The organism is Bacteroides sp. QWL-09 (assembly GCF_058683585.1).
In genome coordinates this window covers 1,960,832-2,076,174 of the sequence record NZ_CM178748.1, presented here as the reverse complement: position 1 = coordinate 2,076,174, position 115,343 = coordinate 1,960,832, and the positions used below count along the sequence as shown (strand labels likewise).

Here is a 115,343-nt window from a genome sequence, read left to right as displayed (position 1 = left end):
TGCTGTGTAACCAGGGGAGGATGCATCCCGAAGTGGCCCAATTCCCTAATCAAATGTTTTATGGCGGTCAGTTAAAACCGGTGGGGTTACCTCATCAGATGGAAAAGCGAACCTCTATTCGGCGATTGGCCTTTTTCCCCTCAACGGCTGAATCGATAGAAGCCTCTGCTAAAACCAATCATTCAGAGGCTAAGATTGTAGCTCAACTTGCTCTTGATATTTTTCAAACGAGTGGAGATTCGTTTAATGCTATGCAAACATTGGGAGTCATTACGCCATATCGGAGCCAGATTGCCCTGATAAAGAAAGAGATAGAAAGTCTTAATGTCTCTGGCTTGAAGAATATATTGGTCGATACGGTAGAACGTTTTCAAGGGAGCGAACGAGATGTAATCATCTATTCGTTTTGTTTGAATCATCCGTATCAGTTACGACTATTGTCGAATTTAACTGAAGAGGATGGAGTCTCGATTGATCGTAAATTGAATGTCGCTTTGACTAGAGCGAGAAAGCAATTGCTTCTTACCGGGGTTCCGGAACTGTTAAATCTTAATCCGATCTATCGAAAATTGATTGAATTCGTGGCAGAATATCAACACAAATAGCTGTTTTTTGCAAACATTAGGGATTCATACTCTCTTTATGTTATTCGTTAACATCATTATATTAAACTAATTCCTATCTTTGCAACACGTTTTTTTCATAGAGATTTAGATTTAAGGTTAGAAGAATTGCGGAAGTCGTGAGACTTCCCTTTTTGAAATTAAAAAGAAATCCGATAAGTTCCTATTCATTAGGTTTACTTATCGGATTTTATCTTATCTATTGATGGTGCTTATTGCATCTCAGTATACTTTATTTTATCCATATCTGTATAGTCAAGATTTTCACCGGCCATACCCCAGATAAACATGTAGTTGCTTGTACCTGCTGCAGCGTGGATAGACCATTCCGGCGACATAATCGCTTGTTCGTTGGCCATCCAAACTAAACGTTGTTCTTTAGGTTCGCCCATGAGGTGACAAACCATGTTGCCTTGTGGTACATTAAAATAGAAATAAGCTTCTACACGACGGCTATGAGTGTGTGCCGGCATGGTGTTCCATACACTACCTGGCTTTAATTCTGTTAATCCCATCTGAAGTTGGCATGGACCTTCTTTCAATACATTTTTGACAATGAGCTGATTGATGACGCGATCATTGCTTTCTTCCATTTTACCGGCCACGAATGAGTTTGCTTTTAGTGATCCCTTTCTACCGTCAATAGTCACAAGCTGTGTTTTATAAGCCTTGTGTGCCGGAGCTGAGTTAATATAGAACTTAGCCGGAGCATTTGAATCTTTGCTCTTGAAGGTTACTTTCTCATTACCTCTTCCTACATATAAAGCTTCGCGGAAGTTTAGCTCATATTCTTTTCCATCTACCGTTACTACGCCTGCACCTCCGACGTTGATCACTCCTAGCTCACGTGAGAAAAGGAAATATGGAGCTTTCAAAGGGTCGATGGTCTCTAAAACTAATTCTTTAGAAGTGGGCATTGCACCACCAAAAATAAGACGATCGTACATGGAATAAGTTAAGTTGATCTCATTAGGTGCCATGACTTTCTCCATGAGGAAGTTGCTGCGAAGGCGGTTGGTATCATAAGTCTTAACATCCATTGGGTTGCACGCAGTCTGCATGCTGTAGTTAACTTGCGCTGAAGCTGACAAGGCTGATAATCCCAAAGCTACTGCGAAAATAATTTTCTTCATATTTATCTGTTTTTATAATTATGCATTTTCTTTCATGATACGTCGGCGGTTATACCACATCATTCCTAAAGTAATAAGGATTAAGATGGCTGGGCCGATTATTTTTACATTATGGGTTAATTGGAAAATTCCCCAGCAAAATAAGCTTGAAGCAAAGTCGAGTGCTCCACCTTTAAATCCGGCTGGGATGTTAACGGTTGGATCTCCTGTTGCTGCATAAACATCTTTAGCTGCAGAAGTAAAGAACTCGGCTAGATTGGTTACGAAATACAATCCAACGATGAGGGCAATTAATCCGATGATGAATGATTTTAAGACATTACCTTTGGTAATTGGCAAAATCATCGGGAAAATGTAGAACATTCCGGCTAGTGAGGCCAATGGTAAGAATTGATTTCCTGGCAAAATAACCGCCAAGAATAGAGTGACCGGGATTAATAATAGGGAAACCACTAAGGTTGTTGGGTGTCCAATAACCAAAGCCGGACTCATACCGATATTTAGTCCCTTACCATTTTTATATTTTTTTGCAATGAGTTCACGAGTGGCATCTGAGATGGGACGTAGCCCCTCAATAAATAAACTTGTGATGCGAGGGATAAGTTCCATTACGGCTCCCATCTTGATTCCTAATCCTAGAATAGATGGAATGTTGCTCGCAACTTCCGATAACGTATTGCAAGCTAATGCTCCAATACCACAGCCGATCACAATACCTAAGAAGAGAGGCTCGCCTAACAAACCAAATTTGTTTTTCATGCCTTCTGCATCAATATATAGCTTGTTGAATCCTGGAATTTTATCCAGAGCTTTGTTGATGACTACAGCAAAGGGTACAAAACTTTGGCAAAATGGTTGTGGAATAGAGATTCCATCCATTTTATCATAAAACTTTTGAAAAGATGGTGCGGTAAGATCGGCCATAATCATGGTAATGATATAACAAATAATGGCACTAAAGAACCCCCAAAGAATACTACCAGAGGCGAAATAAACGATAGCCCCGATAAAGGCGAAATGCCAATAATTCCATAAGTCAATATTAACCGTACGGGTTGTTTTAGTCAAGAGCATTAATAAATTAACACCTAAACAGACTGGGATAATAAATGCACCAACTGAAGTGTTGTAGGCTACTGCTGCTGCCGAAGGCCAGCCCATGTCAAAAATTCCTAATTCAAGACCATATATGTCGACCATCTTACTTAATGCTGGTCCGAGGCTGCTGGTCAATAGAGCTGTAATAACCGATAAACCAACGAAGCCGACTCCGACTAATAATCCACTTTTTAGAGCTTTGCTGAATTTAATGCCAATAGAAACACCCAATATGGTGAAGATTACTGGCATCATAACTGCTGCTCCTAATCCGATAATGTACTTAAAGACTTGTTCCATTCTTGTTCCTTTGTTTTAATGATAAATGATTATGCTTTAGTTGTATAGTTTGGTTCGCTTTTTTATGCGTATCAAAAATACGATCTTTAAGGCGATGGTGCAATACAATTCTTTTGATTTGCACATAAGTGAAACTATTTTGGACGTTTTTGTACATTTTAAATAGGCAGAAAGCTGATAATGAGGTTTCGTCTATTTTAAATGTTTGTTTGTGAATGACAAATGTACGCTTATAACAGTTCGTTAACTGACCCAATTCTTCCGTTTAAGCAGTAATATCGTTCAGTCGTGTCTTTAATCTTTCTTTTAATCTATTTTGTGTCATTATAGTGAGATCTTCTGAATGGATTAGTCGACTTAAAATTGTTGTTCATCGATCCATTTTATGCAAATCATCGAAAAAGGTTATCTTTATAACTATTAATAATTGTATATTTGAAGAGTGAATTAAAATATAAAATAAAATTAAAAAATAATGAGATGATACAAAAAAGAAAATGTTCGCATCGGACGAGCTCTCCTAATAGATGTTTGGTTTCCGGTCTTTTTATCGTTACCGGAGGATTGCTCCTTGCCCGTAATTTTGGTTGGATCACTTCCGACTTGTTCAGTATTTTTGTCTCATGGCAGATGCTGTTGATTGTGCTAGGAACTTATGCGGTGCTAACGAGGCATTTCTTTTCAGGGTTAATCTTATTAATTATAGGTGTAGGGTTTATGTTGCCTAAGTTGGGGCTGGCATGGATGCCTCATAATCCGGGATCAACCATTATTTGGCCTTCTATCTTGATTATTATTGGTCTGCTGATCGTTTTACGACCGCGCAAAAAAACAATAAATAGATCTGATGTTGGTCAGTATGCCGATATTAAACAACAATGTCATTCTTCAAATGGAGTTCTGCGTTCAGATAATGTGTTCGGTGGTGTACACCATCTTATATTGGATGAGATCTTTAAAGGTGGCGTGATTCACAATACGTTTGGCGGCACTACTATCGATTTAAGACGCACTAAACTTGAAGCTGGTGAAACTTATATTGATGTGGATAATAATTGGGGAGGGATTGAACTTTATGTTCCTTCCGAATGGAATGTGGTGATTCGTTGCAATGCTTTTATGGGAGCATGTGAGGATAAACGTTGGAGAAAGGGCGCAGTGGATACGAATTGTTCATTAGTCATTCGTGGAAGTGTTTCTTTTGGTGGTATAGAAATAAAAGATTAAATAAAATAAGAAATAAGAAAACAAAATGGAACATCCTATTTGGGATTCTCTTTGGCGTAAAGTGATTACAATAGCTGGTGTCTTCATTGTAGCTTTTGTTCAAGCTCTTTTCCTCTGGGAATATACAGATGCTACATTTTCAGCTGCATTATTGGATGGCTTTTTGTCTATTTTATTATTTGCAACTCTGGCCTATTGGGCTTGGTATATTGTCAGCTTTATGGATACCTTTCAGGCACAAGTTATCGTTATGATCTTAGCTTTGTCTTTATGGAGTTTAGGTGGATTTGCTGTTCAGGATATGATCGTTCTGATTACGGATGAAGAATACATCTCGTTTGTTGATACCTTGCCTTTTCGATTGATCTTTGCTACACCAACTTGGTGTGGTGTCATGTTATGGTATCGAATACAATCAATGCAGTTATTGCTTGGTGTTGAAGGAGGAAGTACAAAAGAGGAAATTGATCATGAAGAGTCTCTAGTTGATTCACCTCATTTGGAAGAGCCTCTTGATCGGATCACGATAAAGAATGGGGCTAAGATCCATTTAGTTGCCATAAATGATGTGCGTTATATACAAGCATGTGGCGATTATGTTAACTTGGTGACAGCTGAAGGACAGTATCTAAAAGAGCAAACAATGAAATATTTTGAAGCACATTTGCCTCAAGCACTTTTTGTTCGTATTCATCGATCAACGATTGTAAATGTGACTCAAATATCAAGAGTCGAGCTATTTGGAAAAGATAATTATTGCTTGTTGTTGAAATCCGGAGATAAATTGAAAGTCAGTTTGTCTGGTTATAAACTGCTTCGTGAACGGTTAAATTTATAATAAAATAGAACTAGAAGGAATAAGTTAAAACGATTGATTTGTTTTAGCTTATTTCCTCTATTGATTAATAGTATAGTAAAGTTATAAAGCTTAAATATGAGTAAAACTTTTTTGTATAATGAGTTCTCATCCTTTTTGCACCAGTATTTTCCACATAAGGTACAAAAAATATCACTAAACGTGGGATTTACTTGTCCTAATCGTGACGGGACAAAAGGGCTTGGAGGCTGCACGTATTGTAATAATCAAACCTTTAATCCGGATTATTGTAAAACGGATAAAACGGTGCGCATGCAACTTGAGGAGGGAAAACAGTTCTTCTCCAGTAAGTATCCTGAAATGAAATATTTGGCTTATTTTCAAGCTTATACAAATACTTACGGCGAGTTAGATGAACTTAAACGAAAATATGAAGAAGCATTGTCAGTGGATGGGGTCGTTGGTTTGGTTATTGGAACGCGTCCGGATTGTATGTCGGACGAGCTGCTGAACTACCTCTCCGAACTCAATAAACGGACCTTTTTAATTGTTGAGTATGGAATTGAAAGTGCCAATGATGAAACTTTAAGACGGATTAACCGTGGGCATACCTTTGCAGAAACGGTTGATGCTGTTCGGAGAACATCGGCATGTGGTATTCTGACTGGCGGACATGTTATTTTGGGACTGCCCGGTGAGGAACGAGAGATGATTATTGAACAAGCTGGGTTGATTTCGGAATTACCTTTAACGACCCTTAAAATGCATCAATTGCAGCTCATAAAAGGAACCCGCATGGCTCATGAGTATGAGCAAAACCCTGGCGATTTTCATTTGTATACGGATGTCAATGAATATATTGATTTGGTGATTGATTATTTAGAACATTTAAGGCCTGATATCGTTATTGAACGGTTTGTTTCACAGTCCCCTAAGGATTTACTCATTGCACCGGACTGGGGATTGAAAAATCATGAAATAACAGCTCGCGTTCAAAAAAGAATGAAAGAAAGAGGCGCTTATCAAGGTAAGAACTATAAGGATTCGGAAAAAAACGTTATTTTTGCATCAAATAAATAGTTGATACAGTTTTTGTTGCTATGCCATAGCCTATAATGGTGTTTAATGAAAACGATATTATTATAGCGAACTTTATAAATGTTTTGAAGAATGAAACAGAAAACAATAATCAAGGGAAATGTCCACTATGTAGGGGTGAATGATCGTAATAAGCATCGTTTTGAAGGAATGTGGCCATTACCTTATGGAGTATCTTATAATTCATATTTGATAGACGATGAAATGGTAGCGTTGGTGGATACCGTTGATATTTGCTATTTTGAGATCTATCTTCAAAAAATTAAGCGTATTATAGGTGATCGCCCCGTTAATTATTTGATTATTAATCATATGGAGCCTGATCATTCCGGTTCTATTCGGTTGATTAAACAACATTATCCTGATATCGTGATCGTCGGAAATAAACAGACTTTTGGAATGATTGAAGGATATTATGGGGTAACAGGTGAACAATATTTGGTGAAAGATGGTGATTTCTTAGCCTTAGGACATCATAAGTTACGCTTTTATTTAACTCCGATGGTACATTGGCCGGAAACCATGATGACTTTTGATGAAACGGATGGTATCCTATTCTCGGGTGATGCTTTTGGCTGTTTTGGTACGTTAGAGGGAGGATTTGTGGATACACGCATCAATCTCGATAAATACTGGGATGAAATGGTACGCTATTATTCTAATATTGTGGGTAAATATGGCAGTCCTGTTCAGAAAGCATTACAAAAACTAGGAGCTTTATCGATCAAGGCTATTTGTACGACTCACGGTCCTGTATGGACAGAAAATATAGCTAAAGTGGTCTCGATTTATGATCGCTTGAGCCGCTATGAAGCAGAAGATGGAGTGGTTTTGGTTTATGGTAGTATGTATGGAAATACCGAACAAATGGCTGAAGCTATTGCTGCGGAACTTTCTGCCGAAGGGGTCAAAAATATTGTGATGCACAATGTAACAAAGAGTCACCCTTCGTATATTATTGCCGACATCTTTAAATATAAAGGATTGATTGTTGGAAGTCCAACTTATAGTAATCAGATTTATCCGGAAGTTGAATCGTTGTTGTCTAAGATCCTTCTTCGTGAAGTGAAAGGACGTTATTTGGGATACTTTGGTTCATATACTTGGTCGGGCGCTGCAGTGAAACGCATGGCTGAATTTGCTGAAAAAAGCAAGTTTGAGATTGTCGGCGATCCTGTAGAGATGAAACAAGCCATGACTGAGATCACGTATCAGCAATGTGAAAACTTGGCAAGAGCGATGGCTGAACGTTTGAATAAAAAATAGACAGACAAAACACAATTTATTAACAACATAAAAAAACTGAGTTATGAGACTTATAATTCAACCGGACTATCAGTCCGTATCTTTGTGGGCTGCACATTATGTAGCTGCTAAGATTAAAGCTGCAAACCCAACCCCCGAAAAACCTTTCGTATTAGGCTGTCCAACAGGATCTTCTCCTCTGGGTATGTATAAAGGTCTAATCGACTTAAATAAAAAAGGGATTGTTTCTTTTCAAAATGTAGTAACATTCAATATGGATGAATATGTAGGATTACCTAAAGAACATCCTGAAAGTTATTATTCATTTATGTGGAATAATTTCTTCGGCCATATTGATATTAAAGAAGAAAATACCAATCTATTGAACGGAAATGCTGCTGACTTAGATGCAGAGTGTGCACGTTATGAAGAGAAAATTAAATCTTATGGTGGTATCGATTTGTTCATGGGAGGAATTGGCCCGGATGGTCACATTGCTTTTAATGAACCGGGATCTTCTTTAAATTCTCGTACTCGTCAGAAAACATTAACAACCGATACTATCATTGCTAATTCTCGCTTTTTTGACAATGATATCAACAAAGTTCCTAAGACTGCTTTAACCGTTGGTGTAGGTACTGTCCTTTCTGCGAAAGAAGTGATGATTATTGTGAATGGCCATAATAAGGCTCGTGCTTTATACCATGCTGTAGAAGGTGCTATCACTCAGATGTGGACGATTAGCGCTTTGCAGACTCATGAAAAAGGTATTATTGTTTGTGATGACGCAGCAACGGCAGAGCTTAAAGTCGGAACTTATCGTTACTTTAAAGATATTGAAGCGGTCAATTTAGATCCGGCCTCTTTAATTAAATAAGATAGATGATCTGATCTTGATCATTTATTGATAAACATCGGTCAAATTCCATTTTTAGAATTATGGAGTTTGACCGATTTTTGTATTCGGCTGTTGGAACTTTGATCAATTTAGGCTTTATATCAGAGATGAATGATATAGTTTATTGGAATTTATAAAAAAAAATGTAATTTTGAACCCTTGACAAATACACTATTGTGCAATTCAAAATAGACTACACTTATGAACATGAAAAAAACAATTCTTGTTTTTCTAGGGATCATGTGCTTTTGTTTCAGTGGTAAAGCTCAACGGGTGGCGTTGAAAACTAATGCTTTAGGTTGGCTTACTGCTAGTCCTAATCTTGAGTCGGAATTTATTCTTAGTGATCACTTTTCTTTTAATATGGGGGTGATGGGGAATTATCTACATACTTCTAAACTCAAAACCTCTTTTATCCATTTCCAACCGGAAGTGCGGTATTGGTTCAGTCGCCCACAAGTTCGTCACTTTATTGGAGCATCGACCTTTATAACTGATTATAACTTCTTGATTAATGGTAAATACCACAAAGGGGACGCTTTTGCTGCAGGCTTAACTTATGGTTATTCCTGGATTTTAAATTCACATTGGAATATTGAAGCAACTGCCGGACTAGGGTTTTTGCGATATCGTCAGTTTAAATATGGTGTTGATGAGGCTAGACCTACTGAATTAAACGATAAGAAGTCTCTTTTTGCCCCGATAAAGTTGGGGGTTTCTGTGGTATACATCATTAAATAAAATGATGCTTTCTTCTTATAATTAAAAACAAAGAACAAAACGATCCATCATGATAAGGACTAAATTTTTTGTATTCTTATTGATGTTATGTTGTTCACTTCAGATGAGTGGGCAATCACGCATTCGAGTACAAGGTAAAATTACGAATTCAAAAGGTAGGGGCATCCCTGATGTGAATGTGTTTAAGGTATCGAACGATGAACGCTTAGATATGACCGATGGGGGTGGGAACTTTAGTATTTTGGTTGGTCGCTCGGAAACCCTAAAGTTTACTTGCATTGGCTATAAAGAGAAGAGTGTTAAGATAGAAGGGCAGCAGATTGTGAATACGTCTTTAGAGGAAGATGTGGTCCAATTGGATGAAGTGACCGTGGTCTCTGAAATTAAGAATAAGGTTATTCCTGAACCGACGGATATTGAAATTAAGGGTAACTATTTTCACTTAAAAACTCGTGTTCCTATTCCTAAAGAGATGTTTAATCCTCATCGTCGGCTCATCATACAACCGTCTATTTATGATGTGACATTGAAGAAAAGGTTGTTATTACGCCCCGTGGTCTATGATGGGGAATCTTATCACATTACTCAAAAGCGCATGTATGATTATGATTTAGATAAAGACCCCTTACATCCATACATCCAAGTGAAGGAAACAAGTCATCGGGAAAAGGATATTATCTCTTATCATGATTCGCTTTATATTGAGAATGTGAAGAACGATTATCGGGCCGATGTGAATGTTTCTCTTGAAAACTATCATAAGGTGGTTTATTGCGATTCTTTTGCAATAGCTCAAGGGACGGTGAATCCTCTTCGTATGCTAGAGTATAAATTTGACGCACTGCCGTTAGTTAATGAGCGGTACCTTCCAAAACCGATGATGCAGCTGATGGATACCAAAGGTGAAGTTAATCTAACCTTTTTAATTGGACGCGCCGAGCTGGATAAGAATAATCCCATGAATCAAGTTGAGATTGACCGATTGCAGCGTGAATTAAAGGCGGTTGAGACCAATACTGAGGCTAAGTTACAACAGTTTCGCATTACCGGTGTGGCCTCACCTGATGGTTCTAATGAATCGAACCAAAAGTTGGCTCAAAAACGTACGGATGCTGCCCTTGACCGGATCTTGTCTCAATTGAGTGCGGACACAAGAACTCACCTGAAAGTGAAGTCGGAGGCAGAGGTTGCACCTTGGAAGGCTGTTTCTGCATTGTTGCGTGCAGACGGATTGTTGGCTGAGGCTAATGAAATTGATGATGCGATTAAGCAGTACTCTAATAAGCCAATGAGGCTTTTCAATGTGATTCGCTCGAAAAAGTTTTATAAGTTAGTGGCTGAATCCTATTTGCCTAAATTGAGAAAGGTGCATTATGCTTATGAGTATTCTATCTTTCGACATCTGAATGATGAAGAGATTCAAGCTTTATATGCACAGAAGACAAAGGAGTTAACACGATTTGAATATTATCGGATGATTGCAATGACCACCGATGAAGGAGATAAGGAGAAACTCTGTCATGAAGCTCTGGCAAAATATGATAATTTTGTATATGCAGCCAACGAATTAGCGTTATTGAATATTCGTCAGAACAAACCCAACTCGAAGATCTTGAAACCCTATATCAACAAGAAAGCGCCTATTGAGGTTTTGGTCAATCAGACCATTACGCTTTTGAATGAAGGTAAATATCAAAAAGCCGATTCAGTACTCAGTCTGGCACCATGGGCAGTTGTTCCTGAAGAGATCTTTGCTTATACTCAAGCTTTTGCAGGTCACTATGAGGCCGCTTATCCGATCATTGCAAAAACGAATCCGATGAACGAGGTGATTATGCTTTTGGCCATGAAGAGAAACCAAGAGGCTTTTGAAAAAGCAAAGAGATTAAATACCGGATCGGCCAAGGAATATTACATTCGTGCCATAGCAGCTAATCGTTTAGAACTTCTTAATGAGGCTTTAATGAATATTGAGACGGCCTTAAAACTTGATCCGTCATTGTTGGAAACGGCCAAGATTGATGGTGATATTATTGATTTGCTTCCTGAAGATCAAAGAATTAAAAAATAAAAGCAGAGACTATGAAAAAGTTGATGACCTATATAAAACCAGCCGTTTGGGCATTGGTATTGTTAAGTTCTTTACCTTTGAGTGCCCAGCAATATGGTGCTTTGAAATATACTTTACAGAAACGTCCACAGAGTGAGAAGTTTGACTCATCCAAATGGTCCGACCACTTATTTGTCTCCGGAGGATTAGGTGGACACACCTTGTTGACCTCCGCGGGGGATGGATTGGGACTTTCGGCTCATGCTTTTGTCGGAACGTGGTTAACCCCTCTTCATGGTCTCCGTTTGGGCGGACAAGGGATGTTTTTACCCAATACGCTCTATGAAGGCTATCAGGTTAGAACGATGGGGGGGACTTTTGATTATCTATTGGATATCTCTTCGCTCACTTATAACTATAATTTTCAGCGTCGATTCAAGCTTTTGGGAGTGTTAGGTGCAGATGCCGGCTATTCGCGCGTGAAAGGTGATGAAGGTATGTACTGGGGCGGTCATATCGGTTTGCAGGCTGCTCTTAAAGTCTCCAATGCGGTGGATTTGTTTATCGAACCCCGTATGAGTTGGACTAATAAAGAGTTGGTTCAGAATGGGAATTGGCGTGGATACAATATGCTAGGATCGGTATTAGCGGGTGTGACCTATAATATGGTTCCTGATAAGGACCGTCAGTCAACCACTCCTTTTAAATCCGAATCGTTTACCGATCATTTGTTCTTGTCTTATTTTGGTGGAATCAATATACAAAAGTATGGTCGCCTTGAGCATGCTCTCGAACAGAGTGCCTTTCAGCTGGGATTAGGTGTGGGTAAATGGTTCACTCCTTCCTCTGCCGTGCGTCTGAGTGCTTTGGCCGGATATGGACAATCGCCTGTTCGTTCTCGTGAAGGTCATTTCAAGACGTTGCAATTTAGAGGGGATTATATCTTAAGTTTGGATCAAGCTTTTGCGGGTTATCGTGACGACCGGATCTTTACGTTGAATGCCATAGCCGGGTTTAATATGGCTATGACGCGTCAAGGACATCAAGCTATGCGTTATGCACCCGGTGTTGGTGTGGGACTGCAAAGCAACTTCCGTCTGGCTTCCGATTTGGCTTTATTCATTGAGCCTCGGATGAATGTCTTCTCGGATCATTATGCAGGTGGCCTCTCTTATCTGAATAAAGATGTGGTGCTTGAGTTGAATGCCGGTTTGACTTATCAAACTAGAGGACGTCAAGCTCGTCATACGGGAAAATCATTTTCTCAAAATCATCTATTCGATCAGTTGTTCATGACGACTGGTGCCGGAGCTCAATGGTTATTGAACCGGACGGCTCTTCAACATACCGGAACAATCGGTCCGTTATTGGGAGCTTCTATTGGTAAATGGCTGACTCCAACGTCGGGTGTTCGCTTGACGGGACAAGCCGGATATTTTGGAACGTATGGTGAGTATCGTACTCGTCATGCTTCAGTAACCGGTGGAGTGGATTATTTGTGGAATATGCGAAATAGTTTTGAAGGATATGATCCTGATCGTACCTTCGACTTGCTCTCAACAGTGGGAGTACAATTGTCGTACACCGGTAAAATGGAACATCATTGGCAACCGGGTGTTCGCTTCGGTATGCAAGGCGTTTGGAATATTGGGAAGCAAATCGGTTTATATCTTGAACCGCAAGTGAGCTTTTATGGCGACGGTTTTGCCCCAGGCAACTTAGGCTGGTTTAAAAAAGATGCCATGTTGTCGCTTCAGGCAGGGGTACATTACCGATTCTTACCTTACCAGAAAGGAGCTAACCGCCAACGGTTCGAACAAGACGACCGACGGATGTTTGTGTCGGCTGCTTATGGATTGGGCGGTCCGTTGGTCATCAATCGCGACTTCTTTAAAGCCCTTGGTCATGGCGCACAGATTAGTGTGGGACAGTGGTTCTCTCCTCTATCGGCTTGGCGCTTAAGTGGACGAGTGATGCGTGCCGAATACATAAACGACCGTTATATGCATTATGCCGGCTTGGAAGCCGATTATATGATGAGCCTGATGACTTTGGCGAATGGCTACCGACCGAAATTCGATATTGTGCCTTTTGTTGGGGTGAATGCCGGAGCATCGTACCGTAAGCAAGCGTTTGCTTTTGTTCCGGGAGTAAACGCCGGCGTGCAGTTGAAATATGGATTTAAATCAGTGGATCTATTTATTGAACCGCAAGTGGGACTTTATTCCGATCATTTGGATGGCATAACCAGCCATCGTACCGATCGGGTCTTTAACCTTTTGGCCGGGGTTTCTTATAAACCTCTTGGAAATTATACTTCTAGTCGCAAACGGGTAGATGGATTTAAGAAAACATGGACCGTCGCTTTGGGTGGAGGAGTCGGCTTGCAGAATGATGCATCGAGTCGTAACCAATTCTCATCACGCTATATGTTGACCGCTGAACGCCGTTTCTCTGCGTTGTCGGGCTTACGATTAGGCTACTCAAATACCAATTATCGCCGGGCGGATGGTGCCAACGGACGTTTGACGTTGAACGGGGTTCATGCCGATTACTTATTAGATCTGACGACTTTGTTGAATGGGTATTCGCCCGATCGTCGATTTACATTCTCTGGAATTGTGGGTAGTGGCGTCTTTTTCTCTTCCGATCAAAAGGCTAAAGCTGCGCTTGGACTCGATTTAGGAGTACAAGCCAAATGGCAATTCGCTAAACAGTTTGATCTGTTTGCTGAACCGATGGTGAATATTTACAACAGTAAAGCAGGGGGGATAGAACGTGCAAATTCCTCAGTTGCCGGTAATTTGACGTTTGGAATCGGTTATCGGTTTTGAGTCTTTACTCGATTAGAGTCCGGTTCTTTAGATAAAATCTTTTAGATGATATTCTTTGGGGCAGATTCTTTAGACGAGACTTTTATCGGACTTCAACAGGAAATGAAGTCTAAGCTCTATAGGAGGCCTAAGCAAAGTACCGGCGATTTCGCGGGCTTTGTTTAGGCCTCTTCTAAGTTTCCTTTTCCTTGGCGCACAATTTCAATCTCATCATTGAGGCATGAGACGATGGTTGACGGGGTGATTCCACCGATCCCGCCATCGATCACCAGAGAAACCAGTTCTCCGAACTTCTCGTCGATCAATTCCGGATCGGTGAGGTATTCCAAGTCTTCATGATCGGCGTGCGGAAGGGTAGAGGTCATGATAGGGGCATTGAGCAGACGCGCTATTTCTCGTATGATCGAGTGGTCCGGCATACGAATACCGACTTCCTTGCGGTTGCGGAAGATCTTAGGCAATTTAGTCGTTCCATTAAGAATGAAGGTGAACGGTCCCGGGAAGTTTCGCTTCATCAGTTTAAAGACTCCGTTGCTCACTTTAGCATAATCACTGATCGTGCTTAAGTCGTAACAAATGATCGAAAGGTTGTTCTTCTTCGGATCGATCGCTTTAATCTTACAGATTTTCTCGACGGCACGCTCTTTTAGAGCATGGCAACCGATGGCATACATCGTGTCGGTGGGATAGATGATCAATCCTCCTTCATTGAGGATATGGACGATTCTTTCCAAATCATCCCGACTGTTGTTCTGTTCGTATAGTTTTAGAAGCATATGGAATATGATTAAGAATGATTACTTTGTCTATAGAGTTGTTCTGTTTATATAAACAACTTGGTATGAGTTATGATTTTTATTTACTCGCTTTTTTTATTTACTCATTTTTATCCTGTCGTTTTTTACGCAGTTCTTCTGCGATGCGCCATTGAAGAGCGGCTTCGCCTTCTTTACCGGCTTTCAGCAACGCATCACCAAACAGCTCATGCGCCCCGGCATGTTCCGGTTTTAAAGTGGTTGCCTTATCGAAATCGGCTAAAGCGCCCTCGACTTCCCCCTGCTTTAAACGGAGTTTACCACGGTTGTAGACAGCTTTGAAACTCATGGGGCTGAGCTTGACGGCGCGACTGAAGCACTCTTCTGCTTCTGTTAGCCGCTGTTCGTTAAACAAAGTCACCCCTTTGCGTATCCAAGCTTCTAAGAAGTCGGGTGAGAGCTGAAGAGCTTTGTCGTAATTGGCCAAGGCTGCTCGGACATCATGGGCTTGAGTGATACAAGTATTGCCCATCAGTAGATATTCGTGAGCCAGCGTCTTGAGTTGATCCATCTGACGTCTCATCTCTTCCTTCAACCGTTTATTCTCATCCTGCAGAAGATTGATCCGTCCGAGTTTTCGTCGGATGAGTCGTTTGGCCACGGGCTTCTCAATATCGTATCTGGAGTGGATGGCTAGGAAAAACTGTTCCAAGCAGCTCTCCATATCTCCTTTGTCGAATGCTTTTGAAGCCGCAATATATTGCACGTCGGCTTGTGCTTGCTTGAGCGCTTTGTCGATCGCTATGCGATCGTTAAACCGCGTGGCGAAGTTGACAATCTCTTGCTTGATAAAGATGTCCGACCGGTTGATGGCTTTTTTCAATTGGATGCCTTCGAGCGAGGTGCAGCGGCTTAAAGCCACATAAGCTTGTCCCCCAGCAAAGACTCCCCCCGTAAAGTCGATCACTACGCGATTAAAGGTTAGCCCCTGACTTTTGTGGACTGTAATAGCCCAAGCGAGTCGTATGGGATATTGGGTAAAGGTACCCAAGACCTCCTCCTCAATCTCTTTTGTTTTTTCATTGTAACGGTAGCGGAGGTTACGCCAAGTCTCCGGTTTTACGTCGCACTCTTTTCCATCGTCGGTGATGACATAGAGGGTACCTTCTTCTTGGTCGATGCCGGCAATAACTCCGATGGTACCGTTTACCCAGCGACGTTCGAAGTCGTTCTTGATAAAAATAATTTGTGCCCCGATTTTGAGCACGAGTTCTTGAAGCGTCGGAAGACTGCTTTCAGGAAAATCACCGTCGACTGTTCCTTCAAAGTGAACCGGATCTCCGGGTAGTTCGGAGAGTTTCTTATCGTTGATAAAGTCGACCGTATCTCGACGAGTCGCCAACGTGATATAGAGTTCCTCTTCCGAAGCTTCGATCGACGTGCCATAGCGCGTGTTAAGCAATTGTAAGTCGGCCATCCCTGCCGTATTGGTGCGGATATGATCGAGCACGCTGACAAAGACCGGATCGTTTTGGCGGTAGACTTTCTGCAGTTCGATGGCTACAAGCTCGATCTGATGAAAGACTCTGGCTGAGAAGAAGAACGGCGTGGGGTACACCCGGTTTAGAATCTCTCTCTCATCGCTTTTGACGACGGGTTCCAACTGGAACACATCACCCACTAAAAGAATTTGTTTCCCACCGAACGGGTCGCGAAGGTTGTGCGAATAAACCCGTAGGATGCGGTCGATGGCATCAATCAAGTCGGCCCTAACCATCGAAATCTCGTCGATGATGATCAGCTCGACCTGTTCAAGGAGTTTACGGTGGGCCTTGGTGTATTTGAAGAAGTCGTGTATGCGCCCCTTTTGTAGGCTCAGATTCGGATCGTCGGGCAAGAGTGGATAGAACGGTAATTTGAAAAAGCTGTGCATGGTGCTTCCACCCGCATTGATGGCGGCGATCCCCGTAGGAGCAAGGACCACATGCTTCTTTTTGGTGTGCTGACAGATATATTTTAGGAAAGTGGACTTTCCCGTGCCGGCCTTACCGGTTAGGAACACCGACTGCCGGGTATACTCCACCAGATTCAAAGCATCTTGAAACGGCTTATTATCAATATCGATCTCTTTAATCTCCACTTCCTTAATATTTACCTCTTTAATATTTATCTTTTTAATCTCCAACTTTTTAATCTCGATCTCATGTAATCTCTACGCTAAACGTTTCGTTTAGATTAATCCTAAATGCAACATAGCTTTTTGAATGCCATCGTCATCGACGCTCGTTGTGATGTAATCGGCTGCTTCTTTGACTTCTGTTTGAGCCTGACCCATGGCTACGCCAATGCCGACATGACGGAGCATGCTGATGTCGTTTCCGCCATCACCAAAAGCGATGGTGTCTTCCAATGGGATATTCAGGTGACGAATCATTTCATCGATCCCTTTCTGTTTGTTATTTCCTTTCCCCGTCACATCGGTGAAAGCCGGATGCCAACGTCCGTATTCACAATAGGGCGTCTGAAGTTTGACTTCCTCTTCCTCTTCGTGTGTCACAAAGGGAGTGATCTGGAAGATTTCTTCCTTGAGGACTTCGTCGAATGTGGCCACCGGTGCCTCTTGTACGTGCAGAAAATCGTAAAAGATCTCTTTGACGAGTGCATTGGGCTGACAGATGGAGATATGATGTTCGGCCACAAAAAAGCTTGCGATCGATCTTTCCTGACAGAATTGTGCCATGGCCTTCACTTCGTGAGGCTTAATGGAACTTCTATAGACGACTTCATCGCCCACAAAGCAATAAGCCCCATTCATCGTGATATAACCGTCAATCAGTTGACGTTCCTGCAAGGCTGATATATTGTTGATGATGGCCTTAGGGCGTCCGGTAGCAATAAAGATTCGATGTCCGTTTTCTCTGGCCTTCTCTATGGCTGCAATGGTCGACTGCGGGATGGTATGGGTGTTAAAACTTACTAATGTTCCGTCAATATCGAAAAACAAGGCTTTGGTCATGTTTCTATTTCTTTGGTTTTGAATACAAAAGTACTATTTTTGCCGTAGATAACATAAAAAAAAGACCGGCTATGAAGTATAATTTCGACGAGATCATCGACCGACATCACACGGATTCTGTGAAATGGGATGCGCTAGAGGGACATTTCGGTGATAAGAACTTAATCTCAATGTGGGTGGCAGATATGGATTTTCGTACGCCTCCTTTTATCATAGAAGCGTTAAAGAAACGTTTGGTTCACGAGGTGTTGGGATACACCTTTGCTTGTGAGGACTGGAGCCCGTCGATTATCGATTGGTTGAGGAAACGACACGGTTGGACGATTGCGAAAGAACAGCTCACGTTTGTTCCGGGCATTGTTCGCGGGTTGGCTTTGGCGCTCCATACGTTTACACAAAAGAACGATAAGGTGATGGTGATGTCGCCGGTGTATCATCCATTCTTCTTAGTTTCTCAACGAACCGGGCGACAGGTGGTCTATCACTCTCTTCAATTAGTCGACGGTCAGTATCACATCGACTTCGACCAGTTTGAGAAAGATGTGGAGGGGTGTAAGGCCTTGATCTTAAGTAATCCTCATAATCCCGGTGGAAGAGTGTGGAGTGTTGAGGAGTTGCAACAGATGGCTGAGATCTGTCACCGGAGTGGGACTCTCGTGATCTCTGATGAGATTCATGCCGATCTGACATTACCGCCTTACGAGCATCATCCGTTTAGTACGGTCTCCGATTTGGCACGGAACAACTGCTTGATCTTTATGTCGCCTAGTAAGGCGTTTAATATGGCAGGGTTGGCCAGTTCGTATGCCGTGATCGAAAATGAGGAGCTTAATCGTCAGTTTAAGACCTTCATGGAGTCCGGGGAGTTCTCCGAAGGACATTTGTTTGCTTACCTGAGTGTCGCTGCAGCTTATAGACAAGGTGAGGAGTGGCTCGACCAACTGGTGACTTACATTCAAGAGAATATTGATTTTACAGAAGCTTTTCTTCAAAAGTATCTTCCGCAGATTTGCATGATTCGTCCTCAGGCTTCATTTTTAATTTTCTTGGATTGCCGACAGTTGGGCTTGAGCCAAGATGAATTGAAGACTTTGTTTGTCGAAAAAGCCCGATTGGCACTCAATAGCGGAACGACTTTCGGTCGCGAAGGGGAAGGCTTTATGCGATTGAATATCGGTTGTCCACGCTCGCTACTCGAGAAGTCGCTGAATCAGCTGCGTGAGGCTTTATTGGACTAACGCATTCGAGATAAAACTCTTTCTCTTTTTCTTTTTAGAACGGATTTAAGCAGGTCGGACTATCTTATTAACCGTTGGCTTGACCCAATTTGTTGCTCTCAAAGTTCGATTAATTGCTACATTCATATCTCTTGTTGAGCCCTCGAACGAGGGCCGAAGAGCCCACGTTCGAGGGCTGATGGGTTTTCGTTCGAAGGCTGAAGAGCCCACGTTCGAGGGCTCAACTGCTGAGTGTGGGCTGACAACTAATGAACGTAAGCTGACGATTGACGAACGTAGGCTGACGACTAACCGGACGTTAAAAATAATCCCCCACTGTTTCTAAATAATTCAAGAAACGGTGGGGGTCAGTTTACAAACGATCTGTTTTAGATGAGGCCTAGGATCTCATCGGCAGAGTCGATGATGTGGTCGGCCTTTTTCTCTTCCAATTCAGCTCTCGGTCGGAAGCCCCAAGTGACCCCGCACGATTCAACCCCTGCGTTTGAGGCGGTTTCCATATCTACACCGGAGTCGCCGACATATAAGACTTCGCTCTTGTCGACCAGCGCGACTTTGAGGATGTCGTTTACAATGGCGGGATCGGGCTTAACCGGTATGCCGTCGCGCTGACCGAGAACGGCAATGAAACGGATGCCCGGAAAGTAAGCCGATACGAGTTTTTCGGTGGCTGCTTGATACTTGTTTGAGGCTACTGCCAGCTTGATGTCTTGGCTTTGCAACTCTTTCAACACTTCTAGCGTATGGGCATATGGTGAACTCTCGTCGGCATTATGGAGATCGTAGTACGCGATAAAACGTTCTCTCATTCGTGCGATGTTTTCGGGCGTCTTCTGACCTTCGGGTAGGGCGCGTTCGAAAAGTTTGTTGATGCCATTGCCCACCATGAATTTATACGCATGACTGTCGTGAGTGGGATATCCTAGTTCTTTAAGAGCGTGATTGGTACTTTGAGCCAGGTCGGCTATGGTGTTCAATAGGGTGCCGTCTAAATCGAAAATAACAAGTTTCTTCATTGTTTGTTGCTATACATTATGTTATTAAAAGGGGGGGAGTTTGTAAGAGTAAACTCCCCGGAATGATGCAGAATGTTCATTCTGTAAATCGTCTGCAAATTTACGAAAACAAAGTGTTTTGTGCTTTTCTTTGCACACTTTTCGCGATTTTATGCAAAAAGTTCCTATATTTGCACAAATTTTAACGATTAAATAATATGAGTTACAACTTGTTGAAAGGAAAAAGAGGTATCATCTTCGGTGCATTAAATGATCAGTCTATTGCTTGGAAAGTAGCTGAACGTGCAGTTGAAGAGGGCGCAACAATTACATTGTCGAACACTGCAATGGCGATTCGTATGGGCGAAGTTAATGCTTTGGCCGAAAAGCTGAATTGTGAAGTGATTCCTGCCGATGCCACTAATATTGAAGAGTTGTCGAATGTATTCAAAAGCTCGATGGAGATACTAGGTGGACAGATTGATTTCGTGTTGCATTCAATCGGTATGTCGCCTAACGTACGTAAGAAACGTACCTATGATGATTTGGATTATGGAATGTTGGATAAGACGTTAGACATCTCAGCCGTTTCGTTCCATAAAATGATTCAAGCCGCAAAGAAGCAGAATGCTATTGCAGAGAATGGTTCGATTGTGGCCTTAAGTTATGTGGCTGCACAGCGTACATTCTACGGTTATAACGATATGGCAGATGCTAAAGCATTGTTGGAATCTATTGCACGCAGCTTTGGTTATATCTATGGTCGCGAGCATGGCGTTCGTGTGAATACAATCTCTCAATCACCAACCTTTACAACAGCCGGATCGGGTGTGAAAGGTATGGATAAGTTGTTTGACTTTTCTAATCGCATGTCACCTCTAGGTAATGCTAGTGCGGACGAATGTGCCGATTATTGTATTGTCATGTTCTCTGATTTGACTCGTAAGGTAACCATGCAGAACTTGTTCCACGATGGTGGATTCTCAAGTGTGGGAATGAGTTTGCGTGCAATGGCAACTTACGAAAAGGGACTTGATGAGTATAAGGACGAAGAAGGACACATCATTTACGGTTAAGTCGATGAAAAAAAAGCAGATCTCTTTTTTCCTTTTATTCCTATGGTTGGTGCTAGGGGCGTGCCAGATGAGTACGAACCGATCGACCGGGAAGGAAGAAAAACAGATTTCTGTTTTTCGATATGATAAGCTGTTGAGCGAATATGTTCGCTCCAACAGCTTTTCTGCTATGCAGAAGCTTAATATGGACCACCGCCGGGCAACAAAGCTTCTGATTGAAGATGTCTTGGCCATAGGAACCGTGGAGGAGGATACGATCTCTCAGAAACTGAAACAGTTCTACTCTGATACAACGCTATTGCGGCTTATTGACGATGTCGAATTAAAGTTTGCCGACTTGTCAGATGTGGAGGACGGACTGAATAAAGGGTTTAAGAGATTACGTAAAGAATTGCCTTCGATCGAGATTCCTTATATCTATACTCAAATCTCGGCATTTAATGAGTCGATTGTAGTGGTCGATACGTTGCTTGGGATTAGTTTGGATAAGTATATGGGCGAAGACTATCCGCTTTATAAACGATTTTATTACGACTACCAATGTCAGTCGATGCGTCCCGATCGGATTGTCCCCGATTGTTTTGTGTATTACCTCTTGAACTTATATGCTTTTGACTATCAGGAAGGAACGAGTCTGATTGATTTGATGTTGCATTATGGTAAGATTCATTATGTGGTTCAGAAGATTCTTGGCTATAAGGATATCGGACAAGCTATGGGGTATTCTGTAGCCGAAAATAAATGGTGTCAGGGTAATGAAAAGAAGATCTGGGACTATATTTGTGATCATGGACATTTGTATGCGCGCGATCCGATGATTCTTCGGCAGTACATGAAACTGTCTCCCTCTTCCGAGTTGTTTGGACAGTCGGCTCCGGTTTTGGTCGGCACGTGGATTGGTGCGCAAATCGTGACCTCTTATATGAAAAAACATAAAGAAATTAAATTAAAAGATTTACTCGAGACGACCGATTATCATCGATTGTTTGAGGAATCAGGCTATATATGGAATGAAGGGTAACGTCTATTTACCCTTTTTTTGAATAACAGATATGATGGAAACTGCTCTATATTTACTTCCGGTGACTTTGGGTGATACGCCGATTGAAAAGGTGTTACCTCTGTATAATACAGATATTATTCGTGGAATTCGCCATTTTATTGTGGAAGATGTGCGCTCTGCACGACGATTCTTAAAGAAAGTCGACCGTGAGATTGATATTGACGGGTTGACGTTTTATGCTTTAAATAAACATACTTCTCCGAATGATATTGCTGGTTTTCTTGAACCTTTAATGGCGGGGCACTCTATGGGAGTAATTTCCGAAGCCGGTTGTCCGGCAGTGGCCGACCCGGGAGCTGATGTTGTTGCGATCGCTCAACGCAAGAATCTGAAGGTGATCCCTCTTGTCGGTCCTTCTTCTATCATTCTTTCTGTTATGGGATCCGGCTTTAATGGTCAGAGCTTTGCCTTTCATGGCTATCTACCTATTGAGTCGGGTGAACGTGCTAAGAAATTGAAGGCTTTAGAGCAGCGGGTGTACAATGAAGATCAAACTCAGCTTTTTATTGAAACCCCTTATCGCAACCATAAGATGATTGAAGAGATCTTGCAAGCTTGTCGCCCTCAGACTAAACTTTGTATTGCTGCTAATATCACTTGTGAAGGGGAGTTTATCAAAACACGTACCATCAAAGAATGGAAAGGCCATATTCCCGACTTATCTAAAGTGCCTTGTATTTTCCTTTTGTATAAATAACGGTCTTGATGTGCTCGTATTCTTCTTCGAAGAAACGGCTGAAATAATTTTTCCCGATGTTTTCTTCTATTTGATGAAAACACCATAGTTTGCAGTTCTTGAAAAAGGGGTGACTCGTGGTGATCTCGTTTTCTATGTGAACGAAGAAAAGATAGACCAATCGGTTGACTTCTTCATCTTTGAGATGGTAGAGGATATTAAACTCCGGTTGTACTTCTGAGGATGTGTTGGGGAAAGCTTCATGCAACAAGCGAGCCACTCCATCGGAAAGTGACTCTCCATAATGCAGATTGTATTCCATAGGAATGTCTGTCTTCCCAAAATCACATGGATGTTCTGACGACCGTTCACACAGATAGATCATCTCATCGGTATAGGGGATGATTCTTATGATCGGATGAATATAGTCGTTCGATGTTGAAGGGACTTCTGTAGCCAAGCGTTTTCCAATCACACTACCATGCGTATCGACAATCGGAACATATTCCCTTGGAACCATAATTTTATTAAACCACCAGATGAGGCTCTGGTTGAGTAAGATAATTAGGGTAAATATAACACTTGGTATGATTTGATACAAGATGGTTTGAATAGTGGAGGGAATCTCCGTCAGAAAGAGTAATAAGCCAATTGTCGACAACAGATGAAAGCCTCCTAATAGTAAGGTGATCTTGACCGATACAAGCGTCGCTTCAAAACTCCTAGAAAGTAGGGCTTTGTCTTTCGTGCAGAACTTCTTCAGTAAATTCTTTATTAATCGTTTTTGTGGGATATAAACGATGAATAAGAGGGATAGAATGCTAATCTCTAGGGTGATTGGCAATATCTCCGGAGGAATATGTCCATCCGGGATCAGAGTCGACAAACTGCATAAGAGGAGTATACCTGTTGATAAATAGAGTATAAAACTAAGGACACGGCTTGAAGCACTCTTTAATGAGAATAAACTCCATATCACACCTATACTTGTACCGATATAAATCGCAGTTTCTTGCGTCAAGATGGAGCACAAGAATAGTGAAATAACAATAGGAATAAATCCTAATGAGATATTGAATGTCGAGGGGAGCGGCTTTTTATCTTTCATTCTTTTCTGATCAATGTTGCTTAAAGTCTCTTTTTTCGTTGGGAGTTTTCTCTTAATGCCTATTTTGGCCTGCTTTTTAACAGATAACGTTTCTTATTATCGGGTAAAAGAGCAGACCAATTTTATAAAGGGTGTCGAGTGAAAACTCAATAGACTTTAATAAAGAACAAAAGAAATCTTCTTTTTGTTTTTCCAATTACAAATGCTTTTCGGCGTGATAAGAAGAGCGGACTAACGGTGCGCTTTCTACCACTGCAAATCCTTTAGATAATCCAATCTCTTGATAGGCTTTGAATTGATCGGGATGGATGTATTCTGCCACGGGATAGTGCCGATGACTTGGTTGTAAATACTGTCCGATGGTTAAGATCTGACATCCGTTGGCTTTTAGATCGTCCATTAGGATCTCGACCTCTTCCGGGGTTTCACCTAACCCAACCATGATTCCGCTTTTAGTTCGGACACCATGTTCCGAAAGGTGAGCGATCACCTGCAAACTCGTGTCATAATTGGCGGCACTGCGTACTAACGGACTGATTCGGCGAACGGTTTCCATGTTGTGTGAAATGATATTCGGAGCAGCTTCGATGACTAGGTCTAGGCATTCTTTGCGACCTTGAAAGTCCGGTATGAGGACTTCAATCGTGGTGTCTGGGTTTTGGCGTTTAATTTCAGAAATTGTATTGGCCCAGTGTGAGGCTCCGAGATCGGGAAGATCATCACGGTCGACAGAGGTGATGACGGCGTGACTGAGCTTCATCAAAGCAATCGATTGAGCCACATGTTCCGGTTCGGCAAGGTCAAGAGCTTGCGGACGCCCGCTTTTGGTGTTGCAGAACTTACAACTTCGGGTACAGATATCTCCGCCGATCATAAAGGTTGCTGTTCCTTTTCCCCAACATTCGCCCATATTCGGGCAGCGTCCGCTGCTACAGATGGTATGAAGACAGTGTGAGTCGACAATGCGTTTGGTGTCGGTGTATCTTTCGTTGGCTCCAATACTGATTTTGAGCCATTCGGGTTTGCGTACTCTCATAATAATAGATGATTAAGGTGTGTAAATAGGGAGGAACAGTTGTTCCTCCCTAAGTATATTAGTGTTTTAATTCTTTGTCAAAAAAGTTGGTCAGTCGGGTGTATAAATGGAATCGGGTATTTCCCCCATAAATCCCATGATCCCGATTGGTGTAGATTTGCATGTCGAATGGCTTATTGAGTTGAACCAGACATTCTGAATATTCTGCGCAGTTTTGGAAATGTACATTATCATCTGCCATGCCATGTACCAATAAGAGGCTACCATGAAGTTGCTCTGCTCGTGTAAAAGCTGAAGCTGCTTTATAACCTTCGGCGTTCTCTTTAGGCGTCCGCATGAATCGTTCAGTATATACGGTATCATAGAAACGGAAGTCGGTGGGAGCAGCAACGGCTACGCCGGCTTTAAATACAGGAGTGCCTTCACTCATACTCATGATCGTGGTATATCCTCCGTAACTCCATCCCCATATGCCGATACGATTTTTATCTACGTAAGGAAGGGTGGATAAGTATAAAGCCGTTTCAACTTGGTCTCTTGCTTCTTTAACGCCTATTTTAAGGTAAGTGCATTTTTCAAAAGCTTCTCCACGTCCACCGGTTCCTCTACCGTCAACGCAGACCACAACGTAGCCAATGCTAGCCATGTAAGTCTCCCAGCTCATCCCCCAGTTATCGAGTACTTGCTGAGAACCCGGGCCGCTATATTGGTACATTAATACCGGATATGGTGTGGAAGCATTAAAATGAGTGGGTTTCATCATCCAACCATTGAGTTGTACGCCGTCGGTTGTCTTAAAGGTGAAAAACTCCTTTTGAGGGATTTCATAGTTGGCTAGAGTCGCTTTCAGCTTCGCATTGTCAACAAGAGTCTTTAAGGTTTTTCCTGTGTTATCTTTTAAGGTGATCTCCATTGGAGTGGTTAGACTCGAATATTTGTTCATGAAATACTTCATCGTTGTACTGAAGATCGGTGAATTGGTGCCTAGTTGTTGAGTCAGGTTGGTCTTCCGTCCTTTACGATCTATTTTATAGACGCTTTTTCTTAAAGGACTTCCTTCGTTACTGGTGTAATAGAAGGTGCCATTAGCTTCATCGTATCCCACAAAATCTTTAACCTCAAATTGTCCACTAGTGACTTTCTTAACCAAATTACCTCCCATAGTGTACCAATAAAGGTGATTGTATCCATCGCGTTCGCTTAGTAGACTAAAGTGGTTGGGGTAGAACTGGATATTGTCTAATACATTTTCTTTGATATAATAAGATGACTCGTCGCGTAAGATCAGCTTGCAAGTGGTCGAACGTGGATTGGCGAAATAGAGGTCAAAACGATTTTGATGACGGTTTAAAGTCATCACCGCTAATTTGTCGGCATCTTTAGTAAACCGGATGCGTGGAATATAGGTATCGGCGTCGATTGGTAACTTCATCGTGCGGGTAACGTGCGACTTGATATCGTAGGTACGTACCTCCACTTTTGAATTTTCATAACCGGCTTTAGGATATTTATAGGTATAGTAACCCGGATAATCGGTAAAATCGTCTATTTTTGGGTGTGAACCGGCAAAGAGTGGGAAACTATAAGAAAGAACTTCCGATTCATCAAATCGAACAAAGGCTAGCATGGTATTGTCGGCACTAAATTCTAAAGCACGATCAAAAGCGAATTCTTCTTCGTAAACCCAATCCGGAATACCATTGATGATCGAATTAGATTTACCGTCGTCCGTGACTTGGCTTTCACTATTTCCGTAAAGCAGTTTGACGAGGAAAATATTGTTGCTGCGAACAAAAGCAATCATAGTTCCGTCGGGTGAAAAGACTGGGACTTGTTGTGGCCCGCCATCCGATAAACGTTCTATGATATTATTTGTTGTCACCCCTTTGTCATTGCGCTTAAGAGGGTAGATATAATGCACAGCGGTGTACGAATGTCGATAAATCGGTGTCGTTTCTGTGGCGATTAATAGTTTCTGTCCATCCGGAGAGAATTGATAACTGTCGAAATGTTTAAAAGTACACTCTCTGGCTTTATTTACATCGAAGAGTACTTCTACCACTTCACCTGTGCGAAAAGAGTATTTGATGATTTGCGTTCTATCTTGGTTGATTTGAGTATAGTGTTCACCATCTGGCATCGGTATGATGCCATAGATGTTTTCCGGTCGGAAACGTCCATCGATAATTTCTTTTAAATCAAGCGGCTGATTACTTTTTGCTAGACTGAACCCGGTGTTTAATAGGCAAAGTAGTAAAAATAGTGCAATTTTTTTCATTATTATGTTTGTTTGGTTTGACAAGTGTTTCTTAAACTCAAATACAACTCTAATAATGCAAAAATAAGAATAAACTTAAATACCTCAAAGATATCCTCTCGTTATTGCTTGTTAAGTTTACTGAAATATAGCTTTTCCTAGAAGACTGAATGGAGCTTACAGTAAATCTGTGGTGAGTTGTTCTGTAATATAGGTATAGATGGATTCCTTTTCTGTGGGGTGAAACCATTTGATTTCATGATCCCGTTTAAACCAGGTCATTTGTTTACGAGAATAGATGCGAGAGTTTTGCTTGATTTTTTCTATCGCAAATTCAAGGCTCCACTCGTGATCGAAATAGTTGAATAGTTCTTTATATCCGACGGTGTTTAAAGCATTGAGGTGTCGATGAGAATAGACAGAAAGAGCTTCCTCTAATAAGCCCTCCTTTATCATTTCGTCAACTCTTTCGTTAATGCGGGCGTAAAGTTCTTCTCGTTCCCGTTTTAAACCGATTTTGATGATGTTAAAGGGACGTTGCTTCTTTTGCTGTGTCCGAAATGACGTATAGGTTTTGTCGGTCATGTAACAAATCTCGAGTGCATGTACTACTCTTTTGTGATTTTTTAGATCGACAATCTTATAATATTCAGGATCGAGTAATCGTAATTCTGCGCATAGGTGGTCTAACCCTTCAGTCTCAAGTTTGTGGAGTAAAAGTTCACGGGTCTCTGAATCGACCGTTGGGATATCGTCTATTCCTTTGCAGATGGCATCAATATACATCATTGATCCTCCGGTTAGGATAACGACGGGATGGGTTTTAAAGAGTTCTTCAAGCGCCTGCATAACCTCTTCTTCATATTGAGCCGCACTATAATAGTCGTCTAAATTTAAAATTCCGACAAAGTGGTGAGGGACTCTTTTTAATTGTTCTGGAGTAGGAGCAGCCGTTCCGATTTTTAGTTCATGGAATAGTTGCCTTGAATCGGCAGATATAATATCTGTATGAAAATGTTCAGCTAAGCTTAAGCTGAGCTCTGTTTTGCCTACACCAGTAGGACCGATTAGAACAATAAGGGTTGGCATGAGAAATAGGTAAATAGGAACAGATCAACCTACGGAGTTGAATAAACCATTCAACTCCGTAAGTTGATCTGAGTCTTAAAATATTAAATTTTTTCTTCTTCAAAAGACTCACCACCGGCATTTCCATCCAGATCGAAACCTTCTTTATCGAAGTCTTCCATGTCGAAATCTTGATCGCCATAGAAATTCTCATCAAGGTCGAGTGAAGTGTTGGTTGTGATCATTTCTTCGAAATCGATCGTTTGCTTCGGGGCGTTGCCGGCTTGTTTGGTACATTTGGCCTGGCTGATCTCCTTACCGGTGATAATTTCCGAAAGCTCAATGAAGAAACATCTTTCTGTCATGTAATCGAATACGTACAACAATTTTTGCTTCTCGTCTTCGATAAGTTCGTTTAGAGGGGTCTCTTTCATCACCCAGCTATCCATTTCCGGATTGTCGTCCATCTCTTCAAGAGTGACCTCTTTTTCTTTTTCCCAATCGTCATCGCAGATAAAGAAAGAAGTCATCTGATCATCTGTATAGTTTACAGACGCTAGAATAGCTTTATGGAAGTCATAAAAAGTGGCTTCCGGATCAATTTGTATTTCTCTTACGAAAGAATCTTCTTCGTCAGAAATTAAAATAAATTTGTATATCATAGCTAAAAATAATATCTAAGGTCATTATTTAATGATACCACGTTCTGAACTGCGAATGAAGTCGAGTATATACTCTATTTCCGGTGCTTTTTCGAACTCTGCTTCGATCTTCTTTAATGCGTCGGTGGTGTTTAATCCACTTTGGTAGATGATGCGGTAAACGTTATGAATGCGTTCAATAGCTTCGTTAGAAAATCCACGGCGGCGAAGTCCAATAATGTTAATACCACAGAAACTGATCGGTTCGCGTCCGGCAATAATATAGGGAGGAATATCCTTACTGAAACGAGATCCTCCTTGTACCATGACATATCCACCAACATGACAGAATTGGTGCATCAAGACACTTGCACTGATTATGGCATTGTCGTCAATGATGATTTCACCTGCCATCTTAGTTGCATTGCCGATAATACAGCCATTTCCTATGATCGCATCATGAGCTACATGAACGCCTTCCATCAATAAGTTGTTACTACCAACAACCGTACGTCCTTTGGCTGCTGTACCACGATTGATCGTTACATTTTCACGTATGGTATTGTTATCACCGATTTCGGCAGTTGTTTCTTCGCCATGAAATTTCAAATCCTGTGGGACAGCTCCAATAACAGCATTTGGGAAAATCGTATTTCCATTGCCAATGCGTGAACCGTAAAGAATTGTGGCATTAGGCATGATTTTATTATTATCGCCAATGACTACATTTTGATCAATGTAGACAAATGGACCAATTTCAACATTTTCCCCAATCTTTGCATCGGGATGTATATAGGCAAGTTGACTTATCATACGTCAGTTATTTATTTGTTTTTAATGATTTGTGCCATAAATTCTGCTTCGCAGACCACTTTCTCGCCAACGAAAACGTAACCTTTCATTGTGGATATTCCACGACGAATAGGGGCTAGTAATTCAACGCGGAAGACAAGTGTATCGCCTGGAACAACTTTTTGGCGGAATTTGACGCCATCTATTTTCATAAAATAGGTAGAGTAACTTTTGGGATCATCAACAGAGTTGGTGACGAGTAAACCTCCAACTTGTGCCATTGCTTCAATTTGTAAAACGCCAGGCATAACGGGTTCTTCTGGGAAGTGACCTTGAAAGAAAGGTTCGTTTGACGTCACATTCTTAACTCCGACAATGTAATTTGCGCCGATTTCGATGACTTTATCTACCAATTGGAAAGGATAGCGGTGAGGTAATAACTCTCTAATGCGATTAACATCCATGATGGGAGGAGCACTGCAGGCATACACTGGAGCTTGTATCTCGTGTAGGCGAATTTCTTTACGCATCTGGCGAGCAAACTTATTGTTGATCGTATGTCCAGGGCGTGTAGCAATAATACGACCTTTAATCGGTTTTCCAATTAAGGCTAAATCACCAATAACGTCTAGAAGTTTATGACGGGCGCATTCATTAGCCCAAACTAAAGGTTTGTGATTGATGTAGCCTAATTTGTCTGCACTCATGTGAGGCACTCCCATAACATCGGCCAATTTGTTAAAGCTGTCTTGCGACATCTCTTTTTCGTAAATCACAATCGCATTGTTAAGGTCGCCTCCTTTTATTAATCCGGCTGATAAAAGAGGTTCTATTTCGCGTACAAAGACGAATGTGCGGCTAGCTGCAATTTCGTCTTTAAACTTGCCCATGTCTTCCAATGTTGCAAACTGATTGGGGATGATGGTGGAGTCATACGAAACAAGAACATTTAAGCTGAAGTTATCATCTGGTAATACAATAATTGATGAGCCAGTCGATTCATCACGAAATTCTATTTTAGATTTGATGATATAATAGTCTTTAACCGCACTTTGTTCTTCTGTGCCAACTCGCTCTATTCCTTCGACATAATATTGAGAACTGCCATCAAGGATCGGGAATTCAGGACCGTTAACTTGAATTAAACAGTTGTCGATTCCCAATGCATAAAGTGCAGCCATACCGTGTTCTATCGTGCTTACTTTTGCACCATTTTTACACAAGACGGTACCACGAGTTGTTTCAGTTACATTGTCGGCTACAGCATCAATGATAGGTTGTCCTTCCAAATCGATACGTTGAATTTTATAGCCATGGTTGTCTGGAGCCGGGTTGAAAGTAACGGTCAGATCAAGCCCGGTATGAAGACCTTTTCCGTTTAACGAAAAGCTATCTTTCAGCGTTTTTTGTTTTAACATTGATTACTTGTTATTTAAAAGTTGTTTTAATTCATTCAATTCTTTGCGGAGTGCATGAAGCTCAGTGTACATCTCTGGCAGTTTACGTGTAACAGCAGCCGACTTAAAATAAGCTTTAGGGTCAGACGGAGGAGTTCCGATGAGCTGACTGTTAGATTTGATGTTACCGGGAACACCCGATTGAGCACCTAGATTCACGTGATCACCAATTTTGATGTGTCCCGCAAGTCCAACTTGTCCACCAAACATACACCATTCACCGACTTTAGTAGAACCTGCAATTCCTGTTTGAGCAGCCATAACCGTGTGAGATCCGATCTCATCATTATGAGCGATTTGTACCAAGTTGTCTATTTTGGCTCCGCTATGAATAATTGTGGCTCCCATAGTGGCACGATCGACACAAGTATTAGCTCCTAGATCGACTTTGTCTTCCAGGATTACAATGCCTATTTGTGGAATCTTATCATATCCGGTAGGAGTCGGCGCAAAACCAAAACCATCTGCTCCAACGACTGCTCCCGAATGAATGATACATTCATGACCAATGCGGCAGTCATGGTAAATATTGACGTTGGAGTAAAGCAAACAGCCTTCCCCAATTTTAACGCCATCACCAATATAAGTGTGTGGGTAGATTTGAGTGTTATCTCCAATGACAGCATGTTCACCAATATAGGCAAATGCTCCAATATAGACATTCTGACCTATTTTTGCTGTGGGAGCAACAAAAGCCAGAGAATCAATTCCTTGCTTTTTCGGCTTACTCATTTCGTACATATTGAGTAGCTTTGCAAGGCTTTCATAAGCATTGTCCACCTTAATTAAGGTTGCCGATATTTCGTGCTCAGGTACAAAATCTTTGTTGACCAGAACAATACTTGATTGAGTTTCGTATATATAAGGTGTATATTTAGGGTTTGAAAGAAAAGAAATAGCTCCAGGCATTCCCTCTTCTATTTTGGCAAAAGTGTGTACAGTTGCATTTTCGTCGCCAATGATTTCTCCTTGGATAAATGTTGCAATTTGTTTAGCCGAGAACTCCATGTTTTTTATTTATAATTAAATTAGTTCACAAATAACGGACTTTTTTTTTATATATCCGTACTCTTTTATTGAATATTTGCTGTTTGAGTATGCAAACGTTGGTAGCAAATGTAATCTTTCTTTACCTTGTGAGAGAGAAGAGATAAATCTAGCATATCCGACGCTTCTGCAATATTTTTAACGCTTCCGTCTTTGTACAAAATGTCTATGCTATCATCAGCGGGATCATACATATTTTTTTCAGTACTTGGGGTCGAGACCAGATATTCTGATTCTGCTCGCGATAGATTTAATTCCCGACTGATTTGTTGAATCAATTCTTCTTTCCGAGAGGGTTTAGTCGCTTCTGTAGAAGTTTCTACTTTGAAAATATGTCGGTTGACCATTCCCGAACTTAATATCGATAAGATAGGGTCTGGGTGCTTGCTCCAAACTTTTAGGGCGGTCCAGATATCGTTATCGTCGAGTTCAATGAAATGCTTTAAGCACTCCGGGTCTTTATAAAAAGCATTTCGATCGATGTTTTGGTATAAGAAGTATTTTAAGCATGGTGAAGCAAATAGTTCGACTCCATTCAATGCCAATTCTTTCGCTCTAAGTAGCGTGTTGATAAGCATTTGCTCATATGCGATGGAGGTCTTATGTAAATAAACCTGCCAATACATTAAGCGTCTAGCCATTAAGAAGTTCTCTATCGAATAGATTCCTTTGGACTCCACCACTAAATGGTCGTCTTTGATGTCCAACATTTTAATGATACGGGCTGAGCCGATATTTCCTTCGGTTACTCCGGTATAAAAGCTGTCGCGACGTAAATAGTCCAATCGGTCCATATCTAGCTGACCGCTCACTAATTGGTGAAGGAAATGTTTGGGATAGTCGTCTTTAAAGATTTGAATGGCCAGATTAAGCTTTCCATTCATTTCTTGGTTGATTTGCTGCATGAGCAATAAGGAAATCTCTTCGTGTGAGATGCCTTTTACAAGGGTGTCTTCTAAGACATGTGAAAAGGGGCCATGCCCAATGTCGTGTAGTAAGATGGCTGCTTGTACGGCTTCTGCCTCACTATCAAAGATGAAATGTCCCTTAGCCGTCAGATGTTTAATGGCTTCACTCATCAGGTGGAATGCCCCTAAAGAATGTTGAAAACGGGTATGCTGTGCGCCAGGGTAAACAACGGACGAAACGCCGACTTGTTTAATCCGGGTTAAACGTTGCAAAAGGGGATGTTGTACCAAATCGAACAACAACCCCTTAGGTATATTGATAAACCCGAAAACCGGGTCATTAATAATCTTTCTTTCGTAAGGCATTATAAAATAGCATTCAATTGCTCAGCCATTTCCGCTTGAACTTCTTGAGCGGCTTGACGAGCAGCTTGTGCGAAATTTTCTGTTTGATCAGCATAAATAATGCCACGTGAAGAGTTGACAATAAGTCCGCAGGTCTTGTTCATTCCATATTGGCAAACTTCTTGAAGAGATCCTCCTTGTGCGCCAACACCCGGTACCAATAAGAAGTGGTCAGGGGCAATCTGACGAATATCTTCGAAAGCCTTTCCTTGAGTCGCTCCAACGACATACATCATCTGTTCGTCGTTTGCCCAAGTTTGTGATTGTCGAAGTACCTTCTCAAATAAACGCTCTCCATTAGCATCTTCCATGAGTTGAAAATCGTGTGATCCTTTATTGGAAGTCAGTGCTAATAAAATCACCCATTTATCTGGGTAAGTTAAGAAAGGAGTCACACTATCTTCTCCCATGTAAGGAGCTACGGTTACAGAATCGATGTTAAGTTCTTCGAAGAAGGTACGAGCATACATGGCCGAGGTATTCCCAATGTCTCCGCGTTTAGCATCAGCAATGATAAACTGATCCGGATAGTTTTCTTTGATGTAAGTCACTGTCTTTTCAAAAGCAATCCATCCTTTGACTCCCATGCTTTCGTAAAAAGCCAAGTTTGGTTTATAAGCGATACATAGATCGGCTGTTGCATCGATAATCGCTTTGTTAAAAGCAAACAAAGGATCTTCTTCTTTGAGCAAGTGTTCCGGTATCTTTTTAATATCTGTATCTAGTCCTACACACAAAAATGATTTTTTGCGTTTAATGTTTTCGAAGAGTTGTTGTTTATTCATTGCTATCTTTCAAAATATTATAATTCACTTTCTTTTAAACGTTCTGCATTCTCAGCGATGATGAGGTGGTCGATACAATCTTGTACGTCGCCATCCATGAAAGCCGAAAGGTTATAAATCGTATAATTAATACGGTGATCGGTGATTCGTCCTTGCGGATAATTATAGGTACGGATTTTAGCCGAACGGTCGCCCGTTGAAACCATCGTTTTACGTTTAGAAGCAATATCGTCGAGATATTTCTGATGTTCCTTGTCGTATATAAAGGTACGTAAACGAGCTAATGCACGTTCTTTGTTTTTAGGCTGATCGCGAGTCTCGGTACATTCAATCAAGATTTCTTCGGCTATTCCTGTATTCGGATTCTTCCAGATGTATCGTAGACGAACACCCGACTCTACCTTATTGACATTCTGTCCACCGGCACCTCCCGATCGGAACGTATCCCACTTAATCTCTCCTTCATTGATCACCACATCAAACTCTTCGGCTTCCGGGAGGACAGCCACTGAGGCAGCCGATGTATGTACACGGCCTTGGGTCTCAGTTGCCGGTACACGTTGTACACGGTGTACGCCCGATTCATATTTGAGGGTTCCGTAGACATTGTCGCCGGTAATACTGCAAACAATTTCCTTGAAACCGCCTGAAGTTCCTTCATTGGCATTCGAAACCTCCATTTTCCACCCTTTCGTTTCGCAGAACTTCGCATACATTCGGAATAAATCACCGGCAAAAATAGCCGCTTCATCTCCTCCGGTACCACCGCGAATTTCGAGTATGGCATTCTTTTCGTCTTGAGGGTCGGCAGGAACTAACAGAAGTTTGATCTCTTCTTCGAGCCCCGGAAGTCGGTTTTGACAAGTATCTAGTTCTTCACGAGCCATTTCACGCATTTCTTGATCGGACTCTGTGGATAAGATTTCTTTGGCTTCTTCAATGCCCCGCAAGAGTTGAATATATTCTTGACGAGCTTTCATCAAGTCGTCTAGTTCTTTATATTCTTTGGTTAGTTTCACATATCGTTTTTGGTCGGCAATCACTGCCGGGTCGGTAATCAGTGTCGACACTTCTTCGAAACGAGCCACCAAACCATCGAGTTTATCTAATATTGTACTTTTATCAGCCATTTATTTACAAATCTTTTGTATCCATTTATATTTTTTCGTGACAATCATATAGGTGATTATCGTCCAACCAATGAGCACGAGGACGCGTGCCAGTTGTATGAATGTGATCGGAAGAGTTATCAAATCCTGAATGATGTGATAACCCATATATCCTGTTGCGCCAATACTAATCAAGCAACATAAAATATAAAATAGAGTTTTCAACAGTTGTTAGTATTTGAATGTTCCGAATTCGCTGTTGATTACCAATTCTTTTTCCTCGCTTTCTTCCACATGTCCCACGATTTGTGCATCAATGCCGAAGCTCTTTGAGATGGCAATCACCTCTTCAGCTTGTTCCTTAGGAAGATAAACTTCTAAGCGATGTCCCATGTTGAACACTTTATACATTTCGGCCCAATCGGTACCACTTTGTTCTTGTATGGTATGGAACAATGGAGGAACAGGGAATAAATGATCTTTAACCACACGCAGGCGATCGCCTAAGAAGTGGAGAATCTTGGTCTGGCCGCCACCTGAGCAATGTACCATACCGTGGATTTGCGGGCGAAGGGCATCTAATAATTTCTTAACCACCGGCGCATAAGTACGTGTCGGAGAAAGAACAAGTTTACCGGCATTTAAAGGTGAGCCTTCAACCTCATCGGTCAGTTTCAATTGTCCCGAGTAACACAACTCTTCAGGTACAGCAGCATCATAACTTTCCGGATATTTCTCTGTTAAGTATTTAGAGAAGACATCATGGCGTGCACTGGTAAGCCCATTGCTACCCATACCCCCATTATATTCTTTCTCGTAAGTCGCTTGTCCAAAAGAAGCCAATCCTACAATCACATCGCCGGCTGCAATATTTGCATTGTCAATAATTTCCGAGCGCTTCATACGACAAGTCACCGTACTGTCTACAATAATTGTACGTACTAAGTCGCCTACATCTGCCGTTTCGCCTCCGGTGGCATAAACGCCAACGCCCATATCGCGTAACTCTGCCAGTAACTCGTCGGTTCCATTGATAATGGCCGATATCACTTCTCCCGGGATCAATAGTTTGTTTCGTCCGATGGTTGAAGAAACGAGGATGTTATCTACGGCACCTACGCAAAGTAGATCGTCGATATTCATAATTAAGGCATCTTGCGCGATTCCTTTCCATACCGAAAGATCTCCCGTTTCTTTCCAATACATATAGGCTAGAGACGATTTTGTCCCGGCTCCGTCGGCATGCATAATGTTGCAGTATTCCGGATCACCGCCTAAGATGTCAGGGATTATTTTACAGAAAGCTTTTGGATAAAGTCCTTTGTCGATGTTCTTAATGGCATTGTGCACATCTTCTTTTGAGGCACTTACGCCACGCATCATGTATCGTTGGTTACTCATGAGTTATAGGTTATTTTGTATACGGCACAAAAATACTGCTTTTTTTTCTTCCCACCAACAAAAAGCAGATCAAGTAGAAAGAGGGAGGATGAAGTGAGTTACAGTTTGACTATCTGAGGGGAACCAGAGTGATCTATCCGTTGTGAAATTTAAAGTGTGTGCCGTTCAATACCTGCTGTGGCGTTGAGGGTGGGGGCTGACGTCGGGGCATAAAAAATCCCTGAAGAGTTTTAGGCTTCAGGGATGATCTTATTAGAATTCTACTTTTGGTGCTTTATCGGCGCCTTCTTCGGCATCGAAGTAAGGACGCTTGTCGAAGCCAAACATCGAAGCAAAGATCGATTTCGGGAATCGGCGAATTGAGGTGTTATACGCTTGAGCTGCATCGTTGAAGTTCTTGCGGGCAACGGTAATACGGTTTTCTGTACCTTCCAATTGCGCTTGAAGTTCTAAGAAGTTCTGATTGGCTTTCAAGTCCGGATAGTTTTCGGTAATGGCTAACAGTTTGCCTAAGGCCGAGGTCACTGCTCCTTGAGCTTTTTGGTATTCCGCCAATTTCTCAGGGGTTAGATCTTTGCTATCTACTTTGATCTGGGTGGCTTGGCTTCGAGCGGCGATGACGCCTTCAAGGGTCTCCTTTTCATGTTTTGCATACCCTTTGACCGTATTCACTAGATTAGGGATCAAGTCGGCCCGTCGTTGATATTGAGTTTCGACATTTGCCCATTGACTATTGACATTTTCTTCCGAAGTTACTAAACCATTGTACATGCTAATGCCAAAAAAGACTACTATAGCAATAACAGCTAGAACGATAATAGTTGATTTTTTCATTGTGGTTAATCGTTTATGTTTAATTGATCTGATTGATGTAATTGATTTAATTGATCTGACTTAATTTAGTTTAATCGGTTTGGTTTGATTAAAATCTTGAGCCGGCTCCACCGCCGCCTCCCATACCGCCACCAAAACTTCCGCCTCCGAAGCCACCGCTTCCACTTCCGAAGCTGCCTCCTCCAAAACCTCCGATAAACGGACCGCCTCCGCGTCCGCGGTAGTTCTCATCGTAGGATTGGCGTTCGCGAACGACAGAATGTCCGCAGTTGCGGCACGTGTAGACGACTTTTTCGGTCTTTACCCCATGAACGGATGAGATCAAGTTGGTACTTGTGCGTTGAAGCTCATGTTTGCCACATTTTGGGCAACGGCTTTGATTACGCATGGTCATATAACTGATGATGACCGATATAATGACGAAACCTAGAATGGCCAAAACGAGCAGTCCCATTCCTCCGGATCCTTCCGAATCGGTATCGTTGACCATGGACCCGTCGAGCCTTGCGCAGGTTTTCTCTATTCCGATGACCATACCTTCATTCCATTGACCTCGTTTGAAGTATGGAAGCATGTATTTAGTTTGTATGCGTTTGCAGATCGCATCGGGCAAATCACCCTCCAAGCCATAGCCCGTATAGAACTGAACGCAACGTTGGTCGAGTACTAATAGTATGACCAACCCGTTGTCTTTTCCTTTTTTACCGACTCCCCATTGGTTGAGCAGTTGATGACAGAAATCAAAGCATTCGACGTTGCCGATAGAAGGGAGTACAGCCACGACCGTCTCAATACCGGTTTGTGTTTCGAGGGCATAAAGCATGGAGTCCATACGAGCACAACTTTCTGTAGATAAGATGTTCTCCGGGTTACAAACATAGCGGGTCTTATCCGCTAGATGAACTTTCGGTAAGTTGTCTACGGTATATATTTTATCCTGTGCATTAACGGCTAAACAAAAGAGTGCAGTTAGTGTAAAAAGGAGTATTTTCTTCATTTTTATCGAGCAATTGGTTGTTACAAAGATATGTTTTTTTTTGAAAGATGCGCTTTATTCGTTAACAAATAAGGCTCTTTTTGATTTTAAGCGGAGCAGACGGTCTCATCTTGGAATAGGTTTTATACAAACATCGGTCTCATAAAGATTGGGATATCTAAGGACGAAAATCAATTGCCATACGGTTGAAAGAGTATTGTCGTACGGTCGGGAATAAATTGTCGTACGGTTGATAATAAACTGCCGTACCGTTGATAATCAAGTATCATACGGTCGAAAACCAATTGTCATGCGGTCGAATGTCTTGTTGCATACAGTAGACCTTTTTCAAGGATTCGGATTCTTATCTTTACCCAATTTGCCTCCTCTTAAAACGAACTTTTGTATAGGGCTTGCTGATCATTAGAGTGGTGTCTGCTCACCTACCGGAGATAGTTCTCAACGAATTGTTTCACTCGTTGGGTATACTCTTGTTGGTGGTCTTTATACGATAGGGCATGCTCAGATCCGGGCACAATCCACAAGGCTTTAGGTTCCGATTTGGCTTTATAGAGTGGATAAACCATCCAGGTTGGGACATAAGTATCTTGATCGCCATGAATGAAAAACATCGGAAGGGTCGATTTAGCCACTTGTTTTAAAGGGGAAGCTTCTTCAAAATCCCATCCGTATTTTAGTTGACAGAGCCAACTCGTGGTGTACAAGAGTGGGAAAGGAGGAAGGTGATAGCTGCTTTTTAATTCATTTGCAAACTCATCCCAGACACTCGTATAGCCGCAATCTTCGACAAAGCATTTTACATAATCGGGTTGCTGTTCTCCGGCGACCATCATCGTGGTGGCTGCTCCCATCGAAATACCGTGAACCACCATCAACGTGCTGTCACCGTAAATATGGTGGGCGACATTCATCCATTGCATCACATCCAAACGATCTTTCCAGCCCATTTGTATCGCTTTCCCCTCACTTTGTCCATGATGCTGCAGGTCGGGTAAAAGGACATTATATTTTAAGTCTCGATTATAGAGATAGCCAATCATCAACATGCGCAGGGCATTGTCGGTGTAGCCATGCACGATGACTGCTGTTTTTCGGGTGGGACGTGGAGCATGGATGTAATAGGCATGTAAACGAACACCTTGTGGATTGAGGATGAACGTGTCTTTTAAAGCCTTGTTCTGTTGAAGGCTATCGACCCAAGATTCTAAAAATGGATAATCGTTGTACATGAAAGAGAAAGTCTCTGCATTTTTCTTTTCTATCTTCTCATTTGGAGCGAGTGAAAGATCGATCATGTAGAAACTACCTCCAATGATTATCGCACCAATGAATAAAGCGATACCAATTACGCTGTAAGCTATTTTTTTCATGTTTTGAGCCTTTTTAGAATCGTGAATGAGAGTATTTCTTTATTTACGCCAGATATTCCAAGCCGCAAAAGCTTGTAAAAGCAACATCTCCAAGCCATTCTTTGTTGCTGCACCTTGTCGTTCGCCTTTTTTCATAAATAAGGTGACGTTGGGGTTGTACAACAAGTCGTACAGTAGATGGTTCGGAGTGAGATATTCGTATGGAATATTCGGACAATGGTCGACTTTGGGGTACATGCCTACGGGCGTACAGTTGACGATGACGGTATATTCACTCATGATCTCGGGTGTTAGATCTTCGTAAGCCAAATCATCCGACGATTGTGGCTGGCGCGACACGAAACGGCTCTCGATATTTAAGTTCTTTAGACCTTGATAAACGGCTTTTGATGATCCTCCTGTCCCTAAGATCAAGGCTTTTTGATGATGTGGAAGAAGTAATGGTTCGATCGATTCGGTGAATCCGATAATGTCGGAGTTATATCCAACGAGTCGCGTTTTATCTTTATCACGTACAATCTTGATCACATTGACGGCCCCTATTTGTGCTGCGCTCGGATCAAGTTCATCGAGAAAAGGAATGACTTTCTCTTTATATGGAATCGTTACGTTCAGTCCACGTAGGTTATCATTCTCTTCAATAATCTCTTTGAAATCGTCGATGCTTGGGATTTCAAAGTTGACATATTCAGCTTGAATGCCTTCTGATTTAAACTTCTCATTAAAATATCCAATTGAAAAAGAGTGTTTCAACGGATAACCTATTAAACCGTACTTATCCATAATTGGGGGTGTTTATCTCTGTTCTTATTATTTAATAGCTGTGTATAGGGTGCAGATCCCAAAAGTTAGCCGCTTGAAATGGACGGTGCTAAAGCCGGCTTTCTTGATCACGTTTTGCATCACTTCACCTTGTGGAAAGGCTTTGATTGTGGCCGGAAGGTAACGGTATGCGCTTTTATCTTTCGATAAGATCTTGCCAAGCATCGGGATCACGAGCTTAGAGTAAAGAGCATAAAGTTGCTTCATAGGGAAACGCTCAGGAGTGGTTAACTCTAAGATCACTAAGCACCCACCGGGAGTAAGTACTCTTTGCATCTCTGAGAGGCCTTTGTCGAGATTATCGAAGTTGCGAATGCCGAAAGCCACTGTTATAGCATCAAACGACTCATCCGAGAATGTCAGTGCCGTACAGTCCTCTCTGGCAAAAGAGATCTGATCGTCTAAATCGAGCTGTTTTACTTTTTCCCGCCCGACATTCATCATGCCTTCTGAGATATCGGTACCAATGAGGCTTTGAGGCTTCAGTGAACGATAGGCTAGAATGGCAAAATCACCGGTGCCTGTTGCTACATCCATGATTCGTTGAGGATGAAACGGACGTAGCCAATTGATGGCTCTACGACGCCAATAACGGTCTATACCCATGGATAACGTGTGATTTAACTTATCATAGGTGTGTGCAATATTGTCGAACATTTGTTCGACTTGTTTGCTTTTTTCCCCTTTGTTGTCGTAGGGTTTGATTTCTTCTTGCGGGTAATTCATTTTAAACTAAAAAAGTGTCAATAGAACAGTGGTATCCTATTGACACTATGATGAGGTTAATTTATTGTTTTAAGAACGCATTGACATTTTCTTCAATACGTGTGGCAATATTGGCTGTGTTTTCTCTGACAAACGATTCACCGGTGATGTTTTCGTATAACTCGATGTAACGTTCACTGATGCTGTTTACTATTTCAGGAGTCATCTCAGGTACGGTTTGTCCCTCTTTGCCTTGGAAACCATTCTCCATCAACCATTCGCGTACAAATTCTTTTGAAAGTTGTTTTTGAGCTTCACCTTTCTCAAAACGGTCTTGATAACCTTCTGCGTAAAAATAGCGGCTAGAATCCGGAGTGTGGATTTCATCCATGAGGTAGATAATGCCATCATGAATTCCAAACTCATACTTGGTGTCGACCAAGATCAAGCCTCTCTCTGCTGCAATCTCTGATCCGCGTTTGAAAAGCGCTAAAGTATAGTTTTCAAGTGTGGCATACTCTTCAGGGGTAGCCAATCCTTGAGCTAAGATTTCTTCTTTTGAGATATCCTCATCGTGCAAACCCATTTCGGCTTTAGTGGTTGGGGTAATAATTGGCTCTGGGAAACGTTCGTTTTCTCGCATTCCTTCAGGCAATTTTACGCCACAAATCTCGCGTACGCCATTTTTATAGGCTCTCCATGCGCTACCGCAGAGATAACCACGTACAATCATTTCTACGGGGAAACCTTTGCATAAAACGCCAACAGTGACCATTGGGTCTGGCGAGGCCAATTTCCAGTTTGGACAAATGTCGGTGGTTGCATCTAAGAACTTAGCCGCGATTTGGTTAAGCATTTGCCCTTTGTAAGGGATTCCTTCTGGCAAAACCACGTCAAAAGCTGAGATACGATCGGTCGCTACCATGACTAACTTTTCGTCATTAATGTTGTATACATCGCGTACCTTACCATGATATACGTTCTTTTGTCCCGGAAAGTTGAAATCAGTTTGAGTTAATGCTTTCATCTTGTTTTATATTATCTATTAAAGTGGTGTGCAAATTATAGGAGTACCGCTAAGATTGCGTTTTCTCTTTTTCACGTTCTGCTTTCATGTCCTTATCAAACTTGTCGTAAGCATCGACAATGCGTTCCACCAATTTGTGGCGAACAATATCCTTTTTGTTGAGTTCGACAAAACTGATGCCTTTTACTCCTTTCAAAATACGCATAGCTTGCACCAATCCAGACATCTGTGACTTGGGTAAATCGATTTGAGTCATGTCACCGGTCACAATCATTTTGGTATTGATGCCCATACGAGTGAGGAACATCTTGATTTGTTGAGTCGTCGTATTTTGTGCTTCATCAAGGATTACCACAGCGTCGTTCAATGTTCGTCCTCGCATGAAAGCTAGAGGAGCAATCTGAATGACGTTGAGTTCCATATATTCTTTCAATTTAGCTGCCGGTATCATATCTTGCAACGCATCGTATAGAGGCTGTAAGTAGGGATCGATCTTTTCTTTCATGTCACCGGGTAAGAAACCTAGTTTTTCACCGGCTTCAACAGCGGGGCGACTCAGAATGATTTTTTTTATTTCTTTATTCTTTAAAGCTCTTACGGCTAAAGCGATGGCGGTATAGGTCTTACCGGAACCGGCTGGTCCGATGGCAAATACCATATCATTCTTCTTGAATCCCTCCACGAGCTTGAGCTGATTCTCGCTTCGTGGTATGATTGGTCTTCCGTTTACACTAAAAACAATGACGTTACCAGTTTGTTCGGTTTGTGGAGCATTCCCTTTGATAATATCAATGATGACTTCTTCTTTTAAGGAGTTGAATTCCGAACAATGCTTTTCTAGCTTCACGATATTTTCTTCGAAAGCGCACATTTCTTCCTCATCGCCTAAAACTTTAATGACGTTACCTCGCGCTACAATGCGCAATTTGGGATATAAAGCTTTAATTAGTTGTATGTTGGCATTGTTTATACCGTAGAAAATGACAGGATCAACATCCTCAAGAACAATAATCTTTTCTATCATTGAATTGTATTAAAGAAATATTTCTGCAAAAATAGTGAATCGTTTGGATTTTAGATGGATAATTAGTGATTTTTATTTCACCTTGCTGTGATATGGAAACACCCTTGTTTCAATTCGTATTTGACGTAACATTTATCGCGTTTCTGTAAATCGCGTAAGACTTCCGATAAAACCAACTTCAAGGTGTCGGCGCTAACGCTCTGCATGGGACGCTCATCGACCTCTTCTATCTTTTGGAATCGTTTCCAACTCACATCGAAGGTCGTTCCATAAAAGTGGGCAGAGTTTTCTGAAGCATTTCCGTTTCGGCGACGTAGCCGCTTGACATCATCTTTGGTTCGTAAAACGGAGGTGACTGTGATGAGATTGGGATTTAAACCTTTTGAATCGAGCGAGTCTAGGAAATAAGTCCCTATGCTATCTAAAAGCTCGCTGGCTTGTGGCACTAAAAAAGGTAGTGAATGGGTTAATGAGTCGATACTATAGGTTTCGTTTGAGGTGATGTGAACGAGCTCTTCTTCCAACTGTTCGGCTTCTTCGCGATTTCTTAGAGGTTTTATTCCAATCACCGTAGCTACAGAAAGATGTTTATCGTTTAAATCGCCAAAGATGCGTTTAAAGCTAAGCACTCCACGGATGTTACGGGGTTGATTGAGTTTTAGGGTCGTATCTTTCTTCTTTAAACAACCGAAAGCTAGTCCGATGAGTAAAGCGATGAGCACGACAGAAGCGAAAATGGAGAGGCGTTTATTCATATTTTTTTTAGTTTACAAAGATAAAGTTTTTAAGCTTCTATCCAAAATTGGTGAAACGCTTCTTTCGAAAATAGAGGGATTGAAGATGAGGTTTGCTTGGAGTAGATAACCTTGAACCCAATTTTATTTATTATTTTTGCAGTTCTAAACTTCAAAACCAAATAGTGTGCAAAGGTATTTTATCTATTTAGCTTATGATGGTACGAACTATCATGGATGGCAAATACAACCAAACGGAATCAGTGTTCAAGAGGCTTTGATGAAAGCTCTATCCACCTTTTTACGAAAAGAAATCGATGTGGTTGGAGCGGGTCGTACGGATGCCGGGGTGCATGCTTCGTTGATGGTGGCTCACTTTGATTATGAGAAGTGGTTGCCGGATGGGACGGAAGAAATTTTAGACGGGGAGGTGATTTCCGATAAGTTGAACCGTTTATTGCCTCCGGATATTTCTGTATTTAAAGTGCGACGGGTGAAACCGGAAGCGCATGCTCGGTTCGATGCTTTATCTCGTACGTATAACTATTATGTCACTACCGTTAAATACCCTTTTAACCGTCAGTTCCGATGTCGTGTATTTGGGGCGTTGGATTATGAACGGATGAATGAGGCGGCAGCGGCTCTTTTCAGATATACTGATTTTACAAGCTTCAGTAAACTACATACGGATGTAAAAACCAATATTTGTCACATCTCGTGGGCGGAGTGGACGAAGGTCGACGACCAGACTTGGGTTTTTACGATTCGGGCCGATCGCTTCTTGAGAAATATGGTTCGTGCGATTGTGGGAACATTATTTGAAGTGGGTCGTGGTAAGTTGACCGTTGAGGGCTTTTGTCAGGTGATTGAACAAATGGATCGGTGCCAAGCAGGCACATCCGCTCCCGGTCATGCTCTTTTCTTAGTAGATGTGGCTTATCCGGAAGATTTATTTCTTGATGGTGAGTAGGCTTTTTCGACTCAGATTTCTCTTTTCTTAATATCGTTTCATTAAACAGATTGATTATGTGGTTATTGTTGGCTTTTCTTTCGGCCACTCTCTTGGGATTTTATGACGTTTTTAAAAAGCAGTCTTTAAAAGGAAATGCAGTCCTTCCGGTTTTGTTTTTTAACACCCTGTTTTCGAGTTTAATTTTCTTGCCTTTCATCTTATGTTCAGCTTTTGCACCTTCTTCTCTTGAAGGGACTTTGTTCTTTGTTCCAACAGCCGGTTGGGAAGTGCATCGGTTTATTTTGGTGAAATCGTTTATTGTTCTATCTTCTTGGGTGTTTGGTTATTTTGGAATGAAACATTTACCGTTGACTATTGTTGGTCCCATTAATGCTACGCGCCCTGTGATGGTTTTGTTGGGGGCTCTCTTTTTATTTGGCGAGCGATTAAACGTCTATCAATGGTTGGGAGTCTCTTTAGCCATTCTTTCGTTTTTCTTATTAAGTCGCTCCGGAAAGAAAGAGGGGATCGATTTTAGGCGTAATAAATGGATCCTGTTTATTATACTTGCCGCGATTATGGGAGCATTGAGTGGGCTGTACGATAAATATTTGATGAAACAACTCCATCCGATGTTGGTGCAATCGTGGTATAATATGTATCAAGTCCTGATCATGTGCCCTATATTGGCCTTGTTGTGGTGGCCTAAGCGTAAAGAGACGACTCCTTTTCGTTGGCGGTGGACGATTCTTCTCATCTCAATCTTTCTTTCTGCAGCCGATTTTGCTTATTTCTATGCCTTGAGTGATCAAGATTCAATGATTTCGATTGTTTCCATGGTTCGTCGTGGCAGTGTGATTGTCTCTTTCCTGTTTGGAGCACTTTTCTTCCGTGAAAAGAATTTAAAAAGTAAAGCAATCGACTTGTTGTTGGTATTAATCGGAATGATATGTTTATATTTGGGCTCTAAATCGTAAAATCAGATCATTATGCAACGAAATACATTCAAAGGCCATAGCTGCCTCTACACGCTCCTTTTCAGTCTATTCCTGCTTTGTGGAAGTTATTCCGCCAATGCCCAGCAACTTAAAGATCTTTTTGTGCATATGCCCGATTCTCTCTCGCCGTTGCTGACTGAAGTGAATCGTGCCGACTGTATCGATTTTCTGGAGAGTAAGATGAAAGCGGTGGTCGATAATCGTTTGGGCGGCAAAAGTGAGATGACCGATTTGAGTTCGGATTATCTTCGCTTACAGTTGACTGCTCAAACGAGTTGGCAAATGAAGTTGCTCCCCGTGAATGATTCCATAAAGGTGATTTGCACGATTGCCACAGCGTGTGCTCCGGCTTGTGATAGCTTTGTGAGATTCTACGATTTGCAATGGAAGGAGATTTCTTCGTCTTCTTTCTTGTTAATGCCTACAACAAAAGATTTCTTTGTAAAGAACGATACGTTGACAGTCGATGAATATGATACTGCTCTGAATAAAGCGGATATTTGTTTAATTAAGGCTGAGTTGAATAAAAAAGATAACGGGCTACAGTTCACTTTAACGACACCCGATTATTTAGATAAAGAAACGGCGGAAAAACTGAAACCGTTTCTCCGCCGTGAGCTTTCCTTCTTTTGGAAAGAAGGTCGTTTTAATCTGAAATAAACCGAGCTTATTTTTTAAGGCACTCTGCAATAAATGCAACCATCTCAGGTGAGTGTGCTTCTACGCTTTCCAGTAATTTGAACTGCGCTTTCGTGCGCACTAGATTATGTTCTGGGTACTTTGTCTTATAATAAGTATCGCCATTGATATAATCGGCTAAGAAGCGTACACACTGCATGTATGGGAAGAGTGCTGCAGCATAAGGCAGGTTCTCAATTTCTAATGGAGTCAAGAAGGTTTGAGCACTTTCAAGATAACCTTTGGTGAAGGCTTTGAAAATCTCCATGTTGAAATTCACCCGATTCAAGTCTTTATCATCCTCATCGCCAGTGTTTGCACCTGTTCTTAAGAAATCACCGTAGTCCGAGAAAATGAAGCTTGGCATGACGGTATCAAGGTCGATGACACACAACACCTTACCTTCTTCGTCGAACATCATATTGTTTACTTTAGTATCGCAGTGACACACGCGTTTAGGAAGTTGTCCTTCACGGTGTAACTGCTCAGCTTTACACATCTCTTTGGCGCGTTTCTCTATCTCGTCTAAGTAGTAACGAACTTCTTCTATTCTTCCGGCTGCATTCGCTTTTACGGCATCGCGTAATTGTTGTAAGCGGAATTCCATGTTATGAAAGTCAGGGATAGTCTCACCTAATGTTTCTGGAAGATCAGCGAGCATGGCCTGGAAATTACCAAAGGCTACGCCGGCATAATAAGAATACTCCGGATTAACCGTTTCGTAGGTTTTAGCTTTAGGAATGAAAACCATCATTCTCCAATAACTTTCGCCATCAAACCAATAGGTTTTCCCGTTTTCTGATGCAACAAAAGATAAGACTTTACGATCAATATCTGTTTCGCCTGCTTCTACTAGCTTTTGACGAATATGGGTAGTGACAGCCTCGATGTTAGCTTGTAGCATTTCGACGTTCTGGAAGATGGCGTGATTAATGCGTTGCAAAACGTAGTCGGGGGCTTCTACTTCCGTTGTCATCACTTTATAGGTGTCGTTGATCAGCCCTGCTCCAAGAGGTTTTATTTCTCCCACAGTACCTGCAATGTTAAAGTGTGCAACGATACTTGCAAAATCTTTCATGAATTTTTTTCTTTAAATTTATACTAAGGTTGTTTTTATTTATAATCGAATTGTGTGGCTTTTACAACTTGTTGTGCCGATTTAATCGGAACAAGGGTAAAGCCCCAATGATATTCACGGTTGGCCGGTATCTGGTAAATCGCTTCCGGTCTTGATCCCCAGCTGTCGTATCCGCCTACACCTTGTTGCTTCATATCGACGCAAACTTCCACAAAGTCTTGTGGGGTGATATCATTGACATGGTGCATTCTTCTCAACACATTTTTAGCGGATGCTTCGTCGTGATTAGCGACTTGTTCAGGGGTGAAATTTTGCCATTGGTAAGGATGTTGTTTAGCTTCCTCTGAGTCGAAGTCTTCAACCGAATTGCGTAACGCATTAAATCCGATTAGGCTATCGGCCAATACAGCTAATCCTTTTCCGTTGGGTTGTTGCAAAGCCATCCATCTGGTTTCGGTATGGTGGCCATTTTCTTGTGGACGAACATAATTGAAATACATCTTGTCGGCTGTAGTCTTGTAGACTCCAACGAGTGTTCCTTTATTACGGTCGATATAATTCTCTTCCGGTCCACGACCAAAATACTCTACATTATTCATGTTTGCCGGTAAGCGGAAACGAACGCCAATACGTGGAACTTCCAATTTAGAGGCCGCTTTACGGGCAGCATCTCCACCAGGAGTAAAGGTCGCTGTGCGTGTGGCTTCGGATACTTCCGTTTCGGCAGCTTGCATATCGGTTGAGGTGAAGGTCGCATTGACTTTAACCACGCCTGTAGGGAAGATTTTGTAAGTGACAATATATAAGTTCCCGGTACTTAAGAGGTAAGTCGCTTTAATCACAGCTGCTTGTCCTTCTTTGCGGATTGAAGCATCAGTTACATTGAAGTTTTTGCTCGACTCTTTCCAAACTTGTAAGCGTCTAGGAGTTCCGTTACCATAGTCATTGTCGGTTGGGCCTCTCCAGAAGTTGGGTTGGATACCAAATCCATCTTTGAAATATTCGGAACCGTCGACTTTATAAGAGGTAACAAGGCCTTTCTTCTGATCGAATACAAACTGTACTTTTGATGAAGATGCGCTTAATAAATGTCCTTCTTTTGCCGTCTTAAGTGTTGGACCGCTAGCTTGATAAGGTTTGGTTGGAGCAACAATCGGGAGTTTAAATTGATCGTAAGCAATCTCGTATCCGGCAGGGATGAGTGGCTCAGGTTTTTGAGTCATCACGCTGAAGTTTACAAAATATTCTACTCCAGCTTTAGCCTTCAGGTTACTCAACGGTAGAGTCACCTCTTTGGATTGTTGAGGCGCAAGGTCAAGGTTTAGTTTTCCTGATTGAATCACTTTGCCATTAGCTAAGATCTTATAACCGACCTGATACTCCTTTAAGTTTGTAAAATAGAAGCGATTCTTAATTGTAAACTTGCCGGCTGCTGCATCCATCATCTGAAAATCGACATTTTGATGCACATATTTAATTTCAGCCATGGCCGGGTGAGGGGCACGATCCGGGTTAACCAAACCATTACATAGGAAGTTACCATCGCTTGGAGCATTCACACCAAAATCGCCTCCATAAGCCCAATATGACCGACCGTTTTTATCTTTTTGTAGAAGTCCTTGATCGACCCAGTCCCAGATGTAGCCACCTTGGAGATTTGGATACTTATAAATAGCTTGCCATTGTCCCCAGATATTTCCGGTGGAGTTACCCATAGCATGAGCATATTCAGAAGGAGCTACCGGACGGTCGCTGCCGTTTTTACCAACCGATTCAAGCCATTTCTCTCCAGGGTATTGAGGAACATACATATCCGAATTCCATTCCCATTGTGCTCGCTCATAGTTGACCGGGCGCATCATCAAGGTTTGATCGGCTTGCTTTAACCATAAGTAAGTTTGGTAGAAGTTGTATCCATTTCCGGCTTCGTTACCTAACGACCAGAAAGTGACACTTGGATAGTTCTTGTTACGTTCGAACATATTTATCGTGCGTTCCATATGGGGCTTCAACCATTCCGGGTTGTTTCCTAATGAACCGCCTTTACGCAAATCGTAGTACATGCCGTGGCTTTCAATGTTGGCTTCGTCGTAGACATAAAGTCCATATTCATCGCACAATTCATAGAAACGACGATCTTGTGGGTAGTGACAAAGACGAACACTGTTTAGATTGTGACGTTTCATCAATTCAAAGTCACGACGCATCAACTCTTCTGTAACATAATGTCCGGTTTCCGGATTGTGCTCGTGAATATTTACGCCTTTAAGCTTTATGGGTTGTCCGTTGACAAATAAGCAAACATACGGTTTACCGTTAGCGGCTAATTGTTCGATCGGCTTGATCTCTATGCGACGGAAGCCAACGTTAAATGGGATAATTTCGTTGACTTTACCATTTTCCTTAATGGTCATCAATAATTTATATAAGTTCGGATGTTCCGAAGTCCAAGTCCGTACGTTAGCTAGCGTTTGGTTGAAAGCGACGGTGCGCGTTTCTCCGGCAGGGATCTCTACCGATTTTTGTTCTGTGCTGATCACTTTTCCTTGAGGGTCGATCAACTCATAAGTTAGGCTTAAGGTGGTTCCTGCTTTGTGATGATTTCTCAGATCAGTGTTTAAAGCAAAGAGACCATTCTTATAGCTATCATCGAGCGTCGACTTCACGCGGAAATCTTTCAATGCAGCTTTGGGTTGTGCATAAAGATAGACATCGCGTTCAATGCCGCTAATGCGCCAGAAGTCCTGACATTCTAAGAATGAACCGGTGCTCCATCTGAAAATTTTCAATGTAAGCACATTGTTGCCGTCTTTTAAGTAGTTGTTGATTAAGAATTCAGCGGGGTTTTTAGAGTCTTCATTGTAACCCACTTCTTTTCCGTTGATGTAGACATAAACTCCCGATTTGGCACCGGATAGGTGTAAGTAGATGTCTCTATCTTTCCAGTTGGTCGGGATCGTGAGATCACGACGGTATACTCCGACCGGATTATTCTCAGGTAAGATTGGAGGTTCCGGATTACGGGGTTTAAATTCATAACCATGATTGGTGTAGATGGCTACGCCGTAACCTTGTACTTCCCAGTTACCGGGAACTTTGATATCTTTCCAATTTGAAGTATCAGTCTGTGGATCGGTGATGTTGGCCGGTAGATTTTTATAAGAATCTACAAAATAGAACTTCCACGTTCCGTTTAACAGTTTGTAGTATTTACTCTTTTCGTATTTTCCGGTTAACGCATGATCCCGAACATCGTACGTCATAAACGAACTGCGTGGGTATTCTTTGTTGACCGATACGGTTTGTATATCCTGCCAATATGGCTTTTTAGGCTCGTTTTGCGCCTGAGATCCTATTACGGGCGATAGTCCTGCGAGAAAGAGTATTGATTTCCAATACCAAATTTTAGTTTTGTGTTTCATGGGTCTTTATAAATAAGCAATAATGTCGTTCTATACCAAAAAGTCCGTAAAATTAAATAGAATTATTTGGAAAACGAAGCATTGGTTTGGTATATTGCTTGTTGGTTAACGATAATTGGGATATAAGTAGAAATCAGCGAACTATAAAAATCAATTTTACGGTTCGCTGATTTTATCAGAGTTAAAAGATCTTTTTATTTAGTAAAAGCATATTTAAAGCCTTTTACCTTATTCCAGTTACCACGTGTGAAATCAGGGATCTCAACCGGTGCAGAGTTGTTTTCGATAGACAAACGGGTCAATTCTGCCATGCAGCACCATTCTGCCAAGTCGTATACATCCATATCAAGAGGCAATCCGTTGCGTAAGCAATAAACTAGACGATAATCCATGATATAGTCCATACCGCCGTGTCCGCCAACTTTCTTAGCAGTCTCTTCTAGTTCTTGATCTAGGATCGGGCTTTTATATTTAGCCATGAGTGATTTCTTTGCTTCTTCCGGGATAGAACCGTGTGCATTCAGTTTCTCATGATTAGGTACATCTTTAGAATCGATTTGTGAAGGACGTAAACAATACTCTTCAATTGGATATTTGCTGGCATAACCATCTGTTCCAACCAATTGGTACATTCTGCTGTATGGACGCGGAGTCATCACATTGTGTTGGATCAACATCGTTTTACCATTTTCTGTACGAATCAAGGTTGAAGTTTGATCGCCATTTTGGAAATCATTAGCTACTTCTCCGGTTTTCTTCTTAATATATGCCGGTCCGTTTGCCGGTTTAGTATCCATAGCAACCAATGTTTTCATGCGGTCGCCACGGTGAATGTCTAGGAGCTGACAAGCCGGGCCCATACCATGAGTCGCATAGACGTCACCGCGGAACTGACGATTGTAATCCATACGCCAGTTATTCCAATAATATGGCCAGAAGTCTTCCAAGTTATGAATGTACGAACCTTCCACGTGAAGCACTTCGCCGAATACACCTTGGCGAGCCATGTTTAATGTCGTTAGTTCGAAGAAGTCGTATACACAGTTTTCAAGTTGCATACAGTGTTTACGAGTGCGTTCCGATGTATCGATCAGCTTCCATATTTCTTTAAGTGTCATGGCTGCAGGTACTTCAATAGCAACGTGCTTACCATGTTCCATGGCGTAAACTCCCATCTCTGCATGGTGTTTCCAGTCGGTAGCAATATAGACTAAATCGATGTCATTACGCTCACAAAGTTTTTTCCAAGCATCAGCAGTACCAGAATAACCGGTTGCTTCAGGAAGTCCTGCTTTTTTAAGGATCTCTTGCGATTTTTCAACACGTTCAGGGTCAAGATCACACAAGGCCACAATCTGTGTGCCGGGAATGTGAGTGAAACGTGCTACTGCACCCGGTCCACGCATTCCTAAACCAATAAAGCCAACGCGAACAGTTTCCAGCTTTGGAGTAGTGAGTTCGATAACGTCTTTTTGTCCTTTAGGACGATTAGGAACTTCTACTTTGATGGTGTAGCTCTTTTGAGCCTTCTTTTTTTGAGCATAACTTGTCGGACAAGTTAACACCAGAAGTCCAATGGTTAAAATCGTAAACAGTTTACGCATAATTCTTTTTGTTTTTTTAGTAGGTTATGTATTTAGTATTATCTTTTTTGCTTATAGGGCAAAGTTAACATTTAAAGTTTAATCATAGAATGGTTTTTCGGTTGTTGGAAGTCCTTCTTTTAAACATTTAGGAACGACCTCTTATTTTTTAATAGCATGCTTAATCTTAATTCTAATTTCGTCGTTTTAATCTTGTCGTTTTTGTTTGGTCTTGCTTTGTCTGTTTTTGTCTTGTTTATTTTGTCTGCTCGGTTGGTTTAGGTCTGTTTATCGTGTGATTTAAAGTTAGGTCTTGAAATAAATGTTTAGTGTTGTTTGTTGTTGTGTGTGTGATGTGACGGCAGTGACGTTCTGAAGTTGGGTTTCCCATTTCCGGGTGGAGCATTGGTCGACCTTCCTTGTCGATGAACGTTTGGATGGTTTGGCTTGAACCATTCTTCTGAAATGGTCAAGCTCAGTTGAGGTTGTAAATCATGTCGTTTCATTTGTTGATTCGCTAAAGTTAAGTTATGCTATAAATACACTTGCAAAGCGCTTTCACCCGAAATGATCATCTCCTTTTTAGAGAAGTTTAACATGATTCCCTTCACACAACAACTCTTCTTCTGTAAAAGAAGTCTCTAAAACGTCTTTTGTTATGTTGTTGATTACTAGATTATTTTTTATGACTGATGGTGTAATAACTGTCATCTATGAGCTGGTAGGCGAGTGATGAACTTTGTGACATATTACTTAAAATTTGTTCTAATGACTCGTTTCTGATGGAGAACGTGAATCGGTAATGCTTGGCAATTTCCGAAGGGCAGATGATTTTCTGTCCATACCATTTTTCCAATCGTGGAATAATCATCAAGAGTTGCTCATTGGTAAACTTCAACTTGCCTCCGCTACGCCAGGCTGAGTAGGAATCCGCATTAATCTGCTCGATATTGGCCTCCTTCTTCTCATGGTAGCTTAACTTATCGTTAGGGTTTAGGATGTACTTGTTTTGAATGATTCCTTGTTGGTTTTTGGTCTCTACCAAGGTCTTCCCATTAAGTAAAATGGTTTCCGATCCTCCGTCATCGTCGAAGCTGAAGACTTCAAAAGCTGTACCTAAAGCCGTAACATTCATGTTTTTCGTCTTGACCGTAAATGGGCGATTAGCGTCCGATTTGACATAGAAGAAAGCTTGTCCCGATAGCGTGACTTCCCGTTTGTCTCCATTGAAATCTTCCGGATAGATTAATTTGCTGCCTGCATTGAGAATGACCTTCGATCCATCGGGTAATAAGAGGGAGTCCATGCATTGATACCCCAAGGAACGTACGTACCATATTTCTTGCTTCGGAGGTTTATTTAGCAAGAAGAGGAGACTTCCGATGAGTGCGATGCCTATTAAAGCGACGGCGATCTGCATCGGTTGTTGTAAGACTGATTTTCGTTTGGGCCTTTGATGAATCTGGTATGTGATTTTATCCAGGATTCGTTGTTCTTTAACGTAATCGGCCATCTGTTCCGGCGTTTCTTCCCATTGATTTTTGAGCATACGATCGATGAACGGCTGTTTATTCAGGGCCTCTCTTTCGCTAGAAGATAACTTCCCGGACAGTAATTTTTGAATCAGATTTTTACCATTATTTATTCTGTTTTTCATGCCTTATGAGTTAGTTGCGACTCGTTATTCATAATAAATACGTTCAAGAACAGTTTTGCCCTCAGAATAAAACCTGTATTTTATTCCAAAAAAAACGTTTAAGCTCCGAGGAACCAAATAATCAATGGGATGTTTTTGCGTAAAAAGCGTAAAGCATCATTGATGTGTCTCTCGACTGTCTTTTCCGTGATCTCCAGCTGACTGGCTATCTCCTTATAGGTGAGATGGTTTTCGCGACTTAAACGAAAGACTTCTTGTTGGCGTGGCGTTAACTGACCAACCAAACTGTTGATGTATGTTTGTAAATCATCGGTCTCAAGTTGTTCTTCTATATCGTATTGGTCGAAGCAACTATTTAAGACACTGAGTTTATAATGATCTTCTCTGAAGCTTTTGCGGAAGTTATTGAATATGGCGTTTCGTGTGATGATGAATAAGAATCCTTTGAAGTTTTCTTTTTCTTTAATGAAATGGCGGATCTCCCACACTTTGACAAAAACTTCTTGCACCACTTCTTCTCTCTCGGCTTCGCATGAGAGGTAAAGGCGAGTGAAATGATAGACTTTTCCCCAATATTGCTTATATAATAGGGTAAAAGCCTGTTCATCTCCCGATTTGAGTTGTGCAACAAGTTTTTCTTCGTCCATTCATTCTTTGGTTTGATTTACAAAGATAATCCACTTTCTTGAATAAATCCAATAACTTATGGCTTGAAACGGCGGAATACGTTTTCTTTCTTTCGTTTAACGTTCGATGCTCTGGTTTCTTTCAGTAGGATGGTACGTCCTAGAATATCGCCTTGTGAGCGGTTTTCACCGATAGTGACCTTTTTGCAATATTCTAACGTAATACCTGCTTTTTGGGAGTGATACGGTTGATAAGTCGTATCGCGAATCAAGGTATTCCGTTGAAAAGACAACCCTTCGACCGATCGGGCAAAAAGTACCGGATAGTCGAAAAGGTGGAACGTATTGTCGGTAATGCGAATATTCCGGTGATAGGGATATCGTTGGTCGGGTGTCGGGATCTCCGGGAAAATGCTGATGACTGCCTCGCAGAACTGATAGGGCGAAGAGTTACAAGGATAGCGGAACGTGTTACGACGGATAGTCACATCGGTCACTGCGCCCGATTCGTACCATGCATTGGCATCGCCCGCAATCAGAATGGCCGATCCGCTCGATTCGAACACATTGTCTTCAACGGTCACTTTACCCGGGGTTGAGATCAGTAAGCCTCGTGCTCGGCAACTCCCGAAGTGACAATAACGAATCTCTGCGTCGGGGGTGCAAGTCAAGTTCTCGATGGCATCTCCGGGAACGATCTCTTGGGGTAAAGGCTTCGATAGGTCGATGATAAATTCGGCTTTATTGAGTGCTGTGAACCGAGTCATCCGAAGGGTATCTACCGTACGCATCGTCTGGTGTTCGATACAGCCGATCAAGTCGTTGGGACGTCCCCATTCCATACCTTCACTCATGTCGTGCATGAATCGACATTTAATTCGTGTGGGAGAAAGTACTTCGACGATCTTCGAACATGTTCCGTGAATATTGATTGGGTCGTCCATTAATCCGGCCCAACTGCAATGCTCCACTTGGATCAATCCGCTGCATCCCATGAAGTGGAACCCATCATCGTGTCCGCTAAAGACTCGCCCTTTTTCTTTGTTTGGAATCATGTGGACATCGTTAAATGTGAGGTTACGACTGTATTGTGATAAAACCCCTAATCCACAAGTGTGGTGAATGGTGACTTTTTCTAATCGCGTGTCTGTGCTGTGGTAAATGAAGATGCCGGCATGATCGCGGTTGCTATGACGCAAAACCAGGAGGGTACCCGGTTTGGGATAGTGGCGACTGAATTGTGGGTTGTCGTCTTGGAGTCGCACGATGCCGGGGCTGACTTCCTCAGCTTTAAAGCGTCGCCATCCTAGATTATCTCCGGTGTTTGGCAAAACGAAATGGGTCTTAGGGTCGAACTGCATGATCGACCAGATGGCACTTTTCCAACCCTCGCCTACAAATGTGAGTTGATTGTTTTCAATGATGTAGGGATATTGTAGACGATCAATGGCGATATCCATGGTCTTTTCAGTGCGGGCCACAACACATCCTTGTGCGGTGAGTGGGATATCCCAATCGATGGAGAAATTCTTTAAGGTAATCTGTTCGCAACGATCGAGTGTGAAAGGTTGCATGCGTCCGTGCATGATGAACTCAGCTCCGTTGCCGTCGAGGGTTAGATGACGGATCGAGTCGAGAACGACGGCCAATATTTTAGGGTTGATGTCGTACGTATTCGTTTCGTGATAGTCGCGTTCGATCGCTTTTTGAGGCCAGAAGTCGTATCGTCCTTTTTCGAAGAGGATGACTGCACCGGGATGTTGACGAGCTTCGGTCAATGCTTTTTGAATATAAGGTACGGCATTGACACGGCTATTGGCTTGTAGTCCGTAGTTGGCAATGCGAATGGTATCGTTGGCCGATAAGCAGGAGGCCGAGATGAGAAGTAGGAGCGATAAGAACGTTTTCATAGGTTTGTTTTAAAGTGATGTTTGTTTTTGTTGAGCAAATAGTCTACTCTTGTGATATGCAAAAATATATTTTCTGACTGAATATTACAACTTTCTGACTTTATCTATTTTTTTGTTTGATTCTGATGCTCCCTCTAGAGTTGTTTATTTGAACTTTATCTGCCATCTGCCACTAAATGAGGTTTATTCGTTTGATTATCAGTCGTTAGGTACGTTGCAGATCCCTGTTGCAGATTGGTGGTAGATCAAATCTCTGCAACCGATTTTATTTTGGCTTTGTTTACAGCGATTAGGTTAAAAGTAATTTGCCCCAGAATTATTCATTGACAAGGTACGGTCGTTGTGGTGCTGAGGTACGGTGCTCGTTGCGCTGGGGTGCGGTCGTTGTTGCGCTGGGATGCGGTCGTTGTTGCGCTGGAGTGCGGTCGTTGTTACGCTGGATTGCGGTCGTTGTTACGCTGAGCTACGGTACTCGTTGCGCAGATCTATGGTGCTTTTAGATACAACGAATAGCGTTGAAATTTGAATGAATTACTTTTCGACTTCATTGAAGAAAAACCATTAAAGAAGAACCATTAAAGAAGGGTCATTGCACAAGAACTCTACAAGTTGATCCTACGGCTTGATTGCTATGGAATGGATTCTTGGGTTTCTTTTTGCCAAGCTCCTCGTGTGAAATCGGGAATTTCGACCGGGGCACTACCATTAAGAACCGACAGTTCGCTCAACTCGGTGATACACGACCATTCGGCAGCATCGTATACATCCATATCGAGTGGCAGTCCGTGTTGCAAACAGTAGATGAGACGATAATCCATAACGTAGTTCATTTCGTTGGTCACCCCACGTCGGTGAGCTTCCTCGCCAATCGTTGCACTGAAAGGGTGTTTGTAACGTTCGATAAGAGCTTTCATGGCTTCTTCGTCTAATGGCGTTCCGGCATTCGGATCGAGTGAGATGGTGGGGACAGGATATTTTTGTGCAAACCCTAAAGTGCCGCAAACGGTATGTAGTCGACTGTATGGGCGCGGCGTAGCGACGCTGTATTGCAACATGATGGTTTTGCCTTTGAGCGTTTGAATCAAGCTGGTGTTGACATCTCCCAATAGATAACGTTGTGAGGCTTCCGGTGTCCCTCGTCCGTAACGGCGTTCGGCGTAGGCCGTGAGACCGAGTTGTGCCGTCGACATGGAGACGAGGTGGGTCATTCGGTCACTTCGATGAATCTTTAAGATTTGACAGACAGGACCGAGTCCATGGGTGGGGTAGGGATTGCCGGTATGTTGTATGCTGTGGCGTTTTCCCCAATGGTTATGATATCCTCCTTCGCTTTCATCGGCGAAGTAAAGGTGACGTAGGTCGTGGATATAAGCTCCTTCGACGTGCATAATCTCCCCTAGAACGCCTTTTTCGGCCATGTTGAGGGTCATTAAGGCAAAAGGGTCGTAACAGCAGTTCTCGAGCATGATACAGTGACGGCGAGTGCGTTCGGCGGTATCGACCAAAAGCCAGCATTCTTCGACGCTCATGGCAGCGGGTACTTCTATGGCAACGTGCTTGCCACAATTCATGGCATAGGCAGCCATGGTTGCATGTGTGGTCCAGTCGGTACATACAAAAATCAGATCGATATCGTTGCGTTCGCAGAGGGTGCGCCAATCTTCTTCTTTTGAATAGCCTATGGCTTCCGGACGTCCTGCTTGTCTCAGGCTCTCTTGACCTTTTTGAAGATTGCCTTCGCGGATTTCGCATAGACCGATGACTTCGACACTGTCGAAGAGTAGATAGCGTTGTAAAGTGAGAAGTCCCCGATTACCTAAACCGATGAATCCGATACGGACTTTGGCAAGAGGGGTATGCGACAAACCGATGACGTGTCGTTGTGTTGTGAAGTAGTCTTTCATATCCGCTTCAGAATATGGGTTACGGTTATACAAAAAAAAAGAGAATCTAATTTAACTCAGATTCTCTTTCTAGAGCGGAAGACGGGGCTCAAACCCGCGACCCTCAGCTTGGAAGGCTAATGCTCTATCAACTGAGCTACTTCCGCAATTTTTGTGGGCAAAGATGGATTCGAACCACCGAAGGCGTAAGCCAGCAGATTTACAGTCTGCCCCATTTGGCCACTCTGGTATTTGCCCCCTTTTTGCTTTTGAGAAGGTTTGTTTCTCAATTGCGATGCAAAGATACGACTATTTTTTTAAACTCCAAATAAAATCTATCATTTTTATTGCTGTAATTGCGCATTCATCGCCTTTATTGCCTAATTTTCCTCCGCAGCGATCTTCGGCTTGTTCCATGGTATTGGTGGTAAGTAGACCGTAAATAACTGGTACATCGCTAGTTGCATTTAAATGAGTGATGCCTTGAGTCACTCCCATGCAAACATAATCAAAATGTGGAGTATCGCCTTTAATTACGCAACCTAAAATAATAATTCCGTCAACATTGCTATTTTCCATCATTTGACTTGCGCCAAAAGTGAGTTCGAAACTTCCCGGAACTGTTTTCACTAAAATATTTTCGGGTCTTGCGCCATGCTTTTTTAAAGTATTCACTGCTCCTTCGAGTAGTGCGCCGGTGATCGCAGTGTTCCATTCGGAAACAACGATACCAAATTTCATCTCTTCGGCATTAGGTACCGATTGAAGATCGTAGTCTGATAAGTTATGAAATGCTGTTGCCATAATGTTTGTTTTTTGTTTAAACAGATACGGCTTGCATGTGTGCTTGATAACGGAAGAATCCGTTTCGCCAACATGTAAGCCGTGTCTTATTGAGTGGTTTTATTCTATTATTTTTTCATCAATTTAGCTTGTTCGATGTATTTGTCGATGTCCATAGCTTGATAAGATTGGAAATACTTATCTTTAATAGTCGTGTATGCATCGATTGCTGCATCGATCTTACCTTGTTTAACCAAGATTTCTCCGGCTTGCATCAAGAAGATTGGGCTTAAGGTATTGTTGTCAGCTTTTGAAGCAGCATCTAATAATAGAGAAGCAGCTTTGTCTAACTGACCGATCTCAGCATAGCAGTTTCCGGTAGCACCTAGGATCGCCGGAGCAACCATTTGATCGTCGGCATCGAAATCAGAAAGAGCTTTGATCGCTTCGTCATATTTATCTAGTTTTGCATAGCAGATGCCGGCATAAGCACTGGCTAAGTTACCTGCTTTCGTTCCGCTGTATTCATTAGCGATTTTAGCAAAACCTGCATAACCTATGCTGTCACCGTTCAAGGCTTGTTCGTAAGCATCGGCTTCAAAATATTGCTGACCTTTGAAAAGGGCTGCTTGCGCTTTGTTCTCACGTGGAGCCGCATAAAGATTCTTATACATAATGAATCCGCCGATAATAAGGACGATAGCAATAATTCCGCCTAAGATAGACTTTTTGTTTTTGATTAAGAACGCTTCCGACTTGCTCAAAGCTTCTTCCACGTTCATGTGTTCGTTCTGATTCTTTTGCTCTGTCATTGTGATGTATTTTTTTTGTTATTATTTCAAGTGAATATTTCGAATCGCAAAAGTAGTTTTTTTATATCTACAAATGAAATTTAGAGGGATATTTTTTTGTGTTAGGGTGTAAAAGGCTAAAAAACTTATTACTTTTGTAGACTAATTATTGTTATGGTATGATACTGAAGCGTATTTCGATCTTGAATTATAAGAACATAGAGCAGGCTGAACTGATTTTTTCGTCAAAATTGAATTGTGTTTTCGGACGCAATGGGATGGGGAAGACGAATTTACTCGATGCTGTTTATTTCTTGTCGTTCTGTAAAAGTTCCGGAAATCCTATTGATTCTCAAAATATCAGACACGACCAGGACTTTTTTGTGATTCAGGGTTTTTATGAAACGGAGGAAGGAGCGCCGGAGGAGATTTATTGTGGGATGAAGAGACGCTCGAAGAAACAATTCAAACGAAACAAAAAAGAGTATGAACGTTTCTCTGATCATATCGGCTTTCTACCTTTGGTGATGGTTTCGCCTGCCGATTCCGACTTGATAGCCGGTGGAAGTGATGAACGTCGCCGATTTATGGATATTGTGATCTCACAATATGATAAGGAGTATCTGAATGCGTTGATTCGATATAATAAGGCTTTGGCGCAGCGGAATGCTTTGTTGAAGGCAGAACGTTTGCCGGAAGAGGAGTTGTTTGCGGTTTGGGAAGAGATGATGGCTCAGGCCGGTGAGGTGGTCTATCGTAAGCGCTTAGGTTTTATACAAGAGTTTATTCCGATTTTTCAATCGTTCTATTCGTTTATCTCTCAAGATAGTGAGGCGGTCAGCTTGTCGTATGAATCGCATGCTGATGGAGATGAATTACTTGATGTGATTAGAGGCAGTCGTGATCGTGATCGTATCATGGGCTACTCCTTGAAGGGGATTCATAAAGATGAACTCAGTATGCTATTGGGCGGATATCCAATCAAGAAGGAAGGGTCGCAGGGACAGAATAAGACGTATCTGATTGCTTTAAAATTGGCTCAATTCGATTTCTTGAAGCGTACAGCCAATACCGTACCATTGCTTTTGCTGGATGATATCTTCGATAAGCTGGATGCGTCACGTGTGGAACAGATCATTAAGTTGGTGTCGCGCGATGATTTCGGACAGATTTTTATTACGGATACGAATCGTGAACATTTAGATCGCATTTTGATGAATGTGGGTAGCGAATATAAGATGTTTCATGTTGATGGTGGTGTATTAAGCGAGATGGAGGGACAAGATCATGAAGCGTAAAGAAGCCTCACCTATCGGTAAGTTGATCCGTGAATATCTGCGACAGGAGTCTTTGGAATCGCCGTTGAATGAGCGACGACTGATTGCGGCATGGCCTAAGATTGTGGGACCGGCGGCGGTGTATACCGACGGGTTGTTTATCAAGAATCAGGTGTTGTATGTGCATCTGACGTCGTCTGTGCTTCGACAAGAATTAATGATGGGGCGTGAATTGTTAGTCCGCCATTTGAATCAAGCGGCTGGTGCTACGGTGATTACCAATATCGTGTTTCAGTAGATTTACGAATCACAAGTTAGCACCTTGTCCATATTAATATCGGTCTCTTCTGTTGGAATCCGATCCAACAGTTGAAAAGGGAAACAGATGCCAATCTTAGGGGCAGCGACATGAGGTAAAAGTTTGTCGTAATACCCTTTTCCACGTCCTAATCGATGTCCTTCCGCATCAAATGCCACGCCCGGCACAATGACCAAATCAATTTTGTTGTAATCAGTTAGCAGTTGACCTTCGGGTTCTATGATGCCGAAAGCGCCTTCATGGGTGGCTGTGGAGGTGGTATAGTAGCGCAGGTCGAGTAGATCACCATGAACTACCGGCAGGATAATCGTTTTGGAAGCACTCCACTTTTGAATAAAGTCGTGGGTGTTCACTTCATCGTTCAATGAGTGGTAGAGCAAGATGGTTTTTGAATGCTGAAAAGCCGGAAGTTGTTCCAGCTTATTCAGTATGTCAAAAGAGAGATGTAGCAACTCTTCGGGTGAACGAGTGGCTTTCTCTTGTTTAATGTATCGACGTAATTCACTTTTTGTGGCCATTCTCTTTCTTTTTCAAGGTCTTGGGGTCGATTGGTGCCGGAGCTACCGGGAAGGCCTTATGACTTTTAAGTATTTCGAGTCCTTTCTTCACTGTCTCATCAGCCTCGTTGAAGTATTTGATGTATTCCTCCATACCGAGCATGTTGTAGATGATGTTGCCGTAAATGTTCTTTTCGAGCAATTTGCGTGAACGGTGAATGAGGATATTTCTTCTCTTAACTCCTTTACTGTCGGCATAACGAATGAACTGTTCGAGTAGGTTTTGACGATGCAGATAGTTCACTAATTCCTTAGACGATTGGTATTCGCTCAATTTTGAACGGTTGCGATCGGTGTATTGGAAAGTGTATTGAATGGTCAGCCCTCTTGATAGAACAGTCGATAGATAGGAGGTGAATCCAATGGTATCTTGTGGTACAAAAAGATCTGGCATGATGCCGCCTCCACCATAAACTGTGCGACCTAAGCTTGTCTGATAACGTTCATTCTCATTTTGCTTGATGCTATCTCTTGAGAAGAATTCTCCATGTTCGTAACGTTTGTAGATATCCAATTCGTATTCGCGATCGTTACCGTTTTGGTAGGGGCGTTGGATACAACGTCCGGATGGGGTGTAATAACGTGCGATAGTTAGACGAATAGCCGATCCATCGCTGAAATCGATCGGCTGTTGAACCAATCCTTTTCCGAAAGAACGTCGTCCAATAACGATACCGCGGTCGTTGTCTTGAATCGCTCCGGTGAAGATTTCACTGGCAGAAGCCGAACCTTCATCGATCAAGACGACAAGTGGCATTTTCTGACAGCTACCTGTGCCGTTGGCAAATTCTTCGGCGCGAGGATATTTGCGTCCTTGGGTATAAACAATGAGTTTACCTTCGGGTAGGAATTCATTGACCATGCGGATGGCTGCTTCCATGTATCCTCCGGTATTCCCTCTAAGGTCGATGATTAATCCTTCGCAATTCTTATGATTGAACTGAGCTAAGGCGTTGAGAAGTTCCAGGTGACTGGTACGTCCAAACTTGCTGACTTTGATGTATCCGAATTGGTCATCAATCATGTAAGCTGCATCGACTGTGTTTTGTGGAATATTGCCACGAGTGATATTGAACTGTAAAAGATCTTTTTCGCCTAAACGTTGAATGCCGAGTTTGACTTGGCTCCCCTTCGGACCTTTTAATTTGCGCATGGCTTGTTCGTTGGTCACTTTCTTACCTACAAACAAGGTGTCATTGACGGTAACAATGCGGTCGCCGGCCAATAGTCCCACTTTTTCAGAAGGACCTCCTTGGATCACAGAGTTCACGTGAATGGTGTCGTCTTGTATGGTGAATTGAATACCTATGCCGCTGAAGCTACCTTCAAGTTCCGAGTTGACCTCCTCAAGATTTTGAGCCGGTATGTACACGGAGTGCGGATCGAGTTCTGCCAAGATTTGAGGCATGGCCTCTTCGACCAAGTTGTTCATGTTGACCGTATCGACATATTGATCATCGATAATGCGGAGTAGCGCGTTCAACTTGTTTGACGATCCGTTGATGATGCCTAACCGATTACCAGCAAAATGTTTGGCGTAGAACGTTCCGATGAGGATGCCGAAGACCAAACTGATGGCAATGATGATGGGAATGAAACGGAAAGAATTTTTGGTACGCATATCTGTTTTTATTTTAATCTGAATTAATCGGTTTACTGCTCATGAGGATCGACGAAGAGAACTTCTATACCGGCTCTTTTTAAGAGGTCGATGCCGTCTTCCAAACGGTAGTGTTCGGAGTAAACCACTCTTTTGATACCGGCTTGGATGATTAGTTTGGCGCATTCGATACATGGAGAGGCGGTGACATACATCGTTGCCCCATCGCTATTGTTATTGGTGCGAGCGATCTTAGTGATGGCATTTGCTTCCGCATGTAGCACGTAGGGTTTGGTTAAATTGTTTTCATCTTCGCAGATATTCTCAAATCCTGAAGGCGTACCGTTGTAACCGTCGGAGATAATCATTTTATCTTTAACGATAAGTGCGCCCACTTTTCGGCGTTGGCAATATGAGTTTTCGGCCCAGATCGTTGCCATACGTATATAACGTTTGTCTAATTCGTCTTGTTTCGATGGAGTATGGTCCATGATGGTTATTGGATTTTTTTTGCCGGTGCAAAGACTAGGCAAAGGGTTTCGTTCGTTTCGTCAAGTTTGTAATAGAGGTATAGGTTTTGGGCGTTTCCACCATACGAGGTGACTTTCCTTAAACCTTCTACGATTCTATTGCCTAAATGATCGTTTGTCGGATCAACAACCGAAGCTCCACCCACATTCATGAGGAGACGGTTGCTTTTGCCATCAGCTTCCCACTTTCCATTAATATTTACCGAACCTGTTCCTGCAAACGTCCCATTGATGACATCATTGGACGTGCTTCCGCTAAAGTCGATGTAGAAAGCCCGTGTGCCTTTGATCGGATCGTATGATTCGTAATTGGCTGTCGTGACATCCGGGAATTTGTACCAAGCATGTCCATTCGCTTTCGTGATATAGGTCAGTCTCCAGGTTTTTCCTGTGAATATTTGCTGTACATCATCGGCATTGTTGCAACTGCAAAACAATGAAAGGCCGGTAATGGTTAGAAGCAGGGTGAGAAGTTGGGCTTTTTTTATCATAACGTTATCCCGTTTCTGGTGAGTAATGCGTTGATTGAAGGTTCTTGTCCGCGGAAGCGTTTGTATAACGTCATCGGGTGTTCAGTTCCTCCTTTTGAGAGAATCTCGTTTCTGAAACGAGTGGCCACTTCCGGATTGAAGATTCCTTTTTCTTTAAACAAAGAGAAAGCATCGGCATCGAGTACCTCTGCCCATTTGTAGCTATAATAACCGGCTGAATAACCTCCGGCAAAGATATGCGAGAATTGAGCACTCATACAAGCGTCTTTGATGACCGGAAGAATCTGCGCTTTTTTCCAAGCCTCTTGTTCGTAGCTTTTTACATCACCATCGAATGGAGTGGTGCGGGTGTACCAAGCCATGTCGAGTAGTCCGAAGCTGACTTGACGAAGACAAGCGTATGCCACATTGAAGTTAGCTGCATTGACAATGCGTTGGATCCATTCGTCCGGCAAAGTTTCACCGGTTTGATAGTGCTTAGCAAAGGTGTTCAAGAAGTCTTTTTCAATAGCGAAATTTTCCATGATCTGTGAAGGAAGCTCCACGAAATCACGATATACGCTTGTTCCACTTAAACTCAAATATTTAGAGTTGGCAAGCATACCGTGTAGGCTGTGTCCAAATTCGTGCAAGAAGGTTTCTACTTCATCAAAGGTGAGAAGTGCCGGCTTATTGGCTGTCGGTTTGGTGAAGTTCATCACGATCGAAACGTGTGGACGACTGTTCTCGCCGGTCTTAGAGTCGATCCATTGACCTTTATATGAGGTCATCCAAGCACCCGACTGTTTGCCGGCACGTGGGTGAAAATCGGTATATAGAACAGCCAAGAATGAACCGTCTTTATCGAACACATCATAAGCATCTACGTCAGAATGGTACACCGGAATATCGGTATTCTTCTTAAAGGTCAGTCCGTATAGTTTTTCTGCTAGACCGAAAACGCCTTTTTTAACTTGACTCAGTTCGAAGTAAGGGCGAAGTAGTTCGGTGTTGATATTGAACTTTTTATCTTTCAGCTTATTAGAGTAATAGCTCCAATCCCATGGCATGACGGTGAATGTGCTGCCTTGTTCTTCACGTGCCAAATCTTGAATTTCAGCATATTCTTTTTGTGCTGTAGGAGTATAGGCCTCGATGAGTTGGTTTAAAAGCTTGTAAACGGATTCGCTAGTTTGCGCCATACGGTTTCTCAAAGCGTACGAAGCGTAGTCTTTGTAACCTAACAATTGGGCAATGCGCATACGGGTATTGGCAATCTCTTTGACAATGTTTAGATTGTTATACTCGTTGTCGTTGCTGCATTGGGTGTTGTAGGCCATATAGAGTTTTTGACGAAGTGCGCGCTTTTTGGCATAAGTCATAAACGGACCATAGCTTGGAGCATCGAGTGTGAATACCCAGCCTTCTACCTGATCGCGTTTCGCTGTTTCAGCAGCAGCTTCAATAGCTGTTTCGGGAAGTCCTTCTAAGTCGGCCTTGTCGGTCAATACCATCTTATACGCATTGGTTGCTTTAAGATTGTTTTCATCAAAGTCGAGAGTTAGCTTGCTCAGTTTGGTGGATAGTTGACGGTATTCATCTTTATCGGCACCTTGCAGGTTTGCTCCATGACTTACAAAACTATCGTAGATATCGTCTAGGAGTTTGTTTTGTTCGATGCTTAGATGAAGTTTATCTTTTTCTTGATAAACAGCTTTGACGCGTGCAAATAGGTTTTCGTTAAGAGTGAGGTTGTTGTAATGTTCACTCAGCATTGGCATAATTTCTTGTGCCAGTTGTTGTAAATCATCATTAGTCTCTGCACCTAGAATATTACTGAACACAGTCGATACATGATCGAGCAACTGTCCTGATTGTTCGTAAGCTTCGATGGTATTCGAGAACGTTGGTGCAACTGTCTGATTAATGATTGCTTCTATATTTTGGTTTTGTTGGCGGATGCCTTCAAGGATAGCCGGTTTGTAATGTTCGGTTTTTATGAGATTGAAAGGAACCGTGCCATGAGGCGTTTTATACTTCTCAAGAAAAGGGTTTTGTGCATTTAGCATATTCATAGAATAAAAAATAATCAATAAAAATAGTGTCTTTTTCATATCCACCGCTTTAATAGGTTAGTAGTGACATTTATACTAAATACAAAGCTAGTAAATTTGTAGATTATTTTGTAGTTACCTCATACCTTTTTAACAATATATAAACAGAAACCATAAAAAAAGAGCTGCTCCGAAGTCGGAGCAGCTCTATATCATTAGGTTTGATCTAATTAAGCGTTAACTGAAGCCATGTGAGCAACTAAGTCAAGAACTTTGTTAGAGTAACCGATTTCGTTATCGTACCAAGATACAACTTTAACGAATGTGTCAGTTAAAGCGATACCAGCTTTAGCGTCGAAGATAGAAGTGCGAGCATCTCCTAAGAAGTCAGAAGAAACAACTGCATCTTCAGTATAACCAAGAACGCCGTTCAATTCGCCTTCTGCAGCTTCTTTCATAGCAGCACAGATTTCAGCGTAAGTTGCAGGTTTTGCCAAGTTAACTGTCAAGTCAACTACTGATACGTCCAAAGTAGGAACACGCATTGACATACCTGTCAATTTGCCGTTTAATGCAGGGATTACTTTACCTACAGCTTTAGCAGCACCTGTAGAAGAAGGGATAATGTTACCAGCAGCAGCACGACCACCTCTCCAGTCTTTCATAGAAGGACCGTCAACTGTCTTTTGAGTTGCAGTTGTAGAGTGAACTGTAGTCATCAAACCGTCTGTGATACCCCATTTGTCGTTCAATACTTTAGCGATAGGAGCTAAGCAGTTTGTAGTACAAGATGCGTTAGATACGAATTGAGTACCTTTAACGTATGTTTTTTCGTTTACACCGCAAACGAACATTGGAGTGTCATCTTTAGAAGGAGCTGACATAACAACATATTTCGCACCAGCTTCGATGTGAGCTTGAGCTTTATCTTTGCTTAAGAATAAACCTGTAGATTCTACAACGTATTCAGCACCAACTTCGTCCCATTTCAAGTCAGCTGGGTTTCTTTCTGCAGTGATGCGGATAGCTTGACCGTTAACGATAAGTTTGCTGTTTTCAACGTCTGCTTCGATTGTTCCTTCGAATTGACCGTGCATTGTGTCGTATTTCAACATGTATGCCAAATAGTCAACTGGGCAAAGGTCATTGATACCTACGATTTGAATATCGTTTCTTGTTTGAGCAGCGCGGAATACGAAACGGCCGATACGTCCGAATCCATTAATACCTACTTTAATCATTTTGTTTAAACTTTTAAGGGTTTTATAAATAGTTGTTCTATGTTATTAAACATCAGCACTTAGACTCTAAATGCGGTGCAAAAATACTAAAATGTTTTTATATTAGCACATTAATTTATTATTAAATAAAAAAAAAAGATGGGAAAGAATACTTTTTTGCAAGAGTTTAAAACCTTTGCCATGAAAGGTAATGTAATGGATATGGCAGTCGGTATTATCATCGGGGCTGCTTTTGGGAAAATAGTCTCTTCTATAGTTAATGATCTGATCATGCCGCTTGTGGGGCTTTTGGTTGGAGGTGTAAACTTTGCCGATTTGAAATGGGTCTTGAAAGCAGCAGAATATGGAGCAGATGGGAAAGAACTTTCTGCCGCTGTAGTCTTAAATTATGGGACGTTTATTCAGACCACTTTCGATTTTTTAGTGATTGCTTTTTCTATCTTTTTGTTTATTCGTTTGATTAATCGAACCTTAATAAAAAAAGAGGAGTCGAAGTCCGAAGAACAGAAGCCTGAGCCTCCTATACCTACAAAGGAAGAATCGTTATTAGCAGAAATTCGTGATTTACTGAAAGAAAAGAGGTAATATCTTCCAGATTTTGCCTATTTTTGCATGCAAATCATAACATATATATATGCAAGAAAAAATAATTATCCTTGATTTCGGTTCACAAACGACACAACTTATCGGTCGTAGAGTGCGTGAATTGGATATTTATTGTGAGATCCTTCCTTATAATAAATTTCCAAAAGATGATGAGAATATTAAAGGGGTGATTCTCTCCGGAAGTCCATTCTCGGTATACGACAAAAGTGCTTTCAAAATTGATTTGAGTGAGATACGCGGTAAATATCCGATCTTGGGTATTTGTTATGGTGCGCAATTCATGTCTTATTCTAATGGCGGACGAGTAGAACCTGCCGGTACACGTGAATACGGGCGTGCTCATTTGGCAACGTTCTGCAAAGAGAATCCTTTATTTAAAGGAGTACGCGAAAATTCTCAAGTGTGGATGAGCCATGGGGATACAATCACTGCCATTCCTGATAATTTCAAAAAGATAGCTTCTACGGATAAAGTGGAAATCGCTGCTTATCAGATTGAAGGTGAAAAGGTTTGGGGTGTACAATTCCATCCGGAAGTATTCCATAGCGAAGACGGTACACAAATGTTGAAGAACTTTGCAGTTGATGTTTGTGGCTGTAAGCAAGATTGGTCACCTAGCTCGTTTATTGAAAGTACAGTGGCTGAATTGAAGAAACAGTTGGGCAATGATAAAGTGGTGCTTGGCTTGAGTGGCGGAGTAGATTCTTCGGTTGCTGCTGTTTTGTTACATCGGGCCATCGGCAAGAACTTGACTTGTATTTTTGTGGATCATGGTATGCTTCGCAAAAACGAATTCAAGAACGTGATGCACGACTATGAGTGTCTCGGTTTGAATGTGATAGGTGTTGATGCGAGTGAGAAGTTCTTCTCTGAATTGTCGGGTGTTGTAGAACCTGAACAGAAACGTAAGATTATTGGTAAAGGCTTTATTGAAGTATTCGATCAAGAGGCTCATAAAATACAAGATGTGAAATGGTTGGCTCAAGGTACGATCTATCCGGATTGCATTGAATCATTATCTATCACAGGAACAGTGATTAAGAGTCACCACAATGTGGGGGGATTACCAGAGAAGATGCATCTTAAACTTTGTGAGCCATTGCGCTTATTGTTTAAAGATGAAGTACGTCGTGTCGGTCGCGAGTTGGGTATGCCTGAGCATCTGATTACTCGTCATCCTTTCCCGGGACCTGGATTGGCGGTTCGTATTCTTGGTGATATCACTCCTGAAAAAGTACAGATCTTGCAAGAAGCTGACGATATCTTTATCCAAGGCTTGCGCGATTGGGACTTGTATGATCACGTTTGGCAGGCTGGAGTGATCCTATTGCCGGTACAGTCGGTAGGTGTTATGGGTGATGAACGGACGTATGAAAGAGCGGTAGCTTTGCGTGCGGTGACTTCAACCGATGCTATGACAGCCGATTGGGCACGTTTGCCTTACGACTTTATGGCTAAAGTCTCTAACGACATTATTAATAAGGTTAAGGGGGTGAATCGAGTAACTTATGATATTAGTTCTAAGCCACCTGCTACTATTGAGTGGGAATAATTAATCTTTAAGATATAAAAAGAAAGACAGCCGTTCGTTGTGATGGCTGTCTTTTTTTTATTTGTTTTTGGTTAGTGGTAGGCGGTTGAGTTGATAGTCGTTCCTAGCCGGTATATTCAATCAGTTTTTGTATATCGGAAATAACAATCTCTTTCCGTTTTAATTCTATCAGTTGTTTCTTTTGCATTGTATTCAATATTTTAGAGATGCTTAAGCGGGTGCAATCTAGATATTGTGCAAAATCCTCCATTTTGATTTTTAGAATCTTTTCACCTTGGAACCGTTCGGTATGACTGAGTATGAAACTAATGATGCGTTTCTCTAGATCGACTTCCGGAACTTCCCAAAGTTTAGCGTATAAGTTTTGAGCACGATTAGTCAAGATGTTCATATAGTTTAATCGAAAGATTTCATATTCTAGTAAATGGTGCAATACAAACCATTTATCAATGCTGACGGTATGCGTCTCGGTATAGGCTACGTAGTCGGAAACGTATGATGTATTCATTCCGAACAAAGATTGCGGTTCGATGACATAAGGCCCTTCCAATCGCTCAATGAAACTAAAACGATCTTCCTTTGAAAAGGTTTTGAGAAGGACTTTCCCTTTGAGGATGAAACAGAGCTTGTCACAAGGCTTACCGCTTCGAATGATGACTTCTCCCGGTTTGTGCTTTGTGAAGTGTAATTTTACCTTTTCAAGGATCGTTGTAAAATCTTCGTGGCAAAGTCCTTGAAAAAGAGGTAGTTGAAGTAGAGTGTCGAACATTGTTTCCATATCATCCTATTCTACAGTTGATATACAAAAATAGATATAATCTTGTGTTATGGTAAAAAAACAGCAATTCTTTTTGTTTTTTTATTGTTTTGGTGCATAAAAATAGGTTATATTTGCATTAAAAAAGGAGGAAATATGTTTCAGGATTTTGATGTACAACAGCTTGTTGCGGCATTCTTTGCTTTGTTTGCAGTTATTGATATTTTAGGAGCAATACCAATAATTATTGACTTAAAGTCTAAAGGGCGAGGGGTGAATGCTGTTAAGGCGACTCTTATTTCTTTTTCTATTCTTCTGGCCTTTTTTTATGTGGGTGATGCCATGCTTAATATTTTCAACGTCGATATTAAATCGTTTGCTGTCGCGGGAGCATTTGTCATCTTTTTAATGTCGTTGGAAATGATTCTGGATATTGAAATCTTTAAAAATCAAGGTCCGATAAAAGAGGCTACACTTGTACCTTTGGTTTTCCCTTTACTTGCGGGATCTGCTACTTTTACCACACTATTATCTCTTCGTGCATTGCATGCTAGTGTCAATATTATTATCGCTTTAATTTTAAATATGGTCTGGGTTTATTTTGTGGTTAGCATGACCGAGCGTGTGGAGCACTTCTTGGGAAAGAGTGGTATTTACATCCTTCGCAAATTCTTTGGTATTATCCTTCTAGCGATCTCTGTGAAGATGTTTACCGAGAATATCACCTCTTTGATTGATACGTTGCAAGGACATTAATTGATTAAAATCATTCGTTCTTCGAAATATTTTCATAAAAAGGCATGTCATTGACGACATGCCTTTTTTTATGATATCAGTGGCCAATATGACATAATTATAAAATGAATATTCTCTTTCCTGCAATTGATCAAGGTTTCTAAAGGTCCGATTGATAAATAATGTTGCATTTAATTTTTATATTTACCTATAATTCGTACTTTTGGGATTACAGACGTCATAATATTTTAAGAATAACAATTAACCTTTAAATAACACACAACTATGAGTTATTTACGATTCGACAAGACTCTAATGACTAATCTCGAGGAATCGCTTCAAAGAGAGATTCTTCGTTCGAATAAGTCCGGAGCTTATCATTGTACGACCATTGTCGATTGCAATACCCGTAAGTATCATGGCTTATTGGTCATTCCTGTGCCCAATTTGGATGATGAGAATCACGTATTGCTATCCTCTTTAGATGAGACAGTCGTGCAGCATGGTGCTGAGTTTAATTTGGGTTTACATAAATATCAGGGGAACCATTTTAGTCCTAATGGGCATAAATATATCCGTGAATTTGATTGTGAGCGCATCCCAGCGACAATCTATCGAGTGGGGGGAGTTATCTTGCGTAAAGAGAAAATCTTCGTTCACCATGAAAATAGACTTTTGATTCGTTACACTTTATTGGATGCTCATTCTGCAACGACCTTACGCTTGCGTCCTTTTCTTGCTTTTCGTAGTGTGCGAGAGTATACCCATGAGAATGACCAATACCAACGGGAGTATCAAGAGGTCGAAAATGGGATAAAGACCTGTATGTATCCCGGATACCCTGAGCTCTATATGCAATTGAATAAGAAAAATGAATTTCATTTCTGTCCCGATTGGTATAGAGGCATTGAATACCCTAAAGAACAAGAGCGCGGATATGATTTTAATGAAGATCTATATGCACTGGGTTATTTTGAAATTGATATTAAAAAAGGAGAGAGCGTTGTCTTCTCGGCCGGAATTTCTGATATCTCATCTCGGTCGTTAAAGCAACTGTTCGATAGGGAAGTTAACGACCGTACTCCTCGCGATAGCTTCTATAACTGTTTGAAAAATTCCGCTCATCAGTTTCATAACAAACAAGACAACGAGTATTACATCATTGCGGGTTATCCGTGGTTTAAATGTCGTGCTCGGGATTTATTTGTTGCTTTACCGGGGTTGACTCTTGGTATTGATGAAGTGGGACAGTTCGAAAAGGTCATGAATACGGCGGAGAAGGCGATTCGGCAATACATTAACGGTGAACCTCAAAGTTATAAGATTTATGAAATGGATCATCCTGATGTTCTGCTTTGGGCCATCTGGGCGATTCAACAATATGCCAAAGAGACCTCTAGGGAGCAGTGCAGAAATCGATATGGCGATTTATTGGTCGACATGATTGAATTTATCAGAGGCGGAAAGCATCCGAACTTGTTCTTGCACAGCAATGGTTTGCTTTATGCTAACGGCAGTGAAAAGGCGATTACTTGGATGAATGCTACAGTCGATAATAGGCCGGTGACTCCTCGTACGGGGTATATCGTGGAATTTAATGCATTGTGGTATAATGCCCTCCGATTTATCGCAGAGATGATTAGAGAAGGAGGACGTGAATCGTTGGCTGATGTACTTGATGAACAAGCGCTGCAGACCGGAAAGGCGTTTGTAGATGTCTTTTTGAATGAATATGGCTATCTGCTGGATTATGTCGACGGAAACTTCATGGATTGGAGTGTGCGTCCGAACATGATTTTTGCTGTGGCATTCGATTATTCACCTTTAGATCGGACACAGAAGAAGAAGGTCTTGGATACGGTGACTAAAGAGTTGTTGACTCCTAAGGGATTGCGTACCTTAAGTCCTAAAAGCGTCGGCTATAACCCGAATTATGTCGGTCCACAGAGCCAGCGCGACTATGCTTATCATCAAGGTACAGCTTGGCCTTGGCTGATGGGATTTTATATGGAAGCTTATCTACGTATTTATAAGATGAGTGGACTGTCGTTTATCGAACGACATCTTATTGGTCTGGAAGATGAGCTGACTATTCACTGTGTAGGCTCGTTACCGGAACTTTTCGACGGTAATCCTCCTTTTAAAGGGCGTGGTGCAGTCTCGTTTGCGATGAATGTTGCCGAGATCTTACGTCTATTGAAATTATTATCACGGTTTTATTAATGAGAGGAGGAACAAAGATGAAAGTTTTAATGTTTGGGTGGGAGTTCCCTCCGCATATTCTAGGTGGATTAGGTACGGCAAGTTATGGACTCACTAAGGGAATGTCGATGCAGGATGACCTTGAAATTACATTCTGTATTCCTAAACCTTGGGGAGATGAAGATCAGAGCTTCTTAAAAATTATCGGAATGAATAGTACTCCGGTCGTTTGGAAGGATGTCAACTGGGAGTCGGTCGATCATCGAATGGGAGGGTATATGGATCCTCAGCTTTATTATGATTTGCGCGATCACATCTATGCTGATTTTAGATACCTGCATACGAACGATCTGGGCTGTTTGGAGTTTTCCGGACGATATCCCGATAATCTTCATGAAGAGATTAACAACTATTCGATTGTGGCCGGAGTGGTGGCCAGACAGCAACAATATGATATTATTCACTCACACGATTGGCTGACTTATCCGGCTGGTATACATGCTAAGCAGGTTTCCGGTAAACCGTTGGTGATCCATGTTCATGCAACCGACTTTGATCGTAGTCGCGGGAATGTGAACCCGACGGTGTATGCCATTGAGAAGAATGGAATGGATTATGCCGATCATATCATGTGTGTCAGTGAACTGACCCGTCAGACGGTGATTCATAAGTATTTCCAAGATCCTAGAAAAGTCTCTACGATGCATAATGCGGTCGAACCGTTGTCGCAGGAGATCAATGAGATCGTTCCTAAAAAGATACCTGGTGAGAAGGTGGTGACGTTCTTAGGGCGAATCACAATGCAGAAAGGACCGGAATATTTTGTTGAGGCGGCTGCGATGGTGCTCCGTCGGACACAGAATGTGCGTTTTGTGATGGCCGGAAGTGGGGATATGATGAATCAAATGATTCGTTTGGCTGCCGAAAGGGGGATTGCCGATCATTTCCATTTTCCTGGTTTCATGAAGGGTAATCAGGTGTATGAGATGTTGAAAGCTAGTGATGTGTATATCATGCCTTCTGTTTCAGAACCTTTTGGCATTTCTCCTTTGGAGGCAATGCAATGTAGTGTACCGACTATCATCTCAAAACAGTCGGGCTGTGCCGAGATCTTGAATAATTGTATTAAAACCGATTACTGGGATATTCAAGCGATGGCTGATGCTATTTATTCGATTTGTACTTATCCGGCGATGTATGATTATTTGCGTGAAGAGGGAAAGAGAGAAGTCGATGAGATCAAATGGGAAAATGTCGGGTACAAGGTTCGCGGCATTTATGATGAGATACTAACAAATTACGGACTATAATAAATAGAATAGACTATGAGAACAATATGTCTTTATTTCGAAATACATCAGATTATTCACCTAAAGCGCTATCGTTTCTTTGATATTGGTACGGATCATTATTATTACGATGACTTTGCCAATGAAACGGGGATGAACGAAGTGGCTGAACGTTCGTATATTCCAGCTTTACAAACGTTGCTCGAGATGATTGAAACGTCGGGGCGATCGTTTAAGGTGGCTTTTTCTATCTCCGGAGTGGCTCTCGAACAATTGGAAATTCATGCTCCAACGGTGATTGATCTACTTCATCAAATCAATGACACCGGTTGTTGTGAGTTCCTCTGCGAACCTTATTCTCATGGATTGTCTTCATTGGCCAATGAGGATTGTTTCCGAGAAGAGGTGATGCGTCAAAGTCAGAAGATGAAACAGATGTTTGGTAAAGAACCGAAAGTGTTTCGTAACTCCGGTTTGGTCTATTCGGATGAGATTGGTGAGCTTGTGGCTTCGATGGGCTTCAAAGGGATGCTTGCTGAAGGGGCAAAAAACATCTTGGGTTGGAAGAGTCCTCATTATGTTTACCATTGCAATAGTGCTTCAGGACTCAAGCTGCTTTTGAGAGACTACAAACTATCGGACGATATTAGTTTGCGTTTCTCTAATTCGGAATGGTCTGAGTACCCTCTGTTTGCAGATAAGTATATCGGATGGATTGATGCTTTGCCTCAAGAAGAACAGGTCATCAACTTGTTTATGGAATTAAGTGCATTAGGCGGCTCTCAACCACTATCTTCCAATATTCTAGAATTTATTAAAGCGTTGCCTTCGTGTGCTTCTGCCAAGGGGATTACGTTCTCTACACCGACCGAGATCGTATCACGGTTGAAATCAATTTCTCCGTTGGATGTTCCTTATCCAATGTCTTGGATGGATGAAGAGCGCGATACGAGTTGTTGGCTTGGTAATGTTTTGCAGCGTGAGGCGTTTAATAAGCTTTATAGCATTGCAGAGCGTGTTCACTTATGTGGTGATCGTCGAATAAAACAGGATTGGGATTATCTGCAAGCTACGAATAATTTCCGTTTTATGACGACAAAGAATACCGGAATTGTGCTCGATCGTGGTATTTATGATTCTCCTTACGATGCTTTTACGAACTATATGAACATCCTGAGTGACTTCATCAAACGGGTGAATGCTTTGTATCCGGTTGACGTGGATAATGAGGAGTTGAATTCTTTGCTGACGACCATTAATAATCAAGGTCGAGAGATCGCAGAGTTGCAAAAGCGTTTGAGTAAATGTAATGAGACACTCGAGAAGAAAACGTCGAAACGGACCGCTCCTAAAAAGAAGGCGGAATCTAAAACAACACGATCGAAATAACGTTTTGATCGGTGCTATAAAAAAGCTGTCTCAGAATAGGATGAGACAGCTTTTTTTATAGTGTTTGGGGGAGGAAGTTGTGTGCAGTAAAAATCAAAAGGAAAAATAAAGGTAAAATAAGAAGAGGCTGTTCTAATCTAAGTTAGAACAGCCCCTTCTTATTTTTATGATGTTATTAGGATTCGACTTTATGGCCGATTTGTAGAAATAACTTCTAATTTTAATCGATAGTTTTCATCATCCAATCCTTTTCTTCCACCCTTTAAGCGAACATAACCAGGCCTTAAATCGTGTTGCACCTTAGTGATTTGCACACTGTTTTGATAATAATTATTCGACGTTTCTTTAGTCACAAGTACAGGAATTAACAATAGCTTATCCCAGTCGGTTGCTGATTTCCATGCTTCAATGGTGGTCACCGTTTTTTCTTCGATAGTTCCCTTGTCATTTCTCACTTTAACCACAATGCTCTTCTTTTCGTCCAGCTCTTTTTGAGCAGCATCTTTTTCGTCGATTAATGTGGTAATCATTCTCATTATATTGTTGAAAATGTATTGGTTAGGCTTGTCTGTGGCTACCGATCCAATGTAAGATGTAATATTATCATTGATCTTGTTCTGTTCAAAGAAAGAATCTTTCTCCTTCTTCGGCAATAACAAAACATCCGAAGGAGCAGTCATGCCAAATAATTGATCAACTTCTTGATTGTAATTAGTAAATGATAATTTTACTGAATTCAATACATCATTTTTGATTTTATCAAAGTCTTCTAATGGAAGCTTAACTTCAGTGAAAATGCCTGCAGGAGTTTTTAGATACGTCCAAGTCGGAATATTAATCAGTTCATTGATCTTATTATCATCATTGATCAGTTGATTCGCTTGGATCATCTCTCTAGTTGAAGAAAATGGTCGGTAAGCATAATAGGTTGAGTCTATTGCATTTCCATTCTCGTCTTTAGCATATTTCTTTTTAAGCTTCAGTCCGGTTTCTTTATCAGTCGCATAGCACTCAAAAACCGTATTTAACTGTACCTGATCGATATATAAGATTGTACCATCGCCATAATCACTTTTAACGTATAATCCAGGCATTATTTTGCTGTTGAACTCTTCGCTAAGTTTTCCTAATCTAGACGATTTTAGGAGTTCATATCCCAAGGTGTTATCTTTTAGTGTTAAATGAACACTAGGGGTGTAAGTACTTTCATTACGTTTAGCTTCGCTCACTGAATAATCGACAGCAGTGTATGCTTTTTGACCTAGCAAATCTTCTTTATAGTAAAGGCTCGTAGGATCAATATCGGTATAATAAGCTTTATCCGGATTTATTTTTTCATGTAACTTATATACGCTGAGTCGACAAGGAGCCGCATCGTCACCAAAGTATTTCGAATACCAAAGATAGATTTCTGTGGCATAGATGTTACCAACTTTCTTCCCATCAACGACTGTTCCACCGTCAATCATACTTCCGGTTGCTCTAACAGCCTCCGAACTGTTTGGGTCAACAGGTTCGTTTTTAGCATTATAAGCTTGGTAGACTTCAGGATAAGTCATCCCCTCCGGACAATTTAACTCTGTTAAGAAGCCGGAGTTATAAGTCCCGAATGTTGGATCCGTAAATTTCCCGACATATCCGATTTTCGATTTAGCATAGATGCGACCGGAAGAAACAGATTCTGTTGTGACATCAAAAGTTGAAAATCGCCCATTGATGTTTTTGTCGCTATCCGGGAACATACCTAGGCCTAAGGCACCAGTGTTATCGTCACATCCCCAGAATGTCATTGCTAATAGGGCTACCAAGGCATATTTAGCTTTCATAATAGTTGGTATCTTGATTTTTAGTTATTTTTTATTTACTCGTCGTTTCCCATACTTTATCGTAAAAATCATTGCAAGCGTCTGTATATGCTTCAAAATCGCTTTGATAATCTAATACTAGTTTCCCGTTTTGTGCTGCATACGACATGAGTTCATCATTGATGTTTGGACTGTTTTGAATCACACCATCAGAATGATCTATAGCCAATTTACATAAGGTTGCATGATTAATCGGTTCTTGTAGTGTTTTGATATCATCTTCATTAATACCTTTCAACATGAGTTTAGATGCAAAATCAGGACTAAATGTCGATTTGAAGTCATCTTCATAAGCCGAAAAAACAACTTTGGCATCACGGAACGAAGGCTCGTCTTTGTAAGCCTTCTTGATGTACAAAGGAGCAAGTGCAGTCATCCAGCCGTGGCAATGGATCACATCAGGGCACCAACGCAATTTCTTAACTGTTTCCAGAACGCCTCTAGCATAGAATATAGCCCGACTGTCATTGTCTTCATATTCCAAGCCTTCTTCATCGGCAGTTTGTAATCTGTTTTGGAAATAATCGTCGTTGTCAATAAAGTAAACCTGCATGCGTGCAGACTGAATGGAAGCAACTTTTATAATTAATGGGTGGTCAGTGTCATCAATGATTAGGTTCATACCCGATAGACGAATGACTTCATGCAATTGATTCCTGCGCTCATTAATATTGCCCCACTTAGGCATGAAGGTTCTGATCTCTCTTCCCTTTTCTTGAATGGATTGTGGCAAGTTTCTACCAACGTTAGCCATTTCAGACCCTGGGACGTAAGGTGTAATTTCTTGTGTAATAAATAAAACTTTAGTCGCCTTTGTCATAATAACAATAGTTCTCTATGAATATTCTGCAAAGATAACAAAAAAAATGAGGTTTAAGTAGCATATTCTTTCTTTATATGGCAAATATTAGTTTATTTTGCAGAGTTTTTGCAAACGATAAAATATTAATTCAATTAGCAATAATGAAGATTATACACACTATCAGTGATTTGCAGTCGGAGTTGACTGCCTTAAAATCACTAGGTAAGAGAATAGGATTAGTTCCTACAATGGGAGCTTTACATGAGGGACATGCCTCTTTAGTAAAGCGTTGTGTAGCAGAAAATGGGGTAACGGTTGTTAGTGTTTTTGTTAATCCGACGCAGTTTAACGATAAAAAGGATTTAGAAAAATATCCACGTACATTAGACGCGGATTGTCGTTTATTGGAGTCTTGTGGAGCGAATTTTGTGTTTGCTCCATCTGTTGAGGAAATGTACCCTCAGCCTGATACTCGTTCTTTTAGTTATCCACCGCTGGATGTTGTTATGGAGGGGCTTTTTCGCCCAGGACATTTCAATGGCGTCTGTCAGATTGTGAGTAAACTTTTTGACGCAGTGACTCCTGATACCGCTTATTTTGGAGAGAAAGACTTCCAGCAGTTGGCCATTATTCGAGAGATGGTTCGTCAGATGAATTATGACATTCGAGTGGTTGGATGTCCAATTGTTCGAGAAGAAGATGGCTTGGCTTTGAGTAGCCGAAATAAACGATTATCTGAAAAAGATCGTAAAAATGCCTTAAATATTTCAAGAACCTTGTTTGAAAGTCGTAACTTTGCAGCGAATCATTCGGTCGCAGAAACACAATCAATGGTTGAATGTTCAATCGGTGATAGTGAGGGACTTGAGCTTGAATATTTCGAGATCGTTGATGGTTATACGTTGCAAAAAGTGAACCATTGGGATGATGCTCCTTATATTGTAGGCTGTATTACAGTGTTCTGTGGCGATGTACGTTTGATCGATAATATGAAGTATAAAGAAGTTGAAAACTAAAGGATAATCGTTATATGATGATTGAAGTATTAAAGTCTAAAATTCATTGTGCACGGGTCACTGAGGCTAATTTGAATTATATTGGTAGTATTACTATTGACGAAGATTTGATGGATGCCGCTAATATGATAGCCGGAGAGAAAGTCTGCATCACAGATAATAATAATGGTGAACGTTTTGAGACTTATATCATTAAAGGTGAACGCGGATCTGGTAAGATTTGCTTGAATGGAGCTGCTGCTCGTAAAGTTCAACCTGGCGATATTGTCATTATTATGTCTTATGCATTGATGGACTTTGAAGAAGCTAAGGCGTTTAAGCCAACCATCGTTTTCCCGAATCCGGAGAACAATAGTGTGGTTAAATAATACACTCGTTTTTGTCTAAAGGGAGCAATTCTTTGATTGATGAATGAGGCGATAAAAAAAGTGATCGCAGGTTTGAATTTATGTTCAATCTGCGATCACTTTTTGATTTGTATGTATCTACTTTACTTCTTGAGTTGTAAATGCATTGAAGCTGCAGCTTTGCGTCCGTCGCCCATGGCTAAGATGACTGTTGCACCGCCGCGTACAATATCACCACCTGCGTAGATGGTTGGTATAGACGATTGCATATTATCGTTAACGACAATTGTGCCTCTTCTGCCGACCTCTAGTCCCTTGATCGAACTTGGTACGATTGGGTTAGGGGAAACACCGACGCTGACAATGGCAAGATCGATATCGATGGTTTCTGTTTCACCTGGGATGGCGATCGGGCTACGTCTGCCTGAAGCATCCGGTTCGCCTAGAGCCATCTTCTGGAGGATCACTTGTTTCACACAGCCTTGTTCGTCAGCGATGTATTCTAGTGGGTTGTGTAACGTGAGGAATTCAACGCCTTCTTCTTTGGCATGCTTCACTTCCTCAAGTCGCGCAGGCATCTCTTCTTCCGAACGGCGATAAATAATCATTGCTCGTTCTGCCCCTAATCGTCTAGCTGTACGTACCGAGTCCATAGCGGTATTACCTCCACCGATAACGGCTACTCGTTTGCCGAGTGTGACCGGTGTATCAGAGTCCGGACTAGCAGCATCCATCAGATTGACACGCGTTAGGTATTCATTAGAAGACATGATGTTGATCGAGTTCTCGCCAGGGATATTCATGAAGTTTGGAAGTCCCGCACCAGAAGCTACGAATATGCCTTTGAAACCGTCGTTCTCTAATTCTTCAACACTGACTGTTTTTCCAATGATGCAGTCTTTGATGAACTTAACGCCCATTTTAGCTAAGTTATTAATCTCAACATCGACAATCTCATTAGGTAGACGAAATTCCGGAATACCATATTTTAATACCCCGCCAATTTCGTGTAAAGCCTCAAATACGGTTACGTCATATCCTAGCTTGATCATATCTCCGGCAAATGATAACCCTGCAGGACCAGAGCCGATCACGGCAACTTTAATGCCATTCTTCTCATTGATCTCAGGGATTGATATTTGTCCGCTTTCTCTTTCATAATCTGCTGCGAAGCGTTCGAGGTGGCCGATGGCTACAGCCGGCTTACCCATTTTGAGGTGAATACATTTTGATTCACATTGTTTCTCCTGTGGGCATACGCGACCACATACGGCTGGCAATGCGCTGGTTTCTTTTAGTGTTTTGGCTGCATCTAGGAACTCTCCACGTTCGATATGTTTAATAAAGCGAGGAATGTCAATACCTACAGGACAACCTTCCATACATCCCGGGTTGGCACAGTCTAAACAACGTTTTGCTTCTGTGAGTGCTTGATCGGCAGTGAGGCCTTGATTGACTTCCTCTTTCCGACTGTGTGAACGGTATTCCGGGTCGAGCTCGTTCATTTCTACTCGTGGAATGGCTGTACGTTCTTTAGGAGACATCGACTTGCGAATTTCCTGACGCCAAGCGGCATTGCGACTTTTCTCGTCGGTCTCGTTTGAGGGTTCGCTAGCTGTTGTTGGGTGGAGTAGGTTCATTTTCTCGTTTTCAATCTTCTTGAAAGCTCCCATACGTTTGAGCATCTCGTCGAAGTTAACTTGGTGGCCATCGAATTCCGGGCCATCCACGCAAACGAATTTGGTTTTTCCACCTACGGTGATACGACACGCACCGCACATACCGGTACCGTCGACCATAATGGTGTTTAATGATACGGTTGTCGGGATCTCATATTTTTTAGTCAGCAGGCAGACAAACTTCATCATGATAGCCGGTCCGATGGCGAAGCAGTGGTTCACCTTCTCGCGTTTAATGACCTCTTCTACTCCTTCAGTGACTAGTCCTTTTCTTCCATAAGAGCCGTCGTCGGTCATGATAATGACTTCGTCCGAACTCTCGCGCATCTCTTTTTCGAGAATGATTAAATCTTTACTTCTTCCAGCCAGTACGGTGATCACACGATTGCCTGCTGCTTTTAAGGCTTGAACGATTGGTAGCATAGGGGCTACTCCAACACCTCCTCCGGCACAGACTACTGTTCCAAAGTTTTCGATATGAGTTGCCTGACCGAGTGGCCCTACGATATCTGTGACTTCATCACCCTCGTTTAGATCGCAAAGACGAGTCGATGAAAGTCCTACTTTTTGAACAACAAGGGTTATGGTGCCCTTTTTGATATCAGCACCTGCAATAGTTAAAGGCATACGTTCACCTTTTTCACCGACACGCACGATAACGAAGTGACCCGCTTTGCGTGATTTGGCAATTAACGGCGCTTCTATTTCAAATTTAAACACTTTCTCAGAGAAGCGTTCTTTACAAACAATTTTGTTCATTATTTTATTTAGTTAGCTGGATTTTATTAACTGCTAGTTATTGAACTTATTATGAAGACAAAGATACTGTTTATTTATGAAATCAAAAAGAAAATAAAAACAAAGCCACCCTTATAAAAGAGTGGCTTTGTGATTTGTTTTATGGTTTTTTTTCTGTTAGTCTATGAGGTCAAAACCGCAATAAGGAACCAAAGCTTTAGGGATTCTAATACCTTCAGGTGTTTGGTTGTTTTCAAGTAAAGCAGCGACAATTCGTGGTAAGGCTAGAGCTGAACCATTGAGGGTGTGACAAAGTTCTGTCTTCTTGTCTCCTGTGCGATAACGGCATTTCAAACGGTTGGCCTGGTAAGTGTCGAAGTTCGAAACCGAGCTAACCTCCAACCAGCGTTTTTGTGCTTCCGAGTAAACCTCAAAGTCGAAGCAAAGCGCAGCGGTAAAACTCATGTCACCTCCGCAAAGGCGTAAGATGCGATAAGGAAGCTCTAGCTTTTGCAAGAGTCCTTCAACATGAGCTAACATTTCTTTGTGTGATTGTTCTGAATGCTCAGGTTTGTCGATACGTACGAGTTCGACTTTTGAGAATTCATGTAAACGATTCAGACCACGTACATCTTTTCCATACGAACCGGCTTCACGACGGAAACATTGCGTGTAGGCACAATTCATGATCGGAAGTTGTTTTTCATCTAAAATCACATCACGGTAGATATTCGTTACCGGAACTTCAGCCGTTGGGATGAGGTATAAATCGTCTAGCTGACAGTGATACATCTGGCCTTCTTTGTCAGGCAACTGTCCTGTACCATAACCCGATGCTGCATTGACTACAGTTGGCGGCATGATTTCTGTATATCCCGATTTGCGGGCTTCATCCAGGAAGAAGTTGATCAATGCACGTTGTAATTGTGCTCCCTTACCTTTGTAAACCGGGAAACCGGCTCCTGTGATTTTTACGCCGAGGTCGAAATCGATTAAATCGTATTTTTTAGTGAGCTCCCAATGAGGTAGAGCATCTACAGGAAGTGGGTTTTCCATTCCTCCTGTGCGTTCTACAACATTTTCTTCGGCTCCTTTGCCTTCCGGAACACTTTCATAAGGAAGGTTAGGTATGGTGTATAATATGTTTTGTAATTCTGTGGCAGCCTCTGTCATCTCTGCGTCTAAACCTTTGTTTTCTTCTTTTAGTGCAGATACTTTGGCGCGTGCAGCTTCTGCTTCTTCTTTAGCGCCCTCTTTCATGAGTTTACCGATAGTTTTTGAGAGTGTATTTACTTCAGCGAGGTTGTTATCTAAGAGAGTTTGTGTGTTTCGTCTTTTGTCGTTGAAAGCAATAACTTGTTCAATCGTTTCTTTTGCATTTTTAAAATGCTTTTTTTCCAGACCGCGTATAACTGCTTCTGTATTTTCTGTAATCTGTTTTATAGTAAGCATATTTAGACTTTTATATGAACATTCTTTATAAGGTTACAAAGATATATAAAAAACAGATATGAGGTTACGTATAATTTTAAATATCTAGTTCTTGAGGGATAAAAAGAAAAAAGATGCATCCTTTTGGAATGCATCTTTTTTTAAGCTTTATCTGTTTCCTTTGATTATGCTTCTGCAGGAAGTACAGATACGTATCTTCTGTTTTCTTTTGTAACTTTGAAGTTAACAGTACCATCTACTAAAGCGAAAAGAGTGTGGTCTTTACCCATACCGATGTTTTCACCCGGATGGAATTCAGTACCTCTTTGACGAATGATGATGTTACCTGCTTTGCAAGCTTCGCCACCAAATATCTTTACGCCTAATCTTTTACTTGCTGATTCGCGGCCGTTCTTAGAACTACCGACACCTTTTTTATGTGCCATTTCTTCTTACTTTTTTAAATTGATTAAGCTATTACTTCTGTGATTGTTAATTCAGTAAACTGTTGACGATGACCGTTTAGTTTTCTGTGTCCTTTTCTTCTTTTCTTGTGGAAAACAAGAACTTTTTCGCCTTTTACTAAGTTTGAAGCCACTTGGCAAACTACTTTAGCACCTTCAACTGTAGGTAAACCTACTGTGATTGCACCTTCTTTTTCTACTAAAAGAACTTTGTCGAACTCAACTGTTGCACCGTTTTCTGCTTCTTGCATGTGGTGAACGAACAATCTCTTACCAGCTTCTGCTTTAAACTGCTGGCCATTAATTTCTACAATTGCGTACATCTTATATGTATTCTATAAGTTAGCTCCGGCGGGTGGTTTCTAATGACTTAGAGAACTCTTAATCAAACCCGTTGCGGAATAATCGGGCACAAAAATACATCTTTTATTTGGGCCGAACAAATTTTTGGAAGTTATTTTATGTATAAATAAACCGCTAACTTGCCAATAGATGATCAATAAAACTGATTACTATAAATGAAAAGAGCAAAAGCATGGCTAATAGAATGACCGCTCCTATGCTATATATGAACATTTCCAAGGTTTTTCGACAACTTTTCCAAATGGTGATGGAATAAAGTTGTTTATGAACATACATGAATATGAGAAAAATAGCCCAATAGGGGACCTCATACATACTGCTGAGATCGGCTTTTCCTTTAAACGGCAAGTAGAGTATAGAGATTAATAAGATTAGACAAGCGATGTAAGCTTGGATGAATAGTTGTTCGGTCATATTGAAATGGACCTTGCTCGATCGTTTTCTAAAACTTATTCTTGTAGCTATTGCAAATACCGGGATCATCATGAGTATCGTTACTGCTTTGTTCCCATGGGCCCATTTGGTCAGCAATTCTTCCAACGATTTAAAGAAGGGTGATTCAAATAAGTGAGACTTCGAAACCTTATCCTTATCTTTGTCTTTATCCTTTTCTTTTTTTGAGAGTTGTTTTTGTAACTCTTTGATGCTACTGTCGTTCGGCGTTATTTTTTGTCCCTTCATCACTTTATTCACAATCGAGCTGACGCTATCTCTTATGACTTTATTGGGAGTGGCTTTTAGACTGTCTTGAGTTGATGCTTGGGGATGGGCTTGAGTCGATGTTGCGACTTGGTCCTTGAAAGAAGCTTCGCTGATTTCTTTCTTAGCTTCTGATATCCCTTCTATGATTTCTTCTACAGAACTTTGCTCTTTTTCTTTTTGTAAGGCTTTCGGATCGATGATCTGTACTAATAAGATATAGACCGCAGCCAAAATAAAGAGTAACTGGAAAGGGCGGAAATAACGAACTCGTTTACCCGAGATATAATCCTTTATCATATATCCGGGACGAACGAGTAGTTCGAGTAAGGTATATCCAAACCCATGATCAATATTGGTTATTCCACCTAGAATATTTTGGAAGATCGATCGAAAGTTATAACGTACAGTTTTCCTACTCTGTCCACAGTGATTGCAGTAATTGCCGATAAAGGTATTCTTGCAGTTTAAACAGGTGGTCGGTGTGGTATTGACTTTAGCGAGTTTGTGCCCTGCCTTTCGTTTGACTCGCAAAAAACGATTGGCGGTTTTGAGATCGCGGAATCGCGCTATTCCCTGCCGCCATTCACCGACTCTTTCGGAAAAAGTTTTCCGATCGGTGAGCTCAGATAAACTCTTGATGATCTTTTTGACGTGGTGTTTTTTAAAGGTGCGACGGGTGGTCACGCCAGTCGTGACACCAATGAAATGCGTTTTTGCCGCAAAAGCGGTTTGGGCATCTATGAGGCTATCACCAATGTAAACGGTTTCTTCGGGTGAGATCTCTAATCGCTGCATCGCTAAGATCAAACCTTCGGGGCTAGGCTTTGCTTGCTCAACATCTTCACCGCCGATGATGAGGTCAAAGAAATCCTCCAGAGCCTGCTCTTTTAAAAAGCTCTCAATCCGATACCGATATTTGGTCGAGATGATACCAATGCGTTTACCACGTCTTTTGAGTTCTGTGAGGGTCGTAATGGTTTCCGGAAATAGATGGGTGTTGGGATTCATATAGATATTGGCTTCTTTGCCATATTCTATGCGGTATTGACTCAAAACATCCTTATCGGTGACTCCCGTCAGGTGACTAAATGCGTTTTCCAACGTATCACCGATCGTCTTTTTGATGGTCGCATCCGACACATCCACATATCCATGTCTGTTTAAAACGTTCTGAAAGCAAGTTACGATTCCTCGAGAAGAATCGGCTAAGGTATAATCAAAATCAAATAAATAGGTCGTATAAGGCATTAAAAGGGCGTTTTATTTTTTTTATAAATTAATATCTTGTTCCTCTACATTGAAGTAGCTCTCTAATTCTTTTTCGGCTGCATGATTGATGTTGATAATGTCTCGTATGATCACTCCTTTTTCGAGTAAGGCGATTCGTGGACAGATATCAACGGTGTGATTCAAATTGTGACTTGAAATAATAATGGTACTATGGTGAGTCTCATTGTACTTTTTAAGGATGTTTTTGATAATCGACTGCGAACTTGGGTCTAGGAAGTTGAACGGTTCATCTAAGATGAGCAATTCCGGATAGTGTAGCATAGCCGAGATGATACCGATTTTTTGTTTATTACCGGCCGAGAAGTTACGAATGTATTTCTTCTGGCTTAATACCTCACCATTCATGAAGCGTTCGAAAGGTTGAAGCCGTTGGTCGACCTCTTCTTTCTTTAATCCATAAATCTTCCCGATGAAATAGAAATATTCCTCCGGCGTTAAATAGTCGATTAAGAAACTCTCATCGATAAATGCACCGGTTGTCTTTTTCCAATTCTCGTCCTCAGCGACATTGCTGTCATTGATGTATACCGAACCGGTATCGGCTTTAAGTAGATCTAAGATTAGTCTGAATAACGTTGTTTTACCGGCGCCGTTATTACCAACCAAACCGATCATTTCGCCTTTATTAATCACGTAATGATCGATGTTGACGGCTGTTTTTTGTCCAAATATTTTTTGAAGATGATTTATTGTTAACATATTCTGCTGTTTTGGGGTGAATCAATTATTGTCGACTATCTCTAAAGCCTTCCATGTTGATGTAGCGGCGTCTCATGAAACGTTGGTAGACGTTTTTAATCCACAGTTGTGAAGTGAGTGTAAACGCAATACCGATGCTTAGAAAGATGAACTGTGTGGTTGTCGCTCCTAATACTCCTGATATTAAGTTGTAACTGATAAATGGGAGTAAGAATGCACTAAAGTTAATGACAATCTGTAGTCCGCTACCTGTCGACTGTCGGCCGGTTAGTTTCTCATTTAGTGGAACTGTTCTGGTGTTATAGACGGCGAGTTGGAAGAAGGTGCAATAGATTGGACCTGTGGTGAAGAACATCCAAGAGATGGCACATAAGAGCGTCAATTTTCCCATAAAGATGACCGGTAGCAATAAGATGAAGGGGATAACCACTCCAATGCTGTAAAAGTAATATTTGGCTTTGAGCAAACTCATAATCGATTCCCTTTTTGAGATCAGTCCGTCGAGATAGTTCCCTTCGAATCCCATGATTTGAGATAAGATGACCATGCCAAATGAAGAAAAAGAGTAGACAATGATGAAGGTGTTCATGTTTCTCCCGTCGTAGACCTCTGTGAAGCTAAGTACGGCAGAGAAAATAACAACCATGATACCTACCATGCGCAAAGAGCCTTTGCTTCGCTTGTTTCTTAACAGCATCTTTAGCTCGAGTCGCATATATTCGCCAACTTCTCCATATTTCTCGAAGAAGTGAAACTCAGACACCGTTTTGACTTTGGTATCTTTGGTCTTGCTAAGTTCTGCATAGATCAACTTCGACATCATGCGTCGATTGGCCAGCCAAAGCAATGCAATAACCGCGATGGTTAGCAGGTAGCTGAGTAAGTTACCGGTGATATAATAGCCGCCTAGGTTCATAAAGAAGTCGGTCAGCGGACTCTTCTCCGGAATGAATAGAGCCAAGATAATGCCGGTATAAGTGACAATCGGGAGAATGATCCAAGCTAAATGCTCGTCGATTAACGTTCGACAAAACAGATACCAATAGTTATTGACCAGTAGGAGTAACCAAATGCCAAAGCAATAGCTCACGACTCCCATCACTCCATAAAATTTAGTGACGGTTATGATGGCAAATGGCACAAACATAAATAGCCACAACAAGTTAAAACTGCTGAGTCCCGAACGGATCAATAGAAAATCGATCATTCGGTTTCGTTTAACCGGCAACAGGAGGTAAGGCTTTACCTCCTGTGTCGGTGTATTTTGAAACGGAAAACGTAGCATGAAATCGAGCATGAGCACAAAGATGAGCACCACAGCGTTCATGGTGTCATAAGGCTCTCTGTTGGGTGCTGCTTCTGCAAACATAAAGGCAAATGATGTACCAAAGAAAATAAGGTAGCCACCCCAAAAGATGGCTCCTATATACATCATTATTTTCCCAAATTTATTTTTGTCGTACATGGGATGCCTCTTCATGGCCAACTTCCCATGCTTACGTAATTCGTTGAAAATAATCATAATCAAAAAACTTATTTAGATTGATTTTCAGGTACAGTCATGATCACCTTAATTTCATTCTTTTGTTTTAATAATTCGGCAGCAAAAGTCTGAAGGTCTTTAGTTGAGATGCTGTTGACAAGTGCTTCATAACCATTGTTGGTGTCCACTCCGGTGTAGAAGTATTCATTCAAAACATTCATCCAGTAACCATTTTCTTTTTCATTTTCTTTATATTTCTTCAACATGTACTCTTTAACTTTTTGCAAATGCTCTGTTGAAGGACCTTCTGTCGATATTTTCTGAAGTTCGTTAGTGACGATCTGGCAAAGTTTATCTTTCTTGGCAGGATCTGTTTGGAACACTACTTGCAAAGTGAACTGTTCTCTAGGGTATTTGTTTATATTACCAAAACAGTTAACGCCATAAGTACCTCCTTCTTTTTCGCGAATCTCTTCCGTATAAACCATGTCGAGTGCTTGAGTCAAGAAAGACATCATGATATCATTCTTTAGATCATATTTACAAGTTCCGTTATAAAGGAATAAGATTGTTGCAATTGGTGTTTCTTGCTTTTTAGCGAAGATGTTGTCGATCTTTCCTTTACGGATATCCATCTTGTTGTCCTTAAAGGTTTCTTTAGCTTTTGTAGCCGGTAGTGAACCTAAATAAGTCGCAATAAGTGGTTTTGCTTTTTCAAGATCAATATTTCCAACGAAGTAGAACGTAAAGTCACCTGCATTTTTGAAACGATCCTTATACATCTCCATGATACGATCATAGTTAATGTCGTTGACCATATTCGCTTTAACTAAGATGGCACGTGGATGATGACCATACAGCGTGCGAGTGATAGAGTCGCGGAATGCACTGATTGGATTGGCTTCAGCACCTTCAAGTTCTGCTTTTAAGCGATTCTTAAACGATTCGAAAGCTTCGGCATCTTTGCGTGGGGCTGTAAATCTCAAGTAAGTCAACTGAAGCATGGTTTCCAAATCTTTTGGAGAACAGTTACCCATCACGTTTTCTGTATTATTACCGATTTCTGTTCCAACATTTGCTTTCTTTCCGGCCAAGGCTTTAGATAAATTGACTCTGCTGAAATTACCTACACCACCAATTGCAGAAACTTCATTCAGCTGTGAGATGTTCAATGCTTCATTGTTTCCAAATAGGCTGCTTCCTCCAAGGCTAGTACCTTGCATCTTGATCTCGTCTGCTTTAAAATCAGTTTGTTTGATGTAAACCGTAACGCCGTTAGACAATACAAGTTTAGTGGTACCAAAGACGTCATTCGCTTTTTCAGAAACAATCTTTCCACCTTTAGGTGTTTCAGCTAAAAGAGGTTCGTTAGACACTTTGTCTTCGTATGCTTTCAATTCGAGAGTATTCATCCCGGCTAATAAGCTTGTCACTTTTTCTTTAGTTGGATAAACTGCTTCGTCTTTATCGGGACCGGCTATCACAACCACTTGATTCTTATCGGTTACAAGTTGTTGGATGATTTGATTAATGACTTGAACCGGTACATTTGGAGCAATTTTATTCATTGTTGCATATTCAACGTCAATTCCCGGAATCGGTTCTTTATTGAGAAAATGCTCAACGTATTCGTTAACATATGAAGCACTTTTTGTTTTTTCTCTCTCGTTATAAGCCGATTCTAAGCGTTGAAGATAGTTTGCCCGAGCTCTTTCATATTCTGTTTCTGTGAAACCGAAACGTTTAGCCCGTTCAAGTTCTTGAAGAAGTGTTGTCAATCCTAATTCGAGTCCGTCGATCTTAGTATCCGCGCTAATATTAAATGCTTCTTTCGTTTTTGCCACAAAGAAATTTCCATAACTACAACCTGCACCAATAAAAGGAGGCGTTGCTGTTTGAGAGATTTCGCTTAAACGACTGTTCAGCATGCTTGTAGCCATGTGAACCATGTAGTTTGTAGCTAAATATCCAATGTTGTTTTTCATGGAATCCGGAGTCGCATCTTGTTTGAAGAAGATACTGATTGATGGAGTTTCCACTTCTTTGTCTTTTCCAATGAAAACAATTGGTTTTTCATTATCTTTTACCGGGTAATAGACGCGTTCGGCAGCATTGATTGGTGCTTTAACATCGGCAAATGTCATTTTAAGTTTAGCTTCCATCTCATCTACATTGATGTCTCCAACAATGATGATGCCTTGCAAGTCCGGTCTATACCATTTTGCGTAATAATCTTTGATGACTTGATAAGGGAAGTTGTTGATGACATCGAGACTTCCGATCGGCATACAGTCTGCGTATTTAGAATCCGGATACATCACAGGAAGAGCATTCGTGAATACACGTAGCATTCCACTATTTCTGCTTCTCCATTCTTCACGAATCACACCACGTTCTTTGTCGATTTCTTTATCGGCTAATAAAATGGCATTCGACCAATCGTGTAAAATCAAAAGGCAAGAGTCTACCACGTTTTTATTAACAGTTGGAACATTCATGATCTCATAAACCGTTTGATCCACTCCTGTACCTGCATTAAGGTTTGTTCCAAATTTAATTCCCTTTGTTTCGCACCATGCAATGACTCCTAGTCCTCTTTCGTCACCAGGGAAATTTTTAGTTCCGTTAAAAGCCATGTGCTCCAAGAAGTGAGCTAGACCACGTTGTTGTGGCTCTTCAAGAATGGCTCCTACTTTTTGTGCGATGCGCATTTCCACTCGTTTTTCCGGCAAAGCATTATGACGGATATAGTAGGTCAATCCATTCTCTAATTGACCAATGCGAACATTTTTATCAATAGGGAGTGGAGGGTACTGCATAGGTTGTGCAGTAACGTGTTGTAGATTGAAGCTAAACAAGGCTACAACAACAAATAAACTACGTAGTAAATTTCTCATTTTTCTCGATTATTATAAATTTATACGTTATTAGTCGATTCTATTGAAAATAAATCACAAAAACCTAATATTTTTATTTGATGGCTTCGCGTATTCTGACAAGCTTGGTCAATAAGCCTTCTAACAGGTCGAGTTGAAGCATATTTGCCCCGTCACTTTTTGCAACCGACGGATTCTGATGCGTTTCAATAAACAGACCGTCCACTCCGACTGCGACTCCCGCTTTGGCAATCGTTTCGATAAGCTGTGGCATTCCTCCGGTCACCCCTGATGTTTGGTTAGGCTGTTGCAAAGAATGAGTCACATCCAGAACCACCGGGTGCCCAAATTTCTGCATTTCCGGAATGCCTCGGTAGTCCACAATCAGATCCTGATAGCCGAAGGTGGTTCCCCGTTCGGTGAGCATCACGTTTTTATTTCCGGCTTCTATCACTTTGTCTGCGGCAAATTGCATGGCAGCCGGCGACAAGAACTGTCCCTTTTTGATGTTAACGATTTTTCCCGTTTTTGCAGCAGCGACGAGTAAGTCGGTTTGCCGGCAGAGAAAAGCCGGTATTTGAAGAATGTCGGCATATTCGGCCGCCATCTCAGCCTCCTCAGCAGCATGTATATCGGTTACGGTCGGAATTCCGAAAGTCTCATGTACCTTTCTTAAGATCTTTAAGGCTTTTTCATCACCGATTCCGGTAAAAGAGTCCAATCTTGAGCGATTCGCTTTCCGGTATGATCCTTTAAAAACATAAGGAATCTCTAGCTTGTCGGTCAGTTTAACAATATGTTCGGCAATCTGCATGGCCATCTCTTCACCTTCGATGACACATGGGCCTGCGAGTAAAAAGAAGTTATTGGCAGGTTGGTTAATTAATGTTGTGATCATATACTGTTGTTATTTTATTTTTGGGATGATAAATGTTAGCTTTTCAGGTAAGATCCCGATTTCTATAGGGAAAAACTTAGGGAATAAACGGCCGTCCAGATCGACAGCGGCATTCTGAGCACGAAGCACTTTGATCTGTTTCGTACGGAAACTTTTGACGACCTTATGATTTAAGATTCGTCCTTGAATCAGCATCCACAGTCCGGAGATGATCTGTAAAAACTCAGGTTGATAGATGACTGAGACATCCAGCCAACCATTGTAGGGAACAGCGTTAGGCGTTAGTCCCCATCCGGTAGCATTGCCCACACAAATCGACATGACCCTTCCCCGGATATGCTCATCGTTGATGCGCAAATGCGTCCGATACAGCTTCCGTTCCCAAAGCAATAAGAACAGAGCCGTGATGTACGACAGCGGTCGTACGCCCCAGAAGCGTTTGGTCTGATCGGTGATTTTTACAATTCGCGCGGTCAACCCGATATTAACAGCATTGATAAAATACCGTCTTTGATGATGAGCACCATCGTAATAGCTGCAATAGCCCACATCAATCTTTTTAAGTCGTTTGGCGATGATCTGATCGATCGCTATTTTATAGTCGGTGGTTAGTCCCCAATATCTTGCAAAGTCGTTTCCAATTCCATTGGGAATGAGACCGATGGCGATATTCTCCTTATCCTCTGCGTCGGACAACATAATTCCATTGACGGCATCGTTAAAGGCACCATCCCCTCCAACAACGACAATCGTCCGATACCCGTTGTTGGCTAATATTTTTGCTAGACGCTCTACCGAACCAAATCCTTCCGATTGGACGTAATCGTATGAAACCCCTTTGGCATCCATGTAGGCTTTAATCTCTCTCCAGCGTTTTTTTACTTTTCGCAGGCCTGCTTTTGGATTATAAATAATTCCCCATTTCCCCGGTTCTAAGCTCATAATCGTAAGAATTTTAAATTAACTTTTTGCTTGAAAATCTCTGTCTAGACTCTTAAAAGTCCTGTCTATACTCTTAAAGTGCTACTCTCTTAAAGTCTTATTCTCTTAAACTTCTTCCTCCAGATTCCCCTAAACCTCTTCCTCCAGAAGACGCTTAACGAACGCTATCTTTTCGGAGGTGCTTTCCTCGGCATTTAGCCAATGAATCGTAAATCCTCGTCGTTCCATTCCTCTAAACCACGTCATCTGACGTTTGGCAAACTGATGTATGGCGGTTTCTAGTTGGTCGTGCATCTCTTCGAAACTTAGTTTGCCGATGAGATGCAAGGTCAGGTATTTATATTCGAGTCCGTAATAAATCAAATCGTCCGGTGCAATGCCTTGGTTGAGCAACGCACGCACTTCCTCTATCATGCCTTGATCTAGGCGATCGTTTAATCGATCGGAAATCTTTTTTCTTCGCAAATCCCGATCAATATCCACGCCGATAATCAGGCTGTTGATCGCCGGGAAATCCCTCTCTTGAACGGGGCAGTTAGCGTAGTAAGTCTCGATTTCAATCGCTCTGATGGCACGCTTCACCGTATCCACATCCGTTGAGTTGTGTAGCGTTTTATACTGCTCGAGAATGTCGGTTAGCTCTTTCAGCGAACGATCGGCCAGTTGTGCCCGCAGTGTCGGGTTTTCGGGTACCGGTATGAGTTTGTATCCTTTGAGGATCGACTCGATATACATGCCCGTTCCTCCACATAATATCGGCTCTTTCTTTTTCGCTTTAATCGACTCGTAGGCTTTCAAAAAATCCCTCTGAAACTCAAAGACATTGTATTTGTAACCGGGGGGGACAATATCGATGAGGTGATAGGGTATGGGCCGACCGTTGACGACATAATCTTGTAAATCTTTTCCGGTGCCGAGGTTCATGTCGCGGTAGACCTGTCTGGAATCTCCGCTAATAATTTCTGTGTCAAGTTCTGCTGCCAAAGCGGTTGCAAAAGAGGTCTTTCCTGAGGCTGTTGGTCCTAAGATGGTTATTAAATCGTACTTCGGCATGTTAATCTATTTATGTTTTGACAAATGTACAATTTTATTTTGAGCATAGAAAAAGTCTTCCGCTTTTTACGTCTGTTTTTACGCGTTGTTTACTCTTTTAATGGACTTGAAATCTTTGGAAGCGCACACGTGATCCGTCATGATATTTGGTGTACTCTTTTTTACATGATCCTTGCGTTAACCGACCCAACGACCTGAGGTCGGACTGAAAACCGAGTGCTTCGACGGCCGTGGGGTCGCATACATTGGGATCTCTTCGCCCGTCGGATAGAACCGTCGTCCATCGCGATGCACCTCATACCGATACGGGTTGCGTGCATCACGCGCCTCCTGCTCATCCTGCAACCGCTTCTTCAGCAGCTTCAACGTGTTCGAGTCCTCACGCATAAAGTTGGAAAAGTAATACTTCACATCGCACCGCGTGACCAGTCCGCCCGACGTGCCATACAGCTCCACATGCTCCTTAAACAGTTCCAAGATTCGATCGACCGACTTCATAAAATCGCGCCCCATCTTGGAATGCATCGCCACCTGACGCAAGTACATCTCGTCGTCCAGCAGATCGTCGACCCAGTCGCGCCAAGGCTTTTCGGAAGCAGAAAAAGGAACAGAAGGTTTGGAAGATGCAGCAGTCGGTCGGACAGCAGGTCTGGAAGGAGCAGGTCTGGCGGCAGTCGGTCGGACAGCAGTAGCCAGTCGAACAGCAGGAGCCGGCCGAACAGCAGGAGAAGGAGCAGTAGCCGGCCGGACAGCAGCAAGTCTGACAGCAGTCGGTCTGGAAGAAGCAGTCGGTCTGACAGCAGCAGGTCTGACAACAGCGGAAGGCGCAACCTCAAAAATAGAATCGGGACAAGGATCGATTGTCGACCGTGAGAACCCTTCTCCCCAAGCCGCATACCGTGAAACTCTTTGTTGAGAATTCGGAATTGCGGCCATTGGTCTTTGAGGCATTTGGCCGTTGTTTTTTTCTTTTTCTCTCTCTCTAATCTTATATAGAGATATATTATTAATCTTTGCGCCCGCGTATGCGGAAATCTGCCTACTGTCAGTCAGTGAGTTACACGTTTCTTTAATCTCTTTTTTTACATTCTTTAACTCAGAACGCTCACTGAGCGACTTTTTCTTCGCATCTCCGGACTGTAATTTATTTTCCTTAGTTGTGAGCTTTTTAATCTTCAACCGAAGCATAAAATCGGTCACCGACGGCGAGAAAAACTCCTCCCCATCGATCACAAACACCCCATAATTTTTAATAATCTTCATCAGAAAGTTAGCGCGAACATGCACCTTGCGTGCCAACGTCGAAAGCAACACCAACGGAAAACGATAGTCCTCCTGGTGGCGAAGCAAATGATTCAACATCAAATAGGCCCCATAACCAACCATACCCTCACACTCCATCAGGTTCAACAGCCGTTCATCCGTCAAACCCAGATCTTCTTCAAGCATTACATCCAGTTTTTTCATTCCAGTATTTATTTAAAATGGTTTCAGTCTCTGTTGGGTACTGTTTCAATCTCTACCAAGATGATTCAGCTCCTACTGAGACCGTTTTAGTTCCGGTTGTAATCGCAGTGGTTTGCGGTTGCAATCATCCCATAAAGATAAGGATAATTTCATTACGTTATCCACCAATTTTTTGCGCATTTTTCGCCATGTATAATAGAGCTTAAATGATGAAATGGCTTTAGAAAGAAAGAGAATTGAAGGGCTTTTGAAAAAAGATAACGTCGTTTTGATGACATGGTTTTATGTGATTGGTATAGAGTGGTTTGTTGATATTGTTGATTCGATATATCTGTACAGATTGGCGACCTATAATACTTTTTTGAGAGGCTTTAGGGGGTGAAATCCATCCAAATAAAGGTGAAAATAAACATTATATAACCTTATATTTAACAAACTTTATACCTGAAAAAAGAGTGTCTTTTTTTAAATAAGGTTGACTCCTAACATGATTGATTATGAAAATTGAAGATTATTTGAAGGCCCCCACTTGGGCCCCAAAGATTCCTGAGATTTATCGCCTTCGTATGGTTGATGGTCTGTTAATTTCTGAGATTATGCAAAAAATGGAGTGCAGTCGTACGTCGATTTATCGAGCTTTAAGTATCTTTGAGTCAGACAACCCTCAAATCGCCGAAATGATGAAAAAAGAAGGCAAATCTGTAATCCCAGAAGATTACAAACGACTCTTATCAGAGATCACCAAACTAAAGAAGGAACTCGCTCAAGAGCGTCTACGTGGTGATTTCTATGCAGAGATGGTTGAATTGGGCAAAGACGTTTATGGTCTTGACTTAAAAAAAGCTGGCACCAAGTAGCCTATAGACTTCACACACGGGATGAAAAGCGTTATCGTATTCTTCCCATGTGTCGCCTACTTGGTGTAACCAAGCAAGCCTATTACAAGCATGAGAATACGCTACTCTCTACTCTTGCTCGAGAAGCCTTTGTCGTTGAGTTTATCAAAGAAATTCGAGTCAAAGATCCTGGAATTGGAGGCAGCAAACTTTGGTTGATGTATCGTACGAGGTTTGGAGAAAAGAACAGCGTGGGCTATAATCGCTTCTATGATATTATAGAACGCTATGGTTTGAAAGTCCGCAAGCGTAAGCGTCGCGTTCTTACCACAGACTCTAGGCATCATTTCCCGATTTATCCCAATCTTATCAAAGACTTCATACCGGATGCTGCTTGCCAGCTCATGGTTAGCGATATAACCTATCTGCCTCTGTGGATAAATGAGCAAGGTGAATATACCTTCTGCTATCTATCTTTGGTTACTGACTATTACAGCAAAGAAATCATCGGATATAGTGTTGGGAAAACTTTAGAGACTAAATATACGTTAGAAGCTTTAAAAATGGCTCTAAAGCATTATAGCAAAAAAGGATTTGATCATCTTGTTCATCATTCGGATCGTGGGGTACAATATGCAAGTTATGTTTATACCAACCTGTTAAAGACACACGGTATAGTTATAAGTATGACTGAAAGTGGTAATCCCAAAGATAACGCTGTGGCCGAACGCATAAATAATACCATAAAGAATGAACTGCTTAAAGGAATGGAGTTTTATACCATAAATGATTTGAAAAAAGCTTTGCATTTGGCCATAGAATTCTATAACAACGAACGCCCACATTGGAGCTTAGAAGGCATGACGCCTAAACAAGCTGCTCAATGCACAGGGGAATTAAAGAAGAAATGGACTAGTTATAGAGAAATTGCCATTAAAAGGAAGTATGCATAAAAAATAGAATAACTTTGCATGACTTCTTAATATTATCTGAGCAGAAAAGCGCAACTGCTAAATAAATGATTTACTTGACTTTTTATTATTTGATATCAGTGTAGTCAACTCATCTTATCAATAAAAAGAAAAGTAGTCAACGTGATTTATTAATAAGTTTAACTAGGGTCAACTCATCTTATCAATAAAAAAAGAAAGAGTCAACCTGAATTAAAAGTAAGTTTAATCAGAGTCAACCGACATGGTGAATAAGGCAAAAAACGGTCAACTAAAATGGTTAACTGACAGAGATAAGTTTCTTGTAAAAAAGAGATACGGTCGTTGCGCTCGTGAGGTACGGTCGTTGCGACGCTGGAGTACGGTGGTTGTGACGTTGGAGTGCGGTTGTTGTGGCGCTGGAGTACGGTCGTTATGACGCTGAGATGCGGTGCTGTTTTTAACTCTGTTAGTTCCTTTTCCTAAACAGTCTTTAGTCTTTCTGTTTCTGAATAAGTTATCTACTAGTAGATGACTTATTCTATTGCTTGGTTTCTATAATTATTGTATCTTTGAATTTCACTAAAAGATCGATCCTATGAAAGTAGGACAAAAAGGGTTGAATAATTGGAATGTGTTTTTTCTTTTAATCGTTGTCTTAATATAATAAGGTAAATCCTTTAAAAGAAGAGGGCAACGGACTGTCGATCGACTGGTGGATTAAAATAGACCGAAGTAACCACGTAATACTGTAAAAAAACTATTATGAACCAGGAAGTGTTTAATGAAAAATCGCCTTTGAAAGAGAAAAGTAGTATCGCCATATTTGAGCGTAATAAGCAATCTTTTACTTTTCCAATTCATTTCCACGATGTCTATGAACTTAATTTTGTGGAGAATGCAGATCAAGCTACACGTATTGTAGGCGACTCTGTTGAGGCGATTGCTGATAAAGATTTGGTTCTGATTTGTAATTCAACACTTCCTCATGCTTGGAAAGATGGCAATTGCCAATCGCAAAAAATTCATGAAATTACAATCCAGTTTTCTCCTTCCGGCTTTTCCTCACTCTTTGAACGTCCCCATTTTGCTTCTATCGAACGGATGTTTCATACTGCTGCTTTAGGAGTGGTTTTTTCTAATGAAACCATTAAGCGGGTGTTGCCATTCTTGCGCACGTTGACTGTCGAGGTGGATGACTTTTATTTAGAGACTAAATTTCTGATGTTGCTGTACGAGCTCTCTTTAGACGAGAATTATCGTCGGTTGGCGAGTGATGTACTGAATCCGGCAGATGATGGGGCGATGAGGAAGATGCATAAATTTTTAAAAGAGAATATTGATCGTTCTATCAGTGTGAATGACATTGCTTCGTATATGGGGATGAGTTCTGCAACGTTCTTTAGATATGTGAAGAATCATACCGGCATGAATTTTTCCGGTTACTTACTCGAGTTTCGTTGGAATGCGGTGCTGCGTGAACTACATGAAACCGATAGGAGGGTGACTATTGAGTATTTATCCGAACAGTATGGCTTTAGTGCACCTTATCTTTATAAAATTTTCAAGAAACGTACCGGCATGACGCTGGTGGAATATCAAAAAAACAGGAAGAAGAAACTGATCCGTTACATCTAGATACTGTTCGGAAGTCTTCTTAAATGAGGATGTTGTATCTGTAAAATATGTGACGGATGTAAAAAACGGCCGTGAAGTGTATGATGAGTGATTGAATTGAATAGTCTTTCCCAATATTTATCTTTGAAAGATTGATTATCAGGCTGTTTGTGACTTATTTGATCAGACGGACGCTGTATATAGCTCTATCGTAATCTCCTTTTTGTTCTTTTGTATGTAATCTGTTGGTCTTTTGTTCTTTATTTGTTTATTTAGAATTTTATTTTTAATGGTGAACTGGTCTGATTATTCGTTTATATTTGATTGAATTGGATAGTATATTGATTGAATTGGAGATAATATGGAGAAGGATATCTCTTAACTTTGCAACCAGTAAAAACACCTTTAAATGATTTGAAACTATGACTACACGCCGTTCTTTTTTTCTATTCATGACGGTTTTGACTGTTTTTTTCTTTTCATGCACTAATGAAGAAAGTCAGTCTGTACTAGACGATTCTAATTCTAATTCTGTTTTAATGACTCGTTCCGGCGCTTCAAATGCTGTTGTTTTGCATTGGGCTATGGAGGAACAAAAGATCGATGGGTTTGGCATTGCACAAGCAGGATGGGCCGACTATCTATATGCGCATCGTAAGCGTAATGAGATAACGGATCTGTTTTTCGGTCAGGATGGTCTTCGTTTGAGTATCTTGCGTGGGGAGGTTTTTCCACATTATGATGCGACGACATTTAATTTGAACGAGAATGTCGATTTATCTCTGGATGATCCGTTCTTCGATATTGACTTTTCTACTGATGGTAATGAAGTTGCTGAGGCTAAGGCTGAACGCAACGGGCAGTTGTGGCTGACTCGAAAAGCTAAGCAGGAGTATGGAGTGGATAAGTTGATGTTTTCTACATGGACACCGCCGGCTTCGATGAAAAGTAACGGAAGTACCTCTAAAGGATATTTGAAACGCTCTTCTTATCAAGAGTATGCCAATTATCTAGCCAATTTTTGTACGGCATTTAATCGAGTGGGGTTACCGGTATATGCCATTTCTCCGGCTAATGAACCGGAATATGCTGCCGATTGGAATTCTTGTTTGTGGTTGCCTGGGGCAACAACTCTTGGGCCGTTTATCGTAAATAACTTGGGACCGAAACTTCAACAGACAAACCCTGATACGCGAATTATATTTGGCGAAAATGCACAGTGGACGGGGATTCTCGGTTTTGTTATGGGGAGTGAAAACTATGTGCGTGATATCATTAATTTGAATCCGAGGATTACGGACTATCCGGTGATAGCGGCCGGTCACGGCTATATCGATCCGGTGACACAAAAGGACCCGGGCATTAAACCGTTCGATAAAGCTGAATCAAAGGGTATTCCGGTATGGCTGACCGAAATTAGTGATCCTAGTACAAGTTACAATCCTACGATGACGGATGGTTTGCGTTGGGCGAAACTTTTTCACCGTTATTTGTGTGAGGCCAATACGAGTGCTATTGTCTGGTGGGCTGGTGCTTTACCCGACAATTACACTACAGAGGGATTGGTGCATATTGATAAAAATCGGACGACTTATGAGGTGAGCAAGCGATGTGAAGTATTTGGGAATTTCTCTCGTTATATTCCGTTGGATAGTAAACGTATCTCTGCTGAGTATAATCCGGATAATGGGTATATGGTATCGGCGTATAAGAAAGGAGTCGATTATACGGTTGTTGCCATTAATCCTGCTGATGTGGAGGTAACTATTACGTTGCGGCTTGATGCAGCTCAAGTCAATGGATCACTTCAAGGATATCTGACTGATAGTACGCATCGGTGGTTTGCTGTTGATCCGGTTCAAGCAGTGGATAACGGCTATGTGGTGGTGCTACCTGCTCGAAGTGTAACCACTTATATCGGTACTGTCTTATAATTTAATATTTCTTTTAGCCTAATAACAAGAGGTTTAGGCTCTTTGGGAGTGTGCCAATCGGATTGGTACAGCTTATCGTATGTCCTGACCAAACTGTTGTAGGAGGTGATTATAGACTATTTTGTTGATCTAATATATTTAATTAATTCTTTGTATGAAAAAAAGCATGCTTATTTTCATGTTGTGTTGGTTCACTCTGCTGACGTATGCACAACATGGTATGACGATTAAAGGTGTGGTAACGGATATGGATGATAATCCGTTGGTCGGCGCAACAGTGTCTGTTGCCCATTCTACAGTCGGAACAATAACCGATTTGGAAGGTAACTATACGATTACTGTGAAAGAGGGACAAACACTGGAGTTTTCTTATATTGGCTTTCAGAAGCAAGCGGTGAAAGTGGCCGGACAGACGGTGATTAATATCAAGATGGCTGAAGGAGAACAACTTGATGAGGTGGTTGTCATCGGTTATGGTACAGTGAAAAAGAGTAATCTAACCGGAGCGGTAGCTTCTTTGTCTGGAAAGGATATGCCGGTTAATGTAGCACGCAATGCTTCGGCTGCTCTGCAAGGGCGTATAGCAGGTGTTACAGTGAGTGCACCGAGTGGACAACCCGGTGAGGGGATGAATATTAATATTCGAGGAATCAGTTCATTGAGTTCTACAACACCGCTTTATGTGATTGATGGGGTGTATGGGGATATTAATATGGTCGATCCTTCCGATATTCAGTCAATCGAAGTGTTGAAAGATGCTTCATCGGCTGCTATTTACGGTTCTCGTGCAGCTAATGGGGTCGTGTTGATTACCACTAAAGGGGGAAAGAAAGAGACGCCTACTCGAGTAGAGGTGAATGCTTATACTGGTATTCAGAGTGTGGCTAAGTATATTGATGTGATGGACGGTAACCAGTTGCGCGATTTTTCAAAAGCAACCGGTTATAGTGATAACACCGAATTGTTGAGTTGGAACGGTGGTGCCGGTACCGATTGGCAGAAGGAGTTGTACCGTACGGCTATGGTATCGAAAGTGGGATTAAATGTGTCGGGAGGCAATAAGACTTCGACTTATAATATCTCAGGTAGTTATTTGAATCAAGAGGGTATTGTAAAAACGACTGGTTATGAGGCTTGGAATATTCGGGCGAAGAATACGTTCTCGTTGTTCGATAATCATCTACGTATGGGGTCTACTATTTTAATTAGACTTTGGAATAAGAAGTATGAGGATGCTTCATATACGGCTGCATTGACTGCAGTACCTCAGTGGAAGGCTTACGATGAAAATGGAGATTGGGGAAAGGCACCGACATGGACCAGAGGAGATAACCCGGTGGGTTGGGCTGAGGCTTATGACCTTCAGAAACATGGGGTCGATTTGACGATTAATGGTTATGCTGAAGTGGATCTTTTCTTAAAAGGATTGAAGTATAAACTGAATGTCGGTGTGAATAAGTATACACATCGTAATTATGATTATCATGTGCCTTATGAATTTAGTACCACGTCGCAGAGTCCGGATTACAGATTGAGTGAGGGGACTTCTTGGCAAGATGAGTGGATGATTGAAAATACCGTGAATTATGATAATACGTTCGGACGGCATACGGTATCGGCCTTGGCCGGGTATTCTGCTCAGCGTAATAATGCTCGTGGGTTTGGTGCAGCTCGTTTGGGCTTGCCGGGTGGACTTGATGTGATTGATGCCGGTTCAGTTTCGACTTCAACGAATAGTGGTGATGCGTGGGCCAACACATTAGTATCTATGTTTGGACGTGTGATGTATAGCTATGATAATCGGTATATGTTGTCGGCTTCTATCCGCCGCGATGGATCGTCTAAGTTTGCCGAAGGTCATCGTTGGGGTAACTTCTCATCGGTTTCTATCGGTTGGAATGTGATGAATGAAAAATTCTTCGAGCCTTTAAGAAAAACCGTGAATGAGCTAAAGGTAAGAGCTAGTTATGGTGTTCTGGGTAACTTGAATGGCATTGGTAATTATGCGACTCAGTCCACGGTGACTACCGGATTGAATAATGTGCAGGGAGGTTTATTATGGGAAGGTGCTACTACCGGTAGTGCTTGGGTATCGCCTGCTAATGTGACTTGGGAAAAAACAAAGACGACTAACTTTGGTTTGGATTTGGGTTTCTTGAATAATAAGTTCACATGGAGTGTTGATTATTTTATTCAGAAGACGGAAGATATGCTACTCTCTATGCCACAACCGGGTAGTTTCGGATTGGGTGGATCGCCTACTATGAATGCCGGTACAGTGGAAAATAAGGGACTTGAGCTCGCCTTGAATCACCGTAACATGATTGGTGATTTAATTTATCGTGTGGGCGTGAATGCGACTTTTATCAAGAACGAGTTGACTAAGGTGAATGGTTCCCGGAAAGAGTGGACCGGGTTTAATCCGCATAATAAAGGGGCCATTACGTATGCTATGGTCGGAAAACCGATCGGATTCTTTAATTTGATTAAGTCGGATGGGGTTTTTCAAAGTAAGGAAGAGGTGCAAGCGTATGTGAATAAGGAGGGTAAGATGATTCAACCTAATGCAGAGGCTGGCGACTTGAAGTATGTAGACTATAATGGGGACGGCAAAATTGACAATTTGGACCGTCAGGATTGTGGCAGTGCATTCCCTAAAATGACTTTGGGCTTGATTCTGGGAATAGAATGGAAGAACTTGGATATGAATGTGTTCTTCGATGGTAACTTTGGCAATAAGATTTACAATGCGATGTATTATAGTACGGTGTATAATGAATCGACCGGTAATCAATATACCGAACGCTTGAATAGTTGGACTGAAAATAATAAGAATACTAGTATCCCACGTTATGTGGCTGGAAATGATAAGAATGGTACGAACTGGGGATATACAGATCGTTGGTTGGAGAATGGTTCTTTCTTCCGCTTGAAAACATTCGAATTAGGGTATACACTACCAAAGTCTTGGACGATGAAGGCGTGCATGAATCATGTACGTTTCTATACTGCTATGGAGAATCTGTTTACGATAACAAGTTATAAAGGATATACACCGGATTTGGGGATAAACAATAGTGACGGCGCCGGTACTTCCGGTGGCGAGGGCGTGATGACACGTGGTTGTGATGATGGCCGTTATCCGATGGCGCGTACCATTTCTTTTGGGGTGCAAGTTAATTTCTAATGACTAAAATGATTTAAGATATGAAGAGCGATTTTAAAAAATATATGATGGCATTGGCCACGGCTCCGTTGTTTTTCACGTCATGCAGTGAAAGTTTCTTGAATGAGGTGAACCCGAATAAAGAGACGCCAAGTACCTATTGGGTGAATGAGAAGAATGTTAGTAAGGGCTTGTCGGCTGTTTATAACCCCATCCGTCGTATGAGTTGGGGCTATTATGGGGGCTACGAAGGAATTTTGCATTATCAGATGCGTGCAGATGATATGTACCCTACGCGTGGTGAAGAACCGAGTATCTGGGAAACTCTATCGTTTACCAATACGCCAAACTCGAGCAACGGGTGTTGGGGATATTTATATAGTGGTATTCAATTGGCCAACGAGTTTCTTTATAATGCACCAAACGTGACAAGCATGGATCAGACTACGCTGTCACAGATGCTTGGAGAGGCTTATTTCTTACGTGGATTTGAATATTTTCGGGTGCGTACTGATTTTAACGAAGGGGTGATTCGTACATTACCGCAGAGTGCGGATCCGGTTGCTCATGAATTATCGACTCCCGAGGCTGTTTTGGATCAGGCTATTGCAGATTTGAAAGAGGCTAAGGCGCGTTTGCCTAAAACTCGTCCTGCTGATGAGGCTGGTCGGGTCACTCAAGGGGTAGCGATTGCGATGTTAGGGAAGGCGTATCTTTGGAAAGGCGATTATGAGGCTGCAGAAAAAGAATTGAAATCAATCATGACAGGATATGGGTATGACTTGATGCCTAATTATGAAGACAACTTCCGTGACAACAAGGAGTTTAATCAAGAGTCTATCTGGGAGATTAATTTCGAGGCTTTGGGGAACTCTGGTGATGCTTGGGGAAGCAGTACTGGTAATAATGCATTTATGGGGAGTGTGATCGGACATTATTTCGGTCCGTCATTGAAGGGTCCTGGTGCTCACGGACTGAATGCCGGTGGCGGTTGGTATAAGATGCAACCTTCGCCTTACTTAATTAAACAATTTGTGGCCGAACCTCGTCCGAATGGAGCCGATAGCAAATGGGATAAACGGTTGTATGCCACGGCTTTCTTTAAATATTCGGATTACAATGATGTGAAACCTGATGACACGTTCTTTGATGGGTTTACGTTCGATGAAATTTTTGGTTGGACGGTCGATAATGATAAGAAGTGGAGCAAGGGTGAGCCGAGTTATCCTACCATTGAAGGAAAAGCGGGACGTTTCTTGATGAAGAAACTCACACCTTGGTATAACGCAACCGGTTGTACCATGTATTCTAATAATTCGGGACGTATCAATAACTATCGCATCATGCGCTTTGCCGAGGTGCTTTTCTTACATGCTGAAGCAGCCCTACAAATGGGAGATATGAAATCGGCGATGGCTGATATCAATCGTGTTCGTGTTCGTGCAGGTTTACCTGAAAAACAGTTGACGGACAAGGCGGCAATTATGGATGAGCTTCGTAACCAGAAATTATTAGAATTTGCGGGTGAAAATGTGCGTTGGGATGATTTAGTACGCTGGTATAGTGCCGATGAATTGAAAACGATGATGCATACGCGCAAGACAGACACAAATATATATAAAGTAGATGGTACCGGGAATAAGACATTTGTGGGTGTGGAGGATACTCAGAATTTCCAAAACTTCCAGAAGAAATATCTCTACTTCCCCATACCACAAAGTGAGGTCGATGCCAATTTAAATTTGGATCAGAAGGCTGATTGGAGATAAAAGAGGTTTGATTCTCCTTTCTAGGATGGTTCTTGATCATCTGAAAAAAAGGAAAATGTGCATCACAGATTACTGTTGATCGGTGAATAGATTTGCACCCAACGATGGTAGTCTGTGATGTTTATAATTCTAAGCATTAAGAGCACTGAATATGAAGAAATATAGTTATTGGATTTTAGGCTTAATCCTTTTTTTGACAGCCTGTAGTGGCGATCAAGAGGGGTGGACAGATAGCGGAGAAGTGATCTCTATCAAAAGTTTGATTGATAATCATGTGTTACTGAAACATGTTGATTTAAATGCAGATACTTGGAAATTCTATTTTGAAAGTCAGACGGTGGATATACCGGAATCGGTTATCGAAAAGGTGAGCCAGGATGTCGAAAACTGGAGAACAACGGTTTTATTTAAGAATCAGCAATCGCTTATTATTCCTACACTTGGTACTCGTTTCGAGAAATTTATCGGAAACATAGAGGTCAATCCTTCTAGATTAAACCCTTTGGCTGCTACTATTCAGGTGGCTTTGCCTACCCAAGGACGTATGAAGGTGGTGGTTCATAGCAAGAAAGAGGCCCGTGAACCTAATGTGGAGCATCTGTTTAATGGGTACACCGAACGGCAATCGTTGGCTGTATTAGGTCTTTATCCGAACTATAATAATCAAGTGGATTTGATTTATTATGATAAAAATGGCGAACATGAACGGGGACGGGCTACTGTAACCATTCAGACAGAGGGGTTTGAAACCCGGGCTTTTCAGAGTTTACGTGTGGTGACTTGTCAACCTAACTTGATGGAACCTGGAATGAATTTGATTAACTCTCCGGGAGTGGGTGATGACGATACGTCGGTGCCTTATATCGTCGATGCGGATGGAGAGGTACGTTGGATACTTATCTTGGAACAATCGGACTTGGCTCATTCGGCTATGCAAGGTGGGGTGACTCGTCTGCAAAATGGGCATTATCTAGCAGGTAATGCGAATCGTAATGATCTTTTAGAACTTGATGTGTTTGGCAATACGGTTAAGAAATGGAACTTAACGGCATTGGGGTATCAGTATCATCATGAGGTGATGCAGGCAAAGAATGGCAATTTTCTGGCAACGGTTATTAAAACAGATGCCAAGTGCATGGATGGAATCACGCCGCGTATTAATGACCATATTATTGAGTTTAATCCTGAAACCAACAGTTTAGTGCATGAGTGGGATTTAGTGAATACACTCGATTCTGCACGTAATGATAACGTGGGAACATTACCCGGCATGTATTTCGGCCAATCGAATGCAAATTGGGCGCACAATAATGCTATTGTGGATTGGGGGGATGATTACCTAGCTACTGCACGGTATCAAGGTATCTTTAAGTTTAATAAGAAAGGTGGTTTGGCTTGGATTATTGCTCCGCACAAGATGTGGCGTGAACAGTATAAACCGTACTTATTGAAACCATTGGATAAAAATGGAAATCCAATAACCGATGAAGATGTGATCAATGGCGATAAGAGTACAGATGATTTTGATTGGCCTTGGGGGGTACATGCACCCGCTTTTTTACCCAATGGGCATATTATAGCATTTGACAATGGCTTTTTTAGAAACTTTATATCGCGTCCACTTTCGGATAATAACCAATATAGCCGTGCAGTGGAGTATGAGGTCGATGAAAAGAACCGAACCGTTCGTCAGGTTTGGCAGTATGGCAAGGATCGTCCCGATTGTTACGGACCAGCTCGTTCGTCGGTACAGTATCTTCCGTTAACCAAGAACGTCTTGTTTAGTTCGGCGATGCAGAATAAGCTGAGTAACGGCAGTTATGGAGCACATGTCATTGAAATTAATCCATCGACTAATAAAGTGGTGTATGAGTTGGAATTGAGTTCGGCCGTTTTCCATCGGGCTATTCGTCTTAAATTATACCCTGAAACATTATAATGACAGAGTGGGGTATGTTTAATTATCAACAAACAGAGTAAATCAACAAATTGGTATAAAAGAATAATTTTTAAGTGTATGAAGAAGAGTTTTCAATATAGGCTCGAGACGTTACGTTGTCAGCATGAAGCCTTATTGGCCGAGGTTAATGAAGCATTGACCGAAAATCAAAACGGTATTGTAACGAGGTATCAAAATCCTATATTGACCGCACAGCATGTACCGTTGGAATGGCGGTATGATTTGAATTTCCAAACGAATCCTTTTTTATTGGAACGTATCGGCATGAATGCCGTGATGAATAGTGCCGCCTTAAAATGGCAAGGTAAGTATTTATTAATGGCGCGTGTCGAAGGAGTCGATCGGAAATCGTTTTTTGCGATTGCCGAGAGTTCGAACGGGGTCGATAATTTTCGATTCTGGGAACGTCCGGTTGTTTTGCCAGACATTGATTTGGCAGAGACTAATGTGTATGATATGCGGTTGACTGAGCATGAGGACGGATGGATTTACGGCGTTTTTTGTAGTGAACGGCATGACGATACGGCTTTACCCGGTGATTTGTCGTCGGCTGTAGCCGAAGCTGGGCTTGTGCGCACAAAAGATTTGTTGAATTGGGAGCGTTTGCCCGATTTGATTTCCGAAAGTCAGCAGCGTAATGTGGTGCTTCATCCGGAATTTGTAGAGGGTAAATATGCGTTTTACACTCGTCCACAAGATGGATTTATTAATGCCGGAACCGGAGGAGGTATTGGTTGGGCATTCGTCGATGACATCACTTGTGCAGTGATTAAACAGGAAAAAATCATCAATCAACGGTATTATCATACGATTAAGGAACAGAAGAACGGTGAAGGCCCTCATCCTATTAAAACCTCTCAAGGGTGGTTGCATTTGGCACATGGAGTGCGTGGCTGTGCAGCCGGATTGCGCTATGTGCTTTACCTTTACATGACTTCACTTGATGAACCTTGGCGGTTGATAGCCGAACCTGCCGGATATTTCTTGGCTCCTCAAAATGAGGAGCGGGTAGGTGATGTATCGAATGTGCTGTTCTCAAACGGTTGGATAGCCGATGAGGATGGAACCGTTTATATCTATTATGCTTCGAGCGATACACGTTTGCATGTGGCTACGTCGACTGTCGATAAATTGGTTGACTACTGTTTACATTCTCCTGCCGATGGGTTACGTTCGTTCGAATCGGTCGCTCGGATTAATGAGTTGATCGATCGTAATAACCAGTTAAAAGGCGATGAATAGATTATTAAGATATAGTGTTTTAAGTTTGTTTGCCCTAATTGCTTTAACTAGTTGGGGGCAAAGTCAGTCGATAAAAGTGATTTCATATAATATATGGAACGGTTTTGAAAAAGATTCGTTAAGACGCCAACGTTTTGTGGATTGGATACAAGATCAACAAGCAGATGTTGTGGTGTTGACGGAATTGGTTGGTTTTAAGGCAGACGACTTGAGACATTTGGGAGAATCTTGTCAATATTCATTTAGTGCTATAGCCAAAGAGGAGGGTTACCCCGTAGGAGTGCTCTCAAAAAAACCTATTAAGGTTGTGTCGCGTTTGCTCGATGGCTTTTGGCATGGTATGATGCACGTACATACTTATGGTATTGATGTTATTGCAGCTCATTTTAGTCCGTTTGAATGGAACTATCGTTTGAAAGAGGCCCATCGGGTTATGGATTATATTCGGGAGAAAAAGCTGACAACCTACCTGATAGCCGGTGATCTAAATGCTCATTCGCCTTTTGATGCTGATGAATTAGCCACTCATGATTCTTTGTTGATACAGATGCGGCATTGGGATGCCAATCAGCCCGTTTATCGGAATCTACGAGACGGTTATTATGATTTCTCGGTTCTTTCCGCTTTTCTATCGGTTGGCTTGGATGATACAATCGGTCGATTGGTTCATCCGGCATCTGCCCGAATGAGTTTTCCGTCAGCTTTTCTTTATGGTTGGAGAACTGATGATAAACGCTTACCTTTACGTCGTGAACGTTTGGATTATATTTTATTATCTCCTAGGCTTATGCCGCATTGCACCCATGCAGCGGTGTATCCTGTAGAAGGGGTATCCGATCACTACCCGGTAAGTGTTACATTAACTGAAAAATAAATACATCATGAAATTACACATTATTGATATAATGATTATCTGTGCCTACTTGATGGTGATTGTGATCATTGGGTTAGTACTGAAAAAACGAGCGGCTAAGAACATGGATTCTTATTTTCTTGGCGGCAAATCTTTACCTTTTTATATGCTTGGGCTGAGCAATGCATCGGGCATGTTCGATATAACCGGTACCATGCTGATGGTTTATTGGGCTTTTGCTTATGGATTTAAAAGTCTATGGATTCCTTGGATGTGGCCGGTCTTCAATCAAATTTTCTTGATGATTTATCTTTCCATCTGGCTACGTCGGAGCAACGTTTTGACTGGCGCTGAATGGATAAAGACGCGTTTCGGTCGAGGTCGTGGGGCAACTTTAAGTCACACCATTGTGGTGGTGTTTGCTTTATTGAGCGTACTTGGCTTCTTGAGTTATGGCTTTATCGGCATCGGTAAGTTTATGGAAATATTCTTTCCTTGGGATGTTGTTTCTGCTTATGTACCTTTTGATATTCCAGCACAGTATGTGCCTCATTTTTATGGTATATTTTTTACCGCCATCGCTACATTCTATGTGATGTTGGGAGGCATGTTAAGCATTGTATGGACCGATGTGGTTCAGTTTTGCATCATGACAGTGGCCGGGGTGGTCATTGCCATAATTGGCATGCAACTCGTCGCTCCGGATATGATTCAGCAGTTTGTACCTGCCGGATGGGATTCTCCTTTCTTTGGTTGGACACTCGATGTCGATTGGAGTTCACGGTTGAGTTTGCTAACCGAGCGAATGGCTAATGAACCCTACAGTTTGATTGGCCTTTTTGTCATGATGGCTCTATTCAAAGGGATATTTATGAGTATGGCTGGTCCGGCACCTAACTATGATATGCAAAAGATCTTGTCATGCAAGACACCTAAAGAAGCAGCTTTGATGAGTGGGTCGGTTTCTGTCATCTTGTTGATTCCCAGATATCTGATGATTATGGGTTTTGCGTTATTGGCTATCTACTTTTTTAAAGAAGAGCAAGGATTAAACCTAATGGCAGCTTCAAACTCCGATTTTGAGACAATTCTTCCCTATTTAATCACCCGTTATGTCCCTGTTGGCTTAGCCGGATTGCTACTAGCTGGCTTGTTGTCTGCCTTCATGTCGACTTTTGCTTCGACGGTCAATGCGGCACCAGCTTATGTGGTGAACGATATCTATTTGAAATACATCAACCCGAAAGCGCCGGTTAAACGTCAGATCAGAGCCAGTTACTTTATCTCTGTTTTAGTCGTACTCATCAGCACCGTAATGGGGTTCTTTCTCAAAGATATTAATGAGATCTTTCAGTGGATTGTCGGTGCACTCTTTGGTGGTTATATAGCAGCGAATGTTTTGAAATGGCATTGGTGGCGTTTCAATGGCGAAGGATATTTTTGGGGCATGACTGTAGGTGTCGTGGCCGCTATTATTATGAAATTTACTGTGCCTGATGCTTGGATGCTTTATTTCTTCCCCGTGCTGTTTCTAGTCTCTTTGGTGGGATGTATTATAGGAACTTATTCCGCACCTCCTACCGATGATGAAACATTGATGAACTTCTACATTCGAGTACGTCCGTGGGGATTTTGGAAGCCAATAGCCGATAAAGTTATCGAACGTCACCCGCAATTGGAACAGAACGGACATTTCAAACGCGATATGGTGAATGTAATGGTGGGGATACTTTGGCAATGCTCTTTAACGATTATCCCGATGTACTTGGTGACCCGTGGCTATTTGGGATTGGCTATTTCTATTGTTTTGCTTACATTAACGTCGGCTTTCCTTTACTACAATTGGTATAAACCCATGTGCCGGGAAGAGAAGCAATACGATGCTCAGATGAAAGAGCTGGGCTTAGGGGATAAAGAATAAGTAGATTATGAATAGAAATAGATCGGAGTTACGTTTAAGAAAGAGAGTTTTAGCTTTTAGCATAGCGATGATGAGTACTCTATGCATTATCGGCTGTGCAGATCAGCGACAGGTGATTAACTTTCGCGGTTTGGCAGTCGATGATGATGGAGGAACCGAAGGACTCTTTAACCCTGAACGAGGATTTCGGTTGGAAGCTGCTGTCGATGTTGCTGACCATATTGAGTCTCCCACGGCAGTGCTAGACTCGTTGGCTATTAAATATGCAACAGATAGTGTATCGTTGGCTCAGAGTTATATGTATCTGACTTATCTGGTTGACAAGCCACTCACTTCGGTTGATTTTCAAATCATGCAGAGCTACTTCGATAGGCTGCGCCAATTGGGTTTAAAAGCGATCCTTCGGTTTGCTTACGAGAAAGACTTCATGGGGCGTTCGCCTATGGGGCCGACATTGGGCCAGGCATTGACCCATATCGATCAGCTAAAGCCGTTTTTAGAGAAGAATAAACCACTCATCTTAGTGGTACAAGCGGGTGTGATTGGTGCTTGGGGAGAGTGGCATAGTTCTATTCATGGGCTGGAAAACTCTGATGAGGCGAAACGAGCTATTTTGGAGAAGTTACTTGCTGTTGTCCCTATCGAGAAGCAGGTTCAAGTGCGGTTGCCAGAATTTAAAAAATTGTTGAAAGATCAGCCGGAAGGGTATCGGCGTTTGTCTTTTCATGATGATTTTATTGTTATTAAACCGGATCGTTGGGATGGCGAAATGCATGAAGGGACGGACAATTTCCGGCAAATCGTGACAGAATCACCCTCTCTAATAGTCGACGGTGAGTTGCCGTGGGGGTTCTGGAGTGTGGGAGCTGATCCTGATAGTCCGTCGGCCGGTTGGATTATTGATGGTATGGCTACTGCTCGCCGACTCTTTTTGCAACACTATACTTCATTGAGTGTGATCCACAATTATAAAGAGCAGCACCCTAATCGTAAGTTCGATAATGCTCATGCACCAAATTACTCCATGATGGTCTGGAAAAAGAGCCTAATTACAACCGATTCATTATGTGCATACCACATGCCGGTATCCGATCACTATTTTAAGACGAAAGAGGGTAAAGTGGTTGAACGTAGTGTGTTCGATTATATCCGCGATCACTTAGGTTATCGTCTTGAATTGCAACAACTCAAGATGCCTGCTAAGTGGACCATCGGGCGGAGCTCTCATCTAGAGCTGACTTTGATTAATCGTGGTTTTGCAACAGTGATGGGTAATCACCCAGTTTGCTTCGTCCTTATCGATAAAGGTGGGAAGGTTACGGAGTATCCCACTACAACGGAATCGATTGATTGGCAGCCCCATCGGCCGGGTGATGAAACATACATTCCATTGCTACATACTGTTTTTGCTAATATTGCACTTCCTCTTGATTTCAAATCCGGTACTTATCGTTTAGGCTTTTGGCTTCCAGATGCTTCGGAACTTTTACGGTACGATGCTCGTTACGCCATTCGGTGTGGCAATGGAGATACCACTTGGTGGGTATCGGAAGATAGAGCTTACGGGGTGAATGTCCTGACAGAAGTCGATTTATAATAGTTCATTCCCTCTTATCGTACGATGATTTTCTTTCTAATGATAAAGCTGTTGA

Annotated in this window: 94 protein-coding genes and 2 tRNA genes (2 of these 96 running past the window's edge); 37 read left to right on the top strand and 59 right to left on the bottom strand. The window is 41.7% G+C overall.

Features of this window, described 5'->3' with window-relative positions; translation table 11 throughout:
* Positions 1 to 605: the final stretch of an AAA domain-containing protein gene (locus AC4PG5_RS08100; protein WP_492028433.1), read on the top strand. It extends 2,785 nt beyond the left edge of the window; the window shows 605 of its 3,390 coding nt (coding positions 2,786–3,390); its start codon lies off the left edge, out of view; its stop codon occupies positions 603 to 605.
* Between the two features lie 230 nt (positions 606 to 835).
* Here AC4PG5_RS08100 and kduI read toward each other — a convergent pair whose 3' ends face one another.
* Together kduI and AC4PG5_RS08090 are read right to left on the bottom strand one after the other, a co-directional pair.
* Entirely contained in the window at positions 836 to 1,756 is a 921-nt protein-coding gene (gene kduI, locus AC4PG5_RS08095) for a 5-dehydro-4-deoxy-D-glucuronate isomerase (protein WP_492028432.1), read from the bottom strand.
* 18 nt (positions 1,757 to 1,774) lie between these two features.
* Positions 1,775 to 3,154, bottom strand: a complete 1,380-nt coding sequence (locus tag AC4PG5_RS08090) for a PTS galactitol transporter subunit IIC (RefSeq protein WP_492028431.1) — start codon at positions 3,152 to 3,154, stop codon at positions 1,775 to 1,777.
* Positions 3,155 to 3,634: 480 nt separating this feature from the next.
* Between AC4PG5_RS08090 and AC4PG5_RS08085 the strand changes: the two genes are divergently transcribed.
* From AC4PG5_RS08085 to AC4PG5_RS08050, 8 genes are all read left to right on the top strand, one after another.
* Positions 3,635 to 4,381 (top strand): LiaF transmembrane domain-containing protein, encoded by a 747-nt coding sequence (locus AC4PG5_RS08085; RefSeq protein ID WP_492028430.1) that lies wholly within the window; start codon positions 3,635 to 3,637, stop codon positions 4,379 to 4,381.
* Between the two features lie 25 nt (positions 4,382 to 4,406).
* The gene (locus AC4PG5_RS08080; RefSeq protein WP_492028429.1) at positions 4,407 to 5,219 is read left to right on the top strand and encodes a LytTR family DNA-binding domain-containing protein; all 813 of its coding nucleotides are present in this window, start codon (positions 4,407 to 4,409) and stop codon (positions 5,217 to 5,219) included.
* Between the two features lie 96 nt (positions 5,220 to 5,315).
* The gene (mnmL, locus tag AC4PG5_RS08075) at positions 5,316 to 6,278 is read left to right on the top strand and encodes a tRNA modification radical SAM protein MnmL/YtqA (protein WP_492028428.1); all 963 of its coding nucleotides are present in this window, start codon (positions 5,316 to 5,318) and stop codon (positions 6,276 to 6,278) included.
* 90 nt (positions 6,279 to 6,368) lie between these two features.
* A complete protein-coding gene (locus AC4PG5_RS08070; protein WP_492028427.1) occupies positions 6,369 to 7,562 on the top strand; it encodes an FprA family A-type flavoprotein in 1,194 nt (397 codons plus the stop codon).
* Positions 7,563 to 7,605: 43 nt separating this feature from the next.
* Positions 7,606 to 8,418, top strand: coding sequence for a glucosamine-6-phosphate deaminase (gene nagB, locus AC4PG5_RS08065; RefSeq protein ID WP_492028426.1), 813 nt, complete (start codon positions 7,606 to 7,608; stop codon positions 8,416 to 8,418).
* Between the two features lie 228 nt (positions 8,419 to 8,646).
* The gene (locus AC4PG5_RS08060; RefSeq protein WP_492028425.1) at positions 8,647 to 9,180 is read left to right on the top strand and encodes a DUF3575 domain-containing protein; all 534 of its coding nucleotides are present in this window, start codon (positions 8,647 to 8,649) and stop codon (positions 9,178 to 9,180) included.
* Positions 9,181 to 9,229: 49 nt separating this feature from the next.
* Positions 9,230 to 11,251 carry a carboxypeptidase-like regulatory domain-containing protein gene (locus AC4PG5_RS08055; protein WP_492028424.1) on the top strand — a complete coding sequence of 674 codons (2,022 nt, stop codon included), beginning with the start codon at positions 9,230 to 9,232 and terminating at the stop codon, positions 11,249 to 11,251.
* 11 nt (positions 11,252 to 11,262) lie between these two features.
* Positions 11,263 to 14,064, top strand: coding sequence for a hypothetical protein (locus AC4PG5_RS08050; protein ID WP_492028423.1), 2,802 nt, complete (start codon positions 11,263 to 11,265; stop codon positions 14,062 to 14,064).
* A 161-nt stretch (positions 14,065 to 14,225) separates the two neighbouring features.
* Here AC4PG5_RS08050 and AC4PG5_RS08045 read toward each other — a convergent pair whose 3' ends face one another.
* From AC4PG5_RS08045 to AC4PG5_RS08035, 3 genes are all read right to left on the bottom strand, one after another.
* Positions 14,226 to 14,840, bottom strand: coding sequence for an L-threonylcarbamoyladenylate synthase (locus AC4PG5_RS08045; RefSeq protein ID WP_492028422.1), 615 nt, complete (start codon positions 14,838 to 14,840; stop codon positions 14,226 to 14,228).
* A 100-nt stretch (positions 14,841 to 14,940) separates the two neighbouring features.
* A complete protein-coding gene (locus AC4PG5_RS08040) occupies positions 14,941 to 16,944 on the bottom strand; it encodes a tetratricopeptide repeat protein (protein WP_492030719.1) in 2,004 nt (667 codons plus the stop codon).
* A gap of 105 nt (positions 16,945 to 17,049) precedes the next feature.
* The gene (locus AC4PG5_RS08035; protein ID WP_492028421.1) at positions 17,050 to 17,835 is read right to left on the bottom strand and encodes a Cof-type HAD-IIB family hydrolase; all 786 of its coding nucleotides are present in this window, start codon (positions 17,833 to 17,835) and stop codon (positions 17,050 to 17,052) included.
* A 71-nt stretch (positions 17,836 to 17,906) separates the two neighbouring features.
* On the opposite strand from AC4PG5_RS08035, the gene AC4PG5_RS08030 reads away from it, so the two are divergent.
* The gene (locus AC4PG5_RS08030; RefSeq protein WP_492028420.1) at positions 17,907 to 19,073 is read left to right on the top strand and encodes a MalY/PatB family protein; all 1,167 of its coding nucleotides are present in this window, start codon (positions 17,907 to 17,909) and stop codon (positions 19,071 to 19,073) included.
* A gap of 368 nt (positions 19,074 to 19,441) precedes the next feature.
* Here AC4PG5_RS08030 and AC4PG5_RS08025 read toward each other — a convergent pair whose 3' ends face one another.
* Complete coding sequence (locus AC4PG5_RS08025; protein WP_492028419.1) at positions 19,442 to 20,089, bottom strand: HAD family hydrolase; 648 nt, start codon at positions 20,087 to 20,089, stop codon at positions 19,442 to 19,444.
* A 197-nt stretch (positions 20,090 to 20,286) separates the two neighbouring features.
* Between AC4PG5_RS08025 and AC4PG5_RS08020 the strand changes: the two genes are divergently transcribed.
* From AC4PG5_RS08020 to AC4PG5_RS08010, 3 genes are read left to right on the top strand one after another with little or no spacing between them, the layout of a single operon-like run.
* Positions 20,287 to 21,144, top strand: a complete 858-nt coding sequence (locus AC4PG5_RS08020) for an enoyl-ACP reductase FabI (RefSeq protein WP_492028418.1) — start codon at positions 20,287 to 20,289, stop codon at positions 21,142 to 21,144.
* Between the two features lie 4 nt (positions 21,145 to 21,148).
* Positions 21,149 to 22,165, top strand: a complete 1,017-nt coding sequence (locus AC4PG5_RS08015) for a gliding motility protein GldB-related protein (protein WP_492028417.1) — start codon at positions 21,149 to 21,151, stop codon at positions 22,163 to 22,165.
* Between the two features lie 34 nt (positions 22,166 to 22,199).
* Positions 22,200 to 22,904 (top strand): SAM-dependent methyltransferase, encoded by a 705-nt coding sequence (locus tag AC4PG5_RS08010; protein WP_492030718.1) that lies wholly within the window; start codon positions 22,200 to 22,202, stop codon positions 22,902 to 22,904.
* Here AC4PG5_RS08010 and AC4PG5_RS08005 read toward each other — a convergent pair.
* From AC4PG5_RS08005 to AC4PG5_RS07910, 20 genes are all read right to left on the bottom strand, one after another.
* Positions 22,870 to 23,991 (bottom strand): hypothetical protein, encoded by a 1,122-nt coding sequence (locus tag AC4PG5_RS08005; protein WP_492028416.1) that lies wholly within the window; start codon positions 23,989 to 23,991, stop codon positions 22,870 to 22,872. The genes AC4PG5_RS08010 and AC4PG5_RS08005 overlap by 35 nt on opposite strands.
* 196 nt (positions 23,992 to 24,187) lie before the next feature.
* Positions 24,188 to 25,033, bottom strand: coding sequence for a lipoyl synthase (lipA, locus tag AC4PG5_RS08000; protein WP_492030717.1), 846 nt, complete (start codon positions 25,031 to 25,033; stop codon positions 24,188 to 24,190).
* A 52-nt stretch (positions 25,034 to 25,085) separates the two neighbouring features.
* Positions 25,086 to 27,305: a S9 family peptidase gene (locus AC4PG5_RS07995; protein WP_492028415.1), complete on the bottom strand. Its 2,220-nt coding sequence runs from the start codon at positions 27,303 to 27,305 to the stop codon at positions 25,086 to 25,088.
* Between the two features lie 156 nt (positions 27,306 to 27,461).
* Entirely contained in the window at positions 27,462 to 28,373 is a 912-nt protein-coding gene (gene miaA / locus AC4PG5_RS07990) for a tRNA (adenosine(37)-N6)-dimethylallyltransferase MiaA (RefSeq protein WP_492028414.1), read from the bottom strand.
* 83 nt (positions 28,374 to 28,456) lie between these two features.
* Positions 28,457 to 29,014, bottom strand: coding sequence for an IS1096 element passenger TnpR family protein (locus tag AC4PG5_RS07985; protein WP_492028413.1), 558 nt, complete (start codon positions 29,012 to 29,014; stop codon positions 28,457 to 28,459).
* Between the two features lie 24 nt (positions 29,015 to 29,038).
* Positions 29,039 to 29,806 (bottom strand): acyl-ACP--UDP-N-acetylglucosamine O-acyltransferase, encoded by a 768-nt coding sequence (lpxA, locus tag AC4PG5_RS07980; RefSeq protein WP_492028412.1) that lies wholly within the window; start codon positions 29,804 to 29,806, stop codon positions 29,039 to 29,041.
* 11 nt (positions 29,807 to 29,817) lie between these two features.
* Positions 29,818 to 31,203: a bifunctional UDP-3-O-[3-hydroxymyristoyl] N-acetylglucosamine deacetylase/3-hydroxyacyl-ACP dehydratase gene (locus tag AC4PG5_RS07975; RefSeq protein ID WP_492028411.1), complete on the bottom strand. Its 1,386-nt coding sequence runs from the start codon at positions 31,201 to 31,203 to the stop codon at positions 29,818 to 29,820.
* 3 nt (positions 31,204 to 31,206) lie between these two features.
* The gene (gene lpxD / locus AC4PG5_RS07970) at positions 31,207 to 32,250 is read right to left on the bottom strand and encodes a UDP-3-O-(3-hydroxymyristoyl)glucosamine N-acyltransferase (protein WP_492028410.1); all 1,044 of its coding nucleotides are present in this window, start codon (positions 32,248 to 32,250) and stop codon (positions 31,207 to 31,209) included.
* A 65-nt stretch (positions 32,251 to 32,315) separates the two neighbouring features.
* The gene (locus AC4PG5_RS07965) at positions 32,316 to 33,563 is read right to left on the bottom strand and encodes an HD domain-containing protein (protein WP_492028409.1); all 1,248 of its coding nucleotides are present in this window, start codon (positions 33,561 to 33,563) and stop codon (positions 32,316 to 32,318) included.
* On the bottom strand, positions 33,563 to 34,387 hold the full coding sequence (gene pyrF, locus AC4PG5_RS07960) for an orotidine-5'-phosphate decarboxylase (protein WP_492028408.1): 825 nt from the start codon (positions 34,385 to 34,387) through the stop codon (positions 33,563 to 33,565). The genes AC4PG5_RS07965 and pyrF overlap by 1 nt, the downstream gene beginning before the upstream one ends.
* A gap of 17 nt (positions 34,388 to 34,404) precedes the next feature.
* On the bottom strand, positions 34,405 to 35,517 hold the full coding sequence (gene prfA / locus AC4PG5_RS07955) for a peptide chain release factor 1 (RefSeq protein ID WP_492028407.1): 1,113 nt from the start codon (positions 35,515 to 35,517) through the stop codon (positions 34,405 to 34,407).
* Positions 35,518 to 35,727: 210 nt separating this feature from the next.
* Complete coding sequence (locus AC4PG5_RS07950) at positions 35,728 to 36,897, bottom strand: AIR synthase-related protein (protein ID WP_492028406.1); 1,170 nt, start codon at positions 36,895 to 36,897, stop codon at positions 35,728 to 35,730.
* Between the two features lie 252 nt (positions 36,898 to 37,149).
* Positions 37,150 to 37,731, bottom strand: a complete 582-nt coding sequence (locus AC4PG5_RS07945) for a LemA family protein (protein ID WP_492028405.1) — start codon at positions 37,729 to 37,731, stop codon at positions 37,150 to 37,152.
* An 88-nt stretch (positions 37,732 to 37,819) separates the two neighbouring features.
* Positions 37,820 to 38,728, bottom strand: coding sequence for a TPM domain-containing protein (locus AC4PG5_RS07940; RefSeq protein WP_492028404.1), 909 nt, complete (start codon positions 38,726 to 38,728; stop codon positions 37,820 to 37,822).
* A 422-nt stretch (positions 38,729 to 39,150) separates the two neighbouring features.
* Positions 39,151 to 40,098, bottom strand: a complete 948-nt coding sequence (locus AC4PG5_RS07935; protein ID WP_492028403.1) for an alpha/beta hydrolase — start codon at positions 40,096 to 40,098, stop codon at positions 39,151 to 39,153.
* A 39-nt stretch (positions 40,099 to 40,137) separates the two neighbouring features.
* Positions 40,138 to 40,881 carry a shikimate dehydrogenase family protein gene (locus AC4PG5_RS07930; RefSeq protein WP_492028402.1) on the bottom strand — a complete coding sequence of 248 codons (744 nt, stop codon included), beginning with the start codon at positions 40,879 to 40,881 and terminating at the stop codon, positions 40,138 to 40,140.
* A gap of 27 nt (positions 40,882 to 40,908) precedes the next feature.
* On the bottom strand, positions 40,909 to 41,646 hold the full coding sequence (gene ubiE, locus AC4PG5_RS07925; RefSeq protein WP_492028401.1) for a bifunctional demethylmenaquinone methyltransferase/2-methoxy-6-polyprenyl-1,4-benzoquinol methylase UbiE: 738 nt from the start codon (positions 41,644 to 41,646) through the stop codon (positions 40,909 to 40,911).
* 61 nt (positions 41,647 to 41,707) lie between these two features.
* Positions 41,708 to 42,652 carry a phosphoribosylaminoimidazolesuccinocarboxamide synthase gene (locus tag AC4PG5_RS07920; protein WP_492028400.1) on the bottom strand — a complete coding sequence of 315 codons (945 nt, stop codon included), beginning with the start codon at positions 42,650 to 42,652 and terminating at the stop codon, positions 41,708 to 41,710.
* 49 nt (positions 42,653 to 42,701) lie between these two features.
* Complete coding sequence (locus AC4PG5_RS07915) at positions 42,702 to 43,676, bottom strand: PhoH family protein (RefSeq protein ID WP_492028399.1); 975 nt, start codon at positions 43,674 to 43,676, stop codon at positions 42,702 to 42,704.
* A 77-nt stretch (positions 43,677 to 43,753) separates the two neighbouring features.
* Positions 43,754 to 44,431, bottom strand: coding sequence for a DUF5715 family protein (locus AC4PG5_RS07910; protein ID WP_492028398.1), 678 nt, complete (start codon positions 44,429 to 44,431; stop codon positions 43,754 to 43,756).
* Between the two features lie 166 nt (positions 44,432 to 44,597).
* Between AC4PG5_RS07910 and truA the strand changes: the two genes are divergently transcribed.
* Genes truA through AC4PG5_RS07895 form a run of 3 tightly spaced genes read left to right on the top strand, consistent with a single transcriptional unit; the run spans position 44,598 to position 47,020 of the window.
* Positions 44,598 to 45,380: a tRNA pseudouridine(38-40) synthase TruA gene (truA, locus tag AC4PG5_RS07905; protein ID WP_492028397.1), complete on the top strand. Its 783-nt coding sequence runs from the start codon at positions 44,598 to 44,600 to the stop codon at positions 45,378 to 45,380.
* A gap of 56 nt (positions 45,381 to 45,436) precedes the next feature.
* Positions 45,437 to 46,339 (top strand): EamA family transporter, encoded by a 903-nt coding sequence (locus tag AC4PG5_RS07900; RefSeq protein WP_492028396.1) that lies wholly within the window; start codon positions 45,437 to 45,439, stop codon positions 46,337 to 46,339.
* Positions 46,340 to 46,351: 12 nt separating this feature from the next.
* Positions 46,352 to 47,020, top strand: coding sequence for a DUF3256 family protein (locus AC4PG5_RS07895; RefSeq protein WP_492028395.1), 669 nt, complete (start codon positions 46,352 to 46,354; stop codon positions 47,018 to 47,020).
* A 7-nt stretch (positions 47,021 to 47,027) separates the two neighbouring features.
* Here AC4PG5_RS07895 and AC4PG5_RS07890 read toward each other — a convergent pair whose 3' ends face one another.
* From AC4PG5_RS07890 to AC4PG5_RS07840, 11 genes are all read right to left on the bottom strand, one after another.
* Positions 47,028 to 48,116 carry a phosphotransferase enzyme family protein gene (locus tag AC4PG5_RS07890; protein ID WP_492028394.1) on the bottom strand — a complete coding sequence of 363 codons (1,089 nt, stop codon included), beginning with the start codon at positions 48,114 to 48,116 and terminating at the stop codon, positions 47,028 to 47,030.
* A 35-nt stretch (positions 48,117 to 48,151) separates the two neighbouring features.
* Complete coding sequence (locus tag AC4PG5_RS07885; RefSeq protein WP_492028393.1) at positions 48,152 to 51,538, bottom strand: glycoside hydrolase family 2 TIM barrel-domain containing protein; 3,387 nt, start codon at positions 51,536 to 51,538, stop codon at positions 48,152 to 48,154.
* Between the two features lie 194 nt (positions 51,539 to 51,732).
* Entirely contained in the window at positions 51,733 to 53,142 is a 1,410-nt protein-coding gene (locus AC4PG5_RS07880; RefSeq protein WP_492028392.1) for a Gfo/Idh/MocA family protein, read from the bottom strand.
* A gap of 655 nt (positions 53,143 to 53,797) precedes the next feature.
* Positions 53,798 to 54,778: a FecR family protein gene (locus AC4PG5_RS07875; RefSeq protein ID WP_492028391.1), complete on the bottom strand. Its 981-nt coding sequence runs from the start codon at positions 54,776 to 54,778 to the stop codon at positions 53,798 to 53,800.
* Positions 54,779 to 54,876: 98 nt separating this feature from the next.
* On the bottom strand, positions 54,877 to 55,425 hold the full coding sequence (locus AC4PG5_RS07870; protein WP_492028390.1) for an RNA polymerase sigma-70 factor: 549 nt from the start codon (positions 55,423 to 55,425) through the stop codon (positions 54,877 to 54,879).
* 56 nt (positions 55,426 to 55,481) lie between these two features.
* Entirely contained in the window at positions 55,482 to 57,314 is a 1,833-nt protein-coding gene (locus AC4PG5_RS07865; RefSeq protein ID WP_492028389.1) for an alpha-1,3-galactosidase-related protein, read from the bottom strand.
* A gap of 629 nt (positions 57,315 to 57,943) precedes the next feature.
* On the bottom strand, positions 57,944 to 59,218 hold the full coding sequence (locus AC4PG5_RS07860; protein ID WP_492028388.1) for a Gfo/Idh/MocA family protein: 1,275 nt from the start codon (positions 59,216 to 59,218) through the stop codon (positions 57,944 to 57,946).
* Between the two features lie 73 nt (positions 59,219 to 59,291).
* Positions 59,292 to 59,364: transfer RNA gene (locus AC4PG5_RS07855), tRNA-Gly, on the bottom strand.
* An 8-nt stretch (positions 59,365 to 59,372) separates the two neighbouring features.
* A tRNA-Tyr gene (locus AC4PG5_RS07850) sits at positions 59,373 to 59,455 on the bottom strand.
* A 51-nt stretch (positions 59,456 to 59,506) separates the two neighbouring features.
* Positions 59,507 to 60,001: a 6,7-dimethyl-8-ribityllumazine synthase gene (gene ribH, locus AC4PG5_RS07845; protein WP_492028387.1), complete on the bottom strand. Its 495-nt coding sequence runs from the start codon at positions 59,999 to 60,001 to the stop codon at positions 59,507 to 59,509.
* A gap of 107 nt (positions 60,002 to 60,108) precedes the next feature.
* The gene (locus AC4PG5_RS07840; protein WP_492028386.1) at positions 60,109 to 60,792 is read right to left on the bottom strand and encodes a YfgM family protein; all 684 of its coding nucleotides are present in this window, start codon (positions 60,790 to 60,792) and stop codon (positions 60,109 to 60,111) included.
* 158 nt (positions 60,793 to 60,950) lie between these two features.
* On the opposite strand from AC4PG5_RS07840, the gene recF reads away from it, so the two are divergent.
* Together recF and AC4PG5_RS07830 are read left to right on the top strand one after the other, a co-directional pair.
* Positions 60,951 to 62,069, top strand: a complete 1,119-nt coding sequence (recF, locus tag AC4PG5_RS07835; RefSeq protein ID WP_492028385.1) for a DNA replication/repair protein RecF — start codon at positions 60,951 to 60,953, stop codon at positions 62,067 to 62,069.
* Positions 62,059 to 62,346, top strand: coding sequence for a DciA family protein (locus AC4PG5_RS07830; protein ID WP_492028384.1), 288 nt, complete (start codon positions 62,059 to 62,061; stop codon positions 62,344 to 62,346). The genes recF and AC4PG5_RS07830 overlap by 11 nt, the downstream gene beginning before the upstream one ends.
* Before the next feature lie 2 nt (positions 62,347 to 62,348).
* On the opposite strand, the gene AC4PG5_RS07825 is transcribed toward AC4PG5_RS07830, so the two are convergent.
* From AC4PG5_RS07825 to gap, 6 genes are all read right to left on the bottom strand, one after another.
* The gene (locus AC4PG5_RS07825; RefSeq protein ID WP_492028383.1) at positions 62,349 to 62,885 is read right to left on the bottom strand and encodes a 5-formyltetrahydrofolate cyclo-ligase; all 537 of its coding nucleotides are present in this window, start codon (positions 62,883 to 62,885) and stop codon (positions 62,349 to 62,351) included.
* Entirely contained in the window at positions 62,869 to 64,545 is a 1,677-nt protein-coding gene (locus AC4PG5_RS07820) for a S41 family peptidase (protein WP_492028382.1), read from the bottom strand. Before AC4PG5_RS07820 ends, AC4PG5_RS07825 begins: the two co-directional genes overlap by 17 nt.
* A 32-nt stretch (positions 64,546 to 64,577) precedes the next feature.
* Entirely contained in the window at positions 64,578 to 65,015 is a 438-nt protein-coding gene (locus AC4PG5_RS07815) for a dCMP deaminase family protein (RefSeq protein WP_492028381.1), read from the bottom strand.
* Positions 65,016 to 65,020: 5 nt separating this feature from the next.
* Positions 65,021 to 65,545, bottom strand: coding sequence for a DUF4847 family protein (locus AC4PG5_RS07810; RefSeq protein WP_492028380.1), 525 nt, complete (start codon positions 65,543 to 65,545; stop codon positions 65,021 to 65,023).
* Positions 65,542 to 67,638, bottom strand: a complete 2,097-nt coding sequence (locus tag AC4PG5_RS07805; RefSeq protein WP_492028379.1) for a M3 family metallopeptidase — start codon at positions 67,636 to 67,638, stop codon at positions 65,542 to 65,544. The genes AC4PG5_RS07810 and AC4PG5_RS07805 overlap by 4 nt, the downstream gene beginning before the upstream one ends.
* A gap of 170 nt (positions 67,639 to 67,808) precedes the next feature.
* Complete coding sequence (gene gap / locus AC4PG5_RS07800) at positions 67,809 to 68,819, bottom strand: type I glyceraldehyde-3-phosphate dehydrogenase (RefSeq protein ID WP_492028378.1); 1,011 nt, start codon at positions 68,817 to 68,819, stop codon at positions 67,809 to 67,811.
* Between the two features lie 138 nt (positions 68,820 to 68,957).
* Between gap and mscL the strand changes: the two genes are divergently transcribed.
* Positions 68,958 to 69,404 carry a large-conductance mechanosensitive channel protein MscL gene (mscL, locus tag AC4PG5_RS07795; protein ID WP_492028377.1) on the top strand — a complete coding sequence of 149 codons (447 nt, stop codon included), beginning with the start codon at positions 68,958 to 68,960 and terminating at the stop codon, positions 69,402 to 69,404.
* Between the two features lie 49 nt (positions 69,405 to 69,453).
* A complete protein-coding gene (guaA, locus tag AC4PG5_RS07790; RefSeq protein ID WP_492028376.1) occupies positions 69,454 to 70,977 on the top strand; it encodes a glutamine-hydrolyzing GMP synthase in 1,524 nt (507 codons plus the stop codon).
* Between the two features lie 103 nt (positions 70,978 to 71,080).
* On the opposite strand, the gene AC4PG5_RS07785 is transcribed toward guaA, so the two are convergent.
* The gene (locus tag AC4PG5_RS07785; protein ID WP_492028375.1) at positions 71,081 to 71,755 is read right to left on the bottom strand and encodes a Crp/Fnr family transcriptional regulator; all 675 of its coding nucleotides are present in this window, start codon (positions 71,753 to 71,755) and stop codon (positions 71,081 to 71,083) included.
* Between the two features lie 135 nt (positions 71,756 to 71,890).
* On the opposite strand from AC4PG5_RS07785, the gene AC4PG5_RS07780 reads away from it, so the two are divergent.
* From AC4PG5_RS07780 to AC4PG5_RS07765, 4 genes are all read left to right on the top strand, one after another.
* Positions 71,891 to 72,490, top strand: a complete 600-nt coding sequence (locus AC4PG5_RS07780; protein ID WP_492028374.1) for a MarC family protein — start codon at positions 71,891 to 71,893, stop codon at positions 72,488 to 72,490.
* Between the two features lie 264 nt (positions 72,491 to 72,754).
* Positions 72,755 to 74,692, top strand: coding sequence for a glycogen debranching enzyme N-terminal domain-containing protein (locus AC4PG5_RS07775; protein WP_492028373.1), 1,938 nt, complete (start codon positions 72,755 to 72,757; stop codon positions 74,690 to 74,692).
* Positions 74,693 to 74,709: 17 nt separating this feature from the next.
* Complete coding sequence (locus AC4PG5_RS07770; RefSeq protein ID WP_492030716.1) at positions 74,710 to 75,981, top strand: glycosyltransferase; 1,272 nt, start codon at positions 74,710 to 74,712, stop codon at positions 75,979 to 75,981.
* 15 nt (positions 75,982 to 75,996) lie between these two features.
* Complete coding sequence (locus AC4PG5_RS07765; RefSeq protein ID WP_492028372.1) at positions 75,997 to 77,349, top strand: glycoside hydrolase family 57 protein; 1,353 nt, start codon at positions 75,997 to 75,999, stop codon at positions 77,347 to 77,349.
* Positions 77,350 to 77,537: 188 nt separating this feature from the next.
* Here the strand turns inward: AC4PG5_RS07765 and AC4PG5_RS07760 are convergent, their stop codons facing one another.
* Complete coding sequence (locus AC4PG5_RS07760; RefSeq protein WP_492028371.1) at positions 77,538 to 79,175, bottom strand: DUF4270 domain-containing protein; 1,638 nt, start codon at positions 79,173 to 79,175, stop codon at positions 77,538 to 77,540.
* Between the two features lie 31 nt (positions 79,176 to 79,206).
* Positions 79,207 to 80,034 (bottom strand): glycogen/starch synthase, encoded by an 828-nt coding sequence (locus tag AC4PG5_RS07755; protein ID WP_492028370.1) that lies wholly within the window; start codon positions 80,032 to 80,034, stop codon positions 79,207 to 79,209.
* A gap of 143 nt (positions 80,035 to 80,177) precedes the next feature.
* Between AC4PG5_RS07755 and panC the strand changes: the two genes are divergently transcribed.
* Together panC and panD are read left to right on the top strand one after the other, a co-directional pair.
* On the top strand, positions 80,178 to 81,032 hold the full coding sequence (gene panC, locus AC4PG5_RS07750; RefSeq protein WP_492028369.1) for a pantoate--beta-alanine ligase: 855 nt from the start codon (positions 80,178 to 80,180) through the stop codon (positions 81,030 to 81,032).
* 14 nt (positions 81,033 to 81,046) lie between these two features.
* Positions 81,047 to 81,400: an aspartate 1-decarboxylase gene (gene panD / locus AC4PG5_RS07745; protein WP_492028368.1), complete on the top strand. Its 354-nt coding sequence runs from the start codon at positions 81,047 to 81,049 to the stop codon at positions 81,398 to 81,400.
* Positions 81,401 to 81,522: 122 nt separating this feature from the next.
* Here panD and AC4PG5_RS07740 read toward each other — a convergent pair whose 3' ends face one another.
* The 12 genes from AC4PG5_RS07740 to AC4PG5_RS07685 all read right to left on the bottom strand — a co-directional run bounded on the left by AC4PG5_RS07740 (position 81,523) and on the right by AC4PG5_RS07685 (position 97,464).
* Positions 81,523 to 83,817: a bifunctional dihydroorotate dehydrogenase B NAD binding subunit/NADPH-dependent glutamate synthase gene (locus AC4PG5_RS07740; protein ID WP_492028367.1), complete on the bottom strand. Its 2,295-nt coding sequence runs from the start codon at positions 83,815 to 83,817 to the stop codon at positions 81,523 to 81,525.
* A 156-nt stretch (positions 83,818 to 83,973) separates the two neighbouring features.
* Positions 83,974 to 85,248, bottom strand: a complete 1,275-nt coding sequence (gene serS / locus AC4PG5_RS07735) for a serine--tRNA ligase (protein WP_492028366.1) — start codon at positions 85,246 to 85,248, stop codon at positions 83,974 to 83,976.
* Positions 85,249 to 85,412: 164 nt separating this feature from the next.
* Positions 85,413 to 85,673 (bottom strand): 50S ribosomal protein L27, encoded by a 261-nt coding sequence (rpmA, locus tag AC4PG5_RS07730; RefSeq protein ID WP_492028365.1) that lies wholly within the window; start codon positions 85,671 to 85,673, stop codon positions 85,413 to 85,415.
* 23 nt (positions 85,674 to 85,696) lie between these two features.
* On the bottom strand, positions 85,697 to 86,014 hold the full coding sequence (rplU, locus tag AC4PG5_RS07725; RefSeq protein WP_492028364.1) for a 50S ribosomal protein L21: 318 nt from the start codon (positions 86,012 to 86,014) through the stop codon (positions 85,697 to 85,699).
* Positions 86,015 to 86,168: 154 nt separating this feature from the next.
* Positions 86,169 to 88,004, bottom strand: a complete 1,836-nt coding sequence (locus AC4PG5_RS07720; protein ID WP_492028363.1) for an HAD-IA family hydrolase — start codon at positions 88,002 to 88,004, stop codon at positions 86,169 to 86,171.
* A gap of 21 nt (positions 88,005 to 88,025) precedes the next feature.
* Entirely contained in the window at positions 88,026 to 88,745 is a 720-nt protein-coding gene (locus AC4PG5_RS07715; protein ID WP_492028362.1) for an ABC transporter ATP-binding protein, read from the bottom strand.
* 25 nt (positions 88,746 to 88,770) lie between these two features.
* Positions 88,771 to 90,267, bottom strand: a complete 1,497-nt coding sequence (locus AC4PG5_RS07710; protein ID WP_492028361.1) for a DUF5687 family protein — start codon at positions 90,265 to 90,267, stop codon at positions 88,771 to 88,773.
* Positions 90,268 to 90,278: 11 nt separating this feature from the next.
* On the bottom strand, positions 90,279 to 93,125 hold the full coding sequence (locus AC4PG5_RS07705; protein ID WP_492028360.1) for a M16 family metallopeptidase: 2,847 nt from the start codon (positions 93,123 to 93,125) through the stop codon (positions 90,279 to 90,281).
* Positions 93,126 to 93,198: 73 nt separating this feature from the next.
* Positions 93,199 to 94,002 (bottom strand): 3-deoxy-8-phosphooctulonate synthase, encoded by an 804-nt coding sequence (gene kdsA, locus AC4PG5_RS07700; RefSeq protein WP_492028359.1) that lies wholly within the window; start codon positions 94,000 to 94,002, stop codon positions 93,199 to 93,201.
* 9 nt (positions 94,003 to 94,011) lie between these two features.
* A complete protein-coding gene (locus tag AC4PG5_RS07695) occupies positions 94,012 to 94,944 on the bottom strand; it encodes a diacylglycerol/lipid kinase family protein (RefSeq protein ID WP_492028358.1) in 933 nt (310 codons plus the stop codon).
* Between the two features lie 129 nt (positions 94,945 to 95,073).
* Positions 95,074 to 95,997, bottom strand: a complete 924-nt coding sequence (gene miaA, locus AC4PG5_RS07690; protein ID WP_492028357.1) for a tRNA (adenosine(37)-N6)-dimethylallyltransferase MiaA — start codon at positions 95,995 to 95,997, stop codon at positions 95,074 to 95,076.
* Between the two features lie 177 nt (positions 95,998 to 96,174).
* Complete coding sequence (locus AC4PG5_RS07685; RefSeq protein WP_492028356.1) at positions 96,175 to 97,464, bottom strand: DUF7833 domain-containing protein; 1,290 nt, start codon at positions 97,462 to 97,464, stop codon at positions 96,175 to 96,177.
* 497 nt (positions 97,465 to 97,961) lie between these two features.
* Between AC4PG5_RS07685 and AC4PG5_RS07680 the strand changes: the two genes are divergently transcribed.
* The 11 genes from AC4PG5_RS07680 to AC4PG5_RS07630 all read left to right on the top strand — a co-directional run bounded on the left by AC4PG5_RS07680 (position 97,962) and on the right by AC4PG5_RS07630 (position 115,288).
* A complete protein-coding gene (locus tag AC4PG5_RS07680; protein WP_492028355.1) occupies positions 97,962 to 98,321 on the top strand; it encodes a hypothetical protein in 360 nt (119 codons plus the stop codon).
* A gap of 47 nt (positions 98,322 to 98,368) precedes the next feature.
* Entirely contained in the window at positions 98,369 to 99,253 is an 885-nt protein-coding gene (locus tag AC4PG5_RS07675; protein WP_492028354.1) for an IS3 family transposase, read from the top strand.
* Positions 99,254 to 99,994: 741 nt separating this feature from the next.
* Positions 99,995 to 100,867 carry an AraC family transcriptional regulator gene (locus AC4PG5_RS07670; RefSeq protein WP_492028353.1) on the top strand — a complete coding sequence of 291 codons (873 nt, stop codon included), beginning with the start codon at positions 99,995 to 99,997 and terminating at the stop codon, positions 100,865 to 100,867.
* A gap of 401 nt (positions 100,868 to 101,268) precedes the next feature.
* Entirely contained in the window at positions 101,269 to 102,780 is a 1,512-nt protein-coding gene (locus tag AC4PG5_RS07665; RefSeq protein ID WP_492028352.1) for a glycoside hydrolase, read from the top strand.
* 154 nt (positions 102,781 to 102,934) lie between these two features.
* The gene (locus AC4PG5_RS07660; RefSeq protein ID WP_492028351.1) at positions 102,935 to 105,967 is read left to right on the top strand and encodes a SusC/RagA family TonB-linked outer membrane protein; all 3,033 of its coding nucleotides are present in this window, start codon (positions 102,935 to 102,937) and stop codon (positions 105,965 to 105,967) included.
* A gap of 20 nt (positions 105,968 to 105,987) precedes the next feature.
* On the top strand, positions 105,988 to 107,715 hold the full coding sequence (locus AC4PG5_RS07655; protein WP_492028350.1) for a RagB/SusD family nutrient uptake outer membrane protein: 1,728 nt from the start codon (positions 105,988 to 105,990) through the stop codon (positions 107,713 to 107,715).
* Between the two features lie 151 nt (positions 107,716 to 107,866).
* Positions 107,867 to 109,654: an aryl-sulfate sulfotransferase gene (locus AC4PG5_RS07650; protein ID WP_492028349.1), complete on the top strand. Its 1,788-nt coding sequence runs from the start codon at positions 107,867 to 107,869 to the stop codon at positions 109,652 to 109,654.
* Between the two features lie 78 nt (positions 109,655 to 109,732).
* Positions 109,733 to 110,917: a glycoside hydrolase family 130 protein gene (locus tag AC4PG5_RS07645; protein ID WP_492028348.1), complete on the top strand. Its 1,185-nt coding sequence runs from the start codon at positions 109,733 to 109,735 to the stop codon at positions 110,915 to 110,917.
* Entirely contained in the window at positions 110,910 to 111,791 is an 882-nt protein-coding gene (locus tag AC4PG5_RS07640; protein WP_492028347.1) for an endonuclease/exonuclease/phosphatase family protein, read from the top strand. The genes AC4PG5_RS07645 and AC4PG5_RS07640 overlap by 8 nt, the downstream gene beginning before the upstream one ends.
* A 7-nt stretch (positions 111,792 to 111,798) precedes the next feature.
* Positions 111,799 to 113,691, top strand: a complete 1,893-nt coding sequence (locus tag AC4PG5_RS07635) for a sodium:solute symporter family protein (RefSeq protein ID WP_492028346.1) — start codon at positions 111,799 to 111,801, stop codon at positions 113,689 to 113,691.
* Positions 113,692 to 113,698: 7 nt separating this feature from the next.
* Positions 113,699 to 115,288 carry a DUF4874 domain-containing protein gene (locus tag AC4PG5_RS07630; protein WP_492028345.1) on the top strand — a complete coding sequence of 530 codons (1,590 nt, stop codon included), beginning with the start codon at positions 113,699 to 113,701 and terminating at the stop codon, positions 115,286 to 115,288.
* Between the two features lie 14 nt (positions 115,289 to 115,302).
* Here AC4PG5_RS07630 and AC4PG5_RS07625 read toward each other — a convergent pair whose 3' ends face one another.
* Positions 115,303 to 115,343: the 3' portion of an ABC transporter permease gene (locus tag AC4PG5_RS07625; RefSeq protein WP_492028344.1), read on the bottom strand. It continues 1,150 nt past the right edge of the window; the window shows 41 of its 1,191 coding nt (coding positions 1,151–1,191); its start codon lies beyond the right edge, outside the window; its stop codon occupies positions 115,303 to 115,305.

Bases quoted from the DNA above. Each gene is read 5' to 3' on its own strand.
- kduI (WP_492028432.1), bottom strand. From the start codon at position 1,756: ATGAAGAAAATTATTTTCGCAGTAGCTTTGGGATTATCAGCCTTGTCA.
- AC4PG5_RS08090 (WP_492028431.1), bottom strand. From the start codon at position 3,154: ATGGAACAAGTCTTTAAGTACATTATCGGATTAGGAGCAGCAGTTATG.
- AC4PG5_RS08085 (WP_492028430.1), top strand. From the start codon at position 3,635: ATGATACAAAAAAGAAAATGTTCGCATCGGACGAGCTCTCCTAATAGA.
- AC4PG5_RS08080 (WP_492028429.1), top strand. From the start codon at position 4,407: ATGGAACATCCTATTTGGGATTCTCTTTGGCGTAAAGTGATTACAATA.
- mnmL (WP_492028428.1), top strand. From the start codon at position 5,316: ATGAGTAAAACTTTTTTGTATAATGAGTTCTCATCCTTTTTGCACCAG.
- AC4PG5_RS08070 (WP_492028427.1), top strand. From the start codon at position 6,369: ATGAAACAGAAAACAATAATCAAGGGAAATGTCCACTATGTAGGGGTG.
- nagB (WP_492028426.1), top strand. From the start codon at position 7,606: ATGAGACTTATAATTCAACCGGACTATCAGTCCGTATCTTTGTGGGCT.
- AC4PG5_RS08060 (WP_492028425.1), top strand. From the start codon at position 8,647: ATGAAAAAAACAATTCTTGTTTTTCTAGGGATCATGTGCTTTTGTTTC.
- AC4PG5_RS08055 (WP_492028424.1), top strand. From the start codon at position 9,230: ATGATAAGGACTAAATTTTTTGTATTCTTATTGATGTTATGTTGTTCA.
- AC4PG5_RS08050 (WP_492028423.1), top strand. From the start codon at position 11,263: ATGAAAAAGTTGATGACCTATATAAAACCAGCCGTTTGGGCATTGGTA.
- AC4PG5_RS08045 (WP_492028422.1), bottom strand. From the start codon at position 14,840: ATGCTTCTAAAACTATACGAACAGAACAACAGTCGGGATGATTTGGAA.
- AC4PG5_RS08035 (WP_492028421.1), bottom strand. From the start codon at position 17,835: ATGACCAAAGCCTTGTTTTTCGATATTGACGGAACATTAGTAAGTTTT.
- AC4PG5_RS08030 (WP_492028420.1), top strand. From the start codon at position 17,907: ATGAAGTATAATTTCGACGAGATCATCGACCGACATCACACGGATTCT.
- AC4PG5_RS08025 (WP_492028419.1), bottom strand. From the start codon at position 20,089: ATGAAGAAACTTGTTATTTTCGATTTAGACGGCACCCTATTGAACACC.
- AC4PG5_RS08020 (WP_492028418.1), top strand. From the start codon at position 20,287: ATGAGTTACAACTTGTTGAAAGGAAAAAGAGGTATCATCTTCGGTGCA.
- AC4PG5_RS08015 (WP_492028417.1), top strand. From the start codon at position 21,149: ATGAAAAAAAAGCAGATCTCTTTTTTCCTTTTATTCCTATGGTTGGTG.
- AC4PG5_RS08010 (WP_492030718.1), top strand. From the start codon at position 22,200: ATGGAAACTGCTCTATATTTACTTCCGGTGACTTTGGGTGATACGCCG.
- AC4PG5_RS08005 (WP_492028416.1), bottom strand. From the start codon at position 23,991: ATGAAAGATAAAAAGCCGCTCCCCTCGACATTCAATATCTCATTAGGA.
- AC4PG5_RS07995 (WP_492028415.1), bottom strand. From the start codon at position 27,305: ATGAAAAAAATTGCACTATTTTTACTACTTTGCCTATTAAACACCGGG.
- miaA (WP_492028414.1), bottom strand. From the start codon at position 28,373: ATGCCAACCCTTATTGTTCTAATCGGTCCTACTGGTGTAGGCAAAACA.
- AC4PG5_RS07985 (WP_492028413.1), bottom strand. From the start codon at position 29,014: ATGATATACAAATTTATTTTAATTTCTGACGAAGAAGATTCTTTCGTA.
- lpxA (WP_492028412.1), bottom strand. From the start codon at position 29,806: ATGATAAGTCAACTTGCCTATATACATCCCGATGCAAAGATTGGGGAA.
- AC4PG5_RS07975 (WP_492028411.1), bottom strand. From the start codon at position 31,203: ATGTTAAAACAAAAAACGCTGAAAGATAGCTTTTCGTTAAACGGAAAA.
- lpxD (WP_492028410.1), bottom strand. From the start codon at position 32,250: ATGGAGTTCTCGGCTAAACAAATTGCAACATTTATCCAAGGAGAAATC.
- AC4PG5_RS07965 (WP_492028409.1), bottom strand. From the start codon at position 33,563: ATGCCTTACGAAAGAAAGATTATTAATGACCCGGTTTTCGGGTTTATC.
- pyrF (WP_492028408.1), bottom strand. From the start codon at position 34,387: ATGAATAAACAACAACTCTTCGAAAACATTAAACGCAAAAAATCATTT.
- prfA (WP_492028407.1), bottom strand. From the start codon at position 35,517: ATGGCTGATAAAAGTACAATATTAGATAAACTCGATGGTTTGGTGGCT.
- AC4PG5_RS07950 (WP_492028406.1), bottom strand. From the start codon at position 36,897: ATGAGTAACCAACGATACATGATGCGTGGCGTAAGTGCCTCAAAAGAA.
- AC4PG5_RS07945 (WP_492028405.1), bottom strand. From the start codon at position 37,731: ATGAAAAAATCAACTATTATCGTTCTAGCTGTTATTGCTATAGTAGTC.
- AC4PG5_RS07940 (WP_492028404.1), bottom strand. From the start codon at position 38,728: ATGAAGAAAATACTCCTTTTTACACTAACTGCACTCTTTTGTTTAGCC.
- AC4PG5_RS07935 (WP_492028403.1), bottom strand. From the start codon at position 40,098: ATGAAAAAAATAGCTTACAGCGTAATTGGTATCGCTTTATTCATTGGT.
- AC4PG5_RS07930 (WP_492028402.1), bottom strand. From the start codon at position 40,881: ATGGATAAGTACGGTTTAATAGGTTATCCGTTGAAACACTCTTTTTCA.
- ubiE (WP_492028401.1), bottom strand. From the start codon at position 41,646: ATGAATTACCCGCAAGAAGAAATCAAACCCTACGACAACAAAGGGGAA.
- AC4PG5_RS07920 (WP_492028400.1), bottom strand. From the start codon at position 42,652: ATGAAAGCATTAACTCAAACTGATTTCAACTTTCCGGGACAAAAGAAC.
- AC4PG5_RS07915 (WP_492028399.1), bottom strand. From the start codon at position 43,676: ATGATAGAAAAGATTATTGTTCTTGAGGATGTTGATCCTGTCATTTTC.
- AC4PG5_RS07910 (WP_492028398.1), bottom strand. From the start codon at position 44,431: ATGAATAAACGCCTCTCCATTTTCGCTTCTGTCGTGCTCATCGCTTTA.
- AC4PG5_RS07900 (WP_492028396.1), top strand. From the start codon at position 45,437: ATGTGGTTATTGTTGGCTTTTCTTTCGGCCACTCTCTTGGGATTTTAT.
- AC4PG5_RS07895 (WP_492028395.1), top strand. From the start codon at position 46,352: ATGCAACGAAATACATTCAAAGGCCATAGCTGCCTCTACACGCTCCTT.
- AC4PG5_RS07890 (WP_492028394.1), bottom strand. From the start codon at position 48,116: ATGAAAGATTTTGCAAGTATCGTTGCACACTTTAACATTGCAGGTACT.
- AC4PG5_RS07885 (WP_492028393.1), bottom strand. From the start codon at position 51,538: ATGAAACACAAAACTAAAATTTGGTATTGGAAATCAATACTCTTTCTC.
- AC4PG5_RS07880 (WP_492028392.1), bottom strand. From the start codon at position 53,142: ATGCGTAAACTGTTTACGATTTTAACCATTGGACTTCTGGTGTTAACT.
- AC4PG5_RS07875 (WP_492028391.1), bottom strand. From the start codon at position 54,778: ATGAAAAACAGAATAAATAATGGTAAAAATCTGATTCAAAAATTACTG.
- AC4PG5_RS07870 (WP_492028390.1), bottom strand. From the start codon at position 55,425: ATGGACGAAGAAAAACTTGTTGCACAACTCAAATCGGGAGATGAACAG.
- AC4PG5_RS07865 (WP_492028389.1), bottom strand. From the start codon at position 57,314: ATGAAAACGTTCTTATCGCTCCTACTTCTCATCTCGGCCTCCTGCTTA.
- AC4PG5_RS07860 (WP_492028388.1), bottom strand. From the start codon at position 59,218: ATGAAAGACTACTTCACAACACAACGACACGTCATCGGTTTGTCGCAT.
- ribH (WP_492028387.1), bottom strand. From the start codon at position 60,001: ATGGCAACAGCATTTCATAACTTATCAGACTACGATCTTCAATCGGTA.
- AC4PG5_RS07840 (WP_492028386.1), bottom strand. From the start codon at position 60,792: ATGACAGAGCAAAAGAATCAGAACGAACACATGAACGTGGAAGAAGCT.
- recF (WP_492028385.1), top strand. From the start codon at position 60,951: ATGATACTGAAGCGTATTTCGATCTTGAATTATAAGAACATAGAGCAG.
- AC4PG5_RS07830 (WP_492028384.1), top strand. From the start codon at position 62,059: ATGAAGCGTAAAGAAGCCTCACCTATCGGTAAGTTGATCCGTGAATAT.
- AC4PG5_RS07825 (WP_492028383.1), bottom strand. From the start codon at position 62,885: ATGGCCACAAAAAGTGAATTACGTCGATACATTAAACAAGAGAAAGCC.
- AC4PG5_RS07820 (WP_492028382.1), bottom strand. From the start codon at position 64,545: ATGCGTACCAAAAATTCTTTCCGTTTCATTCCCATCATCATTGCCATC.
- AC4PG5_RS07815 (WP_492028381.1), bottom strand. From the start codon at position 65,015: ATGGACCATACTCCATCGAAACAAGACGAATTAGACAAACGTTATATA.
- AC4PG5_RS07810 (WP_492028380.1), bottom strand. From the start codon at position 65,545: ATGATAAAAAAAGCCCAACTTCTCACCCTGCTTCTAACCATTACCGGC.
- AC4PG5_RS07805 (WP_492028379.1), bottom strand. From the start codon at position 67,638: ATGAAAAAGACACTATTTTTATTGATTATTTTTTATTCTATGAATATG.
- gap (WP_492028378.1), bottom strand. From the start codon at position 68,819: ATGATTAAAGTAGGTATTAATGGATTCGGACGTATCGGCCGTTTCGTA.
- mscL (WP_492028377.1), top strand. From the start codon at position 68,958: ATGGGAAAGAATACTTTTTTGCAAGAGTTTAAAACCTTTGCCATGAAA.
- guaA (WP_492028376.1), top strand. From the start codon at position 69,454: ATGCAAGAAAAAATAATTATCCTTGATTTCGGTTCACAAACGACACAA.
- AC4PG5_RS07785 (WP_492028375.1), bottom strand. From the start codon at position 71,755: ATGGAAACAATGTTCGACACTCTACTTCAACTACCTCTTTTTCAAGGA.
- AC4PG5_RS07780 (WP_492028374.1), top strand. From the start codon at position 71,891: ATGTTTCAGGATTTTGATGTACAACAGCTTGTTGCGGCATTCTTTGCT.
- AC4PG5_RS07775 (WP_492028373.1), top strand. From the start codon at position 72,755: ATGAGTTATTTACGATTCGACAAGACTCTAATGACTAATCTCGAGGAA.
- AC4PG5_RS07770 (WP_492030716.1), top strand. From the start codon at position 74,710: ATGAAAGTTTTAATGTTTGGGTGGGAGTTCCCTCCGCATATTCTAGGT.
- AC4PG5_RS07765 (WP_492028372.1), top strand. From the start codon at position 75,997: ATGAGAACAATATGTCTTTATTTCGAAATACATCAGATTATTCACCTA.
- AC4PG5_RS07760 (WP_492028371.1), bottom strand. From the start codon at position 79,175: ATGAAAGCTAAATATGCCTTGGTAGCCCTATTAGCAATGACATTCTGG.
- AC4PG5_RS07755 (WP_492028370.1), bottom strand. From the start codon at position 80,034: ATGACAAAGGCGACTAAAGTTTTATTTATTACACAAGAAATTACACCT.
- panC (WP_492028369.1), top strand. From the start codon at position 80,178: ATGAAGATTATACACACTATCAGTGATTTGCAGTCGGAGTTGACTGCC.
- panD (WP_492028368.1), top strand. From the start codon at position 81,047: ATGATGATTGAAGTATTAAAGTCTAAAATTCATTGTGCACGGGTCACT.
- AC4PG5_RS07740 (WP_492028367.1), bottom strand. From the start codon at position 83,817: ATGAACAAAATTGTTTGTAAAGAACGCTTCTCTGAGAAAGTGTTTAAA.
- serS (WP_492028366.1), bottom strand. From the start codon at position 85,248: ATGCTTACTATAAAACAGATTACAGAAAATACAGAAGCAGTTATACGC.
- rpmA (WP_492028365.1), bottom strand. From the start codon at position 85,673: ATGGCACATAAAAAAGGTGTCGGTAGTTCTAAGAACGGCCGCGAATCA.
- rplU (WP_492028364.1), bottom strand. From the start codon at position 86,014: ATGTACGCAATTGTAGAAATTAATGGCCAGCAGTTTAAAGCAGAAGCT.
- AC4PG5_RS07720 (WP_492028363.1), bottom strand. From the start codon at position 88,004: ATGCCTTATACGACCTATTTATTTGATTTTGATTATACCTTAGCCGAT.
- AC4PG5_RS07715 (WP_492028362.1), bottom strand. From the start codon at position 88,745: ATGTTAACAATAAATCATCTTCAAAAAATATTTGGACAAAAAACAGCC.
- AC4PG5_RS07710 (WP_492028361.1), bottom strand. From the start codon at position 90,267: ATGATTATTTTCAACGAATTACGTAAGCATGGGAAGTTGGCCATGAAG.
- AC4PG5_RS07705 (WP_492028360.1), bottom strand. From the start codon at position 93,125: ATGAGAAATTTACTACGTAGTTTATTTGTTGTTGTAGCCTTGTTTAGC.
- kdsA (WP_492028359.1), bottom strand. From the start codon at position 94,002: ATGATCACAACATTAATTAACCAACCTGCCAATAACTTCTTTTTACTC.
- AC4PG5_RS07695 (WP_492028358.1), bottom strand. From the start codon at position 94,944: ATGAGCTTAGAACCGGGGAAATGGGGAATTATTTATAATCCAAAAGCA.
- miaA (WP_492028357.1), bottom strand. From the start codon at position 95,997: ATGCCGAAGTACGATTTAATAACCATCTTAGGACCAACAGCCTCAGGA.
- AC4PG5_RS07685 (WP_492028356.1), bottom strand. From the start codon at position 97,464: ATGAAAAAACTGGATGTAATGCTTGAAGAAGATCTGGGTTTGACGGAT.
- AC4PG5_RS07680 (WP_492028355.1), top strand. From the start codon at position 97,962: ATGAAAATTGAAGATTATTTGAAGGCCCCCACTTGGGCCCCAAAGATT.
- AC4PG5_RS07675 (WP_492028354.1), top strand. From the start codon at position 98,369: ATGTGTCGCCTACTTGGTGTAACCAAGCAAGCCTATTACAAGCATGAG.
- AC4PG5_RS07670 (WP_492028353.1), top strand. From the start codon at position 99,995: ATGAACCAGGAAGTGTTTAATGAAAAATCGCCTTTGAAAGAGAAAAGT.
- AC4PG5_RS07665 (WP_492028352.1), top strand. From the start codon at position 101,269: ATGACTACACGCCGTTCTTTTTTTCTATTCATGACGGTTTTGACTGTT.
- AC4PG5_RS07660 (WP_492028351.1), top strand. From the start codon at position 102,935: ATGAAAAAAAGCATGCTTATTTTCATGTTGTGTTGGTTCACTCTGCTG.
- AC4PG5_RS07655 (WP_492028350.1), top strand. From the start codon at position 105,988: ATGAAGAGCGATTTTAAAAAATATATGATGGCATTGGCCACGGCTCCG.
- AC4PG5_RS07650 (WP_492028349.1), top strand. From the start codon at position 107,867: ATGAAGAAATATAGTTATTGGATTTTAGGCTTAATCCTTTTTTTGACA.
- AC4PG5_RS07645 (WP_492028348.1), top strand. From the start codon at position 109,733: ATGAAGAAGAGTTTTCAATATAGGCTCGAGACGTTACGTTGTCAGCAT.
- AC4PG5_RS07640 (WP_492028347.1), top strand. From the start codon at position 110,910: ATGAATAGATTATTAAGATATAGTGTTTTAAGTTTGTTTGCCCTAATT.
- AC4PG5_RS07635 (WP_492028346.1), top strand. From the start codon at position 111,799: ATGAAATTACACATTATTGATATAATGATTATCTGTGCCTACTTGATG.
- AC4PG5_RS07630 (WP_492028345.1), top strand. From the start codon at position 113,699: ATGAATAGAAATAGATCGGAGTTACGTTTAAGAAAGAGAGTTTTAGCT.